The 115,001-nt window shown below is 63.5% G+C and carries 103 protein-coding genes, 1 tRNA gene, 1 other RNA gene and 2 pseudogenes (2 of these 107 running past the window's edge); 70 read left to right on the plus strand and 37 right to left on the minus strand.

Annotated features, from left to right (window positions below; genetic code table 11):
* Positions 1-121, plus strand: the 3' portion of a protein-coding gene (locus tag ABHM97_RS10660; RefSeq protein WP_349470645.1) for an ABC transporter permease. It extends 1,481 nt beyond the left edge of the window; 121 of the gene's 1,602 nt are visible here — the last part of the coding sequence; the start codon falls outside the window, past its left edge; its stop codon occupies positions 119-121.
* On the plus strand, positions 118-1,284 hold the full coding sequence (locus ABHM97_RS10665; protein WP_257370445.1) for an ABC transporter ATP-binding protein: 1,167 nt from the start codon (positions 118-120) through the stop codon (positions 1,282-1,284). The genes ABHM97_RS10660 and ABHM97_RS10665 overlap by 4 nt, the downstream gene beginning before the upstream one ends.
* Positions 1,285-1,297: 13 nt before the next feature.
* On the opposite strand, the gene ABHM97_RS10670 is transcribed toward ABHM97_RS10665, so the two are convergent.
* Positions 1,298-1,891, minus strand: coding sequence for a YdeI/OmpD-associated family protein (locus ABHM97_RS10670; protein WP_257370446.1), 594 nt, complete (start codon positions 1,889-1,891; stop codon positions 1,298-1,300).
* 50 nt (positions 1,892-1,941) lie between these two features.
* On the opposite strand from ABHM97_RS10670, the gene ABHM97_RS10675 reads away from it, so the two are divergent.
* Entirely contained in the window at positions 1,942-2,646 is a 705-nt protein-coding gene (locus tag ABHM97_RS10675; RefSeq protein WP_349470646.1) for a hypothetical protein, read from the plus strand.
* Positions 2,647-2,670: 24 nt separating this feature from the next.
* Here ABHM97_RS10675 and ABHM97_RS10680 read toward each other — a convergent pair whose 3' ends face one another.
* Complete coding sequence (locus ABHM97_RS10680; RefSeq protein WP_349470647.1) at positions 2,671-3,627, minus strand: hypothetical protein; 957 nt, start codon at positions 3,625-3,627, stop codon at positions 2,671-2,673.
* Between the two features lie 242 nt (positions 3,628-3,869).
* Here ABHM97_RS10680 and ABHM97_RS10685 point away from each other — a divergent pair, with 242 nt between their 5' ends.
* The 4 genes from ABHM97_RS10685 (at position 3,870) to tgt (ending at position 7,623) form a co-directional block, all read left to right on the plus strand.
* Complete coding sequence (locus ABHM97_RS10685; RefSeq protein ID WP_024819523.1) at positions 3,870-4,409, plus strand: NUDIX hydrolase family protein; 540 nt, start codon at positions 3,870-3,872, stop codon at positions 4,407-4,409.
* Positions 4,410-4,482: 73 nt separating this feature from the next.
* Positions 4,483-5,484: a DUF6707 family protein gene (locus tag ABHM97_RS10690; RefSeq protein WP_349470648.1), complete on the plus strand. Its 1,002-nt coding sequence runs from the start codon at positions 4,483-4,485 to the stop codon at positions 5,482-5,484.
* A 50-nt stretch (positions 5,485-5,534) separates the two neighbouring features.
* Positions 5,535-6,245 (plus strand): SRPBCC family protein, encoded by a 711-nt coding sequence (locus ABHM97_RS10695; protein ID WP_235519904.1) that lies wholly within the window; start codon positions 5,535-5,537, stop codon positions 6,243-6,245.
* Between the two features lie 106 nt (positions 6,246-6,351).
* On the plus strand, positions 6,352-7,623 hold the full coding sequence (gene tgt / locus ABHM97_RS10700) for a tRNA guanosine(34) transglycosylase Tgt (RefSeq protein ID WP_349470766.1): 1,272 nt from the start codon (positions 6,352-6,354) through the stop codon (positions 7,621-7,623).
* Between the two features lie 22 nt (positions 7,624-7,645).
* Here tgt and ABHM97_RS10705 read toward each other — a convergent pair whose 3' ends face one another.
* Positions 7,646-8,356, minus strand: coding sequence for a queuosine precursor transporter (locus ABHM97_RS10705; protein ID WP_235519902.1), 711 nt, complete (start codon positions 8,354-8,356; stop codon positions 7,646-7,648).
* Between the two features lie 635 nt (positions 8,357-8,991).
* On the opposite strand from ABHM97_RS10705, the gene ABHM97_RS10710 reads away from it, so the two are divergent.
* The 5 genes from ABHM97_RS10710 to ABHM97_RS10730 all read left to right on the plus strand — a co-directional run bounded on the left by ABHM97_RS10710 (position 8,992) and on the right by ABHM97_RS10730 (position 14,460).
* On the plus strand, positions 8,992-10,389 hold the full coding sequence (locus tag ABHM97_RS10710) for an MFS transporter (RefSeq protein ID WP_349470649.1): 1,398 nt from the start codon (positions 8,992-8,994) through the stop codon (positions 10,387-10,389).
* Between the two features lie 131 nt (positions 10,390-10,520).
* Entirely contained in the window at positions 10,521-11,183 is a 663-nt protein-coding gene (locus ABHM97_RS10715; RefSeq protein WP_349470767.1) for a response regulator transcription factor, read from the plus strand.
* Entirely contained in the window at positions 11,180-12,595 is a 1,416-nt protein-coding gene (locus ABHM97_RS10720) for a sensor histidine kinase (RefSeq protein WP_349470650.1), read from the plus strand. The genes ABHM97_RS10715 and ABHM97_RS10720 overlap by 4 nt, the downstream gene beginning before the upstream one ends.
* Positions 12,588-13,580: a TAXI family TRAP transporter solute-binding subunit gene (locus ABHM97_RS10725; protein ID WP_349470651.1), complete on the plus strand. Its 993-nt coding sequence runs from the start codon at positions 12,588-12,590 to the stop codon at positions 13,578-13,580. The genes ABHM97_RS10720 and ABHM97_RS10725 overlap by 8 nt, the downstream gene beginning before the upstream one ends.
* A gap of 43 nt (positions 13,581-13,623) precedes the next feature.
* On the plus strand, positions 13,624-14,460 hold the full coding sequence (locus ABHM97_RS10730) for a hydroxymethylpyrimidine/phosphomethylpyrimidine kinase (protein ID WP_349470652.1): 837 nt from the start codon (positions 13,624-13,626) through the stop codon (positions 14,458-14,460).
* A gap of 62 nt (positions 14,461-14,522) precedes the next feature.
* Here the strand turns inward: ABHM97_RS10730 and ABHM97_RS10735 are convergent, their stop codons facing one another.
* Positions 14,523-15,452 carry a cytochrome b/b6 domain-containing protein gene (locus ABHM97_RS10735; RefSeq protein ID WP_349470653.1) on the minus strand — a complete coding sequence of 310 codons (930 nt, stop codon included), beginning with the start codon at positions 15,450-15,452 and terminating at the stop codon, positions 14,523-14,525.
* Between the two features lie 300 nt (positions 15,453-15,752).
* On the opposite strand from ABHM97_RS10735, the gene ABHM97_RS10740 reads away from it, so the two are divergent.
* A complete protein-coding gene (locus ABHM97_RS10740; RefSeq protein ID WP_235519892.1) occupies positions 15,753-16,367 on the plus strand; it encodes a TetR/AcrR family transcriptional regulator in 615 nt (204 codons plus the stop codon).
* A gap of 117 nt (positions 16,368-16,484) precedes the next feature.
* Positions 16,485-17,774, plus strand: a complete 1,290-nt coding sequence (locus ABHM97_RS10745) for an amidohydrolase family protein (protein WP_349470654.1) — start codon at positions 16,485-16,487, stop codon at positions 17,772-17,774.
* A gap of 40 nt (positions 17,775-17,814) precedes the next feature.
* Here ABHM97_RS10745 and ABHM97_RS10750 read toward each other — a convergent pair whose 3' ends face one another.
* Entirely contained in the window at positions 17,815-18,645 is an 831-nt protein-coding gene (locus tag ABHM97_RS10750) for a class I SAM-dependent methyltransferase (RefSeq protein ID WP_349470655.1), read from the minus strand.
* Between the two features lie 124 nt (positions 18,646-18,769).
* Between ABHM97_RS10750 and ABHM97_RS10755 the strand changes: the two genes are divergently transcribed.
* On the plus strand, positions 18,770-19,258 hold the full coding sequence (locus tag ABHM97_RS10755; RefSeq protein WP_349470656.1) for a MepB family protein: 489 nt from the start codon (positions 18,770-18,772) through the stop codon (positions 19,256-19,258).
* Positions 19,259-19,389: 131 nt separating this feature from the next.
* On the opposite strand, the gene ABHM97_RS10760 is transcribed toward ABHM97_RS10755, so the two are convergent.
* Positions 19,390-20,877 (minus strand): helix-turn-helix domain-containing protein, encoded by a 1,488-nt coding sequence (locus ABHM97_RS10760; protein WP_349470657.1) that lies wholly within the window; start codon positions 20,875-20,877, stop codon positions 19,390-19,392.
* Between the two features lie 172 nt (positions 20,878-21,049).
* On the opposite strand from ABHM97_RS10760, the gene aceA reads away from it, so the two are divergent.
* Together aceA and aceB are read left to right on the plus strand one after the other, a co-directional pair.
* The gene (aceA, locus tag ABHM97_RS10765) at positions 21,050-22,366 is read left to right on the plus strand and encodes an isocitrate lyase (protein ID WP_349470658.1); all 1,317 of its coding nucleotides are present in this window, start codon (positions 21,050-21,052) and stop codon (positions 22,364-22,366) included.
* 241 nt (positions 22,367-22,607) lie between these two features.
* Positions 22,608-24,260: a malate synthase A gene (aceB, locus tag ABHM97_RS10770; RefSeq protein ID WP_349470659.1), complete on the plus strand. Its 1,653-nt coding sequence runs from the start codon at positions 22,608-22,610 to the stop codon at positions 24,258-24,260.
* A 217-nt stretch (positions 24,261-24,477) separates the two neighbouring features.
* Here aceB and ABHM97_RS10775 read toward each other — a convergent pair whose 3' ends face one another.
* Together ABHM97_RS10775 and ABHM97_RS10780 are read right to left on the minus strand one after the other, a co-directional pair.
* Entirely contained in the window at positions 24,478-25,671 is a 1,194-nt protein-coding gene (locus tag ABHM97_RS10775; RefSeq protein WP_349470660.1) for an MFS transporter, read from the minus strand.
* An 82-nt stretch (positions 25,672-25,753) separates the two neighbouring features.
* A complete protein-coding gene (locus tag ABHM97_RS10780) occupies positions 25,754-26,971 on the minus strand; it encodes an ROK family transcriptional regulator (protein ID WP_235519878.1) in 1,218 nt (405 codons plus the stop codon).
* 189 nt (positions 26,972-27,160) lie between these two features.
* Between ABHM97_RS10780 and ABHM97_RS10785 the strand changes: the two genes are divergently transcribed.
* The 12 genes from ABHM97_RS10785 to ABHM97_RS10840 all read left to right on the plus strand — a co-directional run bounded on the left by ABHM97_RS10785 (position 27,161) and on the right by ABHM97_RS10840 (position 38,875).
* Complete coding sequence (locus ABHM97_RS10785) at positions 27,161-28,240, plus strand: Gfo/Idh/MocA family protein (protein ID WP_349470661.1); 1,080 nt, start codon at positions 27,161-27,163, stop codon at positions 28,238-28,240.
* The gene (locus ABHM97_RS10790; protein ID WP_349470662.1) at positions 28,237-29,034 is read left to right on the plus strand and encodes a hypothetical protein; all 798 of its coding nucleotides are present in this window, start codon (positions 28,237-28,239) and stop codon (positions 29,032-29,034) included. The genes ABHM97_RS10785 and ABHM97_RS10790 overlap by 4 nt, the downstream gene beginning before the upstream one ends.
* Positions 29,035-29,149: 115 nt before the next feature.
* The gene (locus tag ABHM97_RS10795) at positions 29,150-30,481 is read left to right on the plus strand and encodes an ABC transporter substrate-binding protein (RefSeq protein ID WP_235519874.1); all 1,332 of its coding nucleotides are present in this window, start codon (positions 29,150-29,152) and stop codon (positions 30,479-30,481) included.
* A 13-nt stretch (positions 30,482-30,494) separates the two neighbouring features.
* Positions 30,495-31,457, plus strand: a complete 963-nt coding sequence (locus tag ABHM97_RS10800) for a carbohydrate ABC transporter permease (protein ID WP_349470664.1) — start codon at positions 30,495-30,497, stop codon at positions 31,455-31,457.
* Positions 31,457-32,350, plus strand: a complete 894-nt coding sequence (locus ABHM97_RS10805; RefSeq protein WP_235519869.1) for a carbohydrate ABC transporter permease — start codon at positions 31,457-31,459, stop codon at positions 32,348-32,350. The genes ABHM97_RS10800 and ABHM97_RS10805 overlap by 1 nt, the downstream gene beginning before the upstream one ends.
* 57 nt (positions 32,351-32,407) lie before the next feature.
* Complete coding sequence (locus ABHM97_RS10810) at positions 32,408-33,154, plus strand: sugar phosphate isomerase/epimerase family protein (protein WP_309995017.1); 747 nt, start codon at positions 32,408-32,410, stop codon at positions 33,152-33,154.
* Positions 33,151-34,272 (plus strand): Gfo/Idh/MocA family protein, encoded by a 1,122-nt coding sequence (locus ABHM97_RS10815; protein WP_349470666.1) that lies wholly within the window; start codon positions 33,151-33,153, stop codon positions 34,270-34,272. Before ABHM97_RS10810 ends, ABHM97_RS10815 begins: the two co-directional genes overlap by 4 nt.
* A 42-nt stretch (positions 34,273-34,314) precedes the next feature.
* Positions 34,315-35,496, plus strand: a complete 1,182-nt coding sequence (locus tag ABHM97_RS10820) for a Gfo/Idh/MocA family protein (RefSeq protein WP_235519865.1) — start codon at positions 34,315-34,317, stop codon at positions 35,494-35,496.
* Position 35,497: 1 nt separating this feature from the next.
* Positions 35,498-36,499, plus strand: a complete 1,002-nt coding sequence (locus ABHM97_RS10825; RefSeq protein ID WP_235519863.1) for a sugar phosphate isomerase/epimerase family protein — start codon at positions 35,498-35,500, stop codon at positions 36,497-36,499.
* 3 nt (positions 36,500-36,502) lie between these two features.
* A complete protein-coding gene (locus tag ABHM97_RS10830; RefSeq protein ID WP_349470668.1) occupies positions 36,503-37,396 on the plus strand; it encodes a TolB family protein in 894 nt (297 codons plus the stop codon).
* 4 nt (positions 37,397-37,400) lie between these two features.
* Positions 37,401-38,411 (plus strand): Gfo/Idh/MocA family protein, encoded by a 1,011-nt coding sequence (locus ABHM97_RS10835; protein WP_349470669.1) that lies wholly within the window; start codon positions 37,401-37,403, stop codon positions 38,409-38,411.
* Positions 38,408-38,875: a heme-degrading domain-containing protein gene (locus ABHM97_RS10840; RefSeq protein WP_349470670.1), complete on the plus strand. Its 468-nt coding sequence runs from the start codon at positions 38,408-38,410 to the stop codon at positions 38,873-38,875. The genes ABHM97_RS10835 and ABHM97_RS10840 overlap by 4 nt, the downstream gene beginning before the upstream one ends.
* A gap of 36 nt (positions 38,876-38,911) precedes the next feature.
* Here ABHM97_RS10840 and ABHM97_RS10845 read toward each other — a convergent pair.
* Positions 38,912-39,046: pseudogene (locus ABHM97_RS10845) on the minus strand (succinyl-CoA--3-ketoacid-CoA transferase); the annotation flags it as partial.
* Positions 39,047-39,080: 34 nt separating this feature from the next.
* Between ABHM97_RS10845 and ABHM97_RS10850 the strand changes: the two are divergent.
* On the plus strand, positions 39,081-39,431 hold the full coding sequence (locus tag ABHM97_RS10850; RefSeq protein WP_349470671.1) for a helix-turn-helix domain-containing protein: 351 nt from the start codon (positions 39,081-39,083) through the stop codon (positions 39,429-39,431).
* A 101-nt stretch (positions 39,432-39,532) separates the two neighbouring features.
* Positions 39,533-40,174 (plus strand): PAS and ANTAR domain-containing protein, encoded by a 642-nt coding sequence (locus ABHM97_RS10855; RefSeq protein ID WP_349470673.1) that lies wholly within the window; start codon positions 39,533-39,535, stop codon positions 40,172-40,174.
* Positions 40,175-40,290: 116 nt separating this feature from the next.
* Here the strand turns inward: ABHM97_RS10855 and ABHM97_RS10860 are convergent, their stop codons facing one another.
* Positions 40,291-40,959, minus strand: a complete 669-nt coding sequence (locus ABHM97_RS10860) for a response regulator (RefSeq protein ID WP_235519823.1) — start codon at positions 40,957-40,959, stop codon at positions 40,291-40,293.
* The gene (locus ABHM97_RS10865; RefSeq protein ID WP_349470768.1) at positions 40,956-42,554 is read right to left on the minus strand and encodes a sensor histidine kinase; all 1,599 of its coding nucleotides are present in this window, start codon (positions 42,552-42,554) and stop codon (positions 40,956-40,958) included. Before ABHM97_RS10865 ends, ABHM97_RS10860 begins: the two co-directional genes overlap by 4 nt.
* A gap of 250 nt (positions 42,555-42,804) precedes the next feature.
* Between ABHM97_RS10865 and ABHM97_RS10870 the strand changes: the two genes are divergently transcribed.
* Genes ABHM97_RS10870 through ABHM97_RS10885 form a run of 4 tightly spaced genes read left to right on the plus strand, consistent with a single transcriptional unit; the run spans position 42,805 to position 46,314 of the window.
* Entirely contained in the window at positions 42,805-43,815 is a 1,011-nt protein-coding gene (locus tag ABHM97_RS10870) for a Bug family tripartite tricarboxylate transporter substrate binding protein (RefSeq protein ID WP_235519821.1), read from the plus strand.
* Positions 43,812-44,315 (plus strand): tripartite tricarboxylate transporter TctB family protein, encoded by a 504-nt coding sequence (locus ABHM97_RS10875; protein ID WP_211713922.1) that lies wholly within the window; start codon positions 43,812-43,814, stop codon positions 44,313-44,315. The genes ABHM97_RS10870 and ABHM97_RS10875 overlap by 4 nt, the downstream gene beginning before the upstream one ends.
* Entirely contained in the window at positions 44,315-45,925 is a 1,611-nt protein-coding gene (locus tag ABHM97_RS10880) for a tripartite tricarboxylate transporter permease (protein WP_349470674.1), read from the plus strand. The genes ABHM97_RS10875 and ABHM97_RS10880 overlap by 1 nt, the downstream gene beginning before the upstream one ends.
* Complete coding sequence (locus tag ABHM97_RS10885; RefSeq protein ID WP_235519818.1) at positions 45,922-46,314, plus strand: universal stress protein; 393 nt, start codon at positions 45,922-45,924, stop codon at positions 46,312-46,314. The genes ABHM97_RS10880 and ABHM97_RS10885 overlap by 4 nt, the downstream gene beginning before the upstream one ends.
* A 69-nt stretch (positions 46,315-46,383) precedes the next feature.
* Here the strand turns inward: ABHM97_RS10885 and ABHM97_RS10890 are convergent, their stop codons facing one another.
* Entirely contained in the window at positions 46,384-47,712 is a 1,329-nt protein-coding gene (locus tag ABHM97_RS10890; RefSeq protein WP_349470675.1) for a NosD domain-containing protein, read from the minus strand.
* Positions 47,713-48,045: 333 nt separating this feature from the next.
* Here ABHM97_RS10890 and ABHM97_RS10895 point away from each other — a divergent pair, with 333 nt between their 5' ends.
* From ABHM97_RS10895 to ABHM97_RS10930, 8 genes are all read left to right on the plus strand, one after another.
* The gene (locus ABHM97_RS10895) at positions 48,046-49,332 is read left to right on the plus strand and encodes an ABC transporter substrate-binding protein (protein WP_349470676.1); all 1,287 of its coding nucleotides are present in this window, start codon (positions 48,046-48,048) and stop codon (positions 49,330-49,332) included.
* A 74-nt stretch (positions 49,333-49,406) separates the two neighbouring features.
* Entirely contained in the window at positions 49,407-50,294 is an 888-nt protein-coding gene (locus ABHM97_RS10900; protein WP_235519812.1) for a carbohydrate ABC transporter permease, read from the plus strand.
* The gene (locus ABHM97_RS10905) at positions 50,294-51,223 is read left to right on the plus strand and encodes a carbohydrate ABC transporter permease (protein WP_349470677.1); all 930 of its coding nucleotides are present in this window, start codon (positions 50,294-50,296) and stop codon (positions 51,221-51,223) included. The genes ABHM97_RS10900 and ABHM97_RS10905 overlap by 1 nt, the downstream gene beginning before the upstream one ends.
* A 71-nt stretch (positions 51,224-51,294) precedes the next feature.
* Positions 51,295-52,335, plus strand: a complete 1,041-nt coding sequence (locus ABHM97_RS10910; protein WP_284985311.1) for a LacI family DNA-binding transcriptional regulator — start codon at positions 51,295-51,297, stop codon at positions 52,333-52,335.
* Positions 52,336-52,377: 42 nt separating this feature from the next.
* Complete coding sequence (locus ABHM97_RS10915) at positions 52,378-53,946, plus strand: glycoside hydrolase family 32 protein (protein WP_349470678.1); 1,569 nt, start codon at positions 52,378-52,380, stop codon at positions 53,944-53,946.
* A gap of 13 nt (positions 53,947-53,959) precedes the next feature.
* Positions 53,960-54,901 (plus strand): carbohydrate kinase family protein, encoded by a 942-nt coding sequence (locus tag ABHM97_RS10920; protein WP_349470679.1) that lies wholly within the window; start codon positions 53,960-53,962, stop codon positions 54,899-54,901.
* A gap of 31 nt (positions 54,902-54,932) precedes the next feature.
* Positions 54,933-56,267, plus strand: a complete 1,335-nt coding sequence (locus ABHM97_RS10925) for a NosD domain-containing protein (protein ID WP_349470680.1) — start codon at positions 54,933-54,935, stop codon at positions 56,265-56,267.
* Between the two features lie 82 nt (positions 56,268-56,349).
* Positions 56,350-56,880 carry a GNAT family N-acetyltransferase gene (locus ABHM97_RS10930; RefSeq protein WP_349470681.1) on the plus strand — a complete coding sequence of 177 codons (531 nt, stop codon included), beginning with the start codon at positions 56,350-56,352 and terminating at the stop codon, positions 56,878-56,880.
* Here the strand turns inward: ABHM97_RS10930 and ABHM97_RS10935 are convergent.
* Positions 56,877-59,012, minus strand: a complete 2,136-nt coding sequence (locus ABHM97_RS10935; protein ID WP_349470682.1) for an amylo-alpha-1,6-glucosidase — start codon at positions 59,010-59,012, stop codon at positions 56,877-56,879. The genes ABHM97_RS10930 and ABHM97_RS10935 overlap by 4 nt on opposite strands.
* 23 nt (positions 59,013-59,035) lie before the next feature.
* Positions 59,036-60,118: a glycosyltransferase family 4 protein gene (locus ABHM97_RS10940; protein WP_349470683.1), complete on the minus strand. Its 1,083-nt coding sequence runs from the start codon at positions 60,116-60,118 to the stop codon at positions 59,036-59,038.
* A 158-nt stretch (positions 60,119-60,276) separates the two neighbouring features.
* Between ABHM97_RS10940 and ABHM97_RS10945 the strand changes: the two genes are divergently transcribed.
* The gene (locus tag ABHM97_RS10945) at positions 60,277-60,975 is read left to right on the plus strand and encodes a DsbA family oxidoreductase (RefSeq protein WP_257370538.1); all 699 of its coding nucleotides are present in this window, start codon (positions 60,277-60,279) and stop codon (positions 60,973-60,975) included.
* An 84-nt stretch (positions 60,976-61,059) separates the two neighbouring features.
* On the opposite strand, the gene arfA is transcribed toward ABHM97_RS10945, so the two are convergent.
* The 5 genes from arfA to ABHM97_RS10970 all read right to left on the minus strand — a co-directional run bounded on the left by arfA (position 61,060) and on the right by ABHM97_RS10970 (position 67,033).
* The gene (arfA, locus tag ABHM97_RS10950; RefSeq protein ID WP_349470684.1) at positions 61,060-62,598 is read right to left on the minus strand and encodes an arabinosylfuranosidase ArfA; all 1,539 of its coding nucleotides are present in this window, start codon (positions 62,596-62,598) and stop codon (positions 61,060-61,062) included.
* 51 nt (positions 62,599-62,649) lie between these two features.
* Positions 62,650-63,552, minus strand: coding sequence for a carbohydrate ABC transporter permease (locus ABHM97_RS10955; RefSeq protein ID WP_235519795.1), 903 nt, complete (start codon positions 63,550-63,552; stop codon positions 62,650-62,652).
* 2 nt (positions 63,553-63,554) lie between these two features.
* Complete coding sequence (locus ABHM97_RS10960; protein WP_349470685.1) at positions 63,555-64,475, minus strand: carbohydrate ABC transporter permease; 921 nt, start codon at positions 64,473-64,475, stop codon at positions 63,555-63,557.
* A gap of 37 nt (positions 64,476-64,512) precedes the next feature.
* A complete protein-coding gene (locus tag ABHM97_RS10965; RefSeq protein WP_284985303.1) occupies positions 64,513-65,847 on the minus strand; it encodes an extracellular solute-binding protein in 1,335 nt (444 codons plus the stop codon).
* 184 nt (positions 65,848-66,031) lie between these two features.
* A complete protein-coding gene (locus ABHM97_RS10970) occupies positions 66,032-67,033 on the minus strand; it encodes a LacI family DNA-binding transcriptional regulator (RefSeq protein WP_235519792.1) in 1,002 nt (333 codons plus the stop codon).
* Between the two features lie 130 nt (positions 67,034-67,163).
* On the opposite strand from ABHM97_RS10970, the gene ABHM97_RS10975 reads away from it, so the two are divergent.
* Positions 67,164-67,895, plus strand: coding sequence for a TetR/AcrR family transcriptional regulator (locus ABHM97_RS10975; protein ID WP_235519788.1), 732 nt, complete (start codon positions 67,164-67,166; stop codon positions 67,893-67,895).
* On the opposite strand, the gene ABHM97_RS10980 is transcribed toward ABHM97_RS10975, so the two are convergent.
* Together ABHM97_RS10980 and ABHM97_RS10985 are read right to left on the minus strand one after the other, a co-directional pair.
* Positions 67,873-68,520 (minus strand): LytR C-terminal domain-containing protein, encoded by a 648-nt coding sequence (locus tag ABHM97_RS10980; RefSeq protein ID WP_349470686.1) that lies wholly within the window; start codon positions 68,518-68,520, stop codon positions 67,873-67,875. The genes ABHM97_RS10975 and ABHM97_RS10980 overlap by 23 nt on opposite strands.
* Before the next feature lie 58 nt (positions 68,521-68,578).
* Positions 68,579-68,878, minus strand: coding sequence for a type II toxin-antitoxin system VapB family antitoxin (locus ABHM97_RS10985; RefSeq protein ID WP_018778077.1), 300 nt, complete (start codon positions 68,876-68,878; stop codon positions 68,579-68,581).
* A gap of 136 nt (positions 68,879-69,014) precedes the next feature.
* Between ABHM97_RS10985 and ABHM97_RS10990 the strand changes: the two genes are divergently transcribed.
* Both ABHM97_RS10990 and ABHM97_RS10995 read left to right on the plus strand, forming a co-directional pair.
* Positions 69,015-69,935: a Cof-type HAD-IIB family hydrolase gene (locus ABHM97_RS10990; protein WP_349470687.1), complete on the plus strand. Its 921-nt coding sequence runs from the start codon at positions 69,015-69,017 to the stop codon at positions 69,933-69,935.
* Positions 69,936-69,964: 29 nt separating this feature from the next.
* A complete protein-coding gene (locus ABHM97_RS10995; protein WP_374111536.1) occupies positions 69,965-71,554 on the plus strand; it encodes a stealth family protein in 1,590 nt (529 codons plus the stop codon).
* On the opposite strand, the gene ABHM97_RS11000 is transcribed toward ABHM97_RS10995, so the two are convergent.
* The 3 genes from ABHM97_RS11000 to ABHM97_RS11010 all read right to left on the minus strand — a co-directional run bounded on the left by ABHM97_RS11000 (position 71,532) and on the right by ABHM97_RS11010 (position 74,670).
* Positions 71,532-72,497 (minus strand): phosphodiesterase, encoded by a 966-nt coding sequence (locus tag ABHM97_RS11000; protein WP_349470688.1) that lies wholly within the window; start codon positions 72,495-72,497, stop codon positions 71,532-71,534. The two genes, ABHM97_RS10995 and ABHM97_RS11000, sit on opposite strands and share 23 nt — an antisense overlap.
* 141 nt (positions 72,498-72,638) lie before the next feature.
* Positions 72,639-73,121 (minus strand): glutathione peroxidase, encoded by a 483-nt coding sequence (locus ABHM97_RS11005; protein WP_349470689.1) that lies wholly within the window; start codon positions 73,119-73,121, stop codon positions 72,639-72,641.
* Between the two features lie 76 nt (positions 73,122-73,197).
* Complete coding sequence (locus tag ABHM97_RS11010; RefSeq protein WP_349470690.1) at positions 73,198-74,670, minus strand: M23 family metallopeptidase; 1,473 nt, start codon at positions 74,668-74,670, stop codon at positions 73,198-73,200.
* Between the two features lie 263 nt (positions 74,671-74,933).
* Here ABHM97_RS11010 and ABHM97_RS11015 point away from each other — a divergent pair, with 263 nt between their 5' ends.
* Positions 74,934-75,140 carry a hypothetical protein gene (locus tag ABHM97_RS11015; RefSeq protein ID WP_284985299.1) on the plus strand — a complete coding sequence of 69 codons (207 nt, stop codon included), beginning with the start codon at positions 74,934-74,936 and terminating at the stop codon, positions 75,138-75,140.
* 18 nt (positions 75,141-75,158) lie between these two features.
* On the opposite strand, the gene ABHM97_RS11020 is transcribed toward ABHM97_RS11015, so the two are convergent.
* Positions 75,159-75,374, minus strand: a complete 216-nt coding sequence (locus ABHM97_RS11020) for a hypothetical protein (protein ID WP_349470691.1) — start codon at positions 75,372-75,374, stop codon at positions 75,159-75,161.
* Between ABHM97_RS11020 and ABHM97_RS11025 the strand changes: the two genes are divergently transcribed.
* Complete coding sequence (locus tag ABHM97_RS11025) at positions 75,365-75,772, plus strand: MFS transporter (protein WP_235519776.1); 408 nt, start codon at positions 75,365-75,367, stop codon at positions 75,770-75,772. The two genes, ABHM97_RS11020 and ABHM97_RS11025, sit on opposite strands and share 10 nt — an antisense overlap.
* On the opposite strand, the gene ABHM97_RS11030 is transcribed toward ABHM97_RS11025, so the two are convergent.
* Together ABHM97_RS11030 and ABHM97_RS11035 are read right to left on the minus strand one after the other, a co-directional pair.
* Entirely contained in the window at positions 75,755-77,407 is a 1,653-nt protein-coding gene (locus ABHM97_RS11030) for an ABC-F family ATP-binding cassette domain-containing protein (RefSeq protein WP_235519775.1), read from the minus strand. The two genes, ABHM97_RS11025 and ABHM97_RS11030, sit on opposite strands and share 18 nt — an antisense overlap.
* A gap of 282 nt (positions 77,408-77,689) precedes the next feature.
* Entirely contained in the window at positions 77,690-78,067 is a 378-nt protein-coding gene (locus ABHM97_RS11035) for a MarR family winged helix-turn-helix transcriptional regulator (RefSeq protein ID WP_235519774.1), read from the minus strand.
* Between the two features lie 85 nt (positions 78,068-78,152).
* Here ABHM97_RS11035 and ABHM97_RS11040 point away from each other — a divergent pair, with 85 nt between their 5' ends.
* Both ABHM97_RS11040 and ABHM97_RS11045 read left to right on the plus strand, forming a co-directional pair.
* Positions 78,153-79,592 carry an MFS transporter gene (locus tag ABHM97_RS11040; RefSeq protein ID WP_349470692.1) on the plus strand — a complete coding sequence of 480 codons (1,440 nt, stop codon included), beginning with the start codon at positions 78,153-78,155 and terminating at the stop codon, positions 79,590-79,592.
* Between the two features lie 63 nt (positions 79,593-79,655).
* Positions 79,656-80,570 (plus strand): oxygenase MpaB family protein, encoded by a 915-nt coding sequence (locus tag ABHM97_RS11045; RefSeq protein WP_235519771.1) that lies wholly within the window; start codon positions 79,656-79,658, stop codon positions 80,568-80,570.
* 165 nt (positions 80,571-80,735) lie between these two features.
* Here ABHM97_RS11045 and ABHM97_RS11050 read toward each other — a convergent pair whose 3' ends face one another.
* Positions 80,736-84,209, minus strand: coding sequence for a bifunctional proline dehydrogenase/L-glutamate gamma-semialdehyde dehydrogenase (locus ABHM97_RS11050; protein WP_349470693.1), 3,474 nt, complete (start codon positions 84,207-84,209; stop codon positions 80,736-80,738).
* 123 nt (positions 84,210-84,332) lie between these two features.
* On the opposite strand from ABHM97_RS11050, the pseudogene ABHM97_RS11055 reads away from it, so the two are divergent.
* Positions 84,333-85,262 (plus strand): annotated as a pseudogene (locus ABHM97_RS11055) (LysR substrate-binding domain-containing protein).
* Between the two features lie 46 nt (positions 85,263-85,308).
* Here the strand turns inward: ABHM97_RS11055 and ABHM97_RS11060 are convergent.
* A tRNA-Ser gene (locus ABHM97_RS11060) sits at positions 85,309-85,393 on the minus strand.
* Between the two features lie 302 nt (positions 85,394-85,695).
* On the opposite strand from ABHM97_RS11060, the gene ABHM97_RS11065 reads away from it, so the two are divergent.
* The 4 genes from ABHM97_RS11065 to recR all read left to right on the plus strand — a co-directional run bounded on the left by ABHM97_RS11065 (position 85,696) and on the right by recR (position 89,965).
* Positions 85,696-86,019 (plus strand): YqfO family protein, encoded by a 324-nt coding sequence (locus ABHM97_RS11065; protein ID WP_349470694.1) that lies wholly within the window; start codon positions 85,696-85,698, stop codon positions 86,017-86,019.
* Between the two features lie 90 nt (positions 86,020-86,109).
* An RNA gene (gene ffs / locus ABHM97_RS11070) (signal recognition particle sRNA small type) lies at positions 86,110-86,206 on the plus strand.
* A gap of 33 nt (positions 86,207-86,239) precedes the next feature.
* Entirely contained in the window at positions 86,240-89,332 is a 3,093-nt protein-coding gene (locus ABHM97_RS11075; protein WP_349470695.1) for a DNA polymerase III subunit gamma and tau, read from the plus strand.
* A gap of 33 nt (positions 89,333-89,365) precedes the next feature.
* Positions 89,366-89,965: a recombination mediator RecR gene (gene recR / locus ABHM97_RS11080; protein WP_144661436.1), complete on the plus strand. Its 600-nt coding sequence runs from the start codon at positions 89,366-89,368 to the stop codon at positions 89,963-89,965.
* 130 nt (positions 89,966-90,095) lie between these two features.
* Here recR and ABHM97_RS11085 read toward each other — a convergent pair whose 3' ends face one another.
* Entirely contained in the window at positions 90,096-91,169 is a 1,074-nt protein-coding gene (locus tag ABHM97_RS11085) for a hypothetical protein (protein ID WP_257370510.1), read from the minus strand.
* Positions 91,170-91,255: 86 nt separating this feature from the next.
* On the opposite strand from ABHM97_RS11085, the gene ABHM97_RS11090 reads away from it, so the two are divergent.
* From ABHM97_RS11090 to ABHM97_RS11110, 5 genes are all read left to right on the plus strand, one after another.
* Positions 91,256-91,774, plus strand: coding sequence for a DUF427 domain-containing protein (locus ABHM97_RS11090; protein ID WP_235519764.1), 519 nt, complete (start codon positions 91,256-91,258; stop codon positions 91,772-91,774).
* Positions 91,775-91,870: 96 nt separating this feature from the next.
* Positions 91,871-93,871, plus strand: a complete 2,001-nt coding sequence (locus tag ABHM97_RS11095) for an alpha/beta hydrolase (RefSeq protein ID WP_349470696.1) — start codon at positions 91,871-91,873, stop codon at positions 93,869-93,871.
* A gap of 23 nt (positions 93,872-93,894) precedes the next feature.
* Positions 93,895-94,500: a hypothetical protein gene (locus ABHM97_RS11100; protein WP_349470697.1), complete on the plus strand. Its 606-nt coding sequence runs from the start codon at positions 93,895-93,897 to the stop codon at positions 94,498-94,500.
* Between the two features lie 38 nt (positions 94,501-94,538).
* Positions 94,539-95,129, plus strand: coding sequence for a hypothetical protein (locus ABHM97_RS11105; RefSeq protein ID WP_349470699.1), 591 nt, complete (start codon positions 94,539-94,541; stop codon positions 95,127-95,129).
* 18 nt (positions 95,130-95,147) lie between these two features.
* On the plus strand, positions 95,148-96,494 hold the full coding sequence (locus tag ABHM97_RS11110; RefSeq protein ID WP_235519758.1) for an aspartate kinase: 1,347 nt from the start codon (positions 95,148-95,150) through the stop codon (positions 96,492-96,494).
* A 71-nt stretch (positions 96,495-96,565) separates the two neighbouring features.
* On the opposite strand, the gene ABHM97_RS11115 is transcribed toward ABHM97_RS11110, so the two are convergent.
* The gene (locus ABHM97_RS11115; RefSeq protein ID WP_349470700.1) at positions 96,566-97,162 is read right to left on the minus strand and encodes a TetR/AcrR family transcriptional regulator; all 597 of its coding nucleotides are present in this window, start codon (positions 97,160-97,162) and stop codon (positions 96,566-96,568) included.
* Positions 97,163-97,273: 111 nt separating this feature from the next.
* Here ABHM97_RS11115 and ABHM97_RS11120 point away from each other — a divergent pair, with 111 nt between their 5' ends.
* The 3 genes from ABHM97_RS11120 (at position 97,274) to ABHM97_RS11130 (ending at position 101,512) form a co-directional block, all read left to right on the plus strand.
* Entirely contained in the window at positions 97,274-98,563 is a 1,290-nt protein-coding gene (locus ABHM97_RS11120; protein ID WP_349470701.1) for an MFS transporter, read from the plus strand.
* Positions 98,564-101,059: a beta-glucosidase family protein gene (locus ABHM97_RS11125; protein ID WP_349470702.1), complete on the plus strand. Its 2,496-nt coding sequence runs from the start codon at positions 98,564-98,566 to the stop codon at positions 101,057-101,059.
* A 153-nt stretch (positions 101,060-101,212) separates the two neighbouring features.
* Positions 101,213-101,512: a DUF4193 domain-containing protein gene (locus ABHM97_RS11130; protein WP_211713967.1), complete on the plus strand. Its 300-nt coding sequence runs from the start codon at positions 101,213-101,215 to the stop codon at positions 101,510-101,512.
* A gap of 110 nt (positions 101,513-101,622) precedes the next feature.
* Here ABHM97_RS11130 and ABHM97_RS11135 read toward each other — a convergent pair whose 3' ends face one another.
* From ABHM97_RS11135 to ABHM97_RS11145, 3 genes are all read right to left on the minus strand, one after another.
* Positions 101,623-102,006, minus strand: a complete 384-nt coding sequence (locus tag ABHM97_RS11135) for a LapA family protein (protein WP_349470703.1) — start codon at positions 102,004-102,006, stop codon at positions 101,623-101,625.
* Between the two features lie 101 nt (positions 102,007-102,107).
* Entirely contained in the window at positions 102,108-102,341 is a 234-nt protein-coding gene (locus ABHM97_RS11140; RefSeq protein ID WP_235521411.1) for a hypothetical protein, read from the minus strand.
* Positions 102,342-102,442: 101 nt separating this feature from the next.
* The gene (locus ABHM97_RS11145; RefSeq protein WP_235521238.1) at positions 102,443-102,667 is read right to left on the minus strand and encodes a hypothetical protein; all 225 of its coding nucleotides are present in this window, start codon (positions 102,665-102,667) and stop codon (positions 102,443-102,445) included.
* A gap of 99 nt (positions 102,668-102,766) precedes the next feature.
* Here ABHM97_RS11145 and ABHM97_RS11150 point away from each other — a divergent pair, with 99 nt between their 5' ends.
* The 4 genes from ABHM97_RS11150 (at position 102,767) to ABHM97_RS11165 (ending at position 105,220) form a co-directional block, all read left to right on the plus strand.
* On the plus strand, positions 102,767-103,228 hold the full coding sequence (locus ABHM97_RS11150; RefSeq protein WP_235521240.1) for a MarR family winged helix-turn-helix transcriptional regulator: 462 nt from the start codon (positions 102,767-102,769) through the stop codon (positions 103,226-103,228).
* Between the two features lie 93 nt (positions 103,229-103,321).
* The gene (locus ABHM97_RS11155; protein WP_349470704.1) at positions 103,322-103,861 is read left to right on the plus strand and encodes an SSI family serine proteinase inhibitor; all 540 of its coding nucleotides are present in this window, start codon (positions 103,322-103,324) and stop codon (positions 103,859-103,861) included.
* Positions 103,848-104,786, plus strand: coding sequence for a 3-methyladenine DNA glycosylase (locus ABHM97_RS11160; RefSeq protein ID WP_349470705.1), 939 nt, complete (start codon positions 103,848-103,850; stop codon positions 104,784-104,786). The genes ABHM97_RS11155 and ABHM97_RS11160 overlap by 14 nt, the downstream gene beginning before the upstream one ends.
* Positions 104,787-104,815: 29 nt before the next feature.
* A complete protein-coding gene (locus ABHM97_RS11165) occupies positions 104,816-105,220 on the plus strand; it encodes a serine protease inhibitor (RefSeq protein WP_349470706.1) in 405 nt (134 codons plus the stop codon).
* 93 nt (positions 105,221-105,313) lie between these two features.
* Here the strand turns inward: ABHM97_RS11165 and ABHM97_RS11170 are convergent, their stop codons facing one another.
* Positions 105,314-106,702: an MFS transporter gene (locus ABHM97_RS11170; protein WP_349470769.1), complete on the minus strand. Its 1,389-nt coding sequence runs from the start codon at positions 106,700-106,702 to the stop codon at positions 105,314-105,316.
* A gap of 231 nt (positions 106,703-106,933) precedes the next feature.
* On the opposite strand from ABHM97_RS11170, the gene ABHM97_RS11175 reads away from it, so the two are divergent.
* On the plus strand, positions 106,934-107,806 hold the full coding sequence (locus ABHM97_RS11175; protein WP_349470707.1) for a helix-turn-helix transcriptional regulator: 873 nt from the start codon (positions 106,934-106,936) through the stop codon (positions 107,804-107,806).
* Positions 107,807-107,901: 95 nt separating this feature from the next.
* On the opposite strand, the gene ABHM97_RS11180 is transcribed toward ABHM97_RS11175, so the two are convergent.
* Positions 107,902-111,078, minus strand: a complete 3,177-nt coding sequence (locus tag ABHM97_RS11180) for a S8 family serine peptidase (protein ID WP_502921281.1) — start codon at positions 111,076-111,078, stop codon at positions 107,902-107,904.
* Between the two features lie 259 nt (positions 111,079-111,337).
* Positions 111,338-114,229 (minus strand): exo-alpha-sialidase, encoded by a 2,892-nt coding sequence (locus ABHM97_RS11185; RefSeq protein WP_349470771.1) that lies wholly within the window; start codon positions 114,227-114,229, stop codon positions 111,338-111,340.
* 201 nt (positions 114,230-114,430) lie between these two features.
* On the opposite strand from ABHM97_RS11185, the gene ABHM97_RS11190 reads away from it, so the two are divergent.
* Positions 114,431-115,001: the 5' portion of an NAD(P)-dependent oxidoreductase gene (locus ABHM97_RS11190; protein ID WP_349470708.1), read on the plus strand. It continues 398 nt past the right edge of the window; the window shows 571 of its 969 coding nt (coding positions 1-571); it begins with the start codon at positions 114,431-114,433; its stop codon lies off the right edge, out of view.

The raw sequence follows: 115,001 nt of genomic DNA on the forward strand, positions 1-115,001 counted from the left end.
GAGCAAGAGCAGCGAGATCGACTACGCAGGCGCCGCCCCCTACGCCCTCCTGATGATCCTGCTCTCGGCCCCCATGACGTACTTGCTTTTCCAACAGTCCAAGAAAGTAGCCGGACAGTGACCGAACAATCCCCCTCCAGGCTTCCTGCACCCCGGGTAGCACCGTCCGTGGCCCCCACCACGAACGCCCACCTGGACATCGCCGAAGTGACCAAGAACTTTGGTTCCCAGGCTGTCCTGAAGGGCGTCAACTTGTCGGTGGCCAAGGGCGGCACCACCGCTATCGTGGGGCCGTCAGGGTCGGGCAAGACCACCCTGCTGCGCCTGATAGCCGGGTTCGAACATCCCGATACCGGGACCATCAGCCTCAACGGCTCACCAGTGGCGGGCCAGGGCCTCTGGGTCCCGGCGCACAAGCGGCAGGTGGGCTACGTGGCCCAGGACGGAGCTCTTTTTCCGCACCTGACGGTGGGGCAGAACGTGGCCTTCGGACTGGATGCGGGAAAGCTCGACGGCGGCCGCCGCGGCGTGCGCGCCCGTGTCCAGGAGCTGCTGGAGATGGTGTCCCTTGACGCGTCCATGGCCAAGCGGCGTCCGCATCAGCTGTCCGGCGGGCAGCAACAACGCGTCGCCCTCGCCCGTGCGCTGGCGCGGGAACCTGAGCTGATGCTGCTGGACGAGCCGTTCTCAGCCCTGGACGCCGGCCTGCGCGTCGCCACCCGCAGGGCCGTGGCCAAGGTGCTCAATGCTGCGGGAGTAACCACCATCCTGGTGACCCACGACCAAGCGGAGGCGTTGTCCTTCGCCGACCAGGTAGCCATCATGCGGGGCGGGAAACTGGCCCAGATCGGAAACCCGTTCGTCGTCTACACCCGCCCGGCTGACCGCGCCACCGCCGAGTTCCTGGGCGACGCCGTCATCCTGGATGCATGGATGGAAGGCTCGTTGGCGACCTGTTCGCTGGGCGGGATCCCCGTCCGGCGGCCACCGGCCCAAGGCAAAGTCCAGCTCATGCTGCGGCCGGAGCAGATCCGGATCGCGTCCGACGGCCCGATCCGCGGCGTGGTGGTGGACACGGACTATTTCGGCCCGGAGACCACTGTCCGTATCAAACTCGGCGAGTACAGGGCACCGGACGGCAGCGCTTCGGGCAACAGCTACCGCTACCCTGGGGGCGGCGAAGTCATTACCATCCGGCACTGGAACGCCTCCATCACCAAGCCGGGCACGGAACTGTGCCTGCGCGTGGTTGGCGAGGGCGTGGCTTTCCCCTTCGAATCCTGACCCGCTCCGGAACCTAAGAGGGCCGTTTCTTCTGCGGGTACGGCGCCTCGTGGCGGGCCAGCATCTCCACGAAACCGGCGATCTTCCGCTCCCGCGTGTCCGCCCTTTTGACCAGGTTGGTGCGGTGGATGAGGGCGAAGCGGTTCTGCGATGTCAGGACGTCAAACATGGCCTGCGCCTCCGGCACGGCTGCGATCGCCGCCGCCAAATCAGCGGGCACCACCGAATCGGCCGGACCCGCGTAAGCTGCCTCCCAGCGGCCGTCCGCCTTTGCGGCCTCGACGGCGGAACGGCCGGCGTCGGTCATCTTGCCTTCCGATTCGAGCCGGGCAATGTGCCCCACGTTCCGCGCGGACCAGATGCTGCGGCGACCCCGGGGCGTCATACGCTGGAAGTAGCTTTCGGCGTCGCGGCTCCTGGACTGGCCATCGATCCAGCCAAAGCACAAGGCTTCGTCCAGCGCAGCGTCGTAGTCCAGTTCGGTGACGTTGCCACCCTTCTTATGCAGAATCAGCCACACGCCGGCGCTTTCCCCGGCATGGTCGGCCAGCCACGCACGCCACTCGTCGGCGTCTTTGACCAGTAGTTCTTCCAATTCAATGGGCATGGCCCCAGCATAGGCTTGGAGAAGGATCCCGAAACCCACCAGGAGACCCCATGTTGCGAGCCCGCCCCATCCACTACACCTCCCGCCCGAAAGACTGGACCACCATCCTGGAAGCGCTGGGTTTGGTGAAGACGGTCGACGACGACGAGTGGCAGGAGTTCGACGCCGGTTCGGGTCGCCTGGCGCTGGGGCATGTGGAGCACGGCCACCCCTTGGATGGCTCCACGCTCTTCAGCGTCGAAGTGGGGGACGTGGACGAGTTCGTACGCCGTACCGAGGAAACCGGCACCCAGGCCGAGGTTCACGAAACCCCGGAAGCCACCACCGCACGCATTAGCGCAGACGACGGTTTCGAGTTCTTCGCATTCCCCGCGACACGGGCGGCCGATGGCAGTTGGGCGACGTCCCCCGACGCCGACCCCGCCCTGGCCGTGGTGGCCAGCTGGGTTAGCCCCTTGGTGGAAATGTCCGCCAACGTACTCCGCGGCATCGGGGCAAAGCCCCGGAGCGCGGATGACGAATCAGCGACCTTCAACACCAAGAACGGCGGCATACTCCAGGTCATTCACGGTGCTGACGCTGGCAACGGGGTACTCGCTTTTAAGTACGACGCCGGGCTTGACCCGTTGCTTGCACAGCTCACCCAGGCGGGGGTTGAGGCCCGGATCAGCGAAGGCATCCTGTACGTCGCCAACCCCGATGCCGCTGGCGGGGCGGCACCGGCGTCGATAGTGGTGGAACGGGTGCCCGCCTGAAGGGAACGGGCACCCGCATGGGGCTTACTGTGCGTACCGGAGGCTGGTCAGCAGTGCCTTGAGCTTGCCGTACTGCCCTGACTGCATCCAGGCCTCCGCGGCCTCCTGCGTCATGTTCGGGTCGATATTCACCTGGGCGGTGGCAGCGCCGTTGCCCATGATCAGGAAGCTTGCAGCAGAGGTGCTGTCGGGACCTTCGGTCATCAGCATTTCCGGGACGATGCCCACGAAGAACCTGGTTTCCGCGGTGTCGAAGGGATAAACGTCCCGGAAAACCGCAAAGTAGGATGCCCCGTCCCGATCATCAAAAGAGGTGAGCTTCTGCGAGTCCAGAATGGTGCGGTTGACGGGCCCGGCCACCACTCCCCCGACACCTCCGCTGGTTATGTCCACCACGTTGTGCCCGTTTTCATCGAAGATGTGGGCAATGGCGAAGTGGTCGTCGTAAGGGTAGTCGTCCCCGGGCGCAACAACCGGAACTTCGGCTTGCATTCCCCAACCGGACGGTACCTCGAAGGAGATGTGCCCGTCCGGGAAGGTGTAAGTCCCGATTTCCGGGTAGTTGGGAGATACATGCGGCGTTGAGGGCTCAAGAGGGGTAATCGGGGTCACCACAGGTTCCGGGGCCGTCACCGCGGGTGTGGGCTCAACGGATTCCGTGGGTGCTGGGGCGGGTGCCTCTGTCACAGGCTCGGCGACAACAGGAACCTCCACGGGCGCTGGAACCACCAGCGGGGCAGGCTCGACGACTGGGATGGGGGCTACGGGATCGGGGTCCGCCACCGGGGCATCGACCTCGGCCACCGGCGCAGCGAGCACTTCCTGCGGGGACGCGAGCACTTCCTGCACGGACGCGGCAGGACGCTCCGTTGGCGCGCGGTCGGCCTCGGGCGACGACGGGGTGCAAGCAGTAAGCGTCAACGCCAAAGCCAGCGATACAAGGGTGGCGTACTTGGCGTGTCCGGTTCGTCGGTAGTTCATTTCTGGGTTCCTTCCCCCACGGAGTCATGAGCAGATTTGCTTGCTCGAACATGTTGTTTCCGGGTCTGGTCTGCCGGTTACACAGCGGGCAAACAATATTTCGAAAACGGCAATGCGCAGCGAATCGGCCCGGCAAATGCAGGAGTCAATCCCCCGTCCCCGAATACAGCCGAGAGCGTAACGGCCCCGTGCCCGGCAGGGCCTCCACGGAACTTGCACCGGTGATGGGGTAGAACTTAACCATGAGCGTACGTACACCCGACCCGTATCCAGGCTGGCTTTCAGATGAAGACCTCTTCGAAGCCCGCGGCCGCCTCCCCATGGTTTACGTGGAGGCCGTTCCGGTCAGGTTGGATCCGCTCGGGTATGTGAACGAAGTCGGCACGCTCCTGCAGGGCGACGCCGATGGCAACATGGTCCGGTACCTCGTTTCGGGCCGCGTCCTCTACCGCGAGACCATCCGGGCAGCCCTCCTGCGGCACATGGAAAAGGACCTCGGTCCCCTGGCGTTCCCGCAACTCCCCATCAGTCCCGTCCCCTTCACCGTGGCCGAATACTTCCCCGCACCCTCGCAAACGGGTTTCACGGACGACCGCCAGCACGCTGTATCCCTGGCCTACGTCATACCGGTGACCGGCGAATGCGAACCGCGCCAGGACGCACTGGAACTGACGTGGATGACGCCGCAAGAGGTGCTGAGCGAGAACGTCCAGCAGGAATTCGACGGCGGCCGGGGCAACCTCGTGCGGCAGGCACTGGCTTTCTCGGGCATCGTCCTCTAGCGGGTCCCGGCCCCTGTGCCGGCCGGTCTTTGTAGACTGGACGGCGGACCCCAAGAGAACCAAAGGACTTCCGATGACTCACAGCCCAGCCACACAGCAGTACAAAGAAAAGCAGGCTGGGGACCTGCAGCCCGGAGATTTTGTGTTCCCGCCCGGCGACGGTCCAGCCGCCGAAATCCGCGCCGTCGAGGTGAAGAACGACGATTACGGCGTGCCCGCGCTGCTGCTGGTGACAACGGTCGACGGCGGCAGCATCAGTGTCGCTGTCGGGTCCAGTGTCCCCGTGGGTGACGGAGTTCCTGCCGGCCCTGGTGCTGAAGCGTCAGTCGACGCGCCGGACCAAGCCGAACCGGACTCCAGCACCCCCGCAGAACCCGACACCGAAGCGCCCGCTGGGCCCGCCGTCGTCGTTCCTCCCCGCCCCGAAACCCCGCCCACGTACACCGGGCCCAGCGCCGAAGAACTCGCACTGATCCCCGAACCGGACGGCACTCCCGAAGCGGTGGTGCGGGCCGCGGCCGCCCAGCACAAGGGCAAGAACGGTGTCCAGGTGCTGGCCGAACGGCTGGCGAAGGGCATCAACACCAAGTCCGGAAGCTGCCTCCGGGACCTGAGCGACCTCGCCTTCGATCTGTGCATCGTGCTCCGCGATCCGGACCATGCGCTGGCGGTCGCGGACCTGCTGAACGTCCTGCCTTTCGACGGGAACCTGGACCGGTGGGCGTCGATCGAACGCGCCCTGGCGCTGTCCAGTTTCATCTGCCGCGAGGCCGGCCAGTCCGAACGGGCAGCCGTCTACGAAAAACTGCTCCGCGCGCCCGAATCCCAGGAGGAAGACCCCTTCAAAGCCCGGATCAATGCCAGGGTCCGCCAGCGTTCGCTCAACGAACCCAACCTCTACGACAAGGAAATCTTCCGCGCGATCGACAACGGCAACCACGAGGCCGAGCGCGAATGGCGTTTCCTGCGCCTGGAAGCCCTCATGTTCCTGCGTGCCCACGGCGGTTCCAAGACCATCGGCGAGGACGAACTGGCCCGGCGGATCGGCAACGAACTGGAATCGGTGCGGGCCTAACAGGTCCCGGGGCCTGTTATGCCGGGGCGAACGGCGGTAGATTCGGGGCCATGACGAACAATCTGAGCGTTGTGGTTAATGCCGATGCGCAGCAGGTTTGGACAATGCTGCGTGAACCGTCGCTGGTCGCCCAATGGCACGGCTGGGAGGCCGAGGACCTGAGCGATGAAATCAAACAGATCTACTTCAACACCGACGTCGTGGAAGGGCCCGATCACACGAGCCTGACCGTCAACGGCGGCGACATCTTTGAACTCCACCCTGTCTCGGGCGGAACGGAAGTGCGGATCACCAGGGTTGCCCTGGACCACGATTCGGAGTGGGCGGACTGGGACGAGGACATCACCCAGGGCTGGCTCACCTTCCTCCACCAACTGCGTTTTGCCCTTGAACGCCATCCGCACGGACACCGGCGAACCCACTTCGTCTCCCTTCCCGGCAAGGGCGGACCGGCCATCGAGAAGTTGGGGCTGGGGGACCTGCCGCCCGTTGGGGAGGAGTACTCGCTCACCCTTGCTACCGGCGAGAAGATCTCCGGCAAAGTCTGGTTCAAGAGCCGGCACCAGGTTGGCCTCACCGTCCACAGCTACGCCGAACACGGGGACGGGCTGCTGATCGTCGCCGAGCAGTTGCCGATCCCGGAGAAAAGGCCCGACGGCGGGTCCATGGTAATTGCCTCCACGTACGATCTGGGGGCCCACACGTTGGCTGACATCCGGTCCTCATGGGACAACTGGAAGGCGGAGAACTACGGGTCGTAGGGCACTCTCCGCTGGGTACCACCGGTAAAGCTGGCACACTAGGTAGGTGCCAGCTTCCGTTCCCGTTACCGCGTCAGTTTCCTCCCCGGCTACTTCCCTGCCTGACCTGCCGGGGTTGTCCGCCCGGCAATCCGAGTTCTCGTTCACGGTGGGCACCCGCCTGACTGAAACATGCTCGCCGTCGGACGCCCAAGTGGACGCCAACGGCGGCGCTTTCCTTGGCCGGACAGGAACCATCACCACGCCGCACGGAACCATCCAGACGCCCGCGTTCATCGCCGTCGGAACCAAAGCGACCGTCAAGGCCGTGCTGCCGGAGTCGATCGCCGGGTTTGGCGCGCAGGCGGTCCTGGCCAACGCCTACCACCTGTACCTGCAGCCCGGGCCCGAAATCCTCGACGCCGCCGGCGGGCTGGGTGCGTTCATGAACTGGTCAGGGCCCACCTTCACCGACTCCGGAGGGTTCCAGGTGATGAGCCTGGGCTCGGGGTTCAAGAAGGTCATCGACATGAAGAACGTCGATTCGTCCGGCCCTGATGACGCCGTAGCACCGGGCAAGGAACGGCTGGCACACATCGACGATGACGGCGTCTGGTTCAAATCGCACCTGAACGGTGACCGGCACCGCTTCTCCCCTGAGATCTCCATGCAGGTCCAACACAAGATCGGCGCGGACATCATGTTCGCCTTCGACGAGCTCACGACGCTGCAGAATTCCAGGGCCTACCAGGTGGAGTCCCTGGAACGCACCCGTTTGTGGGCGCTGCGGTGCCTCGAGGAACACGCGTCCTTGACTTCTTCCCGCGTGGGCAAGCCGTACCAGGCCTTGTTCGGAGTGATTCAGGGAGCCCAATACGAGGACCTGCGCCGCAAAGCCTGCCAGGATCTCGGTGCCATGCCCTTTGACGGATACGGGATCGGCGGAGCGTTGGAGAAGGAAAACCTGGGCACCATTGTGCGCTGGTGCAACGAGGAACTGCCCGAGGACAAGCCCCGGCACCTGCTCGGCATCTCCGAACCCGACGACATCTTCACTGCCATCGAGAACGGAGCCGACACGTTCGACTGTGTCTCCCCCACGCGCGTTGCCAGGAACTCAGCGTTCTACACACCCTTTGGCCGGTTCAATTTGTCGGGGGCTAAATACAAAGCCGATTTCGGGCCCTTGCAGGACGGCTGCGACTGCTACACGTGCCAGAACTACTCACGCGCGTACATCCACCACCTGTTCAAGGCCAAGGAGATGCTCTCCGCAACGCTGATCTCCATCCACAACGAACGCTTCGTGGTGAAGATGGTGGACGATGCCCGTTTGGCCATCGAATCCGGGGACTTCTTTGAGTTCAAGGCAGAGACGCTGGGCCGGTACTACTCCTAGGCCCTGGTCCTAGGCCCTGGTCCTAGGCTGCGACTGCGCCGTAGCTGGGCTCGCGCTTCTTGATCCAGCCAACAACCAGCACCGTGATTGGAACGAACAGGAACTCGACGGCGGTCTTGTAGACGAAGCCCACCAGGACGTAGTTGACGAACGAGCCAGCGTCCGAGATCCCGATGACGGATGCCGCGATGCTGCAGAAGATCAGGGTGTCGACGAATTCGCCCACCACGGAAGAACCCATGAGGCGTGCCCACAGGGATTTCTCGCCCGTGCGCTGCTTCATCTTCACCAGGATCCAGGAGTTGATGGTCTGTCCCGCCAGGAAGGCGAGCAGGGAGGCAAGGACGATCTGCGGAACCGGACCCAGAGCGCCCTCGATGGCGGCCTGCTTGGCGGTTCCGTAGTCATCATTGAAACCGGGCAGGATGATGATCACCCAGTAGCAAAGAGAGGCGAACACACTTAGGGCAAACGAGGTGACGATGGCTTTGCGGGCCACTTTGAAGCCGTAGACCTCGCTCATGACGTCGCCCAGGATGTAGGCCAACGGGAAGAGGAAGAACCCTCCATCAGTGATGATCGGCCCGAGCTCCACACCCTTGGAAGCGCCGATGTTGGACAGGATCAGCACCACGGCCATGACGGCCAACATGATGCCGAAGTACGGGGAACCGATCGAGGCGAAGCGGGGTGCAGGCTTGCTCAGCGTGCTGGAGCCGGAGGGCGAGGGCATGGGTCATCCATTTCGTAGTGGTTCGCGCAGGCCGCCGCATTCTGGCTGCCCCGCTGTATTAGCACTGTGGTGGTGGGGCATCTGGCCCGGCACCGGTTCCATTGTCCCACCGCCGATCCTCTCTCACATCCCACCCCCTTCCCACCAACCCTCACTCACACCCCACCCCCTTCCCCCCCCAACCCTCACTCACAACCCACCCCCTTCCCACCAACCCTCACTCACACCCGCTGTCCCCCGGCGCCACAACCGGGAGGGATGTGAGAGAGCGTCCGCCTCAACCGGGAGGAATGTGAGAGAGCGTCCGCCACAACCGGGAGGAATGTGAGAGAGCGTCCGCCTCAACCGGGAGGAACGTGAGAGAGCGTCGATAGGTGAGCAGCCGCCGTCGGGCTGCCGTCCCCACACCAAGCCACGCAGCCCGATTCCTAAGGAAGTGTTAGGAAATGCCCCGCGGGCTATGGCTGTGCCGTGCATCACCCATAGTTTGGAATACGTCCTCTTCACCCTGGAGGACCTTTCTTAGTCAACGAAGAGCCATGCGCAAGGACGCCATGAGCACGAGCTTCATGGACAGAACGAACTCAGGCAAGACACGGCCGCAGCAAAACGCCGCCGTCCAGGAAGGTTCATTGATGAGCACCCAGCAAGCTGCACCTCTGAGCGAAGCCGCCCAGACACGCAAGGCAGTCAGCAATATCCTCAAGGGCTCCGCGGGCAACCTCGTGGAGTGGTTCGACGTCTACGTCTACACGGCGTTCGCGGCGTATTTTCAGTCGCATTTCTTCAATTCCTCCGATGATCTGCAAGCCGGCCTGGAAGCGATGGCGGTGTTCTCGACGTCGTTCATCATGCGTCCCATCGGCAGCTGGTTCTTCGGCCGGTACGCCGACCGGAAGGGCCGCAAGGCGGCGCTGACGCTGAGCGTGACCATGATGTCCGCTGGCTCATTCGCGATCGCGATCATGCCAACACAGCAGGTCATCGGCTTGTGGGCCATGATTTTACTGGTGTTCATCCGCATGGTGCAGGGCTTCTCTGTTGGAGGCGAGTACGGCACCAGCGCCACCTACATGTCCGAGGCAGCGACGGCGAAGCGCCGCGGCTTCTTCTCCAGCTTCCAGTACGTGACGCTGATCGGCGGCCAGATGCTGGCACTCCTGGTGTTGGTGATCCTGCAAAACACCATGAGCAAGGAAGACCTGACGGAGTGGGGTTGGCGTATCCCGTTCGCCATCGGTGGCGTCGCCGCGCTGGTTGTTCTCTGGCTCCGCCGTTCGATGGAAGAGACGCTCTCTTCCGATCAGCTTCGTGCCGCACACGTCAAGGTTGAGGGCGAGGCCCAGCCTGGCACCATGAAGCTGCTGCTCACCAAGCACTGGAAGCCGCTACTGATTTGCATCGGTATCACTTTGGGCGGCACCGTGGCGTTCTACACGTACACCAACTTCATCCTGAAGTTCATGAACGATACGTCCGGGATCCCCAAGACGGACACCTCCGTGATCAACTTCTGGGCATTGTTCATCTTCATGCTCCTCCAGCCCGTGTACGGCATCATCTCCGACAAGATCGGCCGCAAGCCCCTGCTGATCTGGTTCGGCGTGACCGGTGTCTTGTTCACCTGGCCGCTGCTCTCCACGCTCGCCGGCACCAAGGATCCGTTCATGGCGTTCCTGCTGATGATGGGCGGCCTGCTCATAGTTGGCGGCTACACCTCCATCAATGCACTGGTGAAGGCTGAACTGTTCCCGGCGTCGATCCGGGCCCTCGGGGTGGGGCTCGGTTACGCCATCGCCAACTCTCTGTTCGGCGGCACGGTCCCGCTGATCGGGGCAGCTTTGCAGAAATCGGATCAGGTGGATCTGTTCTTCACGTACGTCACGGCGGCGATTTTCATCTCCCTGCTGGTGTACATCTTCGCGCTGAAGAACAAGACGTCCACGCACTTGGATACGGAGCAGGGCCACGCGTTCGTGGCGAAGGGCTCCGCGAAGGACGACGACGGCACGAAGGATCGCGTCGAGGCCTGACCTACCTGCCTTGTGGGGCCCGTTCTGCGCACCTTGGATACTCCGAAGGGCGCAGAACGGGCCTCACAACGTTAAGCTCTAGTAGCGAACCAGCCAACAGCGAACCAGCCCCAATCCAAAGGACCATGACAGTGCACGTGCTCATCGTCGAGGATGACGACGCCATGGCGTCGGCCTTGAGTGCAGCAGTTGCCTCGGCAGGGCACAAGCACACCCGGGTTTCCCGCGGGGAGGATGCGTTGCTGGCGCACAGGCAGCACGAGGTGATCCTGCTGGACCTGGGGCTCCCGGACATGGATGGTTTGGATGTGCTGCGTAAGCTGCGCCAGGTGAGCGCAGTTCCGATCCTCATCCTGACGGCCCGGGATGACGAGCGAAGCGTGGTCCTGGGTCTCCGTTCGGGTGCCGATGACTACCTGGTCAAACCCGTGAAGCTGGTCGAATTGCTGGCCAGGATCGAAGCTGTCACCCGGCGCACCAACCGCGGCGGACAGGAAGCTCCGCACGCAATCGTGCTCGGCGAACTCGAGGTCGACCTCGACCGCCGCGTGGCCGCCGTCGGCGAACGGAAGCTCGCCCTGACGGCAACCGAGTTCGACCTCCTCGGCCTCCTTGTCAGGAACGCGGGTTCGGTGGTGACGCGCGAGCAGATCCTGGACGCACTGTGGGGCGACGCGTTCGTCACGCATTCCAGATCCTTGGACGTTCACCTCACAGGCCTGAGGTCCAAGCTCCAGTTGCCCGGATTCATCATCAATGTCCGGGGCGTCGGCTACCGGGTAGAGCAACCGTGAAAGTCCGTGTTCTCAGCATCCTGAGCCTGCTGGTGGTAATCATCGTGGTGACGGTCTCCAGCGTGATCCTGACCTCGGCCAGCCGGGAGCTCACCCAGGAACTTCAGATCAACCGCGTCGCCGCGCTCAACCGTTTCGCGCAATTGGCCAACGACGCCGCCCAAGAAAAAGACACCACCCAGCTGCAGCGTGAAATGGACCGCTACTCCGAGCTCTACGGCGAAGGTATCCTGATCCGGCTCCAGGAAAGAACCGTCCGTTCCGGCGGACTCAGCGAAGACCGCGCCGACGTCCAGGATGCGCTGAACCGGGCGAGCCTCAACCTCAGCGATACCACGTTGAATCCCGTCCGCGCTTTCGGCTCCGGCGGAGACGTCATTTCCAGGTCCTTCGGTACGGCCAGCCAAGTGCTCGGCGAGGCCGTCCTGGAAGTCAATCTCGATGCCGCCCGGCAAAAGCTGCGGGAGCGCTGGCTCGTGGTCGGATTCGCGGCGGTTGCCTTCGGGGCCTTGCTCCTGCTCGCCGCAGCGCGGATCACCGGGTGGGTCCTGCGTCCGGTCAGTCGGCTCAGCAAGGCAGTCCACGAGCTCGAAACCACGGGCAAAACAAGCCAGCTCCCCGACGCCGGACCGCCCGAACTGCGCGAACTCAGCCGCTCCTTCACCGCAATGGCGGACACCGTCACGGAGCGTATGGAGTCCCAGCGCCGGCTGATCGCAGACACGTCCCATCAACTCCGAAACCCTGTCGGGGCGCTTCGGCTGCGGATCGATTTGCTGCAGCTGGAACTCAAAGGACAGTCCGAAAAGGCTGCGGCAGCCGGCGTCGTGGCGGAACTTGAGCGGGTGGAGGAAATGCTCGACGGCGTGCTGAAGCTGGCTACCGCTGAACATCGCGCCTTCGAGGGGACTACCCGCCACGGCCAACCCGCAGAGCACCAGCGCCAAGCCATCATCGATCCCTTCCCCATTCTGCAGGGAGAAGTGGAGCGCGCCGGGCCAGCCGCTCAACGGGCCGGATCCCGGCTGATGTTGGAGGGCCCCGCACATGGTAACCAGATCAGCTGCGACCCCGACGAACTTGCGCACATGGTGGGAGAACTCATTGCCAACGCCATCAAGTACGCCCCCGGGGCCACCATCACGGTGGGTACGCGGCAGGCGGCAGGAGGGACCGCCGTCGTAATTTCCGACGACGGCCCCGGCCTCCCGGCGGAGCAGCGTGCCGCTTCCACCACCAGGTTCTGGCGTGCGCCGCAGCACAGCACGATTCCCGGCAACGGACTGGGCATGACCATCGTGGACCGGCTGGCCCAAGCAAACGGCGGCCGGCTCGTCATCGAGCCTCGCGATCCCCAAGGGCTGACGGCCCGGCTCGAGTTCGCGACACCGGAGGACAGCCCGAATGCCTGAATCGAAGGTGATGCCCCGGCGGTCTGTGCTCAAAGCCGGACTGTCCGTTGGCGTGGCAGGCCTTTTCCTCCCCGCAACAGCGGCCTGCACCCCGGACGAACGCCCCCGGAAACTGACAGTGGCCGGCGGTGAAGCGGGCGGCTTCTACCTGGAGTTCGCCACTTTGCTCGCATCCTTGCTGCAAAAAGAAGGCGTGGCCGAAACCGCGGAACCTGTAGTTACCGGCGGGAGCCTGGAGAACATCAGGCGGGTGGTGGCCGGGGAGGCGACATTCGCCGTCGCGCTCGCGGACGCGGCCGCCCAGCAGTCGAGCCGCGGCGATCGGCCGCCCGAGCCTGCAGATCTCGTGGCTCTCGGCAAGGTCTACCAGAACTACGTCCACTGCATCGTGCGGAAGGACAGCGGCATCCGGAATTTCGCCGACCTCGCGGGCAAAACCGTGGGCGTGGGCGAGGTGGGGTCGGGGACATCCCTGACGGCTCCCAGAATCATCGCGGCGTCGAACCTGTCGTCCGCGAAAGCCGGTCCGCCACTCACGCAAGTGAACCTGGGGTTGAACCAGGGGCTCGCGGCGCTCCAGGCCCGGACCATCGATGCACTGTTCTGGTCCGGAGGCGTTCCCACCGCCGCGATCACCGCCACCGCCAAGGACGTGGGCCTGCGCCTGGTGGACCTGGCCGAGCTCATCAACGCAACGCGCTCGCAATTTGGACCGTTCTACGACCGCGTCCTTATACCCACGTACAGTTATGGTGACGCGCCCGCTGTGTGGACGGTCGGCGTCGCCAACCTCCTCCTCTGCCGCAGGGATCTCGCCGACAACATTGTTCGTCAGACCGTGGAACTGTTGGTGGAACAAGCCCAGGAGTTGGTTCCGAAGTCGAGCACCGGAGTGCAATTCCTCAGCCCGGAAACACTGGTTAACACCGCCGGCGTGCCCTTGCATCCCGCCGCGGAGGCCGCCTACCGGGCCCTGCACGGCTAGGCCCGTTTAGGAGCGGGACCGGAGCAACTGCCAAAATGGACACATGACATCTGCCGCTGCTCCCGCTATTGCACTAACCATCGCCGGTTCCGAAGCGACCGGTGGCGCCGGCGCCCAAGCGGACCTCAAGACCTTCCAGGAGCTCGGAGTGTTCGGGATCGCGAACCTCACGTGCATCGTTTCCTTCAACCCGCAGGACAACTGGAACCACCGCTTTGTCCCTGTGGACCAGCAGGTCATCGCGGACCAACTTGAAGCCACGACGGCGGCCTATGGTGCCGCTTCCGGCGCGCCTTCCGTTTTGGACACCGTGAAGATCGGCATGCTCGGCAGCCCGGCGACCATCAGCACGGTGGAAAAGGCGCTGACGGACGGCGCTTTCGCGAATGTGGTTTTGGATCCTGTTTTGATCTGCAAAGGCCAGGAGCCGGGCCACGCCCTGGACACCGACCAGGCGCTGAAGGCCCAGATCCTGCCGCTGGCTACTTTCGTCACGCCGAACCACTTCGAAGCCGAGTCCTTGTCCGGGCTCACGATTACCGACGAAGAATCCCTTAAGGCTGCTGCCATCCGCATTCACGAGATCAGCGGCGCGGCAGTCCTCGCCAAGGGCGGGGTGCGGCTGGAAGGCTCGGACGCCGTCGACGTCTATTACGACGGCGAGACGCTGGAAGTCCTGCGCGCTCCGAAGGTGGGCGATGTTGCTGTCTCAGGTGCGGGCTGCTCGCTGGCCGCGGCCGTAACCGCAGAGCTGGCGAAGGGTGCCACACCGCTGGAAGCCGCACGCACTGCCAAGGCCTTCGTGACCGAGGGTATCAAGAACCGAGTATCCTCGGGCGCTCCCTTTGACGCTCTGTGGCAGGGTGGGGCGCTGTCCTAACACCTATACGAAAGCAGCCGCCTCGGAGTGTTCCGAGGCGGCTGCTGCTTTTTGCGTGAGCTTTAGCGTGAGACCTTGCCCATGAGTGAGGCGATGGGACGCAGGAACAGTGGGCGGGCCAGGAACCAGGCCGCCGCCGTAAAGACGATGGAAGCCGCGAAGATTCCGAAGCCCCACCAGCTGTAATCGTTGTTGGACGCGTACATGTGGTTCAGGTTGTTCAGCGCGCCAGTGGCCAGCACCAGGGTTACGTGGACGATCACGAAGGCAACGAAGTAGATCATCACCGGGAAGTGGATCTTGCGGGCCAGCTCGATCGGGTAGTACTTGTTGATCGCAGCTTTCTTGGGCCATGCGCCGGACATCCGGATGCCGGTGATGATGGCGAGCGGGGCCGCAATGAACACCGTGACGAAGTAGGTCAGGAGCTGGAGGCTGTTGTAGTTGTTCCAGCCGTTTTCAACGGGCCAGTTCAGCGAGGCGTACTGCAGGCCGGCGGAGACGGCGTTGGGGAAGACGTCCCAACTGGTGGGGACGATCCTCAACCACTGGCCGGTGGCGAAGAGCAGCACGATGAAGATGATGCCGTTCAAGACCCACAGCGCGTCCAGCGTGAGGTGGAACCAGAGGTCCAGGCTGATTTTTGTCGGCGGGTTCTTGGTTTTGATGAAGCCCTTGTTGTTCCTGGTCCAGTAGCCCGCGGGCCGCGTGGTGGTGCGCACCTGCCAGCCCGACCGGATGATCAGGACGAGGAAGAACATGTTGAGGAAGTGCGTCCAGTTAAGCCAGGCAGGGAACCCGGTAGGAGTACCTTCAGGGATCGCCGAATGCCCGGGGTAGTCCGTCAGGAATTGCTGGACCGGCTGAAGGGTCCGGAGCCACTGTGCTACCAGGACCAGGATCAGCGCCACCACCAAAGCTCCTGCGGTGACGGCGACGGGTTTGAACCACCTGTTCGACGTGATCCCGGACGACTTGCTTGAAACGGACATCAGGCCGCGTTCCTCTCTGGCTTGTTTGGCTGCGACCAGTTGGCGCTATATAGCGATTCAACCAGTTGCAGCCCGACGGTGAAAACGGCACCCGGGTTTCGGGGCGTCCGACGTCAAAAATCGCAGCATTCGGATACATGCCGCAATGTGTATTTCTAGAACAGACTTCCAGAATTATTTCCCGTGTTTTAGTGGCCAGTCAAGGCTGGCTGCTGGCTATGTGGATTCTTTCGGCGATAGGATTCCAAAAAATAGCTGCTCGACACTCCGGTGTCCGTCCTGCCCGGGAAGGAGCCCTGCATGGTTCGCAAGACGTCCGACGTTGCCAGTAACGCGGGCTCGTGGCAATGGACCCGCACGGCGGCCACCCAGCGCAACTTGTTGGATGCCGCAGCCGGGGTCTTCATCGAACACGGCTTCACCGACGCTGGCATCACGGACATCGTGGCCCGGGCCGGATCAAGTGTGGGCAGCCTTTACCACCACTTCGGCGGAAAGACCGAGCTCTTCCTCGCCCTCTGGAACGACTACCAGAACGAACACGAACGACTCGTCGCAGCCGCCGTAGCGAAAGCAAGGAAGGCCGGCGAGGACGATCCCCTGACACTGTTCAACGTGGGCAGCCGCAGCTACTTCGACTACACGTGGAAGCACCGGGAACTGGAACGTGTGTTCATCGAGGGCGACACTCCCCCGGGCTTCGAAGTGCTCCGGCGGGAACGTGGACGGGAATGGGTCCGGCAGAACTCGGTGCTCCTCGGCACCAGCGATGACACGCTCGGCAGGCTGACCGTTGCGGTGATCACGGACATAATCACGGTGTCCGGACAGGAAGTTGCCCTGAGCGCCACCAAGCGTGAGGCCGACGCCGTGGTTGAAGCTGCGGCGGTGCTGGTGCAGCGACTGGTCGGCTAGCTCGCTCCAGCCGTTGATCTTCGTCGGTTTCTGTCGCCTGGATGACTAAACTGAGCCGAACTCCAGTGAGGGAGTGGTCGTTCCGAACTACGGGCGGCAAGTAGGCGGGAGGATGCCGTGTCCAGGGGTACTGCAATCGTCAACGCCAAGGTGTTCGACGGAACGACGCTTCGGGAATGGACGTCTATCCGGTTTGTTGATGGCCTGATCACTGAATGCTCGGCAGCGCCTGCGATCCGAGAGGGCGACGACGTGATCGACGCAGCAGGCGGAACTGTGCTGCCTGGACTGATTGACTCTCACGTTCACATCGCTCCCGGGGCATTGGCTCAATCATTGACTTTCGGCGTCACCACCGTTCTGGACATGTTCAGCAAACCCGAGCTGATAGCAGCATCCAAGCATGAGGCCGGTTCACGGCCAAACGTTGCCGATCTGCGTTCCTCGGGAATCGGCGCCACGGCACCAGGCGGACACCCCTCGCTGATGTACGCTCCCTTCCCAACGCTTAGTTCCGCTGATGAGGCAGAAAGTTTCGTTGCGGAACGTATGGCTGAGGGCGCGGACTACCTGAAGATATTTTCGGGGATCGGGGGCCTGTGGCCGTCGTTGAATGCGCAAACCATCACGGCATTGGTTGCTGCGGCGCGCAGCCGGGAACTGCTCGTCGTCGCTCATGCGAACTCGCTTGCCGGTGTTGAGGAGGTCGTCTCGGCTGGCATCGACGTGCTGGCACACGTTCCCGTCGACGGCGACCTGGACGGTGCGCTCATCGAACGAATAGCCAGGCAAGGAATCGCTGTCACTCCGACGCTGGCCACCATCGAGAACACCTTGGGCGAACCTGGGGGTCTGGCTGTAGCCGGAGATCCACGCCTGGCTGATGCGCTCGGTGATGAATGGCTGCGTCGGCTCAAAGCCGGACACGAGGTCACCACCGGCCGAATATTGCCGCCGTATTCGCGTGCCGTGGGGAACGTGAGGCGTCTCGCCGAGGCAGGAGTCGTTTTGCTGGCAGGAACGGACGCTCCGAATCCGGGCACCGTCTTCGGCGCAAGCCTGCATCGGGAGTTGGAACTGCTGGTTCAGTGCGGCCTGAGCCCCGCGCAAGCTCTGACTGCGGCGACCGCTGAACCGGCGCGCGTGTTCGGCCTTGGCGATCGGGGGCGGGTCGACGTCGGGCTGCGCGCGGACTTGATCCTCGTCTCCGACAACCCGCTGGCAGACATCACCGCAACCCGTTCCATTGAGCGAATCTGGCGCGGTGGAACACCCTGCGAGCGCAGAGCGTTCACCGCCAGTACTGTCGAAAGGGAACAACTCGCAGCCTTCGATGCCCAAGTCGCCAAGGCTGTTGCCGCAGTACGCGATAAAAGAACCCCGTACGCGGCGAAGCCGCGAACCTGAACTCAGGTTTGCTGCACATTCATGGCTATCCGGGCAGGACTCACAGGGCCGCGGTCACCAAATACGTGCGGAGATTGTTCGGCTGTCCGTCAGCACCCACGGCACCGGGCTTCGCGCTGAGGCGTCCGAAGTTTGCTTGTGGCTCACCCGGTTGAACCACAGAGGTGTTCTTCCAACCTCCACCTGAAAACAGCGTTTCCGGGGTATCTGTGCAGAAAGGCAGCGGCCGGCCAACGTTCTTGCGATGGGCTACGAGCGGCGCCATGCTTTCCGAGTCCAGCAGGCCGGTTCCAAAGGTATCCGCCACAAAGGTGGACCCCTGACAGGACAAGGCCGCGGTGTCTCGGACCAGAGACTCAACGTCCGGAAGAGTCAGATAAAAGAAGAGACCTTCGGCAACCCAGATCGTAGGGATGGACTGCTCGAAGCCCGCGTCCAATAAGGCCTGGATCCAAGGTCCGGAAAAGTCCGCGAAGACGCAACGTCGAGCACATCCGGGCGACACGGACTGTAGGACACTTTCCTTCTCCGCGAAAGCCTCGGCAAAGTCGACCTCAAACACGAAGCAGGAAGCAGGGAGGGGAAGACGGAAAGCCCTGGTGTCCAAGCCCGCGCCCAACAGGACAATTTGGGTTTCCTCCCTCACTGCGCCCAGAATGCGGTCGTCAAAATACCTTGTCCGGACTGGCAGGAACGGGTTGTAGGGTGAGGCGTTCAAAGCCGCTTTGCCGCTTTCGCCCGCCAGAAGCCCGGCCCAGGGGTCGTTGAAAAGCCGGTCCGGGCGGGCAGTTTCCAGCGCCCTCGCCGCTGCAATCCACGCCCCGGTTCTTACAGTGGACGCCCGCACCTGCGGGTCATGGGATGAGGCCATCCATCCACCCTACTGAAACTCCATTAACGGGCGGCGGCTTGGTCTTGAACCTCAGGATCATCAGATGAAGGAGCCGCCGTTTCAAGGCGGAGAGGTCCTCTTCTGGAGCGAGTAGGATTCGGGAGTGAGTTTCCAGGCACTCAAACACTTCACCGCATGCTCGTCGGCTTCGGATGATCCGCAGCCCATCATCCAGGCAGAAGAGCAGAACAGCGACTATGAATCTGGAGTCGTACTGTTTGGGAAAGAGTGGTGGCGGATCCGCACGGCTCGGATCACGCCGACGAAGCAGGGCGCCTTTGTCGCGGTCTGGAAGCGCGACGGAGGCGGATCGACCAGGCCATTTACAGCTGGCGAGTCATTGTCGGGACTGATGGTCTTCGTAGAAGAGCGGGGCCGGTTCGGGGTCTTCCGATTCTCACCCTCGTACCTGATCTCGCTTGGATACGTCACTTCCGAATTCCATCCAGGCAAGCGCGGCTTCCGCGTCTATCCCGCATGGTGCTCCGACCTGAATCCTCAAGCGTCCCGAACCCAGCGCGCGCAAGCCTCCGCGTTCGTAGAGCTTCCTCCACGCAGCGTGCCGTGGACCGAAACCGGGCGCACAGACTAGCTGGTCCCCGCCCGTCGAATCAAACGTGTGCGTAAGACCCCGCCGTTCCGTGGATCGCCGGCCGGGACGTGAGAGAGCGTCCACCCCAAGCGGGTGGGATGTGAAGGAGCGTTGGGGGTGAGCGTTGGGGGTTAGCGTTCGGAGTGCGCCGCCAGGAAGGAGTAAACCTCGGTTTCGTCAACGCCGGGGAACGCGCCGGGAGGCATGGCGGCCAACAGGTGGGAGTGTGCCCGGGCGGAAGGCCAGGCGTTTCCGGCCCACTCGTTCGCCAGTGACTCCGGGGGTCGTTTACAGCAATTCGGGTCCGGGCAATTGGAGGTTGCCCGTGCGGTGGTCTCCCGCCCACGGAACCACTTCACGTGCTGGTACGGGACGCCGATACTCAGCGAAAACTCGCCGGTCGCGGACCGTTCAGTGCGTGCCGTGCACCAGTAGGTGCCCGATGGAGTGTCCGTGTACTGGCTGTAGGCGCTGAACTTGTCGGGCACATCGAACACTGCCCGGGAGGTCCACGCCTTGCACGACGGCTGCCCTTCGATGGCCCCGGTGTGGTCCTGCGGGAAGTTCACCCCGTCGTTTTCGTAGGCCTTGTAGATGATGCCGGACTGGTGGGTCTTCTGGAAGTGCGTGGTGATACCGAGATGCTGGGTGGCCAGGTTGGTGAAGCGGTGGGCGGCAGTTTCGTAGGACACGGCGAAGGCATCCCGAATGTCTTCCACCGCAATTTCCTTCGCAGCCTTGGCTTTCTGAAGGAACTCCACGGTGGCGTGCTCGGGCAGCAGCAGCGCAGCGGCGAAATAGTTGGTCGCCACGCGCTGCGCCAGGAAATCCCCGTAGTTCCGCGGAGTTTCATGGCCCAGGACGTAGTGGCCCAAGGCCTGCAGCAGAACAGACCTGGGATCGTGGTCCTGCCGCTGGTTCTGCGTGAGATAAATTCTGCGGTTCTTCAAATCCGTCACGGAGCGCGTGGAATGGGGCAAATCGCCCACGTGGTGGAGGGTGAAACCGAGATTCTCGGCGATGTCGGCAATGACGTGCTGGCTCAGCGGACCGGTGGTGTAGCCGACCCCTTTGAGGACCTTCTGCGCTTCGGCCTCATACTCGGGGAAATAGTTGCCGCGCTCGCGCATCATGGCACGCAACTCGCCGTTCGCGCGGCGGGCTTCCTCCGGCGTCGCGGCTTGCTCGTTAAGCTTGCGTTCGAGCTCCTGAAGCAGCCCCACCTGCGCCTCGAGAACTTCCAGCGGAAGCCGCGAACTGATGCGGATTTTCGGGAGATTCAGGGACTCGTACAGGGGTCCGCGCTGATACCTTTCGAGCTCGATTTCGAGGGCGGCGCGGCGGCTGGGCGGCTCGGCCCCGAGCAGCTGATCGATGCTTACGTTGAGTGCGGCGGCCAACTGCTGCAGCAGCCCCAGTTTGGGCTCGCGCTTGCCGTTTTCGATCAGGCTCAGCTGGCTTGGAGCAGTCCCGACGGCGGCACTCAAGTCGTCCAGCGTCAGCCCGGCCTGCTTGCGCAGGTGCCGCACGCGGCGGCCAAGGCTGATGACGTCCAGTTCCGGGGACGCAGGGGACGACGACGGCGACACTACTTCGCGATTCCAGCTCACAGGCGACATTTCTTGAGATTACGCGAAGAAGTGCATTTCTTTCCATAGTTTTCCTCTAGAAAGCCTCTTGAAAGTGCAGAAAAGTAGGTCCTACGAAAAAGAAATACAGACCCCGGGCTACCCGGCCGATGCCGCAACGAAGCAGCAGAGGCCGGGCCGGGCACCACCTAGGAGACAGACAATGACCGCTTCATTTGAACCAGCAGAGCAGAGTGCAGAGCAGCAGGCCGCAGCGCTGGAACTTGAATGGTCCGCCAACCCGCGGTGGGAAGGCGTCACCCGTGATTACTCGGCCACCGACGTCGTCCGCCTCCGCGGCCGGGTCTCCGAAGAGCACACCCTGGCCCGCCGCGGCTCGGAGAAGCTCTGGAAGCAGCTCACCGAGGAAGCTCCCACGGGCGGATACACCAACGCTTTGGGCGCACTGACCGGCAACCAGGCTGTCCAGCAGGTCAAGGCCGGTCTCCGGGCCATCTACCTCTCCGGTTGGCAGGTGGCCGCGGATGCCAACCTCTCCGGCCAGACCTACCCGGACCAGTCGCTCTACCCGGCAAACTCGGTCCCGCAGGTTGTCCGCCGCATCAACAATGCCCTGCTCCGCGCCGACCAGATCGAATACTCCGAGGGCGTCAAGACCGTCGAGGACTGGCTCGTCCCGATCGTCGCCGACGCCGAAGCCGGCTTCGGTGGCCCGCTCAACGCCTACGAACTCATGAAATCCATGATCACCGCCGGCGCCTCGGGCGTTCACTGGGAAGACCAGCTGGCCTCGGAGAAGAAGTGTGGCCACCTCGGCGGCAAGGTCCTGATCCCCACGCAGCAGCACATCCGGACACTGAACGCAGCCCGCCTGGCAGCCGACGTCGCCGGTACGCCGACGGTGGTCATCGCCCGCACCGACGCCGAGGCAGCGACCCTGATTACCTCCGACGTTGATGAGCGCGACCAGGAATTCATCACCGGCGAACGCACTGCCGAGGGCTTCTACAAGGTCCGCAACGGCATCGAACCCTGCATCGCCCGTGCCAAGGCCTACGCCCCGTACTCCGACCTCATCTGGATGGAGACGGGCACCCCGGACCTGGAACTGGCCCGCAAGTTCGCCGAATCGGTCAAGGCCGAGTTCCCGGACCAGATGCTCTCTTACAACTGCTCTCCGTCCTTCAACTGGCGCAAGCACCTGGACGACACCACCATCGCCAAGTTCCAGCGCGAACTCGGTGCCATGGGCTTCACGTTCCAGTTCATCACGCTGGCCGGCTTCCACGCCCTGAACTACTCGATGTTCGACCTCGCCCACGGCTACGCCCGTGAAGGCATGAGCGCCTACGTCGAGCTCCAGGAAAAGGAATTCGCCTCCGAGTCACGCGGCTACACCGCCACCAAGCACCAGCGCGAAGTCGGCACCGGCTACTTCGACGACATCGCCACAGCGCTCAACCCGAACGCATCCACCCTCGCACTGGTCGGATCGACCGAAGAGGGCCAGTTCCACTAACCACTTCGCCCAAGGTGAGTTTCCGCTCATCGGAAGGCACGACGGCGGCACTCCCCCGGGTGACGCAGCGGCATGGAGGGGGAACCCGGAAGCGTGCGTAAAAGGGGCCCTGTCCCGGACGCCGGCCGAGCCCTGCGAGGCCAAGCGGCCGGGATGGGGAATAGCACGCGGAGGGTTTCCCCTCCAAGCACAACCGACTCAGGCGAGTGCCGCCGTCGAACATTTTCTTAGGAGTCTTGAAATGAACAGCTTCACCGACAACTTCACTATTAATGGCATTACGTTGACCGCGCAGCCCATTTCGCGGCAGAACGAGGTTTTGACGCCGGATGCGCTCGAGTTCGTCGGCAAGCTGCACCGGGCCACGGCTGATCGTCGCCAGGAGCTGATGCAGGCTCGGCACGCACGTCGTAACCAGATCTCGAGTGGCCAGGATCCGCGTTTCCTGCCGGAGACCGAGGGCATCCGCAATGACCCGTCGTGGCGGGTGGCTCCCCCGGCTCCGGGTCTGGAGGATCGCCGCGTGGAGATTACCGGTCCGGTGGACAAGAAGATGACCATCAATGCCCTGAACTCGGGGGCAAAGGTGTGGCTGGCGGACATGGAAGACTCGTCCACGCCGACGTGGCGCAACGTCATCCAGGGCCAGCTGAACCTGACCGATGCGCTGGAGCGCCGCATCGACTTCACCAGCCCCGAGGGCAAGGAATACAAGCTCAAGTCTGCCGAGGACCTGCCCACCATTGTTGTCCGTCCCCGCGGCTGGCACCTGCCGGAGAAGCACATGCTGATCGATGGCAAGCCGATCGCCGGCGGGATCGTTGACTTCGGCCTGTACTTCTTCCACAACGCCCGGCGCCTCCTGGCCCAGGGCAAGGGACCGTACTTCTACCTGCCGAAGATCGAGAACCACCTGGAAGCCCGGCTCTGGAACGACATCTTTGTGTTGGCACAGGACCTGCTCGGCATCCCGCAGGGCACCATCCGCGCCACTGTGCTGATCGAGACCATCACGGCCGCGTTCGAGATGGAGGAGATCCTTTACGAACTGCGCGACCACGCGAGCGGTTTGAACGCCGGCCGGTGGGACTACATTTTCTCGCTGATCAAGAATTTCCGTACCCGCGGGCCGCGCTTCGTGCTCCCGGACCGCGGCCAGGTCACCATGACCCAGCCGTTCATGCGGGCCTACACCGAGCAACTGGTCCGCGCTTGCCACCGGCGAGGTGCCATGGCAATTGGGGGCATGGCAGCCGCTGTCCCTAACCGCAAGGACGAGGCAGCCAACCAGGCATCGTTTGAAAAGGTTCGTGCCGACAAGACCCGCGAAGCCAACGACGGCTTTGACGGATCCTGGGTGGCCCACCCGGACCTGGTTCCGGTCTGCCGTGAAGTCTTCGACGAGGTGCTCGGGGACAAGCCAAACCAGCTGGGCAAGACCCGCGAGGACGTCACCCCTGATGACCGTGCACTGATCGACATCGCCAGCACGGAAGGCACCATCACCGAGGGCGGCGTGCGCCTGAACATCGAAGTAGGTATCCGCTACATCGAGTCCTGGCTGCGCGGTAACGGGGCCGTGGCTATCCACAACCTCATGGAGGACGCCGCCACCGCGGAGATCTCGCGCTCCCAGCTGTGGCAGTGGATCCACTCCCACGCGATCACCGACCACGGCGACATCATCACCCGCGAATGGGTGGAGGACATGCTGGACGAGGAATTCGCCCGGCTGGAACGCTTCGACGGTGACCGCTTCGCTGATGCCCGCGCCATCTTCGAGGAAGTCACCCTGGCAGAGGAGTTCCCCACCTTCCTGACCATCCCGGCGTACGCCCGTTTCCTCACCGAGGCCCGTGAAGAGGCCACGGCAGAGGAACTCGTCGCCGCCTAGGGAGGCACCACAAGCCCCGCGACACACGCCGCGGACACCACGCCCCGACGCTGGGCTGCCTGCACTCTTCGCAACAAGTGACCCCGATGGTCGGGGAGGCAGCCCAGCAACGGGGCTTCTCCATGTCCGAAGCGCACCCCACTTCGACGACTCGCTGCACGCAAGACGCTTCCTACCGTCTAATCCGCAGCAACCCATCGAAACGGGCAAGCCCGAGCTAGCGTTGCCGGGCCACCCAGCGCACGGACAAGGTGGTGCATATGCAGAACGCGAGCACGGAGCCGAGGATCACGAAAAGCGGGACGGTCCAGCCGCCGGAAACACTGTGCACGAAACCAACGATGGTGGGCGCCAGCGCCGCGAAGCAGTAGCCAACGCCCTGCACGACGGCGGACATCTTCCCGGCCGCTGCCTGGGAGTGTGCGAACTTGATGATGGCAATGAAGATCACCGTGATGCCACCGCCTTGCGCAATGCCTCCCATGGAGGACCACAGCCACCAGAACCCGGGAGCCAGCAACAGGCCCACGGGAACGGTCAGCCACAACGCACTCAAGGTGACCGCCACCGTTGTCGTACTGGCCAAGCGGGCCAGGAGCGGTACGCCCAGGCCGCCAACAATCGCTAAGATCTGGAAGAGCGAGGAACCGGCACCGGCTTCGGCGGCGCCCATGGCGAGCTCATCCGCGAGGAAGCTTGGCAGCCAGGCCGTGACTCCGTAGTAGGAGAAGGCCTGGCCAGCAAAACCGAGCGTCAGGCCAGCTGTCAGCCAGCCGACGCCGGCCACCTGGCCGGCCCCCGTTGCGGCAGGGACGGGAACAGCGGCAGGAACAAAAGCACGCCGCGCACCAACTGTGGGCACCCAGAACAGGATCGCGGCCAACGCCAGCAGTGCGCTGGCGGCAAGGGCCAGCCGCCAACCCACCAACTCCGCCAGAGGTGCTGTGGCTACGGATGTCAGGAACGAGCCGATGTTGAGCGCAGCCGTGTAGACCCCCATGGCGGTGTCCTGGCGGCGCGGTGCGAAGTCGCGCCTGATGATGAGCGGCACCGCGATATTGCCGATGGTGATGGCCAAACCAATGATGACCGTTCCGGCCATGACCAGGGCACCGCCGCCGCTGGAGCGGATCACCACACCGGCCAACACCCCAACCAGGGTGAGCATCACGGCGAATTCAGCTCCGAGGCGGCGTCCGGCCAACGAGGCCAAAGGGGACGCCAGGGAGAAACAGAGCACGGGAATTCCGGTCAGCAGCCCGAGTTCCACTGGCGAGAATCCGAGGTCCCGCCGCAGGGAATCCACCACTGGCGCCACGGCTACGAAAGGGCCGCGCATGTTCAGGGCAATGAGCCCAATGCACGCAAGGATCAGCCAGCCACGTGGGACTTTGGCGAGGAACTGACTCATTGGACGGACCGGGAGGGGGAGAAAATAGGCATCACTTTCATTGCTATCACGCCGCCGCAGGGCAGCCGGTCACAAACAAGACTTAGCCGGCAGCTTGCAGCGTGGCTTCGATCACGGCCGGCGAAAGAACATGTTGCGTGACCATTTGGCTCGCGCCCAGGATGGCCGCACGGTCCCCGGCCATGGTGATACCGATGCGCAGGTGGGTGGTGGCCAGTGGCAGGGAACGCCTGTAGACCACTTCGCGGATTCCGGCTACGAGGTGTTCGCCGGCTTCCCCCACGCTGCCGCCAATGATGATCATGGACGGATTGAGCAGGTTGACCACCGTGGCCAGTACATCGCCGACGTCACGGCCGGCCTGCCGCAGTGCCTGGATAGCTTGCAGGTTTCCCTCGCCCACCAGGCGCAGCACGTCCGCGCCGGTGGCAGCTTCGAGCCCTTGGGCCTTGAGTTGGCGGGCGACGGCGGGACCTGAGGCCATCGCTTCAAGGCAGCCGTGGTTGCCGCACCGGCAGAGGACGTCATCGCCTCGGGGAACGCGGACGTGGCCGAGGTCGCCGGCAGTGCCGTTGGCGCCGCGTTGCAGTTCACCGCTGCTGATGATCCCGGCGCCGATGCCGGTGGCAACCTTGATGAACAGGAAGTTGTCGTGGTCGGGCCAGAATGCGGTCCGTTCACCGAGGGCCATGATGTTGACGTCGTTGTCCACCAACACCGGAACGGGCAGCAATCGCTGAACGTAAGTGACGACGTCGAATCCGTCCCAGCCGGGCATGATGGGCGGTTTAACGGGCCGCCCGGTGGCGTGCTCGACCGGTCCTGGCAACCCGATGCCAATCCCGGCGAGGTCCCCGGGCTCCCGCCCCGCCTCGGCGAGGAGCTCACGTCCCGCGGCAACCAAGCGGCCCAACACCACTTCGGGGCCGTCGGCGACTTCCTGGACGAGCCGGCGCTCAGCGAGAATGCTGCCGCTGAGGTCGGTGACGGCAACGATCACGTGGGTGGCTCCGACGTCGACCGCCAGGACCACGCGGGCAGCGGGGTTGAAAGCGAAGCGCGACGGCGGCCTGCCGCCGCTGGAGCTGGCTTCCCCTGCCGGACCGACCAGACCCGAACTAATCAGGGCATCGATGCGGGACGCGACCGTTGAACGGGCGAGCCCAGTGGTGACGGCAAGTTCGGCACGGGTGCGGGCCTGGCCGTCGCGGAGAAGCTGGAAAAGATCGCCAGCGCGAGAAAGATTGCCGGCCTCAACTGCGGAGGCATTTCCGGCATCGTGTGCGCTGACTGAAGGCATGCCTTTAGTGAAGCACGATTGCTTATGCGTGTCATGCATCAGAAGTATGTCGGCCTTATTTCAACTTTTGCTTGACGCTCGACAAAAGTCCCCTTAGGTTGTGATGAGCAGCACATCAAGGCGATCGATATGCACCATCTCCCCCGTCGATTCACCTCAAGAAGTCCGCTTACGAAGAGGTAACTGAACTTGTCCAGCCACACAGACGCCACACGCCCCTTGGGCGTTGGCATCCTCGGCGCCGGCCCGGTCACCCAGGCCATCCACTTGCCGTCCCTCGCCCGGCTCGGCGATCTCCTCACCGTCCGCCACATCATGGACGTCGACCCCTCGGTCGCCGGGTCAGTCGCCGCCCGCGTCGGCGCCACGCACAGCACCAGCGTCGAAGCCCTCCTCAGCGATCCCGCCGTTGAGATTGTCGCGATCTGCAGCCCCCACCAGTTCCACGCCGAACAAGTCATCGCCGCCTGCCGTGCCGGCAAGAAGGCGGTCCTCTGCGAGAAGCCTTTTGCCATGAACGCCGGAGAAGCCGCACGAATCTCGGCAGTCAGTGCCGAGACGGGCGTGCCGATCATCGTCGGTGCCATGCACACGTTCGATCCGGGCTGGCTCGCCGCCCAGGACAACTGGGGCGACCTCCCGGAGACCACGCACACCATCCGCTCCTCGATCGTCCTCCCACCCAACGCCCGGTTCGAGGACTTCGCGACCGAGATCATCACACGCCCCGCTGGCGGCACTCCTGATTACTCCGACCCTGAGGTCATCAAGGGCGCACTCCGGGGCGGCATCATGGGCCTGGCCATCCACGACCTCCCGCTGATCCGCCGGTTCACCCCGGATTTCAAGGACATCGAGGTGCTCGAGGCACGCCACGTCCGCCCCTTCGGTTACGTCATCTCACTGCGCACTCCCACCCGGACCATCGAACTCCGCGCGGCAATGAACAACACGTGGAAGCCGGAATGGAGCTTCGAAGCCGTCTCCGATGCCGCTGCCCTGCGCATCGACTTCACACCGTCATACGTGCAGGCCGGTTCAGCCACCGCCACCCTGACGGAGGGCACCAAGACCACGGTGCTCGGTCCCTTCGACCACAACGGTTACGAAGGTGAGTGGCGCGAACTCGCGGCCCTGGCCACGGGAGCGAAGCAGCCGCCCACCGCGCAAACCCTCATTGACGACCTGACCTTCGCGTTGGACATTGCCGACGCCACGGTAGCCAGCCTTGAGACGCAGCACGCCGTTACCGACGGAATCCGCGCATGAGCCACACGTACACAGTCAAAGCTGCGCCCGAGGCGCAGGCGGCCGGTGCCGTGGCGTTGGTGGTCGCGTCCCTGCCCGAATCGTTCGGTCCGGCCGCCGAAGCAAAAGCCGACGTAGTTGTCGTTTCCGGCCAGCCCGGATGGACCATCGAGGCAGCCACCGCCATTGACGAAGGGGCACGCGGCATTGTGGTGGTCAACCCCGCACCGGAAAACACCGACTCCCTCGCGGCAGTCGCCGAACGCAGCAACACCGCAGTGGTCCTCGACCAGCGCTGGGCATCCAACCCAGCAATGCCGGCAGCCGAGGACGCAGTCCGCACCCTCGCCGGACGTGCCGCGATGCTCGACTCCGTCGCAACCGCTCCGGCCGGCACCAGCGCCGGTGAGGTACTAGCGGACCATCTTGCCGCCGTCGTACGCGTCACCGGTCCGTTGGACGGCCTCCGCGTCCTCCACCGCGGACCACGGGGCTACACGGCGACGGCGGTGCTCGCCAACGGCGCGCCGGTGGCACTGCAAGGCATCCTGTCTGACGCCCGGCCTGCGGCCCTGCAGCTCAGCATGCTGGTTGACGACGGCGGCGTCAGCCTCACGCTGCCCGAACCGTCTGCAGCGTGGCCGGCCAGGGTCAAGGTCACCGGTCCGCACGGCGAACTGCTTCTGCCCACCCTGTACGAGTCCGCCCACCGCGCCACGTGGCGCCGGCTGAAGGAACACCTCGACGCAAGCACTGTCCCCTCAGATCTGCGTCTGTTCGCGGAACTGATCGAATCCGTTTCCACCCTCACCTGAATCACCGCACCACAAAGCAGTACAAGCCATTCAGTATCCGTTTGCCCTACTCAAAGTTGAGCTGGACCGGCGTACCGACGCGGACTCCGCGTTGCCGGTCCCGAAAGGAATCACTATGAATGTTCAGTCCACAGCCAACAAAGCATTCTCCCGCCGCGGCTTCCTCGGCCTCACCGCCGCAGCGGCCTCAGTGCCGCTGCTCGCCGCCTGCGGAGGCGGCTCAGCCAGCCAGGGCGGCGGTGGCGGCGGCGCCGGTGGCACCATCAAGTTCTGGGATATGCCGTGGGCAACCCCGGCCTACAACGATTCCGCCAAGAAGATCGCTGAAGGCTTCTCCGGCGCCAACAGCGCCAAGGCCAACTACCAGATCATCCAGTGGAACAACTTCTACCAGACGTTCTCCTCGGCGATCGCTTCCAAAACCGGTCCGGCTGTTTCCACCGGTGGTGGCTTCCAGGCGTTCCAGTTTGATCAGCAGGGCCAGATCGCCTACGCAGACAAAGTCATCGAGAAGATGAAGGCCAACGGCCAGTTCGACGACTTCCTGCCGGGAGTGCTGGATCCGTTCAAGTCGGACAAGGGCTATGTCGCAGTTCCGTGGCAGCTGGACATGCGCGTGTTCTGGTACCGCAAGTCGCTGTTCGAGAAGGCCGGCGTGTCACTGCCCACCGACTGGCCTTCACTGCTCGAAGCCGGCAAGGCACTGAAGAAGGTTGGCGCGTTCGGTTTCGCCACCGGCGCTGGATCAGGCAACAACTACGGCAACCACTCCATGATCATGATGATGGTCAACAACGGCGGCGGCGTCTGGAACAAGAACGGCGAACTGGACCTCCTCAACGACCGCAACGTCGAAGCCATGGAATTCGTCCTGGAACTCGTATCCAACGGCATCATCGATCCTGCCGCGGTCAGCTACACCACGGACAACATGTCGGCACAGTGGAAGGACGGCAAGGCAGGATTCGGCCTCTTCCAGGTCAACGTTCCCCAGCGCGTGGGCGACACCTCCGGCGACCTGCTGGTGGCCGATCCCATCACCGGCCCGCACGGCGACAAAGCCACCATCGTGTTCCCGAACAACATCATGATGTACAAGAACACCCCCTCCCAGGAGGCCTCCGAAGAGTTCCTTGTCTACTACATGGGCCAGCTCAAGGAACTGTGGAAGCAGAAGCTCATGTCCGCGCTTCCGGTCTTCAAATCGATCACCGAAACGCCCGAGTTCGCCAATGACCCCAACAACGTCAAGATCGTCAAGGACTGGCAGCCCATCGCCAAGACGTTCGCTTCCCAGGGCAGCACCCTCAACGCCAACCTCGCAGCCCTCGACGGCGGCCAGGCCCTCAACCAGTTCAGCCAGTCCATCCTGACCGGCCAGGCAAAGGACGCCAAGAGCGCCCTGCAGACCTTCCAGTCCGGCCTTGAATCCGTCCTGAAGAAGTAGGACGGATCCAACCATGACATCCACCACCGCACCTTCGGGCTTGTCCCGGGCCCGCCGGGGGCTCGCCCCCGGCGGGCCGGGGGCCTCCCCTGGTAAACGCAAGAGCAAACTGAGCGCGCAAACCACCAGGACCTTCTTCTGGCTCCTGCTGCCTTCCGTGGTCCTGCTGGTCCTGATCCACGGCTATCCGTTGATCCACGCCGCGGTCCAGGCCACCCACGACGGCGACCTGCTCCAGACCGGAAACTTCGTTGGCGGGGAAAACTTTGCCCACGTCCTGTCCTCGCCGGCGTTCTGGAAGGCTGCACAGTTCACCCTGTGGTTCACGATTGTTGGCGTGTTCGGCTCCTGGCTTGTTGGCCTGGGACTGGCCCTGCTGCTGCGGACCAAAATCCCCGCAGGCAATACCTTCAAGGTCCTGTTGCTCCTGCCGTGGGTGGTGCCGATCGTTGTCTCCTCCACCGCGTGGAACTGGCTGGTTGCCACACCTGACAGCCTGATCCCCTCGATCTTCCGGGGCCTCGGCCTGGGAACCCCACTGTTCCTGGCCGACCCGACCCTCGCGTCCATCACTGTCATGGTGTTCAAGGTCTGGGTTTCCTTCCCCTTCATGATGATGATGATCTCCGCGGCCCTGGCCGCGGTGGACACCACCGTCTACGAAGCGGCCAGCATGGATGGTGCCAGCCGTTGGCAGCAGTTCACCCAGATCACCCTGCCCCTGATCGCCCGCTCCACGTACATCTCGTGGATCCTCATGACCATCTTTTGCGTCAACGACTTCCCCACCATCTACCTCCTCACCGGCGGTGGGCCGGTCAGCGCCACCACCTCGCTGGTGGTTCTGGCCTACCGGACCGTCTTCCAGGACTTCGCCACCGGCCCAGGCGTTGCCATCGCCTTCCTCATGACCATGACCCTGGTTGTCATCTCCGTCATCCTGTACCGCCAGATCCGAAAGTCGAGCGTCGAATAATGAGCGCTGTACTCCACGCCCACCCCGAATCCGGCCCGGCCCTCGGCATCAGCGAATCAGGCAAAACACGCCGGGTCCTTTCCGAAGCCGGCATGCGCGGACGCTGGTGGCGTTTTGTCCTGATCCTGGCCATCACTGTGATCGTCCTGGTACCCATCATGGTCACCGTGGTCCTCGCCTTCACGCCAGGGCCCAACAGCACCGCTACCGGGTTCACCTTCGAAAACCTTGCCAATGTCTTCAACGGAACACTGGCCGCGACATGGCTGCAGAACAGCCTGGTCACCACACTCTCCACCGTTGTGGTCTCCGTTGCCGTGGCAGCGCCGGCGGGCTACGTCCTGTCCCGCGGCCGGTCAAAGGCAGTCTCCGGTTACTCCCTGCTCCTGTTCGTGATGCAGTCCCTGCCGATCATCACCTCAGTGGTTCCGCTGTTCATCCTCTTCGCAGGGATGGGACTGGTGGACAACCTGCTGGGCATCACCATCATCTACGTCGGTTCCACCATGACCGTCGCCACCTGGATGATGGCCGCCTACTTCGATTCGATTCCCATCAGCCTCGAAGAAGCATCCTGGATCGATGGCTGCTCGGTGTTTGGTTCCTTCACCAAGGTGGTGCTGCGTAACTCCTTGCCCGGCATCCTTTCCACGGCGATCTTTGCTTTCCTGCTCGCTTGGAACGACTACCTCGTGGCCATCGTCTTCCTCCGCTCCAATGAGATCTTCACCCTCCCCATGGGTGTCCAATCCTTCTTCCAGCAGAACGCCACAGACTGGACCTCCGTGATGGCGCTGGCCGTGGTCATGATGCTTCCCCCGATCATCGTTTTCGCCACGTTGAACAAGTACTTCAGCGTTGGCGGAATCGGTGGCTCCCTCGCCGGGCGCTAACTAGACTGGCGCCAACGCCTGAATTCCCTGCATAACCCACTCCCGCAAAGGAAAACAATGTCGTACTCACTCCAGCTGTATACCCTCCGCAATGCCATCCAGGAGGACCTGCCTGGAACCATCAAAAAGGTCGCAGAGATCGGTTTCACGCAGGTTGAACCGTACAACTTCGTGGCCACCGCAGCGGAGCTCGGGGCTGCCCTGAAGGAAAACGGCCTGACCGCTCCTTCAGGACACGCACCGCTTCTGTCGGCCGACCAGGACGAAATCTTTGCCGCCGCCAAGGAACTGGGCATCACCACCGTGATCGACCCGTTCCTCCCGGCCGAGCACTGGCAGGACGCCGAAACCATCCAGGGTACGGCAGCCAAGCTCAACGCCGCGGCGAAGAAGGGTGCGGAGTACGGCATCCGCGTGGGCTACCACAACCACGCGTGGGAACTGGAGTCCACCATCGAGGGCAAGACCGCGCTGGAGTACTTCGAGGGCCTGTTGGATCCGGAACTCGTCCTCGAGGTAGACACCTACTGGGTTGCTGTGGGCGGCCAGGACCCCGTGGAACTCCTGGCCCGGCTCGGTGACCGCGTGAAGCTGATCCACATCAAGGACGGCCCGGGCAACACTGACACCAAGGCCCAGCAGCCCGCAGGCCAGGGCACCATCCCCGTCCTGGACGTCATCGCCGCAGCGAAGTCCCTGGAGGTTGGCGTCGTTGAATTTGACGACTATTCAGGCGACATCTTCCAAGGAATCACGGAAAGCCTCGCATTCCTCAATGCAGAATCGGCAGGTGCCAAGGCATGAGCTTCACACCTTCCACCCGTAAAGGCACTGTAGGCGTAGCCGTCATTGGTGCAGGCAACATCAGCAAGCAGTACCTGGACAACCTCACCACCTTCCCGGACGTCAAGGTCCTGGTCATCGCCGACCTCTTCGAAGAGGCAGCGAAGGCACGCGCCGAGGAATACGGGATCCCCGAATGGGGTGCCCCGGAGCTGGCGCTGAACCATCCCGACGTCGAAATCATCGTGAACCTGACCATCCCGGCAGCGCACGTGGAGGTAGCGACAGCTGCGGTCAACGCCGGCAAGCATGTCTGGACCGAGAAGCCCTTCTCCCTGGACCGCGAATCCGGGCTGGGCCTGCTCAAGGCCGCCGACGCCGCGGGCATCCGCCTGGGCACCGCACCGGACACGTTCCTTGGTGCGGGCCTGCAGACCGCGCGACGGATCATCGAGCGCGGTGATATCGGCACGCCGCTGACCGGCATGACCACGTTCCAGACCCCCGGACCGGAATCCTGGCACCCGAACCCTGCGTTCCTGTTCCAGCACGGCGCCGGACCCTTGTTCGACATGGGCCCGTACTACCTGACCGCACTGATCCAGACCTTCGGATCGATCCGGAAGGTGGCCGCCGTCGGCTCCTCCGCGAAGGCGACCCGCGTGATCGGTTCCGGTCCCAAGGCCGGCGAGGAATTCGCCGTCGAGGTCCCCACGCATGTTTCGGCCATGGCGCAGTTCGAAGGCGGCCAGTCCTCGCACAGTGTGTTCTCGTTCGAGTCGCCGCGCCAACGCATGGGCTTCGTGGAAATCACCGGCTCGGAGGCGACGCTCTCGCTGCCGGACCCGAACTATTTCGACGGCGACCTGAAGCTGTGGCGTCCGGGCGCGGAAGAACCCGAGATCATCGCCGCGACAGGTCCCGCCAACGGCCGTGGGCTGGGTGTGCTGGACATGGCCCGGGCCCTGCGTGCCGGCACCCCGCACCGCGCCACCGGCGACCTCGCGTACCACGTGCTGGACAGCATGGTATCCATCGCGGAGTCCGTGGAATCCGGCACGTTTGTGGACGTCACCAGCAACGCCCCCACCTCGGCCGCCCTCCCGGAGGACTGGGCACCGGAAACCGCGACACTCTAGAAAACCCCAGCGAAACCAGCGAACCCAGCGAGGAAACGAACCATGAGCACGCCCACACACTCGTCCCTGCCTTCCGACCGCCCACTGGGCGTGGCCGCCATCGGCTACGCCTTTATGGGGAAGGCCCACTCGAATGCGTGGCGGAACGTGGCTAGTTTCTTCGACGTCCCGGCCTTCGAGCAGAAGGTCCTCGTGGGCCGGGACGCCGCCCAGGTGGCCGAAGCCGCCGCCAAGTATGGTTGGGCGGAATCGGCCACTGATTGGCGCTCAGTCATTGACCGGGACGACATCGACATCATCGATATCTGCGCACCGGGCTGGATGCACGCCGAGATCGCCATCGCAGCCCTCGAAGCCGGCAAGCATGTCCTCGTGGAAAAGCCGCTCGCCAACACCCTGGGCGAGGCTGAACTCATGACCGCCGCCGCTGAGAAGGCCCGCAAACGCGGGGTCCAGTCCATGATCGGCTTCAACTACCGCCGCGTCCCCGCCCTTGCCTTGGCCCGCGAACTCATCGCCGAAGGCCGCCTCGGCACCGTCCGCCACATCCGCGCAGCCTACCTGCAGGACTGGCTCTCCGACTCCGAGTCGCCCATGACCTGGCGGCTCCGCAAAGAAACCGCCGGATCCGGCGCCTTGGGCGACATCGCCTCCCACGCCATCGACCAGGTCCTCTACCTCCTGGGCGACGCCGTCACGGAAGTCTCCGGCCGCCTGCACACTTTTGTCGACCAGCGTCCCGGCCCCAACGGCCCGGAACAAGTAACCGTCGACGACGCCGCCTGGGCAACATTGGGCCTCGCCTCCGGAGCAATCGCCTCGGTGGAAGTCAGCCGGGTAGCGACGGGCAGGAAGAACTCCCTCACACTCGAAATCTACGGCGACAAGGGCACTCTCCTGTTCGATCTGGAAGCCCTCAATGAACTGGGTTTCCTGGATGCCACCCTGCCTGTCCGGGAACAGGGATTCCGTCGGATCCTGGTCAACGAACCCGAACACCCCTACCTTGAAGCGTGGTGGCCGCAGGGACACATCATCGGCTGGGAACACACGTTCACGCACCAAATCCGGGACTTCCTCCTCGCCATTCGCGACGGAAGCCAGCCGTCGCCGTCGTTCGAAGAAGGACTCAACGTCCAACACATTCTGGCCGCGATCGAAGAGTCAGCGGCCGCCAAAAGTTCACTGATCCAGCTCAACGCAACCCCTATTGAAGGAGCCTGACATGCCCCGCCCGTACACCCTGTTCACCGGCCAGTGGGCCGACCTCCCCTTCGAGGAAGTCGCGCGCCTTGCCTCGGGCTGGGGCTACGACGGCCTGGAAATCGCCGTCTCCGGAGACCACCTGGACGCCTGGCGCTGGGACGAACCCGGCTACGTCGAGTCCAAGCTGGCTGTGCTGGAGAAGTACAACCTGAAGGTCTGGGCCATCTCCAACCACCTCAAGGGCCAGGCAGTCTGCGATGACCCGATCGACTTCCGCCACGAAGCCATCGTCGGCTCCAAGGTGTGGGGCGACGGCGATCCCGAAGGCGTCCGCCAACGAGCCGCAGAAGAAATGAAGCACACCGCCCGCCTGGCCAAGGCGCTCGGCGTGGACACCGTGGTTGGGTTCACCGGCTCCTCCATCTGGCAGTACGTGGCCATGTTCCCACCCGTCCCCGAGAAGGTCATCGACGCCGGCTACCAGGACTTCGCCGACCGTTGGAACCCCATCCTGGACGTCTTTGACGAATGCGGTGTCCGCTTCGCCCACGAAGTCCACCCGAGTGAGATCGCCTACGACTACTGGACCACTGTCCGCACACTCGAAGCGATCGGACACCGCGAAGCGTTCGGCCTGAACTGGGACCCCTCCCACTTCATGTGGCAGGGCATCGATCCCGTGTCCTTCATTTGGGATTTCAAGGACCGGATCTACCACGTGGACTGCAAGGACACCAAGCTCCGCCCCACCGGCCGGAACACCGTCATGGGCTCGCACCTGCCCTGGGGCGACCCCCGCCGTGGCTGGGACTTCGTCTCCGCAGGACGCGGCGACGTGCCGTGGGAATCGTCCTTCCGTGCCCTCACCGCCATCGGCTACGACGGCCCCATCAGCATCGAGTGGGAAGACGCCGGCATGGACCGACTCCACGGCGCCCCCGAAGCCCTCGCCGCGCTCAAGAAGTTCGACTTCCCGGCGTCGCAGACCAGCTTCGACGCTGCCTTCAGCAGCAAGGACTAGCTCGTGGCCGACGCGACCCGCACCCTTCAACCCGGTCAGCGTTGCGAGGTGTGGGTCGCGTCGGTATCCGGCGCATCCCAACTGCTGTACAGCACCGATCGCATCCTGCTGGAGGCGCCCAACTGGACTTTGGATGGTACGGCGCTGGTCCTCAACGGGGACGGCAAGTTGTGGACCCTGGACGTTTCAGGTGGCGAACCCGTAGAAGTTCCGCTGACCGGTGCGCCGGACCTGAACAACGATCACGTGCTCGCGCCCGACGGCTCCCGCATCTACCTTTCAGCCAACGACGGCCACATTTACCAGGCCGCACTGGCCGGCGGCCCGGTCGACAGGATCACCGAAGACGACGGCGCTTTCCATTTCCTCCACGGCGTCAGCCCAGACGGCAGGGAGTTGGCCTACGTGGGTATCGAGGCGGGCGACTTTACGCAGCCCGGTCGCCTTATGACCATAGCGTCCGACGGCGGCGCTGCCGCCCGGGTGGATGTTGGGCCCGGCCACTGCGACGGGCCGGAATACTCGCCGGATGGCCAGTGGATTTACCTCAATACTGAGTCCTTCACTTCTGCTCCCGGCCACGCCCAGCTGGCCCGGATCCGACGGCATGGGAGCGGTTTCGAGCGGCTCCTCACGTCAGACTCCGTCGACTGGTTCCCGCATCTCTCCCCCGACGGCCGCTTCGCGACGTACATCCGGTTCCCCAGCGGAACCGAAGGCCATCCCGCCGACTTGCCGGTCGCCGTCGTCCTTGTATCCACCGAAGACTGGACCACGTCCCTCCAAACGTGGCCACTTTTCGGCGGCCAAGGTACCCTCAACGTCAACAGCTGGTCGCCGGATTCCACGCGTTTTGCGTTTGTGGCGTACCCGCTCACCGACCCATCAAAGGACTAAGCCCGTGACCTTCAGCAATGGCACTTCCGACGGCACCATCCGCTGGGGAATTCTCGGCACCGGCTTCATCGCCGGACTGCAAACCAAGGATCTGAAGGAAAACGGCTTCACGGTTCAGGCTGTCGGATCGCGGTCGCTGGAATCGTCCAAGGCTTTCGCCGCAGAGCACGGCGTCACCACAGCGCACGGCAGCTATGAAGACCTGGTGGCCGATCCCTTGGTCGATGTGGTTTACATAGCCACCCCACACCCCATGCACCACGCGAATTCTTTGTTGGCCCTGAACGCGGGCAAGCACGTGTTGGTGGAGAAGTCCTTCACCATGAACGCGCGCGAGGCTCAGGACATTGTTGAGTTGGCCGGCTCGAAAAGACTCGTGGCGCTCGAGGCCATGTGGACGAGGTTCCTCCCCCACATGATCCGAGTGCGCGAGGTCATCGCTGCGGGCACCATCGGCGAGGTCCGGAAGGTGGTGGCCAGCCACAACCAAAGCCTGCCCAAGGATCCCGCGCACCGGCTGAATGATCCCGCACTGGGTGGTGGGGCCCTGCTGGACCTCGGCATCTACCCCATCTCGTTCGCTTTCGACATCCTGGGTACGCCAGCCGCGATCCGCGCGAGCGCTTCGATGACGCCCACTGGCGTGGACCGGCAGACGGCAGCAATTTTTGATTACGACGGCGGTGCGCAGGCTTTGGTGGACTGCGAACTGGACGCTGCGAGCGCCAACCGGGCCATGGTGCTCGGCACCGAGGGTTGGATCGACATCGAGCACACCTGGTACAACCCTGTTCCCTTCACCGTTTTCAAAGCCGACGGGGAGGTGCTGGAACGATACGACCAGCCCGTGAACAGCAGGGGCATGCAGTACCAGGCAGCTGAACTGGAACGTCTGGTCCGCGAGGGTTCCACTGCCGGAACCATCCTTCCGCCCGAAGAGACCGTGGCCATCATGGCCGCCATGGACGAGATCCGCCGGCAGATCGGCCTGAGCTACACCGCTGATGCCGCATGAGCGACTCACCCCGCCTCGTGGAACTCCGCCAGCAGGAGGAAGAACTGGTCTTCGCAGCCTTCGACAACCATGATGCCTGGCGGCTGGGCTCGCTGATCGCCAACCACGCGATCTCCGCCGGGTTTGGTGTGGCAATCGATATTCGCCGCCACAACATCGTGCTCTTCCGCTGCGTCCTTCCAGGGGCAACCTCGGACCAGGAAGAGTGGATCCGCCGGAAGGCTGCATCCGTGCTGCGGTTTGAGCACAGCACGGCCTTGCTGGATGAACAGTTCGCTGAGCGCAACCCGCTTGGCGGTGGGTGGCTCGCTCCGGAGGACTACACCTTGGCAGGTGGCTCCTTCCCGATCAGGGTCCGCGGCGCGGGTGTCATCGGGGCGATCACCGTGTCCGGGTTGTCCTCCGATGAGGACCACCAGCTGGTGGTGGACGGGATCCGGAGCTACTTGAAGACGGTGGGCTGACGTCAGGCCAGGTACAGCACCATCAGGTTCTCCTCGCAGAGGGCTAATGCCGTAGTCCCGCACGGCATCGATGAGGTCGGCGGGAATGCCGCTCAGCCCACAACCGCCGCCGGCCCATGTCGTGCCTGTTGAGGTTCTTACTTCTGCCCTTGAGGGGCTTGCGCTGACTATTGACCCGGAGCGGGTGTCAAGATATCTTGACACCATGACTGACGGGCCGGGGTCTATTCAGCGGGATCTCGACAAGCCCGACGTCCACGACCCGCTCAACCTCTGGGAAGACTTCACGGCAGACGTAGCCTGGCGCGAAGTATCCGCTCTGGAGGCCTTGCGGGTGAATGCACGAGCTGTTGACCGGCTTACCGCCAAGCGCTGGTACGTCATGAAAGCAGCCCGTGAGGCCGGCGCGACGTGGTCCCAGATCGGTCAGGCGCTCGGGGTCACCAGACAAGCGGCCTATGACTTCTACCGCCGCAAAACGGAAACGCAGGAGAAATACGCTCCCGGTCCTACAGACTCCGAGGCCGACCGCGCAGTTCTGGAAAGCGATCTCTAGAAGGTAAGAATGTGTCAGCTGATGGGCGCGTCCGCGGAGGGGGTATCCGGTCTTGATGGAACGGGCAGTTGTAGCGATTGTTAAATGCGTCGGCGGCGAATATGGCTGAAAGGGACAGCCGGATTTCAGAGGGACGCGTCTCGTACGGATTTCCGTTACCCGACGGCGAGGTGTGCCCCACCGGCTCGTTTCGGCTCTCGGTGCAGACGGGCAAGTGCAAGTGGTCCGATGGATTGTTCCGGATCCACGCCTACTCCAGGGGTGAGGTTGTCCCCACGAAGGACCTGATCCTGGCGCACAAACACCCGGAGGACCGGGATGCGTCCAGGCAGTTTATCGCCATACTGGCCCGGGACGGCGGGCAGGGATCGAACTTCCACCGCATCATCGACAGCAAAGGCAAGGAACACCGGGTCCTGACCGTTGCCGAGGCCGACTGGAACGAGAAAGGGCAGGTCGCGTCCATCCACGGGCTCATGATTGACCTGACGCGGGCCATAGCGATTGAAAGTGGTCATGCTGCCGCGGCCGCCCTGGTCAACGCCTATGCCAGCCGGGAACTGATCGAGCAAGCCAAGGGCATCCTCATGGCCAGCTTCAACCTCAGCCCCTCCGCGGCATTTGACCTCCTTTCACGACACAGCCAGAACACCAACACGAAACTCGCCGTACTCGCCGCCGGACTCGTTGCCTCTGCGGAACACGGACGCATCCAGCAGGTTCTACGCGCCTGGGCCACCTAAAGCCTGTTACCGGCCTAAGAGACGCCAGGACTCGCACCTGCACATGGAAAGACCTCGTTCGCTCCCGCCTGATCGACCGGCAAACGAGTTATCGACGAGGACGCGCAGTGGAGCCGTCACCGCCCCTTCAGCATGTACCGCCTCTCCGGACGTCCGACGCCGTACTTGAGGCGGACGTCCAAGGCACCTTCGTCGTGGAGGTACTCAAGGTAGCGGCGGGCGCTCACACGGGAAGTTCCCAGCTGTTCGGCAACCTCGGCGGCGGACAGGTCTCCGAGCGCGGACTTGAGCGCGGATTCGACCAATTCGAGGGTCTCCACGCTGCAGCCCTTGGGCAGTGACCGCTCCGAGACGCTGACACCGAATACCCGGTTGACGTCGGCTTGTTCAGCCTGGTCCTTGGAAGAATCCAGTCCTTGGTAGGCGCTGAGATAGTGCTCCAGCCTTTCCTGCAGGTCCGCTTGGGAGAACGGCTTGATCAGGTAATGCACTATCCCGCCACGCAGGGCTTTGCGCACTGTCTCCACTTCCCGGGCGGCACTGATCACCAGTACGTCCAGGTCCGGGGCCACGTCCCGGAGCTGGTGCATCAGGTCCAGGCCACTGATGTCCGGAAGGTGGATGTCCAATAGCACCAGGTCGGGTTGAAGGCGTTCGGTTTCGATCACGGCACGGGCTCCGGTGTGGGCCACTCCCACCACTTCAAAGTGGGGTGTTCTCTGGATGAACCCGGCGTGCACTTTGGCCACCATGAAGTCATCGTCGACAATCAGGACCTTGATCACGGCTGCGCTGCCTCTTTCTTTGCGTGTGAATCCTGCTTTGTGAACCGGGCGGTGAACACGGCACCAGTGTCGTTGGCCACGGTCAGGTCCCCTCCGCTGCGCCGGCAAATCACCCGCGAGAGCGCCAGCCCAAAGCCTCGGGCGTCTCCGGGGCCCGGGTCCTTGGTGGAGAAGCCCTGCCGGAAAATCTCTTCTGCGGAATCCGAGGGTACGCCGGGGCCGTTGTCCCGCACGGTGACAGTGACGCCGTCCACCGAGTCGGCCACCAGGATGGTGACCGCTGCCCCCGCAAGCCCGGTGACGGCGTCGAACGCGTTATCCACCAGGTTCCCCACCACGGTGGTGACGTCCCGGGAGAGTTCCTCGGGCACCGGCGAAAGAGTGGATTCAGGATCCAAGTGCACGTCCACGCCGCGTTCGGTAGCGAGGCTGGTCTTGGCGATCAGCAGGGCCGCGAGCGCGGGGTCCTGGATGCGGCTGGTGACGTCGTCATTGAGCCGGGTGCGTTCCACGGTGGCGCCGTTGACGAACTGCACTACGGAGTCGTATTCGCCGATCTGGATCAAGCCTGAAATGACGTGGAGTTGGTTCGCGAATTCATGCGCTTGCGCCCGCAACGTGTTGGTGACCGTACGGGTGGCGCCCAGTTCGCTCTCCAAGGAGGACAGTTCTGTCCGGTCCCTCAGGGTTGTCACGGAACCGATGTCTCGACCGTGCGAATGCAGGGCCACCCGGTTCATCACCACCAGCCGTTCACCTACCAGCACCAGCTGGTCCGGGTCTGCTTGGTCGCGCGTCAGGACGGTCTTCAGCGCAGGGTCCACATGAAGGGACCGGAGTTTCTTGCCGACGCAGTCCGCTGGAAGACCCAGGAGCTGCCGGGCGCTTTGGTTGGCCACGGTGATCCGTTCGTGGGGATCCAGCGCGACAACGCCTTCTTTCAACCCCTGCAACATGGCTTCGCGGTTCTCCACCAGACCTGTGATTTCCCGGGGTTCCATGCCCAGTGTCTGGCGTTTTACGCGGCGGGACAACAGGAGCGAACCGGCAACCCCCAGGACGCTTGCGACGCCCAGGTAGGTGAGCAGGTTGGGCACGGCGTCGCCCAGGCGTTCCAGCGTGGAGGGATAGTTGCGGCTGATAGAGGCGATGCCGATCATGGTTCCGGAATCGTCTATGACCGGCACATGGGCGGAGAGGACTTCGCTGTTGTTGGCGTTGAGTACACCGGTCCAGGCACGGCCCTCCATGACCCTGCTTTCACCCAAGGGAAGTTTGCGGCCTATCAGTCCGGGGTCGGAGGCAGTGATGACGGTGCCGTCCAATTTGGCCAAGGCAACGTGCGCCGATCCGGATACGGTGCGGACGGACTCGGCAACTGCCGGGAGCGCTGAACCGCCACGTGGTTCGGCCGTGGGCAGGAGTGCCCGTACGGTGGGATTGTTGCCCAGGGCTTCGGCGGCGGACAACGCCCTGCGCCCCTCAGTCCGTTCGAAGGCTTCGGCGGATTGGGCCAGGGAAATCGCCACAACAGCTACCAGGACAGCCAACACAATGAGCAACTGCAGTACCAGGTATTGCCCTGCAAGGGACATGCCTCTGCGTCGAGTCACGGTGCGGTTCCTTAGGTGGTGCCGGTGATCGGAGCTGGCTGGGGGTGCTCCGCGTGGCGTACGGGAACTATACCCCAGACCCTTCCGGGACCTTTGCGGTCCGTGAACGCAATGAACTTAAAGATCACTGCGAACACAAGAGTGATCGCCGTCACGCCCCCGCCTAGCATCAGTTCCCGGGGCTCAACGATGACCGCCCTGGACAGAATTCATAACTGAGAAGAGGAACACCATGCGCCAGATCCGCGCATTGCGAGTCGCCGCCGTCGCCGCCGGCCTCGCCCTGATGGCCACAGGTTGCGGTGCCACCGGCAAGAGCTCCACCGGTTCGGAAACCTCCGGAGCAGCAGCCGGACCCATCACCGGGCTCCAGATCATGGTGCCGAACACTCCCGGCGGCGGCTATGACACCACGGCCCGCGCAGCGGCAAAGGTCCTTGATGACGAGAAGATCGCCAACAACACCGAGGTCTTCAACCTCGCCGGTGCCGGCGGCACTGTCGGCCTGGCCCGTGTAGTCAATGAGAAGGGCAATGGCGATCTCGCCATGTTGATGGGCCTGGGCGTCGTGGGAGCCAGCTACACCAACAAGTCGCAGTCAAAGCTGACGGACACCACGCCCCTGGCAAAGCTGATTGAAGAGCCGGGCGCCATCATGGTCAGCAAGGACTCCCCCTATAAGACCATCGACGACCTTGTGAAGGCCTGGAAGGCTGATCCGGGATCCATCTCCGTAGGTGGCGGCTCCTCCCCCGGCGGACCTGACCACCTGCTGCCGATGCAGTTGGCCGGTGCCGTTGGCATCGACGCCACCAAGGTCAACTTCGTTTCCTACGACGGCGGTGGCGACCTCCTGCCCGCCATCCTGGGCAACAAGCTCGGCTTTGCCGCTTCCGGCGCCGGTGAGTACCTCGAGCAGATCAAGTCCGGCGAAGTCCGTGTGCTCGCCACCAGCGGTGAAAAGCGGCTCGACGGCGTGGACGCACCCACGCTGAAGGAATCCAACATTGACCTGGTGTTCAGCAACTGGCGTGGCGTGGTGGCCCCTCCAGGCATCAGCGACGCCGACAAGCAGTCCCTGATCGCCGCACTGGAGAAAATGCACGCTTCCGAGGGCTGGAAGCAAGCGCTGAAGACCCACAGCTGGACGGACGCTTTTGTCACCGGCGATCAGTTCAAGACCTTCCTGACCGACCAGGACAAGCGGGTGGCGGACGTCCTCACCAAGCTTGGTCTGGCGTGAGCTCTGCAGTAACAGGCTTGAAAGGCCGCGCCGAGCTGGGGGTAGCCCTCCTGCTCGGCGTGGTTGGCGTCCTTGTTTTCCTCGACGCCAACGGCCTGGTAACCCCGTACTCCAAGTCAGACCCCGTTGGCCCCAAAACGGTCCCGTTCATCGTTGCCGGAATTCTCCTGATTTGCGCCGTGATGCTGGCCATCAACGTTCTCCGTGGCGGTAAAGGTGAAGCCGAAGAAGGCGAGGATGTGGACCTGACCCATCCTGCGGACTGGAAGACCATCCTTCCGTTGGCGGGTGCATTCCTCCTGAACATCCTGCTGATCGACTGGGCCGGCTGGGTCATCTCCGGCACCGTCCTGTTCTGGGGCAGCGTCCTTGCCCTGGGCAGCCGCCGGTACATCCGCGACGGAATCATCTCCGTGGCGCTCTCCCTGCTCACCTTCTACGGCTTCTACCTCGGCCTGGGCATTGCTTTGCCGGCCGGGCTCCTGGAAGGAATCCTCTGATGGACGTCTGGTCCTCTTTGATGGACGGTTTCTCCACCGCCCTGACTCCCATGAACCTGATGTACGCCATGATCGGCGTCATCCTGGGCACCGCTGTTGGTGTCCTCCCCGGGCTGGGCCCGGCCATGACCGTGGCACTGCTCCTCCCCGTTACTTATGCCCTTGAACCCACCAGCGCGTTCATCATGTTCGCCGGTATCTACTACGGCGGCATGTACGGCGGCTCCACCACCTCCATCCTGTTGAACACACCGGGTGAATCCTCATCCGTGGTCACAGCCATTGAAGGCAACAAGATGGCAAAAGCGGGACGCGCCGCCCAAGCGCTTGCGACGGCGGCCATCGGCTCGTTCGTTGCCGGAACCATTGGCACCACCCTCCTTGCCGTCTGCGCGCCGATCGTTGTGAAGTTCGCCGTCAGCCTGGGCTCGCCCAGCTACTTCGCGATCATGATGCTGGCGCTCCTGGCCGTCACCGCAGTCCTGGGCAAGTCACGTCTCCGCGGCTTTGCCTCGCTGGGCCTGGGCCTGGCCATCGGCCTGGTTGGTTTGGACTCCGTGACCGGTCAGAGCCGCCTCACGTTCGGCATTCCGCTATTGTCCGACGGACTGGACATTGTGGTGGTGGCCGTGGCCATCTTCGCCGTAGGCGAGGCACTGTGGGTAGCGGCCCATTTGCGCCGCACTCCGCTGCACATCATTCCGGTTGGCCGTCCGTGGATGGGCAAGAAGGATTGGCAGCGCTCCTGGAAGCCGTGGCTTCGCGGCACAGTGTTTGGCTTCCCGTTCGGCGCACTGCCTGCAGGTGGAGCCGAAATCCCCACGTTCCTCTCCTACGTCACGGAAAAGCGCCTCAGCAAGCACCCCGAAGAATTCGGACACGGTGCAATTGAGGGCGTGGCCGGGCCGGAAGCTGCCAACAACGCAGCGGCGGCGGGCACGCTCACCCCCATGCTGGCCCTCGGGTTGCCCACCAACGCAACGGCCGCCGTGATGCTCGCAGCATTTACGTCCTACGGCATCCAGCCTGGTCCGCAGCTCTTCTCCAGCCAAGGACCGTTGGTCTGGGCGTTGATTGCCAGCCTCTTCATTGGCAACCTCCTGCTCCTGCTGATCAACCTTCCGCTGGCACCCCTGTGGGCCAAGCTCCTGCAGCTCCCCCGCCCGTACCTGTACGCAGGCATCCTGTTCTTCGCCACTTTGGGCGCCTACTCGGTGAACCTGCAGGCGTTCGACCTGGTGATCCTGCTGGTCCTCGGCGCACTCGGCTTCATGATGCGGCGGTTCGGGCTCCCCGTCCTGCCGCTCATCCTGGGCGTCATCCTCGGCCCTCGCCTGGAAGGCCAGCTCCGCAAGACCCTGCAGCTCAGTGCCGGCGACCCGGCCGGGCTCTTCAGTGAGCCGATCGCCGTCGGAATTTATGTGATCATCGGCATCATCCTGGCGTGGCCACTGGTGCTCAAGCTCATCCGGCGCAGCCGTCCGGCAAAGGCCATGCCCATTGGCTACGACGACGCTGAACCCAGCGCGGACCACGCCGTTGCGTCCGTGCCGCCGTCAACCACCACGGAAGCCACCATCCCAACCCATCGGAAACAGGAGAAACAATGACCATCGTGGTGGGATACGTCCCCACACCCGAAGGCGAAGCGGCGCTGACCCAGGCCATCGCCGAGGCCAAGAAGAGCAATGACACTCTGTTGGTGATCAACTCCTCCAAGGGCGACGCCCTGGTGGACAATCGCTACGCACAGGAGCCGGACATCCAGAGCATCGAGGAGCGGCTTGCTTCGCAGGGCGTGCAGCACGTCATCAAGCAGCCCATCCGCGGCCACGACGCAGCAGCCGAAGTACTGGACGCAGCTGATGAGCATGATGCCGGGCTGATCGTGATCGGCCTCCGCCGCCGCAGCCCGGTGGGCAAGCTCATCATGGGCAGCGTCTCCCAGCGGATCCTGCTGGAGGCTGACTGCCCCGTGCTGGCGGTCAAGGCGGACTAAGGTTCGGAAAGCACGACGGCGGCTGGTCACCAAGGTGGCCAGCCGCCGTCGTGCTTTATGCGTTAACCGTCAGGGCGTGGGCCGGATGGCCGTGTCCTGGCTGTATGACGTGATGTTAGCGGCGGCTCCGCTGTCGAGCACCTTCGAATGGGTGGTCGATCCGTCAAGAACCACGTGCTGGGTGGCAACATTGCTGACCACGTGGTTGGTGGCTATGACGTTGCCGTCCCCTCCTGCGATCAGGATGATGGTCGGCTGGGCACCGGCAGGGACAACCTTGTTCGGCGGGACGTCGTAAGCGAAAAGGTTGTTTGAGATGAGGTTGTTGTCTCCCAGCGTATGGATGACACCGTAGAGGTCATCGAGTCCGTTGGTGCGGTCGATGAACGGCGGAAACCCTTCCGCGCCCCGGCGGAAGTGGTTGGAGGTGATGAGGTTTTCTTTGCATCCATTCAGAAGGCGCATTATGCCCGGATAGAAGCCCTGGAACCTGTTTGATGTCACACTGCAACGGTTGCAGCCTGTGAACTCAAGGAGACTACGTCCTCTGGGGAAGAAGTTGTTTCCTGTGACCAGGAGGCCTTCGTGGTTTTCGGCCAGAAGAGTCACGCCCTCGGGGCCGGCACCCATCAGGTTGTCGCTGACAATCGTTGCCTGACCGGCACCGGTCAGTTCCACGCAGTTCCCGCATTCGGCGATCATGTTGTCGTGGACCCGGAGGGCATCGGCGCCCCGGACTACCAGAGCGTGCTCGAGATAGACGAACCCCATCCCCGTGATGTGGATGGAGTCGTTGTCGGATGCAACGTCAATGCCGGTCTTCCCATTTTTGTAGCTGTTCGCGTCCGGGGTGAAAGAAACCCCATCGAGGCAGAAATCCCTGAACACGATCCCGGACAGGCGGGGGCTTCCGTTCCTGCGCACGAGAAATGCCTGGGGCGCGGAAGGTGGCGTCAGAACGCGGATGTGACTGCCGCCCGGCTGCAGGTTCACCCAGCCCGTGGTGTCGACGTTGTCCTTGATGCTTCGGGAGAAGAAGCCATGACCAAAACCTGCGATGGTGAGGTAGTCCACGTCCACCACCACTTGGGTGAGAAGGTCATAGTCCCCCGGAGGAATGATGACAACGGCTCCCGGCCTGGTCTCCGGCGTCGCCTGGCGCTTTTTTATGTCAGCGATGATGTCATTGATGACGGCACCGATATCCGACTCCGCCGTGATCTTGGGCTTTCCTTTGATCTTCCAAGCCGTCACGTCATAGGCGTTCGGCGAGTTGAAGGGACCCCCTTTAGTCTCCTCCGCGGCCTCTGCGTTTGGGGATGTTCCAAGGCTCAAGGCCGCAGCCAGCGCGCCCACAGCCCCTGCCCCCACGAGCATTCGGCGTCCCGGGTCGGTCATTTCAAGCTTCCTGCCAGTTCCCACTGGATCTCCTGTCAGTCCTCGTCCATAGCCCGGCACCTCGGCGTGGCAATCAGGCACGAGCGTGCCAAATCGTTTATCCAAGGGGGGTTGGGAGAAACACTAAGAGCAGCAGTGAGGGCTGTCAACGCCAAAGTCCTGGCCAGTATTTTGGCAAGATCCGCTCCGGATCTGCCGCCAACGTGACCCTTGACACCAGAAATATTGGAGGCCTACACTTTTGCCAAGTCGTTTTGGCAAAACGATTTGTCACCCAAATGAACCTCATCACCGTTTTTGCCACTCCGTTCAAGAGAAAGTGAGTCGACAGCGATGTCCACTCGAAACACCATCTCCAAGCTCGTCACCCTCGGCGGGCTGTGCACCGCCGTCGCACTCGTTGCCACCGGTTGTGGCGCCGGAGGTCCCGCACCCTCGTCCGGCGGATCCGGAGGATCCAACTCCATCAACGTTTTGGTCGAAGCAGGTGGTCACGCTGAACTCACAGGCGTCGCAGAACAGTGCAAGAAGGACGCCGGCGTCGACGTAAACTTCGTCGAACTCCCCTACGACGGCATGTTCAACCGCCTTTCCAGCGAGTTTTCCTCGGGCAACGTGTCCTTCGATGTAGCAGCCCTGGACTCGGTCTGGTTGCCCAGCTTCAAGGACGCCGTCCAACCCATCGACGAACTGTTCACCGACGACGTCAAGAAGGACATCTTCCCCGCGCTCGTCAAGGAAGCCAACGTGGACGGCCACTTCATCGGCCTGCCTGCCTGGACCAACGCCGAGATCATCCTGTACCGCAAGGACCTGTTTGAGGACGCCAAGAACAAGGCCGATTTCCAAGCCAAGTACGGTTACGAGCTCGCAGCGCCCAAGACGTGGAAGCAGTACCAGGACATTTCCGAGTTCTTCACCAAGGACGGCATGTACGGCACGGACGTCAAGGGCGCCGTGGAAACCGAATGGCTGGCCCACGTCCTCCAGGCCGGCTCCCCCATGGTCCTGGACAAGGACAACAACGTGGTCATCGACAACGCCGCCCACAAGGAAGCCCTGGACTTCTACGTCAGCTTGGCCAAGGACGCCCCGAGTGGCGCAGCTCAGGTTGACTGGGCAGCAGCACAGAACCTGTTCAACCAAGGCAAGACGGCCATGACCCGCTTCTGGGCCCACGCCTACCGCCAGATTCCCGCCGACGCTCCCGTGGCAGGAAAGGTGGGAGCCGCAGCAATGATCGGCGGCAGCGCCGGCGTCGCAGGCGTACCGGGACCGTGGTACCTCTCCGTTCCCAAGGCAACCAAGAACACTGATGCTGCCAAGAAGTTCGTCAAGTGCGCCTACGACTACAACGACAAGGGAATCGAATCCAAGCTCGGCCTGGCATCGCGGATCAGCGCCTTCCAGAAGTACCAGGACCAGCCCGGTTACGAGAGCTTCAAGCCGCTCATCGAGACCCTCAACGGCCAGGCAACGGCCACCCGCCCCGCTACCGCCAAGTGGCAGCAGATCGTTGATACCGTCCTGATCCCGTTGCTGCAGAAGGCCGTGGCCGGTGGCGACACCTCCGCCCTCCTGGCCGATGCCAAGAAGCAGATCCAGGACCTCCTGAAGTAAAGACTCCGCGGCCGGCACCATCAGCACTCAAATGACAGTGCCGGCCGCGGTCCCAACCAGCAGAAAAGAAAACCGTGCGTATCTCCGATCGCCGCTTCGCCCTCTATCTGATGACGCCCGCGGCACTGTTCCTGGCCGTATTCGTGGCCTACCCGCTCTTCCGCCTGGTGGCGGACAGCTTCTTCAAGATCTCCCCCATCGCCGGCGGCCCCCGCGATTTTGTGGGGTTCCAAAACTACGTCACCGCATTCACCTCCGAGGCCTTCACCAGCGCCGGATGGCGGACCCTGGGCTACACCGTGGTGGTGGTAGCACTGGAGTTCACCCTCGGTCTCGGCATGGCGTTGCTCTTCACTGCCCTGGGCAAGAAGTCCCAGATCTGGCGGACCGTGTTCCTCTACCCCCTGATGATCGCCCCGATCGTTGCAGGCCTCCTGTGGAAGTTCCTGATGATCGATAACTTCGGCCTCATCGGAACGCTCCTCCACCAAGCCGGAATCCTGTCGGACCCCAACCAGATCGGGTGGTTGTCCGACCCCAACATTGTGTTGTTCTCGGTGGCCATTCCAGATATCTGGCTCACGACCTCGTTTATGTGCCTGGTACTTTTCGCCGGCCTCCAAAACATCCCCGGCGACCTGCTCGAGGCCGCCCGCCTGGATGGCGCCCGGGCTCCGGCGCTCCTGTTCCGGATCATCCTTCCGCTGCTGCGCCCCGTGATCGCTGTTGCCTTGGTGGTCCGCGGAATCGACGCTGCGAGGGCTTTTGACACCATCCTGATCCAAACCAACGGCGGACCGCAGTCGGCATCGGAAACGATGAGCCTGCTGATCTACCGCACCATGATCCGCTTCGGCGACCCGGGCCTGGCCAGCGCCATGGGCACCATTTATCTCATCGCCATGCTGGCTATTGCCTTCGTTGCGGTGGCCACCATCTGGCGGCCAGGAAAGGACAACTGATGAGCACCGCAAGCATCACCACCAAAGCCGGGCCACCGCCGTCGAGCGCTTCACCCAGCCAGCTCGTACTGCGGCGTCGCGGGGTCAACCGTGAAGGGCTCGAAGCCGGCCGGCGCAGCACACGGACCATCCTGTGGATCCTGCTGGCGGCAGCAATGGTGCTGTACGGTTTCCCGTTCCTGTACCTGCTGTTCACGTCGTTCAAGACGCCGATCGACACCATCGCCGTCCCGCCCACCATCCTGCCCCGCGAGTGGACGTTGGAGAATTACACCAACGCACTGGGCCGCAGCGGCGTGGTGGCGTCCTTCATCAACAGCATCCAAACAGCGGTCATCAGCACGCTGTTGTCACTGGTCCTGGCAGTGCCGGCCGCCTACGGCATCACCCGGTACAAGACCCCCAGCGGCCGGGTGTTCATCATGGCCGCACTGGTGACCCGCATGGTCCCGCCGGTGGCCATCGGCATTCCGCTGGCGTCCATGATGTCCTCCGCAGGGCTGGCCGACACCCCCATAGCCCTGTCCATTGCGCACACCACCATCTCGCTGCCCCTCTCGATCTGGCTGATGTCCAGCTTCTTCGAATCCGTCCCCCGGGACCTTGAAGAAGCCGCAACCGTGGACGGATGCAGCAGGCTTGGTGCCCTGTGGCGGGTGGTCATCCCCGTGGTGTCCGGCGGTATCGCCGTCACAGCGATCTTCGCCTTCCTGGCTTCCTGGAACGAATTCCTGTTCGCACTCCTGATGACAGCGATCCGCTCCCAGACTACGCCAGTGGTGATCGCGAACTTCCAAACGCAGTTCGGCCTGGACTGGGGTTCCATGACGGCCCTCGCCGCGGTGTACTCGATCCCGGTCATCCTGCTGACGCTCCTGCTGCAGCGCAAGATCGTGGCGGGCATGACGCTGGGTGCGGTCAAGGGCTAGCGCCACCATCAACGAGTAGCCTACTGATAGCCCCTTCGGGGGCGTCACCAACCATAAGGACGTGGGAGTCAATGAGCAGCAAGAACATCGGTATCAAGGACGTAGCCGTCGCCGCCGGCGTGTCCGTCACCACCGTGTCCCACGTCCTCAACGAGGTTTCCTATGCCCGGATCAGCCCCGAAACGCGGGACAAAGTCAGGATGGCCGCCGAAGAACTCGGTTACGGCCCCAACCGCCTAGCCCAGGCCCTCCGTACGCAAAGGACCGGCATGCTGGGGCTGGTCAGCGAGGAAATCGCCACCACGCCCCACGCGGGCAGGATCATCCTTGGCGCTGATGAGGCCGCCAAAGCCCGGGGGTACAACCTCATGATCATCAACACCCCGGGTTCAGCCAGCCTCGAATCAAGGCAAGCCGACGTGCAGGCCCTCCTGGAACGCCGTGTGGACGGGATCCTTTACGCCACCATGTACCACCGCAACGTGGAACTCCCGGAGAACCTGGCCAGCGTCCCGTCGGTCCTGGTGGACTCCGTTGCCATTGGCGGGAACATCACCGCAGTGGTACCGGACGAGGATGGCGGCGCCCGCGCCGCTGTCGGCGCCCTCCTCGACGCCGGCCACACCCGGGTGGGCTTCATCAACAACACCGATGATGTGCCAGCAACCCGCCAGCGGCTCCAGGCCTTCCGGGCCATGCTCAACGAAGCAGGGCTCGACGGCGATGCGGCACCTGTCGAGTCCGAGGCCTCCGAAGTGCAGGGCGGCTATGAGGCGGCGAAACGCATTCTCTCGCGGACGGAGAGGCCTACGGCACTGTTCTGCTACAACGACCGCATGGCCATGGGTGCCTACCGGGCGGCCGCCGAACTGGGACTCAGCATTCCCCGCGACCTTTCCGTAGTGGGCTTTGACGACCAGGAACTGATCGCTGCCAACCTCCACCCCGGCCTCACCACCGTCGCCCTCCCCCACTACGAGATGGGGGCCTGGGCCACGGAACACCTTATTGACGCCATTGAGGGCAAGGAAGACCTGTCCTTGATGGCACTCCACCCCACCATCCTGGGCTGTCCGTTGGTGACCCGCGATTCCGTCGCAGCTCCCCGCTAACGCCCAGTCAGCCACTTCAACGTCCCAAAAGGAACGCACCACATGTCCAGTAGCCTTGATGCCGCACGCCCGGAAACAGCCCCGGACGTAACCCCCCGGTTCCGCCCTGCCATCCATTTCACGGCAAGCGACACGTGGCTGAATGACCCCAACGGCCTGGTGTTCCACGACGGTTTGTACCACCTCTTCTTCCAGAACAACCCTTACGGAAACGTCTGGGGCAACATGTCCTGGGGCCATGCCACGTCCCCCGACCTCATCCATTGGACTGAGCACCCGGTCGCCATTGCCGGCGACGAGGTTGAGGACATTTTCTCCGGAAGCGTCGTTGTAGACTACGGCAACACGTCCGGGTTTGGAACGGTCGACTCCCCGGCCTTGGTGGCTGTCTACACCAGCGCCTTCAAGGCCGGCTCCCCTTACGGCGGCACGCAGGCCCAGTCCCTCGCCTACAGCACCGATGGCGGAATGACGTGGCTCAAATACGATGAAAACCCTGTCCTCACCAGAAACTCAGCGCACTTCCGGGATCCCAAAGTGTTCCGCTACGAGGGCGCAGGAGGGTCCTTCTGGGTGATGGTCGCAGTTGAAGCGCAGCACCAGAAAGTGGTCCTGTACCGTTCCCAGGACCTCAAATCGTGGGATTTCCTCAGCGACTTTGGGCCGGCCAACGCCGACGCCGGTGAATGGGAATGCCCCGATCTGTTCCCGTTGGAGGTGGACGGCGATCCGGACAACACCAAATGGGTGCTGATCGTCAACGTCAACCCGGGTGCCGTGGCCGGCGGTTCGGGCGGCCAGTACTTCGTGGGGGACTTCGACGGCGTCCGGTTCGTTCCGGACGCGGGCTCGCTCGCTGCGCCTTCCGGAGTCACTTCCCTTCCGGACAACTCCGCCCGGGCGGAAGCGTTGCAGCAATGCCTCTGGCTGGACTGGGGCCGCGACTGCTACGCCTCCGTGTCCTTCAGCAATGTCCCTGCCAACCGGCGCATCACCATCGGCTGGATGAACAACTGGGACTACGCCAACCAATTGCCCACGGCGCCCTGGCGGTCCTCGATGACCCTGGCACGGGAACTCCGGCTCAGCTCAGTAAACGGCTCCCTCCAACTGATCCAGCAACCGGTCCTTCCCGACCAGCGGGTAGAGGTAAGCCCAGCGGTAAGTCCGGCGCCGTTCAATCTGGACGGCACTGCCCTTAGGCTGGCCGACGCCGTTCCCGGTACCGCACAGGTCATCGAAGCCGAGATTGTTCCGGGAAGCGCCGAAGGCGTTGAGTTCAGCCTGCTTGGCAGCACCGACGGGAGCCAGCGCACGGTGCTGGGCTATAACACGGGCAGCGGGCGGCTCACCCTGGACCGCAGGCAGTCGGGAGATACCCAGTTCCACGGGAAGTTCGCATCAGTGGAATCGGCCCCGACCGCTTTGGAGGACGGCATCCTTAAACTGCTGATCGTCCTGGACCAATGCTCCGTGGAAGTCTTCGCGCAGGACGGCAAAGTGGTCCTGACAGATCTCGTTTTTCCCGAAGCCAACAGCCTCCAAAACTGGTTGTCAGCCGAGGGTGGCACTGCAACCGTCCGCAAGCTCGCCGTCTCATCAATCGCCTAAGGAAAAGCCCGGAATGCAAGAAGCAAAACCTGCCCACCCTGGAACAGACCCCGACGTTGTCGTTGTTGGCGAAGCCCTGGTGGATATTGTCGTCGCCCCCGGCGGTACTGTGGAGCACCCCGGAGGATCCCCGGCAAACGTCGCCTACGGACTTGGCCGACTGGGCGTCCGCACCGCCTTGATGACGTCCATCGGAGACGACCACCACGGTGCCGCCATCCAGCGGCACCTGGCCAGTGCCGGCGTCGAACTCCTGGCTGGTCCCGGAAAACGGGACCGAACCGCTACGGCAACCGCCACCCTGGCATCCGACGGTTCGGCCCACTACGACTTCGATATCACGTGGGACCTGCCCGCCACCGCACCAATGACCCTTCCCAAGGTTCTTCACACCGGATCGATCGCCACCTTCCTTGCACCCGGAGCGGCGGCAGTCCGGACACTCCTGGAGCAGTCGTACCGGCGCTGCGTGGTGACCTATGACCCCAACATCCGGCCCGCACTGCTGGGCAGCCAGGCCGAAGCGAAGGGAATCTTTGAGGACCTCATCCCCTTCACTGAGGTGGTCAAACTCAGCGATGAGGACGCCCGGTGGCTCTATCCGGGGTTGGCGCTGGAAGACATAGCGCAACGCATCCTGCACCTGGGGGCCGGCCTGGCAGTGGTCACCAAGGGTTCAGACGGATCGCTGCTCTCAACCCGGGGAGGGCAGGTTCTGGTTCCGTCCGTGAAGTCTGTAGTGGTGGACACCATTGGCGCCGGCGACTCCTACATGGCCGCCCTGATCTACGGGCTCCTGGCAAGGGAAGCCGAAGGGCTGGGGCCCGGTGCCCTGGAGGCGTTGGGACGCTTGGCCACCAAGGCCGCGGCCATCACGGTGCGGCGCGCGGGCGCCAATCCGCCGACGTCGGACGAGCTGTTGGCCGACCTGCCCGTACACCAACCCGCCATCTGACCACCCCCACCACTTCATGAGGATCCACACCATGTCCAGCAGCAACTACTACGACGTGACCAGCTGGCACGTCGGCAATCCCTCCGAAGATGTCGGCGAGGTCATCAACAGCATCATCGCCGACATCAAGGACCGCCAGAACGCCTCAAACGTGAACGACGGCGGCAAGCCGGGAGCCGTGATTTACCTGCCTCCGGGCGACTACCGCCTGCGGACACAGGTTTTGATAGACATCAGCTTCCTCAGGATCCAAGGCTCGGGACACGGTTTTACGTCCTCAAGCATCAGGTTCAACGTTCCCGACGACGAATGGCCGGATCTCCACGAGCTGTGGCCCGGGGGAAGCCGGGTCCTGGTTGACCTTCCCGCTGCTGACAGCGCCGACCCGGCCAAGGGAGCCGCGTTCCTTGTCGAGCGGGCAGGCAGCCCCCGGATCAGTTCGGTGGAGTTCGCCAACTTCTGCATCGACGGGCTGCACTTCACCCCGGACGGCTCGGACCTGCCCGCGGAAAACAGCTACGTCAATGGCAAGACCGGCATTCACGTGGCCAGCGCCAACGATTCGTTCCGCATCAACGAAATGGGCTTCATCTACCTTGAACACGCGCTGACCATCCACAACGCGGACGCCCTCTCCATCCACAACAACTTCATTGCCGAGTGTGGAAGCTGCATCGAACTCCGCGGCTGGGGTCAGGCCTCCAAGATCACGGATAACCTGATCGGGGCCGGCTTCAAAGGCCACTCGATCTACGCCGAGAACCATGGTGGCTTGCTGGTCACTGCCAATAACGTCTTCCCCCGCGGGGCGAGCAGCGTCCGGTTCAGCGGCGTCACCCGCTCGAGCGTCACCAATAACCGCCTGCACTCCTTCTACCCGGGCATGGTGGTCCTTGAAGGCAACAGCTCGGAGAACCTCGTCGCCACCAACCACTTCCTGCGCGACCATGAGCCGTGGACACCGTTCCTGGGAATCGGCAACGGGCTGGACGACCTGCACGGGATCCTCACCGTCAGCGGCAACAACAACTCCGTGATCGGGAACCATTTCTCGCAGATCATCGACTCGGCGAGCATCCGTCCGGAAGGTGCGACGCCGGTCATCGTCCGGCTGCGCGAGGGGGCCGGAAACTTCGTGTCCAACAACCATGTCGTGGCCATGAACGTCCACTCCTCAACAAGCGATGATTGCTTCGAAGCCCAAGTGGATGCCCTGCTTGCCACAGATGATGTGGAGGACCTGGCCGTGACCGCCGTCTTGGTGGATCCCGGCTCGGCGCGCAACACCATCCTCGATTCCGGCAGTGATGCGCAGGTAGTCGCGGACAGGGGCACCAACGCCGTCAGGGCCACCCCTACTTTGTGATCCGGAGTTTTCGCCCAGCTGATGCCCTTAAGATTCGTTCTTAGGGGCATCAGCTGCCCAAGGGAACTCCGAGGGGGAACACATGACCGAGACCATCCGCACGGCAACCGCACACGACGCCGGGAAACTGGCTGAGCTGGCAGCCATCACCTTTCCGCTGGCCTGCCCGCCCGGCGCTTCACCGGCGGACATTCAGGCCCACCTTGAGAAGACGCTGAGCGAGTCCAACTTCCAGCACTACTTGGCCGATCCGAAGATCACCATCCTGGTGCTCGACGACGACGGCCAGCTCAACGGTTACACCCTCCTGGTTGCCAAGCCGGCCAGCGATCCCGACGTCGCCTCCGTGCTCTCGTTCCTGCCGTCCACGGAGCTGAGCAAGTGCTATGTCCACCCGGACCACCACGGCCACGGAGCGGCATCAAGGCTGATGCAGGCTTCCCTGGCCCACGCCGCGGACAAGGGCGCGGCGGGTGTCTGGCTCGGCGTGAACAGCGAGAACGCCAAAGCCATCCGTTTCTACGAGAAGAGCGGTTTCCAGAAAGTGGGCACCAAGTCCTTCAAACTGGGTAACACCGTAGAGCACGACTTCGTCATGGAGCACGAACTCTAGCCGAACAGCTCTCCGGTAAGGGGCGGCCGCGGATCGGACCTCAGTTCCAGTCCCGCGGGGAGACCGGCAACGCTGCCGGAAGAACCGTTCGCTTCCACCCTGATCCGTGATCGCCCCAGCAGCACGTTGTCGGCCTCAAAGGTGCCCAGGGAAGCCGGCAGGATCGGCGCCAGGTGGAGCACACTGCGGGTGAAGTCGGGATCGAACCGCAGCAGGATCCGGGCGAGTTGGACCGGTGCCGCAGCCGCCCACGCTTGTGGGGAACACGCCGTCGGATACGGAACCGGGTTGGTGAAGTCGCCGCGGTCAAAGCCACAGAAAAGTTCGGGGAGCTGGCCGCCGAAGTGTTCGGCGGCGTCGAACAATCCACCCGCCACCTTGCTGGCCTCCTCCACGAAGCCGTACCGCATGAGCCCGGTGGCGGCGAGCGCTGTATCGTGGGGCCAGACGGAACCGTTGTGGTAGCTGACCGGGTTGTAGGCACCCATGTCGGACCCCAGGGTGCGGATGCCCCAGCCGGTGAACATCTCCGGTGACATGAGCCGTTCGGCAACCTGCGGCGCTTTGTCTTCATCCACGATGCCCACCCACAGGCAGTGGCCCATGTTGGAGGTGCACGAGTCCACGGGCTTTTTGTCCTTGTCCAGGGCAAGCGCAAAATACCCGCGGTCCGGGAGCCAGAACCGTTCGTTGAAGGCAGCTTTCAGGGCTTCGGCCCGGTCGGCGCAACGACGCTCGACGGCGGTGTCGCCCGCCGCGCGCGCCAACAGGGACCGGCCCACGTAGGCTGCGTAGGCGTATGCCTGCACCTCGCAGAGCGCTATCGGGGTCTCAGCCAACGTGCCGTCGGCGAAGTTGATGCCGTCCCAGGAGTCCTTCCACCCTTGGTTCACCAGCCCATGCTTGTTGGGGCGCTGGTACTCGATGAACCCGTCCCCGTCTTTGTCCCCGTACTGTTCCATCCAGTCGATGGCCCGGTCGGCATGGGGAAGGAGGGATTCGATGATGTCCTCGCCCAGGCCCCAGCGGCTGAGTTCGCCAAGCGTGGATACGAAAAGGGGTGTCGCGTCCGCTGTCCCGTAGTACGCCGTGCCGCCCAAGGACAAGCCGGCGCTGGCTCCCAAACGGACTTCGTGTGGCATCCGCCCCGGTTCTTCCTCTGAATCGTTGTCCACTTTGCTGCCCTGCAGGCCGGCCAGGGTTTGGAGGGTTCCCGCGGCCAGGCTGGGGTCGATCATGAGGGACATGTACGAGGCCAGGAGGGAGTCGCGTCCGAACAACGCCATGAACCAGGGTGCCCCGGCGGCGATTGCGGCACGCCCGGGGTGGTTGTCGTCGAAAATGCGGAGGGAGCCGAGGTCGCGTTGGCTCTGGTCCAGCACGTCCGTCACGTTCGGGTCCGTCAGCCGGATGCGCGGTACGTGCTCTTCCCATTGGACGTAGCGTTGGGCGGCCACGCTGTGGCTCAGGGGCGTGCCGGCGATGAACGGGTTGTCGGGTGCTTTGCCGTTGATCAGTGGCAGGGCGATCACGGTGGTGGACCAGTGGCTGCGGGGCGGGATGGTGACCTGGAAGGTGAGCCCGTCCTCGGTAGCAGTAGCTTCCTGGGCTTGGAAGGATACGCCGCGGCGCTGCCCGTCGGCGTGCAGTGACTCGATATGCAGATCGTTCCCGCGGACAGACCTGACGGTCTCCCCGGTTGTACTTGCCCGGCCGCCTTTCACGTCGAAAAGGTCGGCCAGGTCCGCGTCGATCAGCAGTTCCATGGCGCACGTGGTGGGCTGCGCGGAGTAGTTCCGGATGGTGAGGTCGTCCCGGAGGCCAGAGCCGACGGTGCGTTGGTGTTGCACCAGCAGCGGGCTCTCGAACCGGCCATCTTCCGTGCACGCGCGTCCCACGTATTCGGCCTGGAAGGCCGTGGGATTGCGGGCCACCAGGGGTTCGCGGGGCTCGCCATTGATGCGCAGCACCCACCGCGAAACCACGCGGGTGTCCTGGTAGTACGCGCCCTGAGAGCCGCCTCCGTGAACATCACCTGAGTGCGAGGAGATACAGAAGGATGAACCTTCGACGACGGTCACGGCTCCGAGCTCGGACGCTCCGGCCTCGGTGTCTTCGTTCCAAGCGGTCACACGTCCTTCTTCCTGGGTGTCGATCACAGGTTGATGGGAGCTTGCCTCTGATTCTCTTGCAAGTTCCGGCCGACGGGAAGCCCTGTACCCCCGAATTGTTCGATCACCCTGGCGTAGAGCTCCAGATGGTCCGCCGCCATCCTTGCCGCGCTGAAGGATTCCTCGACTTCGTGGCGGCAGGCTGCGCGGCTCAAGGACCCAATCGACCCCATGAAGCCCGCCAGCTCATTTGCCGGCGCCACGTAGCCGGTGACACCGTGGCTCACGATTTCCGGCGCGGCACCCATGGGCGTGGTCAGTACGGGAGTGCCGGTGGCCAACGATTCAATCATGACCAGGCCGAAGGGTTCTGCCCATTGGATGGGGTTCAGGAGGACAGTCGCATCGCCCATGAGTTGGTATTTTTCCGGGTCGGACAATTCGCCAAGGAATTCTTCGTCAGTGCCCAGTGCGGGCTGCACCACGTCACGGAAGTATTCCTGCTCGTCGGGAGCCTGCATCTTCGCCGCTATGCGGAGCGGCACGCCGGCTTCCCGGGCGATCCCCACCGCTTCCATGAGTCCTTTGTCCGGGCACATCCGTCCAACAAAGCAGGCATAACCGCCGGTTCCCTTACCAACGGCCACTGCGGAGAGGTCGATGCCGTGGTGGATTACGGCGGATACCGGGAGGTCCTGGACGCGGCTGCATTGGTCGCGGGAAATCGCGATGATGCCGGTGTCGTGGGCCATATCCCGGTAGAGGCCCTCGGATCGTGGGGTCAGCTGGCCATGGATGGTGGTCACCACGGGGATGTTCGGGGGCCGATGCGCGTAGAGCGGGCCGGCAAGGGTGTGGTCGTGGATGATATCCACGCCCCGAAGCCCTTTGTAAGCCTTGATGACATGGGCCAGTTCGCTCAAGCTGAGGCCAACGTCCTCGGGTTCGCTGGGGCCGAATCCCGGAAGCTGGGGCACAGGGCAGGTGCTGTCCGATGATGTTGCCAACAGGACGTCATGGCCGGCATCCGAGAGTGCACAGGCCAAGGCGTCAACGACGCGTTCAGTTCCGCCATATTTCTCGGGCGGGACGGTAAACCAGGGTCCAACAATGAGTCCGATTCGCACGAGATCTTCTTCGCGTATGCCCCCGGTGACAAGGCTGGCTGCTCAACCTCCTCTAAACATATTCCTGGGCGGGACCTCCGGCAACACTCTTGGCCTGAGTGAGGAAACTTACAGCACGCTCCCGGAATGCCGTCTCCCGCTTGGGCGTTGCAGCCATCATGAAGATTGAGATCTGGTCAGACGTCGCGTGTCCTTGGTGCTACATCGGCAAGCGCCGTTTCGAGACAGCGCTGGCGCAGTTCCCACACCGTGATTCGGTGGATGTTGAGTGGAAGAGCTACCAGCTGGATCCGTCCATTCCCGAGCACTACGACGGCACCGAACTGGATTACCTGAGCAAGCGCAAGGGCATGGCACCGGAGCAGGTCAAGCAGATGTTCGGCCACGTCACGGAGACTGCCAAGGGCGAAGGCCTGGATTACCAGTTCGACAAAGTTGTAGTGGCCAACAGCTTTACGGCGCACCGGCTGATCCACCTCGCCGCTGCCCACGGCCGGCAGGACGCCGCCAAGGAGCAACTGCTGAGCGACCACTTCGAGCACGGCAAGGACATCGGCAACAAGGAATACCTCACCGGGCTTGGCGCCGCACTTGAACTGCCGGCCGAGGAAGTGGCCGAACTGTTCACGTCCGACAAGTACACGGACGAGGTCAACCAGGACATCAACGAAGCCCGCGCCATCGGAGTCACCGGCGTCCCGTTCTTCGTCATCGACCGCAAGTACGGCATCTCGGGCGCCCAGCCCGCCGAACTTTTCAGCCAGGCACTGAACCAGGCGTGGCAGGAAGCCAACCCCCTTATCCCGGTGGGCGCTTCCGACGCCGAGGCCTGCGGCCCTGACGGCTGCGCCGTCTAGGCCAAACGCGGGGTCACTTACGGCCCACAAATCCCTTCCGGATGGGCCGTAAGTAACCCCGCGTTGCTTCTTTTACGGCGAGCTCTAGGCTTTCACAACCTCAAGCTCGACGACGGCCCAGGACAATGCGGGCAGCGTCAGGCGCAGCTCCGAGCCGGTTGCCTTCACCCCATCGAGTGCCGTAAGGCCCACACGGCCCGGCTGTTCCTGGCTGTTGATGGTGAAACGATCGCCGCCCTCAGGGATTTCCAGGACCTCGGCGCGGAGTACCTGGCGGGCGTCGAAACCGCGAAGCGATACCTCGACGTCGGCCGCTTCTTCCAAGCCGCGATTCGCTAAGAACAGTGCCACTCGCCCTGTTTCCTCGTCCCAGGTGGCGCTGACGTCCACCAGGTCCGTGTCACCGAATCGATCATTCGAGTACTTGTCCGAGTTGACGGAGAGCCGAAGGATCTGGCCCTTGGCGAGCTCGGCCATCCGGGAGAACGGGTGGAAGATGGTCTGTTTCCAGGCCGGGCCGTTCTCCTCCGACAGGATCGGCGCAATCACGTTGACCAGCTGCGCCTGGTTGGCGATCTTGACGCGATCGCCGTGCCGCAGCAGCGAGTTCAGCAGGGTCCCAACCACCACGGCGTCGGTCACGTTGTACTTGTCTTCGATCACGCGGGGGTGCTCACGCCAACCGGCCTTGATGACATTGTGGGGCTGGTCCTCGGTATCCAGGCCGCGCTGGTACCAGACGTTCCACTCATCGAAGGACAGGTTGATGTGCTTCTTGTGCTTGCCCTTGGCCCGCACCGCATCCGCGGTGGCGATCACCGACTCAATGAAGTAGTCGGTATCGACGGCGGATGCCAGGAAGCTGCCCACGTCGCCATCGTGCTCCTGGTTGTAGGCGTGGAGGGATACGTAGTCCACCTCCTCGTAGGTGTGGGTGAGGACGGTCTGCTCCCAGGCACCGAACGTGGGCATCGAGGAGCTGGAACTGCCGCAGGCCACAAGCTCCAGTGAGGGGTCCACGAACCGCATGGCCTTCGCTGCTTCCTGCGCCAGCCGGCCGTATTCGTCGGCGGTCTTGTGGCCGATCTGCCACGGCCCGTCCAGCTCGTTGCCCAGGCACCAGAGCTTGATGTTGAACGGGTCCTTGTGTCCATTCTTGGCCCTGAGGTCCGAGAGGTAGGTGCCGCCGGGGTGATTGGCGTATTCCACGATTTCCCGGGCCGCGTCCACTCCCCTGGTGCCCAGGTTGATGGCTTCCATGATTTCGGTGCCGGCCTGCTTTGACCAGTCCACGAACTCGTGCAGGCCGAAGGCGTTGGTCTCTACGGTGTGCCAGGCGCCATCCAGGCGGCGCGGCCGGTTTTCGACGGGGCCAACCCCGTCTTCCCAGTTGTACCCGGAAACGAAGTTGCCGCCCGGGTAGCGGATCACGGTGGCGCCGAGTTCCTTGACGAGCTTCAGGACATCCTGGCGGAAGCCGTTCTGGTCGGCTTCGGGGTGGCCGGGTTCGTAAATCCCGGTGTAGACACAGCGGCCCATGTGCTCCACGAAGGAGCCGAAGAGTCGTCGGGGGACCTCGCCAATGGTGAAGTCGCGGTCGAGGGTGATGCGTGCGCGGGACATGGATCTCCTTGGTTGGTTTCAGGTCTGGGTGTGGGGTCTGAAAGGTGCCGGTCAGGTTCCGGCGAGTCCCGTCGTCGCAACGCCTTTGATGATCTGGCGCTGGAAGAACAGGAAGACGAGGATCAGCGGCAGAGCGGCGAGCAACGCGGACGCCATGTTCTGCGCGTACTGGATTCCGTAGGCGCTCTTGATGGTCTGCAGGCCGACCGGAAGCGTCAGCAGTCCGCCGTCGTTGGTGGCGATGAACGGCCACAGGAAGTTGTTCCACGCACCGATGAACACGAAGATTGCGACGGCGGCCAGGATGGGCCGGGACAGCGGCAGGATGATTTGGGTGAAGATCCGCAAGCGGCTGGCGCCGTCCATCACGGCCGCTTCCTCGAGTTCCCGCGGGATCTGGTCGAAGAACTTTTTCAGCACGAACACCATGGCCGGGTGGATGACCTGCGGGAGGATGATGGCCCAGGACGTATCGACCAGGTTCAATGCCAGCATTTGGTAGAACAACGGGATGATCAGCACGGGTGGCGGGATGATGATCGAGGCGATGATCACCGTCATCAGCACTTTCTTGCCCTTGAAGTCGATCCTCGACAGGGCGTAGGCAACCAGGGCCGAGATCACCAGGGTGATGGCCGTGATGGCCGCCGAGGTGTACAGCGAGTTCCACGTCCAGAGCGGGATGTTGCCATCCTGGAACACCTTGACGAACGCGTCCGGAGTAAAGCCCGACGGCGGCACCCACGTGACGTCCGGAGCCGCGGCATCCGTTTCGCTCTTGAAAGCGGTGACCGTGGCCCAGGCGAAGGGAATCAGCCACAGCACCGCGATGAACCCGGCGACGACGATTGCCGCGATCCTGCCGATCGTCAGTTTTCTGCGTGGCTGGCGGAACCCGGATTTCCTGGCTTGGGTGGTTTGTGGTGCGGGACGGGTGATTGTAGCTGTGGCCATGGTTATGCACTCCTGCGGCGGGTGATGACGAACTGCATGACCGAAACAACCACGATCAGTCCGAAAAAGATGTAGGAGATGGCTGCGGAATAGCCCAGCCGGTAGCCGGTGAACCCGGTTTCGAAGATGTACTGCACCACGGGCCTGGTGGATCCTGCCGGGCCGCCGGCGGTCATTTGGTACACCTGGTCAAAGATTTTCAGGGATGCCAGGATCTGGAGCAGCACGATCATCACAGTGGTGGGAGTGAGCTGCGGAAGTGTGATGGAGAAGAACTGGCGCCAGGCTCCGGCTCCATCCAGGGACGCTGCCTCGTAATGCTGGGCCGGAATGTTCTGCATCGCGGCCAGGTAGAGCAGGAAGTTGAAACCCACCGTCCACCACAGCGTAGCGATGACGATCGCCCACATGGCAACGTTGGGATCATTGAGCCAAGCAACCCTGGGCAGTCCGATGCCCGTGAGGAACTCGTTGATCAGGCCCAGCTGCGGGTTGTACATCCAGGTGAAGAAAAGGCTCACCACCGTTGATGCCAGCAGGTACGGGGCAAAATAGCTCAGGCGCCACAGCCACTGGGCCGGCAGCCCGACGTTAAGCAGCGCGGCCATCACCAGGGCAACCAGGACCAACGGAACAGTGCTGATCACCGTGAAGTACAGGGTGTTGCCCAGGGAATGCCACATGTCCGCATCCGCCAGGGCTTCTGCATAGTTGGCGAATCCGATCAGGCTGTCGTTGGCGCCGGTGAGGGACTTGCCCGTGAGGCTCATGTAGAAGCCGTAGAGGATGGGCCAAAAAAGGAAGACGAGGAAGAACACCAGGAATGGCGTAGCAAAGGCCCAACCACTCAGGTTGTTGTTGCTGCGGTTCAGTGATGTGCGCAGATTCCCCGGCCTGGGCCGGGACAGGGTAGAGGTACTCATGAAGGACTCCTTTGTCGCGCGGTGCCGTAGGGCCGGGCTAAACCGGGTTGGGGCGGGAGAGCAGGGTGTTGGTGCGTTGTTCAAAGGCATCCCAACCTGCAGCTGCCTTGTCCCTTCCCAGAAGTACGTTCTGCACGTTCTCCGCGAAGTAGGTCTGCCAATCCGAACCGGAGCCGCTGAACCAGGCCTCGGGGTCGTAGGCAATGATGTCCGCCGCGTTGGCGTAGTGGATCTGCGGAGTGAGATCACGGTAGGCCTGTGACTGGACCACCGGCTGGTATCCGGGGATGTGCCCCGCTTCGGCCCAGGACAAAGATCCCTTGAGGACGTCGGTGACGAATTTGTAGACGTCCCTCCGTTTGTCCTCGTTGTGGTTCAACTGCCGCGGGAGGACGAACGAGTGCGAGTCCGCATAGGAGGCAGGGGTCCCGTAGAGGGTGGGAATGGTGGCCGCATCCACGGGAATGCCGGCTTTCTTCATGGTGGGGAGTTCCCAGACACCGCTGAACAGCATCCCCGAGCTGCCGCGGGCGAATTCCGCGATGCCCGTGCTGATGTCGCCCGCCTGCGCCGCGATGGTGTCGTCAAAGAGGGAGGCCATGAACTCCAGGGACTCGATGGCAGCATCCCGGTCAACCTTCATCGGCTGCCCGGGAGTCAGTTCCATGTCGGCGCCATGCTGCTTGTAGAGGGTGTAGAAGAGGCGCCACATCTGCGAACCACTGCCCAGGTAGCCAAAGGACAAGCCGTGGGCCTTGGTGACCTTCTGCATTTCCAGTGCCATGGCCTTGAACTCCTGCGGGGAGCTGACTTCCCCCAGCTGTCCGTTGCTTCCCAGGACGCCGGCTTTGGCTGCAACATCCGTGTTGTAGAACATGATGAACGGGTGGGAATCCAGCGCAATGGAGAACACCTTGCCGTCTTGTTGGCTCTTCTCCCAGATCCTCGGCGCAAAATCCGCGGCAGTGACTCCGTTTTCCGCCAGCAGATCCAAGTCCCACGGCTCAATCAGTCCACCGGGTGCGTACCCGGGCACCCGGCTGGCGTGCATGATCGCCACCTCCGGCGGCCTGCCACCCGCTGAGGCCATGGCCAATTTGGTGTAATACGGCGGGCCCCAGGCGAGCACCGTGGGGTGCACCGTGAAACCGGGGTTGGCTTGGTTGGCGGCGTTGATCATGGCCTGCATCTTGATTCCATCACCACCTGAGAGCAGGTGCCAGAAGTCGATGTCCTGCACCGGAGCAGCCTGCGCCGCTCCCCCGCAGCCTGTGAGCGTAGCGGCCATGAGCCCGCCGCCAACAAGGGCTGATCCTGCCAATAGCTGTCTCCGGGATAACTGTTTCCCGGTCAAAGATTCAAAGTGCTTCACCCGTCACTCCTTTGGATGGGTCCGCTGAAAGGTCACATGCTGCGCTGCATCATTCCGGCTCCGGTGCGCCCCACACTCGGGTAAAAGGTGGCCCTGGGGTGACGCAGCTCTCACATTACAACGATGTAATCGATCGGGCAAGAGAAAATTGTTAGCGCACACAATTTAGGGGAGAGCTATCATTTCAGGACTTGCTGCTGTCCCGCTCCTCAATGGTGTAGCCGATCTCAACCAGCTTCTGCCCGTGGTTCCTGTCGGACATACGCTCCGTCAGCAAGCGGAGCGCCTGCGTGGCTATGGCCCGCTTGTCAAAGGACACGGTGGTCAGGGACGGCACGGCATAACGCCCATCATTCACGTCATCGAAGCCGGCCACGGCAATGTCATCCGGGACCCGCACGCCCCGCTTCCACAGCGTGTTCAAAGCGCCAAGTGCCATGGAGTCGGTGAAGCAGAAGAGGGCGTCGGGCAGGGGGTTGGCGTCCAGGTATTCCGCGAGGGACGCAGCGGCGGAGGCGGGCGTCCAACTGTCGCAGGAAATCATCAGCGACTCATCCTTGGGTATGCCCAGGATCTGCAGCGCAGCCTCGTAGCCGCCGGCCCGCTGGATGGCGGTCGCAGAATGCCGGCCCCGATTGACACCCAGGACAGCGATCCGCCGGCGTCCGGGCTTGGCCAGCGCCAATGTCATGTCCCGGGCAGCAGCAAAACTGTCTACGAACACCCGGTCCGCCAACTGCTGCGTCACCTCACCAAGCAGGACAACCGGCGGCAGTGCGACACCCATTTGCACGGCACTTTCCTTGAGCACCACGGGGTTGAGGATCAAGCCATCGATGAGGTTGGCCCGGGCGCGGGTCATCAATTCATGTTCCCGGTGGGGATCGGAACCGGTCTCTTCGATTTGCACGCTGAAGCCTTGTGCGTGGGCAACCTCCACGATGCTTTGGGTAAGCTCTGCCGAGAACGGGGTGGCAAGGTCAGGCAAGGCCAAGCCGATCACTCCGGAGCGCCCATTACGGAGGCCCCGCGCCGAAAGATTGGGAACATAGTCCAGCTCGGCCATGGCCTGCTCCACCCTGAGGCGCGTGGGGGCAGCTACGGGTACAACGCCGTTCATGACGTTGGAGACAGTTTTGGGTGAAACCCCGGCGCGGCGCGCCACGTCTTTGACCGTTGCGCGCACGATCCACCCCTTACTTGTTGCCTGTTTTCACGATGCTACGCGAATTTTTACCCCACCTTACGCAGCCCTGCAGGGATGTGGATGTCCCCTCTCAAGCCGACTTGCTGACAGATCGCGGTAAAGTGTCTATATGCCCAGGATCACGGCCCCCACCAACGCTGCCCAACGCGCCGAGACCCAGCGCCGGATTCTCACCGCCTTTGGGGAACTCCTCTTCACCCACGGCCTCCCTGGACTGACCATGACGGACGTGGCCCGGCACGCCGGGGTGGGGCGGACGGCCGTCTACAACTACTACGCGGACATGGAACAGCTCCTGATCGCCTACGCGCTGGATGAGACCGAGCGCTTCATTGTCGACCTGCGGGACTCGCTGGCCGCGCTGGAAAACCCTGTGGACCGGCTCGCCCTGTACGTCCGGGCGCAGGTTGAGGACCTCAGCCGCCGGCATCTGCCGCCGGGTCCTGCCATGGCCGCTGTCCTCTCGCCCGGTTCCTTCGCCAAGCTCGCAGATCACGTGGGTGACCTCAACGTCCTTCTCCAGGACATCCTCCGGGACGGCGTCCAACAGGGCTACCTCCCGGACATTGATGTCGCCCAGCTGGCGCGTCTGATCCACGGAACGCTTTCGGCCAGCGCCGCACGACGCAACCGAACGCCCGACGGCGACACTTCCGCACCGGCCCCGGCCCCCGACGTCGAGCTGCTCGCCGCGCTGGAAGCACACACCGAACAGACGGTTCGCTTCATCCAGCTGGGAGCCGGAGCGCGCTTTGACGAGGCCGGCAACCCGGTGCGGCTCGACCGGCCGATCCTCAACGTCCTTGCCGGACAGGCAGCTACTGCCCTGCCGGCAGGGTAGGCACCACAGGCCACTTGGATTTGTCAGCAATCCGCAGGTCCTCACGCGGGCACAGGAGCTTGCCGGGAGTCTGGTCCACCAGCTGCGGTTCCACCAGTCCCTCATAGCCGGGTGTGAGGATCACGTCCACGGAGCCGTCTTCACGATTGTCCTGGAAGTAGTCCGTTCCAGCCAGGTTCCGCTGGACGTTAAAGGCCGCCGCCTGCCCCTTGACTCCGGAGACAACCACACCCACACCCGAGTACGCGGTGTCGCTGTTGGCCACGGAGCCCACCTTGAAGCCGCGGGCGGTGAATTCGGCGGCAACCGTGCCCGCCAGCCCACCCCGCGAGGTGGCGTTGAAGACGTTCAGGTTCACGGTTTCGTTCGGCACGTAGTCGAATGTGGTGGTCGGGCACAGGCTGCTGGGGGCTTTGCTGGCGACAGCCGTGGGTACCTTGATGACGCCGTTCATGATCGCCCAGGCCCCCACCGCGCCGGCCGCAATGATTCCGACCAGCAGGACCAACACAATGCCGTGGAACAGCCGGCGGCCGAAGCTGCCCCGGCGAACCGTGGGATCATCTGCGAACGTTGCCCGCAGTTCCGATCCGGTCACCACGTGGTGGCCGTGCAGTTGCGTCACATCCTTGGGACGCTTAGGTTTTTTTGGCCGCTGGGTGTCCTGCTCCGTGGCGGCCGGCCTAGCCATCGATCACCAATACGCGGGCGTGGATGGCCGTCCTTTGGTGGAGCGCCGTACGGACCGCCCTGTGCAGGCCATCCTCGAGGTACATGACCCCCTGGTATTGGACGACGTGCGGGAACAGATCGCCAAAGAACGTGGAATCCTCTGCCAACAACGCCTCCAGGTCCAGGGTCCGTTTGGTGGTCACCAGGTCATCCAGGCGCACCGGGCGCGGAGGCAGGGCAGCCCAATCGCGCGGCGCGGAATATCCATGGTCAGGGTACGGGCGTCCCTCGCCCACAGCTTTGAAGATCACCCTGCAAGCCTATGGAAGTTACCGCGCTAACGGAACTTGTGACCCCCGGCACAGGCAGGTTGTGGCCAAAAGGTGACTATCCTTCGTGGGACGTCACAGCTGTGAGGGTTCCCGCAGGGACTGACAGAATAGGGGCATGACTCAACCGCTCCAAGGGACTGACCGGACCGCCGCCCAAGCCACCCCTCGCCTGGCGCTGCTCCTGGACGTTGACGGCCCCATTGCCAGCCCCGTGACGCGCGACGTCAAGCCTGACATCATCGCCGACCTGGTGGCCCTTGCCTCGGCAGGAATCCCCGTCATCTTCAACACGGGCCGCTCGGACGCGTTCATCAGTGAACAGGTCATGAAACCCATGATTGCCGCCGGGATGCCGGCACACACCGTGATCCACGCCATTTGCGAGAAGGGCGCCGTGTGGTTCAGCTACACGGCGAACGGCCCCGGGACCATCCACGTGGACCACGAGCTCACCGTGCCCAAAGCCTACGGTGACGATATCCGCAGGCTCGTTGCCGAGGACTATTCCGCCCACATGTTCTTCGACGAAACCAAGCGGGCCATGGTTTCCGTGGAACAGCACCTGGAAGTATCCAACGAGGACTACCTGGCGGAACAGAAACTCTTCGACGCCGATGCCCTGGACATCATGGGACGCCATGGCCTGAGCGCCGCGATTTTGGACCACCACGCCCCGGAATCCGACGACGCTGTGGACTACCGCCTGGACCCCACCATCATCTCCACTGACATTGAATCGGTGCGGCTGGGCAAGGACCTGGGAGCGAGCCGCGCCGTCGAACTGCTGGCAGCCCAAGGCATCACTCCCCTGTCATGGCGCACCGTGGGCGATTCCCGCACGGACTATGCCATGGCAGACTGGCTTCACCACAACGATCACGACGTAAAACACGTGGATGTCCGCCCCGCAGACGGCGTACCGGTGAAGCCCTACACCATCCTGACGGCCGCCGACCTTGAACTGGCGGACGACGTGATCCACGACGACGCCGGCGGCGCTTTCCTCCGCAGCTGGCGCGAAGCACTTTCCATCTAGCTCCACCCAAACGATTCCGGAGAACAGCCATCACACAAGCACAGGTCGATCCGATCTACCACGGCAGCCCTTCCATTGAAGAAGACACGATCGCCGAGGCGGTCTCGCCTGCCGTCGTCGCGCACCTGAAACACAGGTCCGACGTCGTCCGTCACCGCGGGCGGTACGCCCTGGTCAACAGCGACCTCACCCCGCAACAGGCCATGGTGTCCGACCTCCTGGCCGTACGGGCTGCCCTGGACGCAGCAGGCATCGACTTCATCCTGGTGCGCGGCAACGACGAACGGCCTGTCATCGCCGTCGATTGGGAGTCCCGCAAGGTGGTCCGGGAGGCGCTGGTTGCGGCGTTCCGCAATGAGCCGTTCTATTCCATGACCGTGGACGCCAAGAAAAAGACCTCGGTGCTGGTGGCCGATGGCGAGTTGACCACCAACAGGAAATCCCGCATCTTCCGGTTGTACCGGCCCCGGGTCGAGACCGGCGGCGGCCTCTGGTACGGTCCCGCATTGGGTGTGCAGCTTGAGCTGTGGAGGTTCGAAGGCGACCACCTGGAGCTTCCGGTGGAGAACTCCCTGACCCGCCGGACCATGCTGCGGCAGGACGCCGTGCGGGGTACCGTCCAACGGCACGGCCTGACTTGGCCCACCATCGAAAACATGTTCGCGGACCACGCCAGCGACATCGCCTTCGACATCGACATCGTCTTTTCCTGGGTTGACGGCAGCGACCCGGAGTACATTGCCCGGCGTCGCGCCCTGCAGGCCGACGCCGTACTCGGGGAGGGCGATGACAGTGAGGCCCGCTTCCGCCAGATCAACGAACTGAAGTACGCGCTGCGCTCTGTGCACATGTTCGCGCCGTGGATCAGACGGATCTTCATCGCCACTGATTCGCCCACCCCGTCGTGGCTGGCAGATCACCCGGCGGTGACGGTGGTGCGCAGCGAGGAGTTCTTCGCCGACCCTTCAGTCCTTCCCACCCACAATTCGCAGGCCGTGGAGTGCCAGCTCCACCACATCGAGGGTTTGTCCGAGCATTTCCTGTACTCCAACGACGACATGTTCTTTGGCCGCCCCGTGGGTCCGGACATGTTCTTCACTCCTGGCGGCATCACCAAGTTCATCGAAGCGGACACCCGCATTGGCCTGGGCGAGAACGATGCCGAGCGGAGCGGTTTCGAGAACGCAGCCCGCGTTAACCGCAAACTGCTCTGGGAGCGCTTCGGCCGGATCACCACCCGGCACCTGGAGCACACAGCCGCCCCGCTGCGCCGCAGCGTCGTGGCCCGGATGGAAAAAGAGTTCCCTGCGGAATTCGCCAAGACCGCCGGCAGCCGCTTCCGTGCCGCGGACAACATCTCCGTGACCAACTCGTTCTACCACTACTACGCCCTGCTCACGGGCCGCGCTGTGACGCAAACCAATGCCAAGGTCAGGTACGTGGACACCACCATGTGGGCGGGACTTCACTACCTGCCCAAGCTGTTGGCGAAGCGCCACATGGACTTCTTCTGCCTGAACGACGGCAGCTTCCCGGAGGTCGCGGCAGAGGAACGTGCGGAACTCGTGACCGATTTCCTGGAAAAGTACTTCCCGGTCAAGGCACCCTGGGAGAAATAAGCGGCAGCGACGAGGTCAGCGTCCCAGGGGAAGTGTGCGCCCCTACCCGGGACTCGTGCGGGATGCGGATGCCGGCTTCGGCCAGCCTCCGCTGAACCTCTGCAGCATCCACGGGTTCGCCAACGGTCACTCCCCCGGACATCGGAACCACTGAGTGGACAATCGTGTGCTCGTAAACGTGGATCATGTTGTACGACTGCGCTCCATCGCGGCCACGCTGCCCACCGGCACGCACTCCCAGGTCCTGGGTGTAACAAGTGGCCGAGGCGACTGACACCGGGATGCCGGCGAAGCCCGCCGTCGTGGAGTAGTGCAGGTGGCCACCCAGGATGGTGCGAACGTCCGAATTGCGGACGACGGCGGCCAGTGCGGCTTGGCCGCGCAGCTCCACCAACACCGCAAGGTCCTGGACGCAGGGAACCGGGGGGTGGTGCAGGGCCAGGATGGTGCCGTCCGGGGCGGGAGTGGCCAGTTCGGCAGCCAGCCACTCAAGCTGGGCCTCGGACAGCTCGCCGTAGTGATGGCCGGGCACTGTGGTGTCCAAGGTGATGATGCGGAGACCGTTCACGAAGTAGCTGCGGTCGACCGGGTCCTGGGGTTTGCTGGTCTCGGACGCGTCCTCAAAGGCAGCACGGAAGTTCGCCCGGTTATCGTGGTTGCCCATGGCCCAGATGGCCTTGGCCCCGAGCGCGTCGCAGACGGGTTCAATCATTTCGCGGAGCCGCTCGTAAGCGTGGAGCTCGCCCTTGTCCGCCAGGTCTCCGGTGAAAATGATGGCCTCAGGCCGGATCCTGGACGCGATGATCTGATCGCAGATTTCCTGGAGCCTGGCTGCACTGTCCACGGAACCGTGGAGCGTGTTTGGACCACCCACCAGGTGAAGATCACTCAGGTGCAAAAGCACATGACCTGGTTTGGGATATTCAGCCTCGATGAGCTCCATAGCTTGCCTTAGCGTTCAGTGGGAGGCGGCGCCTCCCGTGTCAATCCAGTAGGGCCAATCCAACCAGACAACAAGCCAACATCTGGCTAATTTCCGGCGGAATGTTGGAAAATTACTTTCCCTCCCTTCCGAATTGATGGCTTACGCCAACGCTTCTTCCACTGCTTTCATCAGGTCTTCGGAGTCGGGCTCCACTGCGGATGGGAATCGCGCCACGAGTTGTCCGTCGCGGTTGATGACGAACTTCTCGAAGTTCCACTTCACTTTGACGGGCTCGCCGTCGGCGCCGCGGGTCAGTTCGGTGAAGAGGGGGTGCTGTTCCTTGCCCAGCACGTTTGCCTTGCTGGTCAAGGGGAAGGAGACGCCAAAGTTACGCTCGCAGAACTCCGCGATTTCGTGGTCCGCGCCCGGTTCCTGGCCGCCGAACTGGTTGCACGGCACGCCCAGGATCTCCAGGCCTTGATCCCGGTACTTGCCGTACAACTCCTCCAGGCCCGCGTACTGCCGCGTGAAGCCGCATTCCGAAGCGACGTTGACCACCAACACCGCCTTCCCCTCGAAGCGGCCGAAGTCAGCGTCGGAGCCGTCGTTGAAGGTGAGGGGAATGCTGTACAGGCTGGTCATGGGATTCGCTTCCTGACGTCGTCGGCCGGCTGGATCGCCGCCATCGAGCTTACGGGAGCTTGCCGTGCGGCGAAACCTAGGGCGTTGGGATGACCAGCGTGGACAACGGCACGATCACACCATCCGGACGCTGGACCTTGTCCGTACCGATCAGGATGTATCCGGGCGGAAGGACCACCGCCGGGAGCGTCGTCGGAAGTACGGCTGCCGGCGACGGCACCGGCGCGACGGGAGCAGCTGGTGCCGGTGCAGGCGCCACTGGAGCAGCAGCGGGCGGCGTGGCCGCTGGTGCGTGCACCGCCGGAGGTACGACGACGGCCGGTGCCGGTGCGACGGGGACCGTCACCGTCGGCGCCACAGGAGTCGTGGACGGCGCAGTTGTTGTCGACGTCGGTATGGGCGCGGGCGTGATGGTCGGCGTCGGAGTCGGAGTCGGCGTGACGGTGGGCGTCGGAGTCGGCGTGACCGTGGGCGTCGGCGTGACCGTCGGCGTCGGAGTCGGCGTGACGGTGGGTGTCGGTGTGGGCGTCGCCGTTACGGACGGTGCCGGGGTCTGCGTGGCTGGCGGGTTGCTGGTGCCTGGGGCCCTGGGCGTTGCAGGCGTCGAGGAAACCGGTGGAACCACGACTGGCAATGCCACAGGCTCTTCGTGTTCGCCGCCAACGACTGCACGGTTGGTTCCATCGGCCACGGGTACGGCCCACTGCGGGGTGGCCGTGGTGCCCGTTCCAACGCCTGGCTCGTAGCTCACCATGGTGATGGGCTGCAACGGATCAACCTGCTTGATGGGCAAGTAGATCCAGCCGTTCGGATTGGTGTGCAGTCCGTTGACGATCGTCTCGAAGTGGAGGTGGCAGCCTGTGGACCAACCCGTGGTGCCCACCTGGGCTATGACTTCGCCCACCCGCACAGATTGGCCCTTGGTGACGCCGATCGCCTGCAGGTGGTTGTAGGTGGTCACCAGGCCGTTGCCGTGCTCGATTTCCACACGGTTGCCGCCGCCCCAAATGTGCCACCCAACCGCCCGGACGATACCGGCGTCGGCGGCGTAGACCCGGGTGCCGCATGCTGCAGCGTAGTCCTGGCCCCAGTGGAACTCACCGGGGAGGCCGGTCAAGGGGCTGTAGCGGTAGCCGTAGGGCGAGCTCGGATTGAGGACCTCCAGAGGCGCGTACAAGCTCCCAGCGGGCGGGCGTGGCATACCCGCTGAGGCGACTGTCAGGCCAGTGGATCCATCCTTGCTGACGGTCCTGACCACAGCCCGGTCGAAGTGGACCATAGGCGTTCCGGCTTGTTGTGCCGGGGGCTCGGGGGTGGGATCAATGACCGTGGTCTCGGCCTCCGGGGCCACCAAGGTGCCCAACGCGGTCGGTTCAACAACGCCTTGCGCCAGGGAACCACCGATGCTGCCGGCGGGCACTGAGGTGAGTGGCTGGAAGCCAAATGCGATGAACGCCAGAATGGCGAGGCTTCCAGCGATCAGGACGCGGTGGAAACCTATGGCACGGATCAGTTTAACTGCCCGGTTTGAATCATGATGCTTGCCCACAAAACACTCCCCAAAGCCAGCGTCACCAAACCCCAGCCTGGCGTGCAAGCACCATTGTTGCGGGAATCACAACAGAAATAAAGGCTTCGCGGGCCCTTGCCAAGGAAAGGTTCCATCAGTTTTGGCTCAAGATGTCTTGAGCTTTACCTCAGGCAGTCGTAGCCCGTGCAATCGGGGGCTCCGAGCCCTGTACGGTGGACGCTAATCAGGCGAATTATTTCATGCCTCGCAAGAGAGCGCCTCGATAGCACTGGGATGTCACCATGGATGATCCACAGCGGACCGCACGCATCCTTTTAGAGAAGAATGCCGTGACCCTCTACCGATTGTGGGCCGGATACTGGGGTCGGGGAGGAAACGCCACCGCTTTCGAGTTCGACGCCTACGTGCACGAAGCACTGGTGGCGTCCCCTGTCGATCTCCGGCTGATGGCCTCGGCCGTAGATGGCCTTTACGAAGGAAAGCCCTGATTCGGACCTAGTATCGGACTAGCTGACGAGTCTGCGTACGTTCTCCATGATGGTTTCGCGGCGCCGTTTGAGGCTCGGAAGCTTGGACCGTGCCATCTCGGGAGTGAGCGTGTGCCAGGTCATGGCCAAGGCCCGCACGCTTGCCAGCAGCTCGATGGGTGTGAGATCAGAGCGAAGGTTGCCGGCTTTCTGGGCGCTTTGGATCCGGGAAAGCTTTTCCTGGTGTGAGGCCACCAAGGTTTCAAGGCCCGCCGGCAAGTCGCTCCATAGGCCCGGACACCGCGTATTTCCCGGACGTCCTGCTTCCGCTGATCGTGCTCGGAATCGGCCAAGGAACAGCAATCATCCTGCTGACCGAGTTTGGCATGTCAGGCGTCGCGCCAGCGGATAACGGTGCCGCCTCCGGACTGGTCAACACGGCACATCAACTGGGCGGGTCCATCGGCTTGGCACTATTGACGGTGGTGTTCGCAGGCTCCGGCGGAACAGCCCAAGGGATGGCAGGAGCCGAGGCCTACGGAGCAGTCTTCGCCTCGGCCACGTGGTTTTACGCCCTGGCCGTCCCCTGCGCTGCACTGATCTACCTCGCCCAACGCAGGGCGGCGGGAAACGCGTCAGCTTCCCGACCCTGACCCAACGGGCAGAGACGGCAGCTCGGTGAGTGACCCGTCATGGTCCAGGCTCAGCACCAGGTCCAGGTCGAGACGGGCCAGGAACCCGTCGTCGTGGCTGACCAGGATGACGGCACCGCGGTAGGCATTCAACGCTTCCACGAGTTGGTCCACACTCTGTATGTCGAGGTTGTTTGTTGGCTCATCGAGAATCAGTACATGTGGCGGCGGATCGGCAAAGAGAAGCTTGGCCAAGGAAACCCTGAACCGTTCTCCACCGGAGAGAGTCCCAACGGGACGGTAGACGCTATCGCCCCGCAACAAGAACCGGGCCAACTGGTTGCGGATTTCCCCGACAGGGACACTTGGCGCGGCCGCCTGAACATTTTCCAAAGTTGTCGCGGCCTCGTCCAGGCCATCGAGCCGCTGCCGCAGATACCCGGACCGCCCGGTCAGGAGCTGACCACCAGCGGTGCCGGATTCGACGTCGTCATCATCGTCTGTCAACGGTTCCCCGCTGACCAGGCGTTCGAGCAAGGTGGTTTTTCCCACCCCGTTGGCGCCGATGATGGCCACCCGTTCCGGCCCTTCCACCACAAAGGCACGATTGGTTCCCCGCAGCTCGGCGATCCGCCGGCTGCGGGGAACGTCCGGATCCGGAAGGTTCACGCTGATCCGTTCGTCTTCCCTGATTTTGGAGGAAGCCACATCCAGCGCAGCCTGGGCAGCGTCCACCTTGTCATCCGATCCTGATCGCAGCTTGCCCGCTGACACCTGCGCATCGGAGGCCCGCTGATTCATAAGGATCTTGGAGCCCTTCTTGTTGTCATAGCTGGTTTGACCGGTGCGGACACGCTGCGCCAGCTTCATTTCAGCTTCCTGGCGCTGGCGCTTCTCAGTCTTCACTGCCTGCTTGGCAGCTTGGGCAGCCTGAACCGCTGCGGCCTGCCGCTCATCCATATACGACCGCCAAGCACTGTACGGACCTCCAAACACTTCGAGTTCGCCACCATGCAGGTCCGCCGTGTTGTCCATTAGCTCCAGCAGTGCCAGGTCGTGGCTGACCACCACCAGCGTCCCCGGCCACGTGGAGAGGAGGGCGGACAGTTTGATTCGCGCCTGCCTGTCCAGGTTGTTCGTTGGCTCGTCCATGAGAGTGATTGCTGTCCCCTGAAGCCGGAGCCCTGTGATGGCAACAAGCATCGCTTCGCCTCCCGAAATTTCGCCTACGTTCCGCTCCAGGTCCGCCCCCGTAAAGCCGATGTGGCGCAAGGATTTGTCCGCCCTGGCTTCGATATCCCAGTCATCGCCCACCGCATCGAAGTTCTCCACCGAAACGTCGCCGGCTTCGATGGCCCGCAGTGCTTTCAACTTCTGGCCGATACCCAGCAGGTCTGCCACCGTTGAGTCGGTCGCGAGGGTGAGTGTCTGCGGAAGGTACCCGACATCACCGTTGGTCGTAATACTGCCGCTCGTAGGGGCAAGGCTCCCGGCTATGAGGCGCAGCAAGGTTGATTTTCCGGCACCGTTGGATCCCACAAGGCCTGTGCGGCCCGCTCCGAATGTTCCGGAGATCCCGGCAAGGGCGACGGTACCGTCGGGCCACTGAAGGCGCACGTCGGTCAGGGTGATGGACGGGTTTTTTGTTGTAGACATGATGCTCCGAAGGCTCCAGTGGTTTCAGCGAATGCGCTGCAACCACTGGCCGGCATGGGCATCAGGGCAAGGTCAGCGCACGGTTGGCGTCGTGAAACCTGTAATGCCCGTCAAAACATCGGCCTAACACTGGGGAATAGAGGGTTACAGTCTCGCAAAAGCCCCCAATGAAGGCAACTTGCCGCCAATGGCCTTCTGGCGGTGGAGGGACCAGGGGCTGACGCCGTCCCACACCGCCCTGCATTGCCCCCCCCCCCCCGCGAAGAAGCCCTCCAGCCGGTTTCAGCCCAGGTTTTCCTTCAACAGCGCCCGGTGCTCCACCGCGGCGGAGGTGTGCAGGGTACGGCCGGCTTCAGTGAGTTCCAGGAACAACGAGCGGCGGTCGTCGGCGCAGGTCTGGCGCGTAACGAGGCCGGCTTTTTCCAACCGGTCCACCACCTTGGAGACCGCACTTTGGGTCATGGGCGTCCGCTCCCCCAGCGACTTCATCCGGCACGAAGACTCTTCGCTGTCGGCTACGAGATCGAGGATTTCGAACTCATTCAGGCCGATATCGAATTTGGCTTCCAGGGCACGGTCGATCGCCGCTGCGGTACGGAAGTAGGAGTCCTGGATGCTTCGCCACTGCTCAACAAGTTGGCGGTCACGCGTCGTTGCCATGTCCTGATTCTAGTTCATGACGCAGTTAGAATCCACGTCATAATATTCCTTGTCATTGAATGACGCGTCATATAGATTGTTGCTCATGACATCACCCACCACCCTCAAAAAGCCTGCCGAGCCCCTGGCTGCAGCCGTCCGCTGGACGCGGGCACAGTGGCTGCTCCTGATGGTCGTTTGCACCGTCCTGGCCCTGGACGGGCTGGACGTCTCCATGGTCGGCGTTGCTTTGCCCTCCATCGGACATGAACTCAACCTCGGGACCGACTCCCTGCAATGGATCGTTTCCGCATACGTCCTTGGCTACGGGAGCCTTCTGCTCCTCGGCGGCCGACTCGCGGACCTGTTGGGCCGCCGTCGAATCTTCCTCATTGCCCTGACCGTGTTCGCGGCAGCGTCGCTCCTTGGCGGATTGGTTGACGATCCCGCCATCCTGATCGCCACCCGGTTCGTCAAGGGCCTCGCTGCCGCCTTCACCGCACCCACGGGCTTCTCCATCATCACCACCAACTTCGCGGAGGGACGCGAGCGCAACAAGGCGCTGTCCATCTTCACCACCTTCGGTGCCAGTGGCTTCTCGCTGGGCCTGGTGGTTGGCGGTCTGATGACCAGCCTGAGCTGGCGCTGGACGTTCCTGGTCTCGGTGCCGATCGCCGTGATCGTGGTCCTGCTGGGCATGAAGTTCATTCCCAAGGACAAGCCGTCGGTGGAAGACAGCGGGCACGATATCTGGGGTGCCGTGACGCTCGCCCTGGGCATGCTCGGCCTCGTCTACACCTTGGTTTCAGCACCTGAACAGGGCTGGGGATCTGTGGCAACAATCGCCGGGTTCGCGGTTTCTGCCGCCGTGCTGGTGGCCTTCGCCATCATCGAGCGCAAGGTCAAGCACCCGCTGATCCGCTTCGGTATCCTCAAGGAAGGTTGGGTGGCCCGGGCAAACCTGAGCGCAGTTGGGCTGTTCGGTTCCTACCTGAGCTTCCAGTTCATCGTCACCATGTTCCTGCAGTCCGTGCTGGGTTGGACGCCGCTGGGGATGGCACTCGCTTTGCTGCCCGCGGGGTTGCTGGTGGCCACCAGCGCACCGTTCGCGGACCGTCTCATCGAAAAGTTCGGGGCCACGCAACTCATCCTCACCGGGCTGACGGCCCTCGGCTTGGGCTATGTCCTGTTCCTGCGGGTGGGTACCACGCCCAATTATGCGCTGGACATCCTTCCGTCGGTGGTCCTGCTGGGCATCGGCTTTGCGCTGGCTTTCCCGTCCATCAATGTCCAGGCCACTGCCGGCATCCGCGACTCCGAGCAAGGGCTTGCAGCCGGTCTGATCCAGACCAGCACCCAGGTCGGCGCCGCGTTGGTACTGGCCGTCACCACAGCCTTGGTGAGCGGCCACGGACACGCGTCGGGTACCGTCAGCGCCCAGGCCATGCTGGAACAATACCGTCCGGGACTGATCCTGAGTGCCGCCGTCGCCATCGCCGCTTTGCTGGTGGCAGCAGCGCCTTCCCGGCGCCGGGTCGCCTCCTGACCGCTGCGCTTTTGCACAAAAAGTGCCCCTATACACGGGGGTCATTCCGAGGTCGAATGGACCATGAGGAATTACCTCACCGAGTACAGGCACGAACTCCAGCGCACGTTCACAGGGACGTCGGGGACGCCGCCTGAGTGGGTACCGCGTCTGGCGGAAGGGCACGACGCCGGATATCACCTGCCGGGGTCGGCAGTCTGGTCGGTTCACGGTCACGTGGCAACGATCGTCGCCGGGATCAGGGTCCTGCTGATGCAGGCCCTGCATCCCGGCGCGCTGGCCGGGGTGTACGAGCACTCCGGGTTCCAGAAGGATCCGCTCGGCCGCCTGGCGAACACCATCAGGTGGATCTTCACGGTGACCTACGGATCAACTGAGGACGCCCAGGCCGCCACCACGCGGGTCCGGAAAATCCATGAGCGCGTCCGCGGGACGTACGTTGACGGCAAAGGAATCCAGCGCGACTACGCGGCCAACGATCCCGAACTCCTCCGCTGGGTACACATCACCTACGCTGACTCCTTCATAACCGCCAACCGCATCTGGGGCCGACCCATCCCCGGCGGAGCCGACGCTTACGTCCGCGAGTGGGCTACAGCCGGCAGGCTCATGGGAGTGGAGGATCCGCCACTGACCGAAGCCGAGGTCCGTGAAGAACTGGAGCAGTGGTACGCCTCAGGAATCCTGCGGGCCGACGAACGCCTGGCCGAGACAGTGTGGTTCATTCGCCATCCGCCACTAAGCCCCATGCTCCGTCCTGGCTACCGCATCCTGTTCGCCGCCGCCGTCGCAAGCCTCGAACCCCGCTATCAGGACATGCTGGGGCTCCGGCCGCCCAGGTTTGGCCCCATCCCCTTGCCCGTCATCACCTCGGCTAGGGCTGTGCTGGGCATGGTTCGCCTGGCCCTCGGATCCCACGGGCCCAGCGAACAAGCAGCCCTGAGACGGTTGCAGAGGCTTGGTTACGCGGACGCTTGAGGAGCCCTTCGCCGAGGGGTGAGCTCTCGCCCCTTCGAGGGTGCCCATAACGCCGAAAGCCAACCCCTCGACGCAACCTCACTTGTGATGAGGTGCGCCCAGGGGTTGGCTTTCGGGACTTAGGGGCTTGCTTTCCGCCGAGAACTCACTCCTCGGTGGAGGTCCCTAGATCAACGCGTCCGACAGGTGGTTCGGGGTGCCGAAGCGGTGCGCCGTGATGGACACCGCCTGCTCGCGAAGGAACGGCAGCATCTCGATCCGGCCAGCCTGGGTTACGGCCCCGTGGTAGACGGCGACATCCGGACGGCCACCCATTGCCGCGCTCAGCGCGGCGAAGTCGCCACCGATCAAGCGGATGCGGCCGGCGTCGAACTTTGCCGCACGGGCCAGCCACGCGGCGTCGTCCTCAACCCGGACGCTGACGCCCAGGTTCGCGAACACGGTCACCACTGCGTCGGGAAGTACGACGGCGGAGCTCACCGTGAGCTTCGAGCCCGCCACTGCACCGGCTGCTACGACGCGGAGCAGCTCCGCGAGTCGCTCACCTTCGGAGAGGCGGATCGTCACAGGGAGGGAGCGGTAGCGGAAGACGTTGCGCTCAGCGGTCAGCGCGGAAACGTCCTTGCGTGTGCCGAACTCAGATTCCCAGGCGGCGGCGTCGCTGAAGAGTGCCTGCTGGAGGGTCTGGAGTTCCTCGGCCGTAACGTCAGCGGACTTGGCAGCGGCAAGGATCTGCGAGGCTGCGCCCTGAAGGACGGTGCCGCGCTTGGCCTTTGCTTCGGCAGGGAGCCAACTGCCCAGACCGATCAGGTAGTTCGGTCCCCCGGCCTTGGTTCCGGCGCCGACGGCCGACTTCTTCCAGCCACCGAACGGCTGGCGCTGCACGATCGCACCGGTGATGCCGCGGTTGACGTACAGGTTGCCGGCCTGGATGGTGTCCAGCCAGACGCCCATCTCGGCGGAGTCCAGGGAGTGCAGGCCGGCGGTGAGGCCGTACTCGATCTCGTTCTGGATGGCGATCGCTTCTTCAAGGGTTTCAGCGGTCATGACACCCAGCACCGGGCCGAAGAACTCGGTCAGGTGGAAGTAGGAGCCGCGCTTGACGCCGGAACGGATGCCCGGGGACCACAAACGGCCGGTCTCGTCGAGGCGCTCGGGCTTGATGGCCCAGGTTTCACCGTCGCCCAGGGTGGTGAGGGCGTTCAGGAGCTTGCCGTAGGCCGGCTCGATGATCGGCCCCATCTGTGTGGTGGCTTTGTCCGGGTATCCCACGGTCAGCGAGCGGGCTGCGTCGATCAGCTGGTTGTGGAAGCGGGCGCTCTTCGCCACCGAGCCCACCAGGATCACCAGTGAAGCGGCGGAGCATTTCTGTCCGGCGTGGCCGAACGCCGAGTACACGACGTCCTTGGCTGCCAGGTCCAGGTCCGCACTCGGGGTGACAATGATGGCGTTCTTGCCGGACGTCTCCGCCAGCAACGGCAGGTCCTGGCGGAAGGAACGGAACAATTCAGCCGTTTCGTAGCCACCGGTAAGGATCACGCGGTCAACGCTGGGGTGCGAGACAAGCTGGGTGCCAAGCTCACGCTCTTCGAGCTGGACGAGCGCCAGCACTTCACGCGGCACGCCTGCTTCCCACAGGGCGTCCACCATGACGGAACCGGAGCGGCGGGCCTGCTTTGCAGGCTTAATCACGACGGCGGAGCCTGAGGCGAGCGCTGCGAGCGTCGAGCCTGCGGGGATCGCCACCGGGAAGTTCCACGGCGGGGTCACCACGGTGAGGTTCGCTGGGACGAAGGTGGCGCCGTCGACCGTTTCCAGGTCCTTGGCGCGCTCGGCGTAGTAGTGCGCGAAGTCGATTGCTTCGCTAACCTCGGAGTCGCCCTGGTCGATGGTCTTGCCGGTCTCGGAAGCCATGACCTCCAGGAGTTCAGCGCGGCGGGCCTCGAGGACTTCACCGGCGCGGTGCAGGATGGCGGCGCGCTCGACGGCGGGACGGGCACCCCAGGCCTTGCCGTGGTCCACGGCGGTGGCGATGATGCGGTCCAGTTCGGCTGCGTCGGAAACCTTGGTGGACTCCACGATCTTGTTGCCGGCGGTGGAACCGGGGATGCGCTTGAGAATGTCGCGGCCCCACGCACGGTTGGCCGGGAGTGCCGGGTCCGTGTCAGGGGTGTTGCGGAATCCCTCAGTGGGTGCGGGTTCGGCCGGGAGACAGCGGTCCTGCTTGCGGTTGGGGCCCGGGACCTCGTCCTTCATGTTGGCCAAGGAGTTCAGGAAGCGCTGCTGCTCGCGCTTGAACAATGCTTCGTTCTCGCTGAGTTCGAAGACTGCGGACATGAAGTTTTCCTGGCTGGCGCCCTCTTCCAGGCGGCGGATCAGGTAAGCGATGGCGACGTCGAACTCGCCCGGGTGGACCACCGGTGTGTAGAGCAAGAGGCTGCCGACATCCTTACGGACCGCAGTGGCCTGGCCGGTTGCCATGCCCAGGAGCATTTCGAATTCGATGGCTTTTGGTCCCTGCTCAGCGATGCCGCGCTGCTTGGCGAGCAGCCAGGCAAAGGCGACGTCGAACAGGTTGTGTCCAGCGATGCCAATGCGGACGGCGTCGATGTGCTCCGGGGTGAGGGCATAGTTGATGACGTTCTTGTAGCTGGTGTCCGAGTCCTGCTTGCTGCCCCAGGTAGCCAGCGGCCAGTCGTGCAGCGAGGCTTCCACCTGTTCCATGGGAAGGTTGGCGCCCTTGACGACGCGGACCTTGATGGGAGCTCCACCTTCGGCGCGACGGGCGGAGGCCCACTCCTGCAGTTCCTGCATGGCACCGAGCGCGTCAGGGAGGTAGGCCTGGAGGACGATTCCGGCTTCCAGGTTCTTGAACTCCGGCATGTCCAGGATGCGCTTGAACACCGCGATGGTCATGCTGAGGTCCTTGTATTCCTCCATGTCCAGGTTGATGAACTTGGGCTTGGGGAAGGACGCGGCGAGGCGGTAAAGCGGGGTGAGCTTCTCAACAACGTGGTCGACGGCTTCGTCGAAGGCCCATGGGGAGTGCGGGGCCACGGTGGAGGATTCCTTGATGGAAACGTAGTCCACGTCTTCGCGGGCAAGGAGTTTGAGGGTGCCTTCGAGGCGACGCTGGGCTTCGTGCTCGCCCAGGACGGCTTCGCCCAGAAGGTTCACGTTCAGGTGCACGCCGTCCTGGCGGATCTTGGCAATGGCCGGGCCCAGCTTGGCATCGGTGGCGTCGACGATGAGGTGTCCCACCATTTCGCGGAGCACGCGACGGGCAATGGGAATAACCACCTGCGGGAGGATCGGAGCCATGACGCCACCCACCCGGACAGCGCTGCGCATGTACCAGGGAAGGAACTTGGGGACCTTGGGGGCCAGTTCAGCGAGTTTGCGGCCGGCGACGGATAGATCCTCGGGGCGGATGACGCCGTCGACGAATCCGACAGTGAACTCCAAGCCGTTCGGGTCCTTCAGGACGCCGGCGAGGCGCTGGGCGGAGACGTCCACGGGGATCTTGCTGGCTTCGGTCAACCAGTGGCGGACCAAGGCGATGGCTTCGTGGGCCAACGCGTCGAACTGCCCTGAATCCTGGGTGCGGGGGGCAGTGGCATCCGGGAGGGTGCTGGTCATGGGAGCTCCTTCTGGGGCGGAGAAGTTTGTTTGTTTCCATCAGTATGGATCTACAATCACGTTAGGAAAAGCGATCTTTTCCGACGAATATTGGTTATCCAACCCGATCATTTGGAGGCAGAGTTGCTGGATGTCCGCAGGCTCCGCTTGCTGCACGAATTGAAGATCCGCGGGACGCTCGCCGAGGTGGCCGATGCGATGCAATACAGCCCTTCATCGGTGTCGCAGCAACTGACCCTCCTGGAGAAGGAGGCCGGGGTTGAACTGCTCCGTAAAGCCGGGCGCCGGGTCCAGTTGACCCCGCAAGCGGAGATCCTCGTAGCCCACACCGCGGCACTCCTGGAGACCTTGGAAAAGGCCGAAACGGATCTGGCAGCTTCACTGTCAATGGTGACGGGAACCGTCCGCCTGGCAGTCTTCCAATCCGCGGCCCTGGCCCTGCTTCCCGATTTCCTCACCATCATGCGGCAGGAGTACCCGGAGGTGCGCGTTGAAATGACCCAACGCGAACCCGAAACGGCCCTGTACGAAACCTGGGCGCGGGACTTCGACCTGGTGGTTGCCGAGCAGTACCCTGGCCATGCCGCTCCGCACCACAGCGGCCTGGACCGCGTCATCCTCACCAGCGATGCCATTCGGCTTGCCACTCCCCCGGTGGGACTGGGCGGCGAAGCCGTCTCCACCCTGGCCGACACTGCCTCCATGCCCTGGGTCATGGAACCCCGCGGCGCAGCTTCCCGGCATTGGGCGGAGCAGGCCTGCCGTTCCGCGGGCTTCGAACCCGACGTCCGGTATGAAACGGCCGACCTCCAAGCGTAGATACGACTCATCGAATCCGGAAACGCGGTAGCGCTCATGCCCGACCTCGTCTGGACCGGACGCACCCGGACCGTTCAATTGCTGGACCTCCCGGGGCTGCCGAAGCGAACCGTGTTCACCTCCACCCGCACTGCCGGCCGGATCCACCCGGCGACGGCGGCCTGCCGCGAAGTTCTGGAGCGCGTGGCAGCGGCGCAACAACTGGACGCGGAACAGCAGGCGGATGCCGGGTAACTCCCGGATACGCAAAAGGCCCCAGTCCGAGGACTGGGGCCGAACGCGGAGAATGGGGGATTTGAACCCCCGAGGGCGTTAACCCAACACGCGTTCCAGGCGTGCGCCATAGGCCGCTAGGCGAATTCTCCTTGCTTCCGATTCGAAAGCAGATACTACTGTACCTGAGAATTTCGGCATCGCGTAATCGGCCCAAACCCGGGCTCTCGGAGGGGGTGGCAAAGAGGCGCTTAACGTAAAAATGGACGCCCCCAACGCGCCCATTCTTGCGGTACATCGTTGAGCCACCGGGTCCGGCCCCTCGCCCCCAGGCCCCGCAGCTCACAACCTTGAGATTGCCCCAATCGGTGTACATACCCATGGTCCGCCGCCAACCTCGGATTTGCAATGGTTGAGACCTGTTTGTAGCCGAAGTTGCTGACAAGATGTCTGCATGACGCAGCTTCATGCACTGGTGGTTTACGTACCTAAGACGCATATTGAGGAAGTTCTCCTGGCCATCGGTGATGCCGGCGCGGGACGGATCGGCGACTATTCACACTGTGCCTTCACTTCCCCAGGCACAGGCCGCTTCACACCGTTGCCCGGGGCGCGGCCGTTCATTGGCGAGGTATCGATTGAGCAGCAAGCGCCGGAAATCAGGGTGGAGTGCGTGGTGGAGGAGGAAATTCTCGACGGCGTTGTACTGGCTTTGCGGGCTTCTCACCCTTACGAGGAGCCCGCCTTCATGACGTGGCCGGTGAACGGCTGGCGGTAGATCCGCGCAGCCCAGCCACCCGCCGTCGAGCCGTATCCACAGCCGTCGATGGCCGATTCGAACCCCGCCCCGAGTTCGGGTAAGCTTGTCGACGGCCCCTCATGTGGCGTCATCCTGTTGAACTCCCCCAGGACCGGAAGGTAGCAAGGGTAGATGGGCTCTGGCGGGTGCATGAGGGGTCTCTTATTTAAATGTCAGTCCCTATAGGTAGGTTTCACTTGTGACTGTTACAACTGCCCTTTATCGACGGTACCGGCCCGACTCTTTCGCGGACGTTATCGGGCAGGAACACGTCACAGAGCCGCTGATGACGGCGCTCCGCAAGAACCGCGTGAACCACGCCTACCTCTTCTCCGGCCCCCGCGGCTGTGGCAAGACCACCTCAGCGCGCATCCTTGCCCGCTGCCTGAACTGCGCCGAGGGCCCCACTGACACGCCCTGCGGCAAATGCCCCAGCTGCATCGAACTGGCCCGTGGTGGATCCGGGTCGCTGGACGTCATTGAGATTGACGCCGCCAGCCACGGTGGCGTGGACGACGCCCGCGACCTCCGCGAGCGGGCAACCTTCGCCCCGGTCCGTGACCGCTACAAGATCTTCATCATTGACGAGGCCCACATGGTCACGTCCGCCGGCTTTAACGCCCTCCTGAAGATCGTCGAAGAGCCGCCGGAACACATCAAGTTCATCTTCGCCACCACCGAGCCGGACAAGGTCATCGGCACCATCCGCTCCCGCACGCACCACTACCCCTTCCGGCTGGTGCCCCCGGAGCCGCTCATGCAATACCTTGAGCTGCTCTGCCAGCAGGAGAACGTCCCCGTGGCTCCAGGGGTGCTATCCCTGGTGATCCGCGCTGGTGGCGGTTCGGTCCGTGACACCCTTTCCGTGCTGGACCAGCTCATGGCCGGCGCCGGGCCGAACGGCCTGGACTACGAGCTCGCTGTTGCCCTCCTCGGCTACACCCATGCCTCCCTGCTGGACGACATCGTGGATGCCATTGCCGCCGCCGACGCCGCCACTGTCTTCCGCGCCGTGGATCGCGTCATCCAGACGGGCCACGACCCCCGGCGTTTCGTCGAAGACCTTTTGGAACGCTTCCGCGACCTGATCATTGTTCAGGCGATGCCCGAGAGCGCCCAAGCCATCCTCCGCGGCATGCCCGCCGACCAGATCGCCCGTATGCGCAACCAGGCCACCAACCTTGGCGCAGCGGAGCTTTCCCGCGCGGCAGACGTCACCAACACCGCACTGACGGAAATGACCGGCGCAACTTCGCCACGCCTTCACCTTGAACTCCTGTGCGCTCGAATTCTCCTCCCCAGCTCGGAGCAGACCGAACGGGGTATCGCTGCGCGCATCGACCGCGTGGAACGTCGCCTGAACTACGCGGGCGACGCCGGAACGCCGGCTGTTGCTGCTGCCCCGACTGCCACCGTGGCTTCCGTGGAAGCAGCACCGAACGTTCCCGCACCAGTGGTTGCTGCTCCGGAGCCCACCCGGCCGGAACCGACCCCTGTGCAGGAACCTGCAGCGCCGGTGGCCTCCCAACCATCGGTTCCTGCAACTCCTGAGCCGGCCGTCGCCGCAGTCAACCGCGACCCCATCACGGCGCCACGGGTTTCCACCAACGATTGGCCTGTGGAGGAACGGTCGACTGCCGGTCGCACACCGCAGGCTGTCGACCGGCAGTCTCCCGCACCACAAGCGACGCCCCAGGCACAGCCCGTGGCCCCTCTCGCGCAACAAGCACCCACGCCTGCGCCGCAGTCCGCTGCTCCCGGGCAGGCCGCTCCGGCACAGGCTGCGCCAGCTCCCGCCCAAGCCCCGGCGCCACAATCGGCACCGGCTCCGTCGGGGGCTGGTGACGTAGAAGCTCTTCGCCGCGCCTGGCCGGACGTCCTCCAGACGTTGACCAAGATCAAGCGCAGCACCTGGGCGCTGGTGGAGCCCAACGCCCAGGTGGCCCAGTTCGACGGCCAACTGCTCACTTTGGCGTTCACTACCGGCGGTTTGGCCGGCGCCTTCGGACGCGCAGACCACTCCGAAAACCTTCGCCAGGCAATCCACAAGACCCTGGGCATTGATTGCCAGATCGTCGCGGTGGCCGGCGGCAACAGTTCAGCGAGCTCTGAGCCAAACCCAAAAGCGCCTACTAGCCGGGAGACCCCGGCGCCGGCAGGCGGTGCAGCAGCAAGTGTTGCGCCGGCGCCCGACGCAACAGCACCAGCGGGAGCCTCTCCAGCCGCGGTCTCAGCGGTCGACTCTGCCTGGGGTCTTGCGCCGGCCGATACTCCCGCGTCGGAGGCATCCCCAAGTGCCCCGTCGCCGGAACCCGTACGCACGCCAACGAGCCCGGCTACACCGGCGCCGGCTGGATCCGTGGTGCCCGCAGTACCGCAGCCGGCCGAACCCGCACCGCAGCCCTCAACGCAGGGAACGGCTCAGACCAGCTCCACCTCGGCCGGCGACTACTCCTACCCGGATGACGATTGGGGCCCGCCCCTCGACGAGGATGCGCCTCCACTGGATGAGGAGCCCCCTGCGGACTGGGAGCCGCCGTCCGGATACGGCCGTCCTGGCGCACGTACAGGCACAGCACCGTCCCCGGTTGCAGCAGCAACTTCGGATGGAAAACCGTCCCCGCCCAAGCCTTCACCAGCCACGGTACCCAGCACTCCGGGGGCGCCCTCCGGCACCTCCGAGGACCCGTGGTCCAGGGCAGTAGAGAAGGCGCCGGGAACATGGGTAGTAGGCACGGAGTCGAACGTGGGCAGGCAGCCGCAAGCCCCGGAAGAGACCGCTGCCGCCGCAGTGGACACCCCTGACTACGAGCCCGCCGCGGCCCAGGTTCCCGAAGCCGCAGCTGGAACGTACGGCCACCCAACCGGCCCGGACGCTCCCGCAGGGTCGAGCTGGGACGTCGCTCCGGCGTCGAGCTGGCCCGCACCCCAGGCCACGGCAACGCAGGCCACCGGCAGCGCCCCCGCGACATGGCCTTCCTTGGCCGCGCAGCCGGTTGAAGCGCACGGTTCCGTTGCCACGCTCGAGGAGGGTCCGGCGTCGGGCAGTCCCAACGGTCGTCAAAGCCTGTACCAGCGACTGACCAACAGCCCTGAGGCACAGGCTGGTCGCGTCCAAGCGCCGGCCAGGACCCAGGCAGCCCCCACGGCGACTGCGGAGGACATCCCCAGCCCTGAGGACGAAACCATCGAGGAATCGAGGGTCTTTGGGCGGGCTGCGGTGGAGCGTATTCTGGGCGGAAAGCTGATCGAAGAGCGCGCCTTGGACGGTTCTCCCCTGCACAACCGCTGATTGCAGCATTGATTTCAACCAAATGAGGACATTGTGTACGAAGGTGCAGTTCAGGAGCTGATTGACGAGCTCGGCCGGCTTCCCGGTGTGGGCCCCAAATCAGCGCAGCGCCTGGCGTTCCACATCCTGGAGGCTGATCCAGAGGACATGAAGCGTCTGGTGACGGCCATCACCACGGTTAAGGAACGGGTGAAGTTCTGCTCGGTCTGCTTCAACGTGACCGAGCAGGAGACCTGCAACATTTGCCGGGATCCACGCAGGGACCCGTCGGTCATCTGCGTGGTTGAGGAGTCCAAGGACGTCCTGGCCGTTGAGCGGACCCGGTCCTTCCGTGGCCGGTACCACGTGCTGGGTGGCGCCATCAATCCGATCGCTGGCATCGGTCCGGAGCAGTTGCGGATCCGCGAGCTCCTGACCCGATTGAATGATGGCGCCATCCAGGAGATCATTATCGCCACCGACCCCAACCTCGAGGGTGAGGCCACAGCTACCTACCTGGCGCGTATGTTGAAGTCCATTGGGGTCGCTGTGACGCGGCTGGCTTCCGGGCTTCCCGTGGGTGGCGACCTCGAGTACGCCGACGAAGTCACGCTGGGCCGGGCATTCGAAGGAAGGCGCAACGCGCTGTTGTAGCTTCGGTTCCGGGACCACCACCACGTAGGTGGCATCTGCGGCGGTGACTACTTGTCCGGCTGCGCTCCTCGCCATGTTGAAGTAGTCAACGATCTTTCCGGACACAGAATTCAAGGGGAGCCTTGGGCAGTCAGGAAATGCCCGCCCTCCGCGCCTTCAACCAACGCCCTGAAATGGTGAGCAGCGCAGCAAATGCTGCCTGTACTGCAAAGCCGGCGAAAGCCACGGGCACCGGCGGCGCGAGCCCGGCACTCGATTCTCCGTCCAGGCAAGGGACTTCGCGGGATGGGCCGTCGGCGGCGTACTGGAGCCCGGCCAACATCCATCCGACGACATGGTCAGGGTGCACAAACTGGGCTCCAATACTCCCCAGGAGCAGCGCAGGATTCGATGCCGCAAGCCATGCCACGCGTTCCGTATGCACCACCTCCACCTCGTGCAGGCTGCCAACACACTCGTATGCAGTGATCCTCCCCGCGTCGTCCCTCTCCACGTTCACGGGCACTGAGGCGCCGCCCATCTCACTGGTTCCGGCAAGCAGCAACAGAGTGAGCGCGCCATTCCCGAGGCAAAGGAACATCGTCACCACCCCAGCCAGGACGCCCGCCGGAACGGTAGAGGCAAAGCAAGCCCGCGCACCTCCGCCCATGAGGCCGAACAGTCCCACCTCCAGGACAATCACGACGGCGGCCGCCCCAGCCAGCGCTGGCGGCCCACCCGTGTTGAAACCCACGATCAGCAGGACCACACATGACAGCGCAGCGAAAACGACTCCACGGATGGTCGCTGCGAGGAAGCGGACCAGAATGCTCGACCAGGCATGCCGGAAGCCACAGATGACACCCAGTATCGCGGCGGCCAAGGCCAGGAATCCAGCCATAAAGACGTAGGTGGCACCCAAGACGTCCGAGTCGAACCCTTCGAGCGATTGCACCCAGGCAACCATTGCAGCGGCAACGCCACCTGCAAAGGCGATGGCGCAACAGCAGCCCAGCCAAAACCACCAGGAGAACAACGAATTCCGGGCATCCCGCCAAGCCAGTTTCAGGGCAGTTTTGACGACGGCCGCAGGCGGTGGTTCCGAACCACCGCTGGATGAAGTCACCCGCGGCTGATCGTCAACCAATCCACCGCCGATGACCTCGTACTCCGGCTCGTTTGCACCGGCACCCCGCTTGCCCGAACGGTCAGGAACGCCGGCCAAGGCACCACGCAATCCTCATGACGTGGATGGTACGCCTGGGCGTCACGCATCAACAGAGATGCCGGAAGAAGGTGGGACCATAGTTCATGGCCCAACTCCCCCGTTTCCCCAAGCGTCCGCAGCCCGTCACCCCGCTGAGCTGGCAGGAGTCGGTATGGGACTATCCAAGGCCTCCGGTGGTGCAGCACCGCTCGGAAAGGATTGTGGTCCGGCTCGGCGGCCGGATCATTGCGGACACCGTGGATTCGGTCAGGGTCCTCGAAACCAGCCACCCTCCCGTCTACTACCTGCCCTTCGAGGCGTTCCCTGCCGGAGTATTGATCCCGGTGGAAGGCGGAACTTTCTGCGAATTCAAGGGGATGGCGGCTTACTTCGACGTCGTGGCAAACAGTGTGGTCGCATCCCGCGGCGGGTGGACCTACCCGGAACCCACGCAGGGTTTCGAGGCTCTCAGAACACGGGTTGCCCTGTACCCGGGCCGTATGGAGTCATGCGAAATTGACGGCGAACCAGTAACGGCGCAATCTGGCGGTTTCTACGGGGGTTGGATCACTCGGCGCATTGTGGGGCCTTTCAAGGGTGAACCCGGCTCCGCAGGCTGGTGAGATCCCGAACACTGCCCCCCCACGAACGCGTCAATGGAGGCCACTCGAGCTGTTATGCTATTCGATGGATAAACCATTCGTTCGGGGGATTCGGTTATGGGGATTGCTTTCGATGACGGCGCGGCCGATGCTCTAATCAGTGCTGCCGATTCCGCGGATGAGGCTCTACGCTCCGAGGGCGCGTTCCTGTCGGGAGCCATTGATCGTGTCATGGAGGATTTCAAAGGGGGCTACGCCCGCTTGTTCCTCCAGGCCTGTGCCGTCTGGGCTGATGACCGTGTCCGCCTTGCCAGTGTTCTCGCCGCGTTGGTGGAGGATGTCCAGGAAGCAAAGCTGCGGGCCGCGCGGGAGAAGTCGCGGCTGAAGAACCTCGCCGACTGGCAGCAACGCGCCGACATCCGTGAACAACAATTTCAGTCTTTCCTGAGTCCGTTGAGTGACCCCATGCCCGCGGAATGGCCGTTGCCCACACCGACGGTTTCAGCAGAATTCTCCCCAAGGGAGCGGGCAAGGTTCGCCGGTGGATCAGAAGCCGGGACAAGCGCGGCGGACCCGGGAAAGCTGCGCGACTTCGCGTCCCAATCCCGAACTTCCACAAACATCCTCAATAGTGAACTCGGACGTGTGCGGAACGCCTGGGGTAGTTTCACCGCTGCTTGTTCCTGGGTGAACAGCGGCAGCGTCACCTTCGTGCCCGGTTTCGAGCAGCTGCTCAGTGAGAACACTGCTGATGCTGGGTGGGTCGAACGCATCGCCGCAGCATTTGAAGCAGCTGGCAGCGGCTCCATGGCTGACACCATCCTCAACAGCGTTCTCATTCAGTACGCTCCCCCACGGCAAGTGAGTTTGACCGACATCGGGGCCCTTAACGCCGCACAACTAAAGGCGTGGCTGGCCACCCCAGCCAACAAGGAACGGCTTCAGGGGCTGCTCGAGCAACCAGGGCTGGACCCTGTGATGATCGCCAAGTGGTGGGCCGGACTCGGCCAGACGGTCGCCACCGGGACAATCGAACCCGGCGAGGCCCAGCTTTTTCTGATCCAGACCCTTCCCGGAGTCATCGGGAACCTGAACGGTGTCACCGCCACTGCCCGGGACAAGGCCAATCGCATACGCCTTGCCACCGAGAACGAGCGCATCAAAGACGAACTCACCAAAACGCCTCAATTCCTGCCCGCAAGCCAAGGCCTGTCCGTGACCAACCCTGCTTGGACACGGCTGCAAACGCAGCAAAAGGCCCTCAATGGCATCGGTGAGGCCCTGACGAACGCCGGGGCCGCGGATGTTGCTGTTTTGCTCGGATTCGATCTTACCCACGGCTCCCCCAAGGCACAGGTCTCTGCTGGCAACCCGGACACGGCTGACAACGTCACCTACGCCGTCTCCGGTATGAACATCACCCCGCAGAGCGGTTTTAACGACTGGGCGTTCAACGCCGCGAACCTTCAGGCGCAACAAAAGTTGCTCTCTAGGGATAAGTCTTTCGCTGTGGTGGCATGGATCAACTACGAACCGCCCACGGTTCCGAGCGTGAACAGTGGCGATGCCGCCCGCGCCGGCGCCGACCGCTTCGTCACAGACCTTCAGGGCTTCAACGCCGTCAGAGAAAGCTTGGGCAACAGGACCCCGGAGACTCTGAACGTGCTGGCTCATTCCTACGGCACCACGGTGACCTCAGACGCCCTTGCCGCCGCGGAATTGAACGTCGCTTCCTTCACGATGCTCGGCTCCGCCGGCATCGAAAAGGAGATCCGAAACGCCGGTGAACTCCACGTGCGTCCCGGGCAGGTCTATGCCAGCCACGCCAGTGGCGATGGGCTGGCCCAAATGGGCCGCTTCCTGCGCCAGGATCCGCGCCTGGAATCCTTCGATGCGAAAGTGTTCTCCTCGGACTCAGCCACGATTGACGGGACCCGCTACCACGGCACCACCGAACACAACACCCTGGTACACAGAAAAGACGGCGACGGATACGGCTACCTGGACAAAGGAACCACCGCCCTGTACGAAGCTGCCCTCACAACGACCGGCCACGGAGACCGTACCCTTCCAGGCGCGCGGCCTGTCTCGCCGCCGGCCGGATTTGCTGGCCGATGAACAAGTCCGAAAGAGTGAACCTCATGTCCTATGAACCCAAGGCCCGTCTCAGGACCCGCTATGTCCTTACCGGCTTGCTAAGCATGCTCTTGGCGCTGAGCGCCTGCACCCCCACCACCACGGAGAAACCGATGACCGGCCCAAACGACCCCAGCGACCCTGCTACCGTCAAAGCCCAGGTCGAAGAACTCAAACAAGCCCTCGCGGATCTCCACGCCTTCAAAACCGAAACCCAACAAGTCATTGGGACCCAAAAATGGGTCGACGAGGGCCTCCGAAATGGCCCCTGCAGCACGTCCGGCGGGGAAGACGGCGTGAACTACATCGTCCTGAGCCAAACCGCCGACCCAGTCGACCTTGAAGCCTCAGTCAGCGCCGTCAAAACGTTCTGGGAATCCAAAGGCTTCACCACCCGCACTGAAACCAACCCCAAAGACCCAGGCCTCATCCGCCTCTACGCCGATCAGAACGGCGGACAACTCATGTCCTACTACGCAAACATCAAAGGCTCCGGCCTGGAAATGGACACTGTCTGCATCGCCGGAGACCAAACCGCGATCTACAAAGAGCTCTATCCCGAAAACTTCGGCCTCCCGTCCAATCCCAGCCCCTCCGATACTGGCAAATAGACCTCCCAGGTAGAAGACGTTGCGGAAAGGTGAAGCTCATGCCCTTTGAACCCAAGGCCCCGGTAAGGGCAAGCCGCATACTCGCCGGACTGTTCTTTGCTGCTATTGCGCTGAGCGCCTGCACGCCCACCACCACGGAGAAACCATTGACCGGCCCAAACAACCCCAGCGACCCTGCCACCGTCAAAGCCCAGGTCGAAGAACTCAAACAAGCCCTCGCCGATGTCCACGCCTTCAAAACCGAAACCCAACACACCATCGGAACCCAAAAATGGGTCGATAAGGGCACTCGAAACATGCACTGCACCACACCAGACGGGCAAGAAGGCGTGAATTACAGCATCATGAGCCAAACAATGGAAAGGCTCCGGCTTGGAAATGGACACTGTCTGCATCGCCGGAGACCAAACTGCGATCTACAAAGAGCTCTATCCCGAAAACTTCGGGGCCTCTCCCACCGCCAAGTAGAACCGCGACCCGACGCCCACAGGATGCTGCTGGTCCAACAAGCCCTGGCCGCCATGTGGTCACAATTCCTGCCAGCACTGCCCGCGGCGATAAACTGGGGAAATAAGCTACGCAGGCGTGTTCCAATGCCACATTGGCAGGCCGCGTTCGAACCCTATTGATGCAGTGAGGGTGCGCGCATGACTATGCCCACTACCGAAGTGAAGATCGACGAGCTCTCCAACGAGGCTGCCATTACCAAGCAGCTGATCGTGCAGAAGTTCGGCGGCTCCTCGGTTGCCGATGCCGATGGCATCAAGCGGGTCGCACAGCGCGTCGTGGATGCGCAGAAGGCCGGCAACGAGGTTGTGGTTGTTGTCTCCGCGATGGGCGACACCACCGATGAACTCCTGGACCTCGCGAGCCAGGTCACGGACTCCGCTCCGGCCCGTGAGATGGACATGCTCCTGTCCGCCGGCGAACGTATTTCCATGGCCCTGCTTGCCATGGCCATCAACAAGTTCGGTGCCTCGGCGCAGTCCTTCACGGGTTCCCAGGCCGGAATGATCACGGACGGCATCCACGGCAAGGCGCGAATTATCGACGTCGACCCGCACCGTATCCGGACGGCTTTGGACAAGGGCCACATCGCCATCGTCGCTGGTTTCCAGGGCATGAGCCGCGCTACCCATGAGATCACCACGTTGGGCCGGGGCGGCTCGGACACCACTGCCGTTGCCCTGGCGGCGGCCCTCGAAGCCGATGTTTGCGAAATCTACACGGATGTGGACGGCATCTACACTGCCGATCCCCGCGTAGTGACCAGCGCCCAGAAGATCGACCGTATTTCCAGTGAAGAAATGCTGGAGTTGGCTGCTTCCGGCGCCAAGATCCTGCACCTCCGTTGCGTGGAGTATGCACGTCGTTTCGGTGTGCCGCTGCACGTCCGTTCGTCATTCAGCCAGAACGAAGGCACGTGGGTCATCCCGGGCGCCGAAGAAAAGTTCACGATTCAAGAGGGAGTTGCCTTGGAGCAGCCAATCATCTCCGGCGTTGCGCACGACCGGTCCGAAGCCAAGGTCACCGTTGTGGGCGTTCCGGACATCCCCGGCAAGGCTGCTGCGATCTTCCAGGTGATCGCCGATGCGCACTCGAACATCGACATGATCGTCCAGAACGTCTCGACGCACGGCACAGGCCGTACGGACATCTCGTTCACGCTCCCCATAGTCGAAGGTGCGGACGCCTTGGCCGCCCTGCGTGCCGCCGAGGGCCAGATCGGCTTCGAAAGCATCGAATACAACGAGCACGTCGGCAAGCTTTCGCTGATTGGCGCGGGCATGCGTTCGCACCCCGGCGTGTCGGCCACGTTCTTCAAGGCCCTTTCCGACGCCGGCATCAACATCGATATGATTTCCACCTCGGAGATCCGCATCTCTGTCGTGACCAGCGCTGATGCGCTGGATGACGCCGTCCGCGCCATCCACAACGCTTTCGAGCTCGACGGCGACGCCGAGGCTACCGTTTACGGCGGCACCGGCCGCTAGCATCGCCACGGGCAACGCCCCAAGTAAGTAACAGATAAGGCCGTTCTGAGCTCTCAGAACGGCCTTATCTGTTACTCAGTTCGGTGAGCCGGCGCCAGGAGAACGTCAATGAGCTGCCGGAGTCCGTCAGCCATGTCGACATCCTTGTCGTAGAGCCACTGGAGCTGCAGGCCGTCAAAGGCGGCAACTGTCAGCCTGGCCAACATCACCGAGTCAACGTCGGTACGGACGTCCCCCGAATCCTGGCGCCGCTCAATGTCAGCTGCGATATCCCGCACTACCGCCTCATAGCGCTCCTTGAAGTAGCCATGCGAGTCGTGTTCCGGGTGGTTGGCCGTGGCTGAGGCAACTGCGTAGAGCGTCGTCAGGCCCGGCTCCCGGCGGTTGCGCTCTGCAATGGTGGCCATGAGGCCCAAACCAACGTCTTCCTGTCCGCTGCCGGCCAGGGACCGGCGGTCTCGTTCGGCCAGGACGGCCGTTAGGAGCTCCTGCTTCCCCTTGAAGTAGTGGAACAGGGTGGCTTCCTTCACTCCCACCAGCTCCGCCACGCGCTTGAGGGCCGTACCTTCAAAGCCTTCCGTGGCGAAGACGTCTGTTGCTGTCTGGATGATCTGTTCGCGGCGTTCCGCTCCCTTGGCGTACTGGCCGCGGGCCCTCGAATTAGGCATTGCGTCAGTCTATTTCACCGTCATTTCCATGAAAACCTAGTCACACTAGATTTTTATCGCTACAGTCTTTGCAGAGACCCAACGGTGGGTCGCACATTCACAGGAGGCAATGTGGCCCTCGATATCACCCAGCAGGCTCCGGCCGCCAGCACCAACCCTGCCCCGGAAGCGCCCCGGGCAAACGAAGCGCCCCGAGCAGCTTCGCGCGCCTACGTCATCGGCATGCCGATTGCGAGCGCCGGCCTCTGGATGGCTGTTCTCGCCCCCGCCCTGGTGGTCCTCGCCGTCAAGGTTTCAGAAATCACCACGCCGGACACCAGGGCCGGCGCCCTCAGCCTGGTGGCAGGAGTCGGAGCGGCAGTCGCCCTCCTGGCGAACCCGTTCTTCGGGCGCCTCAGCGATCGGACAACTTCCCGCTTCGGCATGCGAAAGCCCTGGATCGTCGGCGGTTCCCTTGTTGGCCTGGCAGCACTGTTCCTGCTGGGTTCGGCCGCAGAAGTCGGCACCGTCCTGGCTGCCTGGGTTGTAGCACAGCTGGGCTTTAACGCCGCGCTGGCAGCCCTTGTAGCCACACTTCCCGACCAGGCCGGCCCCGCCGAGCGCGGGCGCCTCTCCGGGCTCATCGGCATGACACTTCCCATCGGCCTCGTGGCCGCAGCCTTCTTTGCCCAGATGTTCGACAACGCCCTGCAGATGGCCGTCGTCCCGGGAATCGTGGGCACGGCCGTGGCAATAGCTTTCGCTTTCACGTTCAAGGACCGGGTCCTCACTGAGAAGCCGGCTCCGTTGAACTTCAAGGAGATCCTCGTCTCCTTCTACTTCAACCCCAAAACATACCCCGGACTGGGCTGGGCCTGGCTGACCAAGTTCATGGTCTACGTCGGTTACTGCGCGGGACTGTTGTATCTGCCGTACTTCTTCACGGACCACCTGCACATCGCGGAAAGCCAAGTCACCAGCCTGGTGTTCCAAGCAACGCTGGTGAGCTCAGCAGGCACGGTCATCACCAGCCTCGCCGGCGGCTGGATCAGCGACCGCATCGGCAAGCGGAAGGCCATGGTGATCATGTCCGCGCTGATCATGATGGGTGGCCTCATTGTTATCGCCACCAGCACCGGAGCCGGCCAGGTATTGGTTGGGCAGGGCATTCTCGGCCTGGGTCTGGGCGTCTTCAGCGCCGTTGACGTAGCCCTCATCACGGACCTCCTGCCCAAAAACCAATCCGAGAACGCCAAGACCTTCGGTGTCTTCAACATCGCCCAAGCCCTCCCACAGTCCCTGGTCCCCGCCGTCGCATTTCCTGTCATTGCGCTGGGTGGCTATCCCGCCCTGTTCCTGGGTGGTGCCGTGGTTGGCATCATCGGAGCACTTCTCGTCACCCGCATCAAAGGAGTCAAGTAAATGAACCCCATCCTGTCGGCAGCCGTCACCGCCCCCGCAGCCGGAAGCCCGGACGCGGAAGCCAAGATCCGGGAAATCGCCCGGAGCCTGTCCCTGGAGCAGCAAGTACAACTGCTCACAGGCGCGGACGTCTGGTCCACGCACGCCATCCCGGAGATCGGCCTGTCACGGGTCGTGATGTCCGACGGCCCTGCAGGCGTCCGCGGCGAGGACTTCGATGAGCGCCACGACTCCGTCTCCCTCCCGTCGTCGTCCGCTTTGTCCGCCACCTGGAGCGTCGAAACTGCCCGCCGCTACGGGCAGGTCCTGGGCCAGGAGGCCCGACGCAAGGGTGTGCACGCCGTACTGGGCCCCACCATTAACCTGCACCGCTCCCCGCTGGGCGGCCGCCACTTCGAGTGCATGAGCGAGGACCCCCGGCTCACCGCCACCATGGCCGCAGGATACGTGACCGGCGTGCAGTCCATGGGTGTTGGTGCGACGCCCAAGCACTACCTGGCCAACGAGGCCGAAACCGACCGCTTCACTGCGGACTCCGTGGTGGACGAACGCCCGCTCCGCGAGCTCTACCTGGCAGCCTTCGAGGACGCCATCACCGAGGCCCGCGCCTGGCTGGTCATGAGCTCCTACAACTCCATCAACGGAACCACGGCCAGCGAAAACAAACTGCTGGAAACACCGCTGTCCACTGAGTGGGGCTTCGACGGCGTCGTGGTCTCCGACTGGACGGGCGTGCGCTCCGTGGACGCCGCCAACGCCCACCAGGACCTGGAAATGCCGGGGCCGGTAGGCCACTGGGGACCCAAGCTTCTGGCCGCCGTCAATGACGGACACGTTAGCCGGGACGCCATTGTGGAGAAGGTCACCCGCATCCTTCGCCTGGCGGCGCGCGTTGGCTCACTGGAAGGGTTCGCGCCCGCAGTCACCGAGCTGCCCGCGCAACTTGACGGTGCCGCCGTCGCCCGTGAAGTCGCTGTCCGCGGCGCGGTACTGGTCCGCAACAAGGGCCTGCTGCCCCTGGACGCCGCATCGCTCAGCAGCGTGGCCGTGATCGGCCACAACGCCGATGAAGCCCGCACCCAAGGCGGCGGCAGCGCCACCGTCATGCCCAAGTACACCGTTTCGCCGCTGGAGGGGCTCCGCAGGGCACTGCCCGACGGCGTGAAGGTCACCTACGCGCGCGGCGCCAAGGTAGCCGAGGGCATCCAGGCATTCCCCCGCACGTCCCTGCACAACCCCGTGTCCGATGTGCCCGGCATCCGGGTGAGTTTCCTCGCGGCGGACGGCACGGAAATTTCCGGGGAAGACCGCCTTGCCTCGCACCTGATCTGGTTCGGCATCGGAATTCCCGACGGCGCGGCCTCCATTCGCATGGAAGCTGACTGGACGGCAGAAACAGCGGGCATCCACCACTTGGGCGTCGGGACTGTGGGCCGGATCCGCTTTGTCCTGGACGGAACGGAGGTCTTCAACGGTGAACTCGAGGACGAGACCGAGGTCCTTGGCGCGGCGCTGTTCGATCCCCCCAAAACCGTCCACGCCATCGAAACCACGCACGGCCAGAGGGTGCGGATTGAGGCCGAATACCAGTTGCCCGAGGAACAGGTCATTCCGTTCACGGCAGTCCTGCTGGGTGAAGAAACCGTGGTCGCGGACCCCCAGGCCGAGATCGACGCGGCTGTGGCGGCTGCCCGGGCTTCCGACGTCGCCGTGGTTGTGGTGGGCACCAACGCGGCCATCGAATCGGAGGGCTTCGACCGGAAGGACCTTGACCTCCCCGGCTACCAGAACCAATTGGTTGAGGCTGTCGCGGCAGCCAATCCGCGGACGGTCGTGGTGGTGAATTCCGGCTCGCCGGTGCTGATGCCATGGCTCGACGCCGTGGACGCGGTCCTGCTGGGCTGGTTTGGCGGCCAGGAGTTCGGCAACGCCATCGCTGACATTCTCCTGGGCCTCGAAGAGCCGGGCGGACGCTTGCCCACCACGTGGCCGGCAGCACTGGAGGATGTCCCCGTGCTCAACACCACTCCCGTGGACGGCAAGGTTACCTACGCCGAAGGAATCCACATCGGTTACAGGGCGTGGTTGAAGCAGGAAGCAGAGGGCGGAGCGGCTCCTGCCCTGCCGTTCGGTTACGGTTTGGGCTACACCACCTTCGAGCTCGGCACCGCCCACGCCCCGCAGGTAGTACAGGCCGGGAACGACGTGGTGGTCCACGTGCCGGTCAAGAACACCGGCACCCGTACCGGGCGGGAAGTGGTGCAGGTTTACCTGGACCGCACCGAATCCGCCGTCGAACGTCCCGTCCGCTGGCTGGCCGGCTACGCCGGAACGCATCTCGCCACGAACGGAACCGAGAGCGTGGAAATACGCATCCCCGCCAAGGCGTTTGCACATTACGACGGCGGATGGCAGTTTGAGCGGGGTATGTTCCGTATCCTGGTTGGTCGCCACGCCATGGACGACTTCCAGTCAATGGAGATCGAACTCCGGTAATGCGGCGTTGAAAAGCGCTGGGTGACGGCTTTTTTGGGCCGTCACCCACGTGGTTTTCGCCACAAGCTGTAGAACTGGGGTATGGTATGGAATTTTCGTGGCATGCTGTACGTTGCATACCCGGTAACCCCCTACACGAAGAGGCAATAAAAAGTGGCAGCCGATTACGACGAACTCCGTACCGATGTAAAAGAGAACCAGGAGCAGTCCCTCCAGGCTCTCCAGTCCGCCAGCGCTCCCACGGCCAAGAGTGTCGTGCTTGAACTGGACGAAACCGATGGCCTCGACGCCAACGGCCCCGGCGGCGAAATCGTCGCCGAAGAGCTGGTTATCCAGGTCATCCCGCAGGCTAGCGATGAGTTCACGTGTAACTCTTGTTTCCTGGTCCGCCACCGTTCGCAGATTGCCCGCGAAAAAGATGGCGTCGCCTACTGCACTGACTGCGAAGGCTAAGACGACCCACCACCCCGGCGGATTGAACGTCGTCAGGGAGTGCCGCCGTCGGGATTAAATTGCGGAAGGACCGGAGCAAATGCTCCGGTCCTTCCGCACTTAAGGCCTCGCTACTGTGGCATTCCTGCCCTGCCGACGGTCTTCTGGCGCCGATGGTTGCTTAGCCTGAGCTGAAGGATCCGGGCTCCGCCCGCCAAGGCCACGAGGACACCTCCACCGACCGCCGCGATGAACAATGTGGTGCCCAGCGCCAGGGTCCCTTCAAGTCCAAAGAACCGAACGGTGATCATGTCCTGGTTTTGGACAAAGAAGACAATCAACATCACAAGGACCACCAGTCCAACTGCCACCGCGACCCATAGCGCAGCGGTGCGCGTGGGGCGGTTCCGCCCTGGCGCCGGAGGCTGGACGGCACGCTCTGCTGGCGGCACGGTGACTGGCTCCACCGGCTTGGAGCCGGCAGGAGTTCTTCCTGCATCATCCTGGAAACTCATGGCTGGACCCCTACCCGTCGGCTGCTGTCGTTCGCAAACATCATAAGCATGCTTACTTATTTGTGGACAGGGGGCGTGACGAAAATGGGGCGAGCCAGCGCCTACTTCATTGAGTAGTCGGTACTGGTTGGACCTGGATCGTTGTTGCGGACAGCGTAGTGGTGCCCCTCGGAATCTGTCTCGACGTCGAAGTTCTTCAGGTCTTCCTCCGAAGCCGTCTCGAAGTCATCATGCTTGTGCACAACAGGGCTGTCCGTGTCGCCGTGCGTCGCCGGACCAAAGACGTATTGCAGCCGCTCCGTGACGTGCTGGAAACCTTCCAATCTGCGTCCCATCATCTCCACCCCCTTTCCACAGGAGAGAGAAGCGCGGCAGGGCTGATGCGGTGCCGTTCAGTGAGCCAATTTTACGCCCGGATCACCCCATGCGAGAGGGCTTAACGCAGGGACTTGTCGTCCGGGTTGCGGGGCACCACATAGGTGCTGCCGTCGGGGCGGCGGAGGGTTTCCCACTGCTGGGTCTCGGCCTGGCGTTGGGCGAGCAGCTGCCGGTTGGCCTCGGTCATCTCGTGGTCAAGGGAACTGCTCTGCGCCGGTCCGAAAATGATCCGGAACTTTCCGGTGGCGCGCATGAACTTCCGGGTCAGGGATTCCTTTGCCACGCTTGATCGACTCCTCTTTTAGACGGTTCAACACCTTCATAGTACGCTAATCATTAGTGCACTAACTAATCCGCAGGGTGTCGGGAAGGAAGGAAAGACATGACCAGCGTCAGCGAGACCACGGAGGAAACCGATGACCTCCTTTTGGAGCGTCAACTGTGCTTCGCACTGACTGTGGCTTCCCGGAGCGTCGTCGGCATCTATAAACCTGTCCTGGAGAAGCTGGGACTCACCCACCCCCAGTACCTGGTGATGCTGGCCCTCTGGGAACGAAGCCCCCGGACACTCAAGGACATCAGCGACAGCCTCCTCCACGAGCCCGCTACCCTCTCGCCACTGCTGAAGAGGCTCGAAGACGCCGAGCTCATCACCCGCGAGCGGGTGGCCGGCAACGAACGCGCCTTGGCCATCAATTTGACGCCGAAGGGCGCCGCCCTGCGTGAACAGGCGACGGCGGTCCCGGGGCAGATCCGCGAGCGCCTGCAACTGAGCCGTGAAGAGGTGGCGGAGCTCCATCAGGCCATGATCGGCTTGATAGCCACTACCCAACGCACCCCCTAGCCAAGGACGGGCAGCGGTGTTCTGCTTGGGAGTGAACACCGGCGTAAAGCACCACAAGTGCCACGTAAAATGGATGCAAACCCAGGAGATCCCATGCGCATGCGATTTATTCGCCCCCTACTGGCGGTACCGGCACTGACCGTGTTGACCGTTGCCGGCCTTGCGGCCTGCTCAGGCGCCCCCACGCCGGGTTCCACGGGAAGCGCAACCCAGGCACCGTCGTCGTCCGCTCCTGCAAGCAGCAGCCCCGCAAGCGGCGCTCCGACAAGCAGCGCTCCGACAAGCAGCAGCAGCGGCACCGCCGAACTGTCCATCACGCTCATGGAAACACCGGAAGCCGCACCGAAGACCTTCACCCTTGTTTGCGCCGATGGGAAGCCCGCAGCCGAAAGCAAGCACCCCTCCCCCGCTGAAGCCTGCGCCACGCTCAAGAACAACCCCGCCATCCTCAGCCCCGCCCCACCCCGGACCGACCAGGCCTGCACCATGCAGTACGGCGGCCCGGCAACAGCCAAGGTGACCGGCGCCGTGAACGGCAAGGAAGTGACGGCCGCCTTCAGCCGCACGGACGGTTGCCAGATCGCCATGTGGGACGCCGCCAAGAGTATTCTCGGTTCAGATGGCGGCGCCTAACCTGCGGCACCTCCCCCAGGAGCAATGGCTCGGGCTGGAGGCAACCCATCATGCCCGGGTGGCGCGCTACGCCGACCCGTACCTGGCCCGGCGTTCGGCGGGGAAGAAACACCCCGTGGAAGACTTCCTCTTCACGTATTACACCCAAAAACCGGGACAGTTGCTGCGCTGGCATCCCGGCCAGGCAGTGCTGCTCAGTGGCGATCGTGCCTTGGAGCGCGCCAACTGGAAGTTCTACCGGACAGCCGACGACGGCGAACTCGCCGCAGCGGGCCTGCCCGCGGGAACCCCTGCGGTCACCTTTGACCGCGGCAGTTTCCTGGCCGACCGCGCAGAGGCAGTCCGGTTCGCGGGAATCATCCTTGCCGGAACCGCAAAGCGCCCGGCACAATTCGGCTGTTTTGGACTGCACGAATGGGCCATGGTCTACCGGCAGGAGAAGTTCGAGCTGCGGCATGAATACCTGAAGCTGAGGTTGGGTGGCCAGGGCACGGACACCGTGGTGGAACAGAACAGGATCCGATGCTCCCACTTCGATGCCTTCCGTTTCTACACCCCGGACGCCCTGCCCTTGAACGAGCTCACACCCACGCGCGAGAACCAGCGGAGCATGGAACAGCCGGGCTGCCTGCACGCCAACATGGACCTTTACAAGTGGGCATACAAGCTGACGCCCGCGCTGCCGAGTGGGCTGGTGATGGACTGCTTCGAGTTGTCGTGGCGGATCCGGGCCATGGACATGCAGGCCTCACCGTACGATCTCGAAGAATGGGGCTACCCACCCATCAGGATTGAGACACCGCAGGGCAAGGCCGAGTACGTTGAATACCAGCGGGCTTTCGCGGCCGAATCCCAGGAGCTGCGGACCCGCGTGCTCCAGGCAGTAGGACCGCTCTTGGACGAGTTGAGCGGCCTGGCTGCCTGAGCACCCGACGCCACCAGCGAAAGGTCACCATGGTTTCCGATAACACCGTTGATACAGCCAAGAGCGAGTACGACGTCGACCTGACAGTGACGTTGACAGAGGCACCGGGCGCTGAGGACAGGACGTTCCATCTCCGGTCCGCGGGCGGTGTCCTCTCACCCGACCCGAACTCAGTGGATTCGAACCTGCCGGATGCGCCTGCGGCGCTTGCCGCCGTCGAGCAGTTCGGGGAGGAGATCTTCTTCCCTGAACCACGCCCGGACAGGATCTGCACCCAGCAATATGGCGGCCCGCAGGTTGCCGTCGTTAAAGGCTGGTTCCGCGGACGGAAAGTCCACAGCCACTTCAGCAGGACCGACGGCTGCGAGATCGCACGTTGGAAAGCGTTGGCGGCGTTGCTGGGTAATACGGGAGGCTCAAGCGGCGCAGTGTAGATTGGGCTGCCCAACAGGCCCAGCCAGTCCAGTGATGATGTCGCTGGACTGGCTGGGACCTGGCAGCAGCGTGTGCCGCCTTGGTGTGCTGCCTTAGCTAACGGCAGGCGCCGGCTTACGGAGAAACAACCCCACCACCAGCGCTGTGAGCAGGCACAGTGCCGCATTCACCCAGATGGCCGTGGTGACGCCGCTGAGCACGGCCGGGGCATCGTTGTTCCCGATGGCGAGGATCTGTGCGGTGAAGATCGCGCTCATGATCGGGATACCCATGGTGATGCCGACCTGCTGGCTCATGGTCGCCAGCCCGGTGGCGAGGCCTTGCTCGGCGTCAGGCAGGCCGGACGTTGCGGTGACCATGAATCCGACGATAACCACGAGGTTTGCCACGCCCCCAATGAACGTGGCAACCAGCAGCAGGGCGATGGACGCCGGGTCGGCGCTGAGCAGGACCAGGGAACCAGTGGCGATTGCCTGGACGATGAATCCGTAGACGATTGCCTTCTTGTTGCCGATTTTTCCGATGACCTTGGGGCCAAGGACACCACCCAACACGGTTCCGAGACCCAGGACAGCGAAGGCCAAGCCGGCACCGAGCGGGGTGTAGCCGAGGACCTGCTGCAGGTACAGCGTCAACAGGAACACCAAGGACGTTTCGGTGACGAAGGCAAGAATGCCCGCAATGTTTCCCCACGCGACCGTGGAGCGCTTGAGGATTTCCAGTGGTACCAAGGGTGAGGCGGCTTTCCGCTCGACGGCCACGAAAGCAACGAACAAGACCACAGCGGCTGCGAGGTTGCCCAACGTCAGCGGATCAGCCCAGGAGTGTTCTGCGGCGTTCGTTAGACCGAACACCAGGGCCAGAAGGCCGAGTGTAACCGTGATGGCACCCGGTACGTCAAGCCTCAGCTTGGTGGTGGGCTTGCTCTCGGCGAGGACAATGGGGGCAATGATGAGCACCGCGATGGCCACGGGAACGTTGATGAAGAACGCCCAGCGCCAGCTGAGCAGGTCGGTCAGCAGGCCGCCGAGGATTGCCCCCGTGGTAAACCCGGCAGCCATCAGGGAACCGTTCAGGCCCAGGGCTTTGTCGCGCAAGGGGCCTTCAGGGAAGGACGCCAGCAGCAAGGACAGGGCGGCTGGAACGACGATGGCCGTTGCGATGCCCTGGCCAACACGGGCGATGAGCAACAATGCGGGGTCTGCAGCCAAGCCGCCGGCGAGCGAGGCTGCACCCAGCAGGGCCATGCCGATGATGAACATCCGGCGGCGGCCCGCGATGTCCGCGACGCGCCCGAACAAGAGGGTCAACCCGGCGGCGCACAGTGCGAACGCCGTCGCGATCCACTGGAGGTTCTCCAGGCTGAATCCGACGTCGGCACCGATGGCCGGGAGCGCGACGTTGAGGATCGAGAAGTCGACGGCGAGGGTAAAGCTCGCCGCGAGCAGGACGATGAGGGCCAGCCGTTGGCGGCCATTCATCCGTCCCGAGGAGGCAGGCGCCTCGGTTTCCATCAAGGGTGGAACGCCGGGTCCTGTGGTGACATCCGGTTGCGTGGTCATGGGAGTGTTCCTTCTCTGGAGGGGTCGCCGTCCGCGGACGGCATCTTCGCAACTCCACATTCACGGAATGCCCAGGGATCAACCACACCCCCTTCTGCCTACCCCTGACAGTGACAGGACATTGCTGCGCAAGACCGGCAGAATGGGCCCATGAGTAATCCAAGTGAACTTGGGGAGTTCCTTCGCGTCCGAAGAGCTGCCTTACAGCCAGAGGACGTTGGCCTTCTGAATTACGGCATCCGCCGTGTACCCGGCCTCCGCAGGGAAGAGCTGGCCATGCTGGCCGGCGTCAGCAATACGTATTACACACGCTTGGAGCAAGGCCTCAGCAACAACGCCTCCGAAGCGGTCATCGATGCAATCGCCCGGGCTCTTAACCTGAACACCGACGAGCGTGCGCACCTTTTCAATCTCGCCCGGCCAGGGACCACCAAAAGGCGCACCCTGACCAAGCCAGAGACGGTAAGGCCCGGCATGTTGCGCCTCATCCAGTCGATGTCCAACACACCCGCCGTCGTCCTGGGGCGCCGCAGCGAAGTGCTCGCGTGGAACCGGATCGGTCACAGGCTTGTGGCTGGCCACTTGGATTTCGCCGCGCCGGAGACGCCGTCAACGAGGCCCAACATGACGCGGCTCTTGTTCCTGGACCGCCACACCCGGGAGCTTTACAGCCGATGGGTCGAAGAGGCTACACGGGCAGTGTCCTCGCTGCGACTGGTCGCGGGCCGCGCGGCTGATGACGCGGAACTCGCATCGTTGGTTGGCGAGTTGACCATGAACAGCGACGAGTTCGCCAAACTGTGGGCACGCCACCCCGTTGAGAACTGCATGTCCGGACTGAAGTACATGCATCACCCCGAGGTCGGCGACATTGAGCTCAACTTCGAGGTCCTGACCCCTCCCGACGAATCGGGACACCGGATCCTGATGTATACCGCTGACCCCGGCACGCCTGCGGCCGAGGCCCTGCAATTATTGGCGTCCAGCGATGTCAACGTGGTGGAACCCGCTTGGACCTCGTGAACTACCAACGAGTTGCGACAGCTGGAGCATAGGACCTCAGCACAGTGGCCGGTGGGAAATCCCACCGGCCACTGTGCTTATTGGATCAAGCCGGACTAGCTTGCGTTGTTGCTCTGTGTCGGCTCGTCTCCACGGATCTTGCCGTGGTTCTTTTTGTCTTTCTTGTCCTTCTTCGGGTCCTCATCGTCAGGAACCACCACGGTTCCGCCCGGGTTGACCAGGACGGTGACGAAGCTCGGCTCGCTGGTTCCGGCGAAGGTCAGGCGGCCAATGTAGGAACCCGGTTCCAGGTTCTTCCAGTTCAGCGAAATCTGGCCCGTCTTGCCGTTGGCGAGACGGATCGGGTTAGGCGTCACGGTGGCGTTGCCCTGGTTCGCTCCCAGAACGGCGGCGTCAACGGTGGCCTTGGTGGCCTGGTTGTTGGGGCTCGCGTAAAGGTTGGCGAAGACGTAGTAGTCGCCCGGTGCGGGGTTGGGAACGGACAGTGATTCACTGGCGGAGGCTGTCGCTGCCGGCAGCTGCTGGCCCGACGGTGTCAGCACCAGCATGTCGAAGTCCGCGGCGTCGTTGGAGGAGATGACCGAGAACTTGGCCAGGGCGCTGCCCTCACCAACGGTCACCTTCTTCACGAAGTTGGATGCGTTGGTCTCACCGGCGAACGGGCCGGGAACCAGTTCCACTGCCGAGGAATCGGCCTTGGACAGTCCATCAATGGTCACTCCCACCGGAAGGTTGGTGCCGGAGGTGATGTTGATGGCTCCCGAGCCGTTGGGACCCGTTCCCGTGAACGCCAGCGCCTTGTCCGCAATGACGGACTGGGGGCGGACGGCGATCGGCGAGGTGACGGTCTTGTTGGCACCCGTCCAGCTCAGCGAACCCATGGCGAACTTGCCAAGGGCTGCGTTGTTGTTCTCGAACTGGACCTTGAAGGTCTTCTTCTCGCCCGGCGCACCGAAGTTCAGCACTGACGGAGTGACCTTGACGTTGACGCCCGGAACGTTGACCGACGCCCGGTAGAGTCCCGGCGTCAGGGCGGTTACGGTGCGGGTGACCTCGATCTTGCCTGCGAGGTTGCCCAGCGCGAACGACGGAACGTTCATGTCGCGCGCTGCGGTGGTGCCGAGCCCTTCCATGCCCAGGTCCATGCCGGCGCCTTGGATGAACTTCAGGTAGTCCTCGGTGGTTGCGTCGTAGACGAGGCCGGGGCTGAGGACCTTCGCGGGATCAACCTGGCCGGCACCGGTGGCGAAGACGTCCTTGTTGACGGTGCCGTTGGCCAGCTTGACCGGTCCAGCGGTGGTCATCATGGCGGACTTGACCGTGGCCGGGGACCACTTCGGGTTCTTGCCCAGGATCAGTGCGCCGAAGCCGGCAACGTGCGGGGAGGCCATGGACGTTCCGGACATGAAGCCGAAGTTGTCCCCGCCGGTTCCGATCGGCGAAACGCCTGCAAGCACGGCGACGCCGGGAGCGGAGACGTCAGGCTTCAGCAGGTCCGAGTCGGTGGCGAGCAGCGGACCGCGGGATGAGAAGCCGGCGATCTGGGGCTGGGCTTCGGCAGGCAAGCCCGTGGTATCACGGTTGACCAGGGACACGGTGATGGCCGGGTCGGCGGTGACCTTGTCCTTGATGGCCTGCGTTGCGGGCGGGTTCACGTGGACAGTGGGGACCGCGTGCTTGTCGGTGTCCAGCGAGGAATCGGTCAGGTTCACCAGGATCATGCCGACGCCGCCGCCCCGCAGTACTTCTGCGCTCTTGGCGGTCCGGTCAACCACGCCGCGGTCACAGACAACGACTTTGCCGGCAACCTTGGCCGGGTCCAGCGACCCCGGAGCACACAGCGCTGCATTACCCTGTCCGCTTGCGGCGTTGGTGGAAAGCACGACGCCGGCACCGGTCACCTCACGGTTCATGATGCTCGCTCCGCGGAATTTGCTGCCGTCGGAGAATTGGATCGTGCCCTGCAGCTCCTGGGAGAAGGAGGTGGCAGCAACCGTGGTCAGCCAGGGAGCGCCGTGGTTCACGGTGCTGGCAGTGGGACCGGAGTTACCGGCGGAAGCGGCGACGAAAATGCCGGCCGAAGCGGCGGACAGGAACGCCAGCGAGACAGGATCCGTGGTGCTGGTGGTGGACCCGGAGATGGAGTAGTTGAGTACGTCCACGCCGTCCAGGATGGCTTGCTCGATCGCATCAACGGATGCGGAGCCGTAGCAGCCGCCGGTGGCGGGATCGGTGTCTTCCCAGCAGACCTTGTAGATGGAGAGCTTGGCAGCGGGCGCGATGCCGCTGGTGGTTCCGAAGCTGCGCCCATCCACCACTGCGTCAACGTTGCCGTTACCTGCAGCTGTGCTTGCCGTGTGGGTGCCGTGGCTGGCAACGTCCACCGCGGAGATGACTTCTTCCGGGGCCCGGTTTTCCGGTGGCACGGTGTCAAGGAAGGCGTCTGCGAAGTAGTGGGTGCTGAGGACCTTGGAGTTGCAGGCGCTGCCATCGTAGTCAGCGCCCGTGCCCGTTCCGGGCTGGCACTCACCGACGAATGTGTCACCGTCGGCCTTGAGCATGGCGATCTTGCCGTCTGCGGTGCGGTAGGGAACGCCCACCTGGGGGTTGCCTACCAGCGGGCCCACGGGCTCGCCGGCGAAGAAGGGATTGGACGGGGTGTAGCCGGTGTCGATGACGCCAACGACAGTTCCCTTACCCGCGTTTTCCTGCCCGCCGTACTGGGTGGCCCAAGTGCCGTTGGGGCCGCTGAGCTTGAGGAAGTCGCTGGTTGAGTAGTCCGGTGCGTACTGCGTGTCTGGTGCAACCATGAGGACTTTGGGGTCCTTGGCAAGGTTGATGGCCTGGTCGGCGGTGAGGTTCGCGCTGAAACCGTTGACGGCAGTGGTGAACTCCCGCTTGATGTTCACGTTTTCCTGCTTGGCAACTTCCTGCTGCTTCTGCTGGAGGTGGGACTGGTATTCCTTTACCTCTGCGCTGTCGGCGTCGAGCTTTTTGCCTTCCTCCGGCTTGGTGGGCGCAAGACCCGCCGTGCCGCCGTCGTAAGTGGCCGCAGGCTTTTCGGCGAGGACCACCATGTAACGGCCGTCCTTGTAGGCGCTGGGGTCAAGGTTCTTCTTGGCCACGCCTGCTACATTCCCGGGCGTCTCCGGGGCGGGAGCGGCCTGGGCCGGCATCGCCACCGACGAGAGCAGCAACGGCAGTCCGACGGCGAGCGCCGCGGCCTTCCGGAGGCTCCCGCTTCTGGCGAAGCTCTTTCCTTGTGGTTTCACGTGTGGTTGCACCTTTCACTGAGGAGGCCCGGGCTCCATCGCCGGGGCCTGTCACCTATGAGTTGGTTGAACCTTTGACAGTTCTTGTCAAACACGCGCAACCAGTCGAGTCACAGAGTACCTAGTGAGAGACGAATATGACATACAGCACATTTAAGGAAATTTGTCTTGTCACGGCGCTGGCGATTCGTCATGGAAAGACAAACAACGGACCGCAGGATCCAACCTGCGGTCCGTCGCGGATCTCCACCCGGTGAGGCTAGCCCTTCGGCGTCACCTGCAGGCGATCAAACGAGACCTGGATACCGTCCTTGTCCAGGACCACAACATCGTCCCGGCCGTTCTTGACGTCCGGGGGAAGGATGAATTCCACGGTGTTGTCAGTGGTGGGGAAAATCCACCCCAGACGATAACCCGTCTTGTTCAGGTACACGTAGTACCACTCTCCGTACTCGAGGCCCTTCAGCACCACCTTCTGACCCGTGCGGTACTTGTCCGCTGTACCAAGATCCGTAGGCGGCGTCCCCAAATCCTGGACGGTCAGAGCCGGCTCGGTGCTGGGTTGCGCAGGCTGCACAGCCAGGACCAGCGCATCGCCTTCAGCTCCGGCGGCAACCTCACGGGAACCATTCATTGCCTTCACCGCAAAAGACGCAGCGGCCAATCTCCCGCCGGCAATGTCCGCTGCTGTCAGTACGTGCTCGCGGGTGGCTGTCACGCTGGAACCGGCTGCGAGCGCAGCTGCCGAGATACCGGCGTCGGGTGCTTCCAATCCGGTCACGGCGACATTGCCCGCGTTGCCCACCGTGTAGGTGTACGTAACGGGATCGCCGGCACTGGCAAACCTGTCACCATCTGCGTCTTCCCACGCGGCGGAAACGGTTGCTTCAAGCTTGGGCTCACGCACCGTAAGATCCACTTCGCCGCCGTCCACTGTGATGGTTTTGGTGCTTTGGCCTGCGGAACTGACCTCCCAGGTGGTCTTCGGAACGAAGAATCCCTGTTCGGCTTCTTCAGCGGTTACGGTGTGCCTTGGGGTGGTGCATTGGTAGCTCTGCCCGGCCGGCAGGACACTGTAGCGGCAGTTGCCCGGCCCTTCCGGAAGGAATGGGCTGAAGTTGCCAGCAGTCGGAACTACCTTCTCGACCAGCGGACTGGTGTTCTTCACTGAGAACGTATAGGGAACCAAGTCACCTGCAGCGTATGGCTGCGTGGCAAGGTCACGCCCGACGTCGGCACGCGCCCCGCTGATGTCTGCCGTTAGCAGTCCATCGCGCAAGGCGACGGCAGCGCCGGTGAATGGAACAGTCTTTGTGAGGGACGGCGTTGAACTTGCGGTGATGCTGAAGCTGGCTTCCGGCACGAAGAAGCCCCGCTCAACGTCTGCTGCCGTAATGACGTGTTTGGCAGTGGTGCAGCTGTAGCTCGCGCCCGCGGCCAGGTTGTTGTAGCGGCAGTTAGGGGCCGACGGCGGCAGGAACCCGGAATCGAACGTCCCGGACAGTGGCACTGAGTTGGCCGTGACGTTCGCTGTGCTCTTGACGTTGAAGGTGTAGCTGAGGGCTTCGCCTACCTGGTAAGGGTTGGCGACGACATCGCGTGTTGGCGCGGTCCCGGTGATGGTCAGGCCGACTTGCGGGGCCGCGGGCACGGTGGCGGTGAAGGTGAACTGCGAAACCCGGCCATCCGTCGTCGTGAAGGCAGCATTAAGGTCCTGCGGGCCGCTCGCGTTGGCGGGCGCAGTGAGGGCTACATTGACGGTGGCTGATGCCCCCGGTTGCAGGGAAGGAACAGGCACTGTGGTGGCCGACCAGCCGCTGGGCGTGTAGACCGTAGCCGTCGCACCGGACAGCGTGGCGGCTTCCTGGTTGGTGACGGTCACCGGAACCTGCTGGGTAGCACCCGGCGCGGTGGTGACAGCCGGCACCGAGAGCGGGGCGCAGGCGTAGTTGAGCCAGGCGTCGTCGAACGTGGCGAACGGCATGTTGTCTGTGTAGTTGCCCTCATAGAGGACTCCGAACTTGCCCGCAGCCATCCGGGTGACAGTGGAGTAAGCCGAGAATCCGGAACGGATGGTGCGGACGCCAGGCCAGGTGGCGCCGTCGTCGCAGGAGACGCGCGCGGAGACATTTTCGCGGCCGGTCTTGGAGTTGGCGTTGGTGAAGATCAGCTTTTTGGCGTCGGCAGAGCCTTGGGCGGCGTCCGGGAACATGCGCGATATGGATCCATTGTTGGCGGGATCCGGGAGCTCGGTGTCCTGCGTGACCGGACCGTAGGTGGCGCCGCCGTCAGTGGAGATGGCCACCTTGCGGTACCCCTGGTTGGCGTTGTCGCGGGAGTTCAGCAGAACGCGCCCGTCGGAGAGTTCAACGGTTTTGTTCTCGTCCATCCGGTCACCGACGTTGGCACCCTTCTTCCACGTAGCGCCGTGGTCATCGGAATAGACCGAGTAGGCCTGGATCTTGTTGGTGCCGTCAGCCTGGCGGACATCACCGGCGTACTGCTGGATCAGGCGGCCCTTGTACTGGCCGTACTTCAGTTGGATGCCCTCGCCGGAGGATGCGAAGTTGGACCGCACATCGCCTGCCACGGGGCTGGTCTTGCTGGTTCCGGGCTTGGTGACGTTGGTGATGAGCCGCGGCTGGCTCCAGCTGAGGCCGCCGTCGGAGGATTCGATGACGGCGGATGAAATGACGTTCCGGTCGTTGTCATCGTTTCCGAACTGGCTTCCACCGAAACCTTGGTCTTTGGAGTACACGAAGAATGCGAAGACTTTGCCGGCCTCGGCGTCGTAGACATACGAGGGGTCGCTGTATCCGTATTTGGGACCGCTGGAGTCGGCAACATGTCCGGCGGCAATGGTCGTGACGGGCCCCCACGTTTGTCCGCCATCGGTGCTGCGGCGCTGCACTATCGAGTTCGGGTTCGGAGCATCCGTGGCCGATCCGGGGCGGCCATCCCACGCGGCAAGGACCACGTTGTTGCCCAGGTACGTCAGGGCGGGGATCCGGTAGAAGAAGTTGGCGGCCGTGCGGTCCGCGCCGAGGTTGGCCTCGGCGAAGGCGCCTGGGGAGGCTGTGGGGTTGGCCGGTGGGATGGGTGCGGCGGTAGCTGGTAGGGCCAGCCCGGCCAGAAGGCCCAGGCTCAGCATGCCGGTAACTGCGATACGGGCGGGCGATGGTGATCTCAAATCGAGGTCCTTTCGAGTGGATGCTACGTGCTACGTCGAACGTCCTACCACCATAGGGTGTTCTGAGTCACATGGCCAGCATTACGGAGTATTCGGCTCTTGATGGGCGCCAAGCGGTAGCCTCGAGAAAGAACCACCCACCCCCATGACCTTGGAGTTGCCGTGAAGATCCTTGCCCCGGACACCATCGAACTGGACCTCGCCGAGCTCACCGATGCCGGGGACGAGGTAGCCACCTACGCCGTGGACCAGCCCATTCCCGGCGATCACCGCGATGCCGACGTCCTCATTGTGTGGCGCAACACTGCAGAAAACCTGGCGGACGCAGCCCACGGAATGCCAAACCTCAAGCTGGTCCAGACACTGGCCGCCGGGCCCGATTCCGTTCTGGCGGCCGGCTTCGCCCAGCACGTGGCCATCACCTCCGGCCGCTCGCTGCACGACGGTCCCGTCGCCGAGCACGCGCTGGCGCTGGTTCTTGCGGCGGTCCGGCGCCTGGATGTCCTGCAGGAAGCCCAACGGAACACCACCTGGAACACGGAGTTCAACGCCGCCCAGTCCGATCCCGCGACCGAACAGCTTTACACGCTCGACGGCGCCAACGTCACTATCTGGGGCTTCGGCTCCATCGCCGGACGGCTCGCTCCCCTGCTGGCCGCCCTGGGCGCGAAGGTCACCGGCGTGGCCAACTCCAAAGGTGAGCGCTACGGCTTCCCGGTGGTCTCAACAGACG

Origin of the sequence: Paenarthrobacter sp. CAP02 (assembly GCF_040137855.1) — a bacterium.
Lineage (GTDB): Bacteria > Actinomycetota > Actinomycetes > Actinomycetales > Micrococcaceae > Arthrobacter.

What these genes read in the sequence shown, in the direction of transcription:
- ABHM97_RS10670 (WP_257370446.1), bottom strand. Translation starts at nt 1,891, where the DNA reads ATGCCCATTGAATTGGAAGAACTACTGGTCAAAGACGCCGACGAGTGG.
- ABHM97_RS10675 (WP_349470646.1), top strand. Translation starts at nt 1,942, where the DNA reads ATGTTGCGAGCCCGCCCCATCCACTACACCTCCCGCCCGAAAGACTGG.
- ABHM97_RS10680 (WP_349470647.1), bottom strand. Translation starts at nt 3,627, where the DNA reads ATGAACTACCGACGAACCGGACACGCCAAGTACGCCACCCTTGTATCG.
- ABHM97_RS10685 (WP_024819523.1), top strand. Translation starts at nt 3,870, where the DNA reads ATGAGCGTACGTACACCCGACCCGTATCCAGGCTGGCTTTCAGATGAA.
- ABHM97_RS10690 (WP_349470648.1), top strand. Translation starts at nt 4,483, where the DNA reads ATGACTCACAGCCCAGCCACACAGCAGTACAAAGAAAAGCAGGCTGGG.
- ABHM97_RS10695 (WP_235519904.1), top strand. Translation starts at nt 5,535, where the DNA reads ATGACGAACAATCTGAGCGTTGTGGTTAATGCCGATGCGCAGCAGGTT.
- ABHM97_RS10705 (WP_235519902.1), bottom strand. Translation starts at nt 8,356, where the DNA reads ATGCCCTCGCCCTCCGGCTCCAGCACGCTGAGCAAGCCTGCACCCCGC.
- ABHM97_RS10710 (WP_349470649.1), top strand. Translation starts at nt 8,992, where the DNA reads ATGAGCACCCAGCAAGCTGCACCTCTGAGCGAAGCCGCCCAGACACGC.
- ABHM97_RS10725 (WP_349470651.1), top strand. Translation starts at nt 12,588, where the DNA reads ATGCCTGAATCGAAGGTGATGCCCCGGCGGTCTGTGCTCAAAGCCGGA.
- ABHM97_RS10730 (WP_349470652.1), top strand. Translation starts at nt 13,624, where the DNA reads ATGACATCTGCCGCTGCTCCCGCTATTGCACTAACCATCGCCGGTTCC.
- ABHM97_RS10735 (WP_349470653.1), bottom strand. Translation starts at nt 15,452, where the DNA reads ATGTCCGTTTCAAGCAAGTCGTCCGGGATCACGTCGAACAGGTGGTTC.
- ABHM97_RS10740 (WP_235519892.1), top strand. Translation starts at nt 15,753, where the DNA reads ATGGTTCGCAAGACGTCCGACGTTGCCAGTAACGCGGGCTCGTGGCAA.
- ABHM97_RS10750 (WP_349470655.1), bottom strand. Translation starts at nt 18,645, where the DNA reads ATGGCCTCATCCCATGACCCGCAGGTGCGGGCGTCCACTGTAAGAACC.
- ABHM97_RS10760 (WP_349470657.1), bottom strand. Translation starts at nt 20,877, where the DNA reads ATGTCGCCTGTGAGCTGGAATCGCGAAGTAGTGTCGCCGTCGTCGTCC.
- aceA (WP_349470658.1), top strand. Translation starts at nt 21,050, where the DNA reads ATGACCGCTTCATTTGAACCAGCAGAGCAGAGTGCAGAGCAGCAGGCC.
- aceB (WP_349470659.1), top strand. Translation starts at nt 22,608, where the DNA reads ATGAACAGCTTCACCGACAACTTCACTATTAATGGCATTACGTTGACC.
- ABHM97_RS10775 (WP_349470660.1), bottom strand. Translation starts at nt 25,671, where the DNA reads ATGAGTCAGTTCCTCGCCAAAGTCCCACGTGGCTGGCTGATCCTTGCG.
- ABHM97_RS10780 (WP_235519878.1), bottom strand. Translation starts at nt 26,971, where the DNA reads ATGCCTTCAGTCAGCGCACACGATGCCGGAAATGCCTCCGCAGTTGAG.
- ABHM97_RS10790 (WP_349470662.1), top strand. Translation starts at nt 28,237, where the DNA reads ATGAGCCACACGTACACAGTCAAAGCTGCGCCCGAGGCGCAGGCGGCC.
- ABHM97_RS10795 (WP_235519874.1), top strand. Translation starts at nt 29,150, where the DNA reads ATGAATGTTCAGTCCACAGCCAACAAAGCATTCTCCCGCCGCGGCTTC.
- ABHM97_RS10800 (WP_349470664.1), top strand. Translation starts at nt 30,495, where the DNA reads ATGACATCCACCACCGCACCTTCGGGCTTGTCCCGGGCCCGCCGGGGG.
- ABHM97_RS10805 (WP_235519869.1), top strand. Translation starts at nt 31,457, where the DNA reads ATGAGCGCTGTACTCCACGCCCACCCCGAATCCGGCCCGGCCCTCGGC.
- ABHM97_RS10810 (WP_309995017.1), top strand. Translation starts at nt 32,408, where the DNA reads ATGTCGTACTCACTCCAGCTGTATACCCTCCGCAATGCCATCCAGGAG.
- ABHM97_RS10815 (WP_349470666.1), top strand. Translation starts at nt 33,151, where the DNA reads ATGAGCTTCACACCTTCCACCCGTAAAGGCACTGTAGGCGTAGCCGTC.
- ABHM97_RS10820 (WP_235519865.1), top strand. Translation starts at nt 34,315, where the DNA reads ATGAGCACGCCCACACACTCGTCCCTGCCTTCCGACCGCCCACTGGGC.
- ABHM97_RS10825 (WP_235519863.1), top strand. Translation starts at nt 35,498, where the DNA reads ATGCCCCGCCCGTACACCCTGTTCACCGGCCAGTGGGCCGACCTCCCC.
- ABHM97_RS10840 (WP_349470670.1), top strand. Translation starts at nt 38,408, where the DNA reads ATGAGCGACTCACCCCGCCTCGTGGAACTCCGCCAGCAGGAGGAAGAA.
- ABHM97_RS10850 (WP_349470671.1), top strand. Translation starts at nt 39,081, where the DNA reads ATGACTGACGGGCCGGGGTCTATTCAGCGGGATCTCGACAAGCCCGAC.
- ABHM97_RS10855 (WP_349470673.1), top strand. Translation starts at nt 39,533, where the DNA reads ATGGCTGAAAGGGACAGCCGGATTTCAGAGGGACGCGTCTCGTACGGA.
- ABHM97_RS10865 (WP_349470768.1), bottom strand. Translation starts at nt 42,554, where the DNA reads ATGTCCCTTGCAGGGCAATACCTGGTACTGCAGTTGCTCATTGTGTTG.
- ABHM97_RS10870 (WP_235519821.1), top strand. Translation starts at nt 42,805, where the DNA reads ATGCGCCAGATCCGCGCATTGCGAGTCGCCGCCGTCGCCGCCGGCCTC.
- ABHM97_RS10880 (WP_349470674.1), top strand. Translation starts at nt 44,315, where the DNA reads ATGGACGTCTGGTCCTCTTTGATGGACGGTTTCTCCACCGCCCTGACT.
- ABHM97_RS10885 (WP_235519818.1), top strand. Translation starts at nt 45,922, where the DNA reads ATGACCATCGTGGTGGGATACGTCCCCACACCCGAAGGCGAAGCGGCG.
- ABHM97_RS10890 (WP_349470675.1), bottom strand. Translation starts at nt 47,712, where the DNA reads ATGACCGACCCGGGACGCCGAATGCTCGTGGGGGCAGGGGCTGTGGGC.
- ABHM97_RS10895 (WP_349470676.1), top strand. Translation starts at nt 48,046, where the DNA reads ATGTCCACTCGAAACACCATCTCCAAGCTCGTCACCCTCGGCGGGCTG.
- ABHM97_RS10905 (WP_349470677.1), top strand. Translation starts at nt 50,294, where the DNA reads ATGAGCACCGCAAGCATCACCACCAAAGCCGGGCCACCGCCGTCGAGC.
- ABHM97_RS10910 (WP_284985311.1), top strand. Translation starts at nt 51,295, where the DNA reads ATGAGCAGCAAGAACATCGGTATCAAGGACGTAGCCGTCGCCGCCGGC.
- ABHM97_RS10915 (WP_349470678.1), top strand. Translation starts at nt 52,378, where the DNA reads ATGTCCAGTAGCCTTGATGCCGCACGCCCGGAAACAGCCCCGGACGTA.
- ABHM97_RS10920 (WP_349470679.1), top strand. Translation starts at nt 53,960, where the DNA reads ATGCAAGAAGCAAAACCTGCCCACCCTGGAACAGACCCCGACGTTGTC.
- ABHM97_RS10925 (WP_349470680.1), top strand. Translation starts at nt 54,933, where the DNA reads ATGTCCAGCAGCAACTACTACGACGTGACCAGCTGGCACGTCGGCAAT.
- ABHM97_RS10930 (WP_349470681.1), top strand. Translation starts at nt 56,350, where the DNA reads ATGACCGAGACCATCCGCACGGCAACCGCACACGACGCCGGGAAACTG.
- ABHM97_RS10945 (WP_257370538.1), top strand. Translation starts at nt 60,277, where the DNA reads ATGAAGATTGAGATCTGGTCAGACGTCGCGTGTCCTTGGTGCTACATC.
- arfA (WP_349470684.1), bottom strand. Translation starts at nt 62,598, where the DNA reads ATGTCCCGCGCACGCATCACCCTCGACCGCGACTTCACCATTGGCGAG.
- ABHM97_RS10955 (WP_235519795.1), bottom strand. Translation starts at nt 63,552, where the DNA reads ATGGCCACAGCTACAATCACCCGTCCCGCACCACAAACCACCCAAGCC.
- ABHM97_RS10960 (WP_349470685.1), bottom strand. Translation starts at nt 64,475, where the DNA reads ATGAGTACCTCTACCCTGTCCCGGCCCAGGCCGGGGAATCTGCGCACA.
- ABHM97_RS10975 (WP_235519788.1), top strand. Translation starts at nt 67,164, where the DNA reads ATGCCCAGGATCACGGCCCCCACCAACGCTGCCCAACGCGCCGAGACC.
- ABHM97_RS10990 (WP_349470687.1), top strand. Translation starts at nt 69,015, where the DNA reads ATGACTCAACCGCTCCAAGGGACTGACCGGACCGCCGCCCAAGCCACC.
- ABHM97_RS11000 (WP_349470688.1), bottom strand. Translation starts at nt 72,497, where the DNA reads ATGGAGCTCATCGAGGCTGAATATCCCAAACCAGGTCATGTGCTTTTG.
- ABHM97_RS11005 (WP_349470689.1), bottom strand. Translation starts at nt 73,121, where the DNA reads ATGACCAGCCTGTACAGCATTCCCCTCACCTTCAACGACGGCTCCGAC.
- ABHM97_RS11015 (WP_284985299.1), top strand. Translation starts at nt 74,934, where the DNA reads ATGGATGATCCACAGCGGACCGCACGCATCCTTTTAGAGAAGAATGCC.
- ABHM97_RS11030 (WP_235519775.1), bottom strand. Translation starts at nt 77,407, where the DNA reads ATGTCTACAACAAAAAACCCGTCCATCACCCTGACCGACGTGCGCCTT.
- ABHM97_RS11035 (WP_235519774.1), bottom strand. Translation starts at nt 78,067, where the DNA reads ATGGCAACGACGCGTGACCGCCAACTTGTTGAGCAGTGGCGAAGCATC.
- ABHM97_RS11040 (WP_349470692.1), top strand. Translation starts at nt 78,153, where the DNA reads ATGACATCACCCACCACCCTCAAAAAGCCTGCCGAGCCCCTGGCTGCA.
- ABHM97_RS11045 (WP_235519771.1), top strand. Translation starts at nt 79,656, where the DNA reads ATGAGGAATTACCTCACCGAGTACAGGCACGAACTCCAGCGCACGTTC.
- ABHM97_RS11050 (WP_349470693.1), bottom strand. Translation starts at nt 84,209, where the DNA reads ATGACCAGCACCCTCCCGGATGCCACTGCCCCCCGCACCCAGGATTCA.
- ABHM97_RS11065 (WP_349470694.1), top strand. Translation starts at nt 85,696, where the DNA reads ATGACGCAGCTTCATGCACTGGTGGTTTACGTACCTAAGACGCATATT.
- ABHM97_RS11090 (WP_235519764.1), top strand. Translation starts at nt 91,256, where the DNA reads ATGGCCCAACTCCCCCGTTTCCCCAAGCGTCCGCAGCCCGTCACCCCG.
- ABHM97_RS11095 (WP_349470696.1), top strand. Translation starts at nt 91,871, where the DNA reads ATGGGGATTGCTTTCGATGACGGCGCGGCCGATGCTCTAATCAGTGCT.
- ABHM97_RS11100 (WP_349470697.1), top strand. Translation starts at nt 93,895, where the DNA reads ATGTCCTATGAACCCAAGGCCCGTCTCAGGACCCGCTATGTCCTTACC.
- ABHM97_RS11105 (WP_349470699.1), top strand. Translation starts at nt 94,539, where the DNA reads ATGCCCTTTGAACCCAAGGCCCCGGTAAGGGCAAGCCGCATACTCGCC.
- ABHM97_RS11110 (WP_235519758.1), top strand. Translation starts at nt 95,148, where the DNA reads ATGACTATGCCCACTACCGAAGTGAAGATCGACGAGCTCTCCAACGAG.
- ABHM97_RS11115 (WP_349470700.1), bottom strand. Translation starts at nt 97,162, where the DNA reads ATGCCTAATTCGAGGGCCCGCGGCCAGTACGCCAAGGGAGCGGAACGC.
- ABHM97_RS11125 (WP_349470702.1), top strand. Translation starts at nt 98,564, where the DNA reads ATGAACCCCATCCTGTCGGCAGCCGTCACCGCCCCCGCAGCCGGAAGC.
- ABHM97_RS11135 (WP_349470703.1), bottom strand. Translation starts at nt 102,006, where the DNA reads ATGAGTTTCCAGGATGATGCAGGAAGAACTCCTGCCGGCTCCAAGCCG.
- ABHM97_RS11140 (WP_235521411.1), bottom strand. Translation starts at nt 102,341, where the DNA reads ATGGGACGCAGATTGGAAGGTTTCCAGCACGTCACGGAGCGGCTGCAA.
- ABHM97_RS11150 (WP_235521240.1), top strand. Translation starts at nt 102,767, where the DNA reads ATGACCAGCGTCAGCGAGACCACGGAGGAAACCGATGACCTCCTTTTG.
- ABHM97_RS11155 (WP_349470704.1), top strand. Translation starts at nt 103,322, where the DNA reads ATGCGCATGCGATTTATTCGCCCCCTACTGGCGGTACCGGCACTGACC.
- ABHM97_RS11160 (WP_349470705.1), top strand. Translation starts at nt 103,848, where the DNA reads ATGGCGGCGCCTAACCTGCGGCACCTCCCCCAGGAGCAATGGCTCGGG.
- ABHM97_RS11165 (WP_349470706.1), top strand. Translation starts at nt 104,816, where the DNA reads ATGGTTTCCGATAACACCGTTGATACAGCCAAGAGCGAGTACGACGTC.
- ABHM97_RS11170 (WP_349470769.1), bottom strand. Translation starts at nt 106,702, where the DNA reads ATGAATGGCCGCCAACGGCTGGCCCTCATCGTCCTGCTCGCGGCGAGC.
- ABHM97_RS11175 (WP_349470707.1), top strand. Translation starts at nt 106,934, where the DNA reads ATGAGTAATCCAAGTGAACTTGGGGAGTTCCTTCGCGTCCGAAGAGCT.
- ABHM97_RS11185 (WP_349470771.1), bottom strand. Translation starts at nt 114,229, where the DNA reads ATGCTGAGCCTGGGCCTTCTGGCCGGGCTGGCCCTACCAGCTACCGCC.